This is a genomic window from Salinibacterium sp. G-O1, from assembly GCF_030063305.1.
Taxonomy (GTDB): domain Bacteria; phylum Actinomycetota; class Actinomycetes; order Actinomycetales; family Microbacteriaceae; genus Rhodoglobus.
The window spans coordinates 910,588-1,024,690 of record NZ_JASISV010000002.1; the positions used below are offsets into that span (position 1 = coordinate 910,588).

The window sequence follows — 114,103 nt, forward strand, 5'->3', positions numbered from 1 at the left end:
CCATCTCGACATCGGCGCGCAGCTCGAGGTGCTGGGGCTGCTCGGCCGGCTCGCGGCGAACGGCACCACGGTGCTGGCAGCGCTTCATGATCTCGGTCTTGCCGCCTCATACTCCGATCACGTGATCGTGCTGCGTGCCGGCACGGTAGTTGCCGCCGGGCGCACGGCCGAGACGCTCACGCCCGAGCTCATCCGGGAGGTCTACGGCGTGCACGCCACGGTGCTGCACAACCCGACCACGGGCCGCCCGGTGATCGCGCTCAGCCCGCTGTAAGCCGGTCGTGGGTCAGTCGACGACGCTCAGGCTTACCGAGGATCCGTCGTTCTGCAGTCGGAACTCGAACCGGCTGCGGTCGCCGCGGTGGTAGGCCACGAAGTGTTCCATGGGCGCCCCCTTCGCATCGCGGCTCACGCTGCGAAGCATCATCAGCGCGCTGCCGCTCGCGATCTGCAGAAGCTGCGCCTGTTCCGGCGAGGCGATGACCGCCTCTGCCGACCGGACGCCGCTTGTCGCCGCGATACCGAAATCGGCGAGCACGCCGTACAGCGAGTTTTCCGACATGTCGACGCCGAGCGTGTGGGTTCCGGCGGCGTCCGGCATCCACGTGGTCGTCAACGACCAGGGTTCGCCATCAACCCACCTGAGACGCTCGAGCACCACAACGGGACTGCCCGCCGGGATTTCCAGGACACGCGCCACCTCGTCATCAGCGGATTCGCGCTCGTGCCTCAGGATGTCGCTGTGGACGTGACCGCCGCGACTGGTGACCTCGTCGTAGAGTCCGGACAGCGTGTGAACGAGGCTCTCGGCAACCTTCGGGCGGGCCACAAACGTACCTTTGCCCTTGACCCGTTCGACGACGCCCTCAACCTGCAACTGGGCAAGGGCCTGACGCACCACGGTGCGCGAGATCCCGTACAGCTCGCAGAGGCGATGCTCCCCGGGCAGCGAGTCTCCCGGGTCCAGCGAACCGTCCTCAATGAGATTCAGGATCAGCTGGCGCAGCTGGTCGTACATGGGAACGGCAGAGTATCGATCGATTCCGGCGTCAGTCGGCAGTGCGAATTCTGTGGTCATGTCAGTACGCCACGCCCGCCTGCAGGATGATGTTCGCGAATGGCGTGTACTCCCCGGAGCGCACGAACGCTCGCGCGTCGCGCGTCATGGCCTTGAACTCGACGTGCGGAATCATGGTGATCTCGACCCCCAGGTCGTGGAATCGTCGCTGCAGCTCGGCGAGCATCTCCGGGCTCCTCTCCGCGATTTCGGCCGAGACTGTTGCGCCCTCGACGGCGAGTTCGGCCAGCACCGTGTCGAGCACATCGAGGAAGGCCGGGGCCCCTGGCCGAAACGCGAGGTCGATTCGATCGGCGCCGACCGGGATCGGGAGCCCGGCGTCAGTGACGACGATGAGGTCGGTGTGACCGGTCTGCGAGATCACCCGCGACAGCGCCGGGTTGATGGTCGTCTGTGTACTTCTCATCGGGAATCCGCCTTGCCTGCCGGTGTCGGCATTGAACCGGTCTTCAGCAGCGCATCAACGTCGGTGCGGTGCGGGAGGCTAGGAGACGCCCCGCGCTGGGTGACTGTCAGCGCTCCGGCCGCGCCGGCCCGGCGGATGGCATCGTGCAGCGGCATCCCGAGAGCGATGCTCGCTCCAAGGTATCCGGCGAAGCTGTCGCCCGCAGCGGTCGTGTCAATCGATGTGACGGGGATGGAGGGAAAGGCGGTCACCTCGTCAGCGGTCACCAGCAGTGCACCCTCGGCAGCGAGGGTAATGATCGCCGCCCTCACCCCGCGTTCGAGGAACCAGGCGCCGGCCCGCGTCGCGCTCTCGACATCAACAACGTCGATGCCGGTCAGGATGCCGGCCTCAGTCTCGTTTGGCGTCACGATGTCGACGTCTGCCCAGATCGCCTCATCGAGAGCGATTGCGGGGGCTGGGTCGAGAACGACCGTCAAGCCATCCTCTCGAGCCCTGCGAATGGCATAGCCGGACAGCGGCGCCGGAATCTCGAGCTGCGTCAACAGCACGGACGATTGTGCAGAGCACGCATCAAAGGCCTCGTCTATTTGTGCGGTGCTGAGGTGTTCGTTGGCCAGCGGAACCATCACGATGTCGTTCTCGCCGGAATCGTCCACGCGGATGTGAGCGATGCCGGTGCGTTGCCCCTCGATGGCGCGAACATGGTCGATGCTGACGCCCGAGTCGCGCAACCCATCGATGATGAGGTCATGGAAGAGGTCAGTGCCGACGCAGGCGAGGAAGTGAGCGTTCGCCCCCGCTAGCCCGACCGCAACCGCCTGATTGGCGCCCTTGCCGCCCAGGACGAGGGTGAACTCGTCGCCGTGGATGGTCTCGCCGCGCGCAGGAAGCCGGCGTGAGAAGGTGGTGAGGTCTGCTGTGACACTTCCCACAATGATGACGCCGGTGCGAGCCCGTGCATCTTCATCTGACTGATTGCCCATTCGGCGACTCCCCTTCGAGCACTTTGACATCTGCGCTTGCCTGTCATTACATTAGCGGGGAAGCACATGTAACGACAGGTCGGCTGTGATGGCGTCGACACACCCTGAACGGAGACGCCATGGACACCACCCCCCGGATCTATGTGGACAGCGCGGATGTCACGGCGGTAAGTGAGTTGCTGGCGACACGACTGGTGTTCGGCGTGACCACAAACCCGACGATCCTCGAACGCGGCGGCCAGCGGCTTGCCAATCTGCCGTCGCTCTATGCGCGGTGGGTCGACGAAGGCGCGAACGAGGTCTTCTTCCAAGCCTGGGGCACCACGGCCGAGTCGATGCTTCACAACGCGCAGACGCTTGCCGCGCTGGGTGAACGAGTCGTCGTGAAAGTACCTGCGACGCGCGATGGGTTCATCACCACGCGCGCCCTCGTCGCGCGCGACGTTCCCGTTCTCATCACCGCGGTCTACTCCGTGGCGCAGGCGCTCGCCGGCGTCGCCTATGGCGCCCGCTACCTCGCGCCCTATTTTGGTCGGCTCGGCGACAACGGGCGTGACGCTCTCGGCCTGATCACCCAGATGCAGAAGGTGTGCGAGGGTTCGGCCACCAACGTGCTCGCGGCAAGCCTTCGATCACCCGACGACATCGTCGCGCTTCGGCTCGCCGGCGTCCGGCACTTCACCGCGGCTCCCGACGTAATCTTCGCAGCCCTGCACGACGACATCAGCGAGCAATCGGCTGCCGATTTCGAGGCGGCCGTGGAGCGTATCTCACCCTGACCGGCCCTCGCCGGCTCAGGGAAGCTGGCTTGCCGTCCTAAGCCATTTCTCCACACCAGCGATGTGCACGGTGGCCAGTGCCTGCGCCAGTTCCGCGTCTCCACTCTCCAGTGCATCGACGATCGCATCGTGTTCAGCGAGGGTTCGCGCCACGGAGCCCGCCTCTGTCAGTCCGCGCCACAGGCGCGCACGAATGGTGCTGCTGGTGAGGGTGTCGATGAGGCTGGCAAGGTAGCTGTTGCCAGACAACCCAACGATGTCGCGATGAAACTGCACATCGTGTCGCACGAGGTTCTCGACATCCGTCTCGGGATCGACCGAGGCAACATCCTCGCGAAGCTTCGATACGCCGGTCGCGTCAATCGTGCGCGCGGCCATGGCGGTTGCCGCGGGCTCCAGCATCCTGCGCACCTCGAATATCTCGAGTATCGAGGCGTCGTCGTGCAGATCGATCACGAACGAGATCGCTTCCAGGAGCAACTGCGGCTCGAGGCTGGTGACATAGGTGCCGTCACCGCGGCGCACATCCAGCACGCGGATGACCTCGAGCGCTTTCACTGCTTCACGCATTGAGCTGCGTGAGAGCCCGAGCCGTTCGCTGAGCTCCTTCTCCGGTGGAAGCCGGTCCCCCGGCGCCAGCTCACCACTGACGATCATCGCCTTGATTTTCTGAATCGCCTCGTCGGTCACAGCCACGGCACACAGTGTATGCGGTTGTGGGCCAAACATCCGATGTCACGGCACAATGGGACCATGCGCCTCATCGACACCCACCTGCATCTGTGGGACCCGAATCGGTTCGACTACGCGTGGCTCGACGCCGTGCCCGGCTTGCGGCAAACGTTTGGGCTTGCCGAATTGGCGGACGCATCGATCCCCGCCGAGGGCGAACTGCGAGAGTACGTGTTCATGCAGGCCGATTGCGCGCCGGCACAGGCCGTCGCGGAGGTGGACTGGGTCGCCGAGCTGGCGGAGGATGCCCCGATCCGCGGCATCATCGCGTTCGCTCCCGTGGAAGATGAATCCGGACTGGACGCCTCGCTCGAGCATTTCGCGTCCCGCCCGCTGGTCAAAGGGGTCAGACGGCTGCTGCAGTCCGAGCCCGCGGGATTCTCGCGATCTGAGGCGTTCCTTGCGGGCGCTCGCCGGCTCACGGGAGCCGGCTTGACCTTCGACGCCTGCGTCACAGCCGACCAGCTGGAGGATGTCGCGGTGCTCGCCCGCGCGGTACCCGACCTGCGAATCGTGCTCGATCACCTCGGCAAGCCCACCATCGGTGAGGCGGGAACGGCTGACCGGGATGGCTTCGACCGCTGGCGCGCCGACCTCGGCAATGTTGCGGCTGAACCAAATGTGTGCGTGAAGCTCTCCGGGCTGCCCGCACAGGCGACGGCATCCTGGACCACGGCGCTCCTCACCCCGTACCTCGACGCCGCACTCGACGCATTCGGGGCTGAGCGAACCATGTTCGGCAGCGACTGGCCTGCATCATCAGGCCAGTCCAGCTACCAGCGTTGGATCGAGTTTGTGCAGGAGTGGCTGGAAGGTGCCGTCGACGACGAAGACGCGCAGCGCATCCGGTTCATGAATGCGCAGCGCGTCTACCGTCTGCCGAGCTGATACTCCTGCCGCCTACTGGCCGGGCGGGCGCAACCTGAGTTCCTGCATTCCGCCGTCAACGGCAATCGACGTTCCCGTCGTCGAACCAGAGAGCGGGCTGACGAGGTAGGACACGGCACCGGCGATCTCGTCCGCCGCCACCAAGCGTCCGTGGGGCTGGCGAGCCTGAAGAGCTGCGCGTTCCGCCTCGGGGTCGGCTGCGGCATCCAGCAGGCGCGCCACCCACGGAGTGTCTGCGGTGCCGGGATTCACCACATTCACCCGGATTCCTTCCCGAACATGGTCGGCGGCCATGGCACGCGTCAGCGAGAGCACGGCGCCCTTGGTTGCCGTGTACAGGGCGCGCTGCGGCAGACCCGCCGTCGCCGCGATGGATGCGATGTTGCAGACCGAGGCCGCGGGCGAGCGACGCAGCCAGGGCAGCGCGGCAGCGGTCGTGCGCGCAATGCCAGTGACGTTGACGCTCAGCACCCTGGCCCACTCGTCGTCATCGTTGGCGGCGATGTCGCCGGCCGCCCCCATCCCGGCGTTGTTGACCAGAATGTCGATGCGACCGAACTGTTCGGCAACAGCATCCACAGCGGTAGTCACCGAAACTCGATTAGAGACATCGGCAGCGAATGCCGCGTGGGCCGGGTTGGCGTCGGCGGGGTTCAGGTCGAAGACCGCCACCTGCGCGCCCTCGGCGTGAAGCCGGTCGGCGATGGCCGCCCCGATGCCCGACGCGCCGCCGGTCACGATCGCGACCAGACCGTCGAGGGGGCGAGTGGACTCAGACATTGGTTTCTCCTGAATGTGCGACGAACTCCTGACGCTGACGACCGAGGCCGTCGACCTCAATCTCGCAGACGTCTCCGGGCTTCAGGTACGGGAATCGCCCCGACAGTGCAACGCCCTCGGGCGTTCCCGTCAGCACGAGATCCCCCGGTTCCAGAACCAGGTACTGGCTGAGGTGCCACAACACGAAGTTCACGTCGAAGATCAGGTCACGGGTGGACGAATCCTGTCGCGGCTCACCGTTGACCCAGCTGCGCAGTCGAAGATCCGTGGCGTCAACCTCATCCGGTGTGACAAGCCAGGGTCCGGTGGGGTTGAATCCAGCAGCACACTTGCCCTTCGACCACTGGCCGCCAGACTCCTCGATCTGGAAGGTGCGCTCGGAAACGTCGTTGGCCGTGACGAATCCGGCGATGTAGTCACCTGCGACAGCGGGCGACTCGAGATACGACACACGCTTGCCGATCACAACGCCGAGCTCGACCTCCCAGTCGGTCTTGACGCTGTTCTTCGGGATCTCGACGGTGTCGTACGGCCCCACGACGGTGTTGGGCGTCTTCATGAACATGATCGGGATGGTCGGCGGCGCCGAGCCAGATTCGGCGGCGTGCGCCGCGTAGTTCATACCGATGCACACGACGGCGCTCGGTCGCGCAATGGGTGCTCCCACGCGCATCTCGCCAGCGCCCTCGAGGATCGGGAGACTGCCCGTCGCCAACGCTGACGCGACAACCTCCTGCGGGTCTGACGCCAGGAACGCACCGTCGATGTTGCTCGTGATGCTGCGAAGATCCCGGTATCGGTCACCATCCATGACGACGGGGATCTCGCTGCCGACGTCGCCGAGGCGTGCGAATTTCATAATTCTCCTGCTCTGCCGGCTCGCATCTGAAATCGACACTCCCGTCGGGGGCGTCGTAGCCGTCCACGTTGACAGTATAGACATCGGATGTTTACACTTCGAGGGCTGAACGCAAGGAGCCCCATGAGCCGCATCGTCGCCCTCGACACCACCGATATCCGTTTCCCCACCTCCCTGTCCCTGGATGGTTCGGACGCGATGAACCCGGATCCCGACTACTCCGCCGCGTATGTGCGCATCGTGACGGACGCCGACGACGGCATCGACGGGCACGGATTCGTCTTCACGATCGGCCGCGGGAACGACGTTCAGGTCGCCGCCATCGACTCCCTCGCCGCCCACCTGGTCGGAATGGATGTCGAGCACTTTCTCGACGACATGGGCGCCGCGGCGCGGCATCTTGTCTGGGATTCCCAACTGAGGTGGCTGGGGCCCGAGAAGGGCGTGATGCACATGGCCATCGGCGCCGTGATCAACGCCCTCTGGGACATCAAATGCAAACGAGCGGGATTGCCGCTGTGGCAGTTGCTGTCGCGAATGTCGCCCGAGGAGATCGTTGCGCTCGTCGACTTCCGTTACCTCACCAACGCGCTCACCCCCGATGAGGCCCTGCAGATCCTTCGGGCTGCGGAAGCTGGTCGCGACGAGCGCGAAGCCGCTCTTCTCGACACGGGCTACCCGGCATACACGACGACCCCCGGATGGCTGGGCTACTCCGACGAAAAGCTCGCGAGACTGTGCCGCGAGGCAATCGCCGATGGTTTCGTGCAGATCAAGCTCAAGGTGGGCGCGAACCTGGACGACGACATTCGACGCCTTGGTGTGGCTCGCGACACCGTTGGGCCAGACTTTCCGCTCGCGATCGATGCCAACCAGCGCTGGGAGGTTGCCGAGGCCATCGAGTGGGTCGGGGCGTTGGCACAGTTCGACCTGGCCTGGATCGAAGAGCCGACCAGCCCCGACGACATCCTCGGCCATGCCGAGATCGCCCGTGGCGTGCACCCGGTGCGGGTCGCCACCGGCGAGCACGCAGCCAATCGCGTCATGTTCAAACAATTTCTTCAGGCGGAAGCGATGCATGTCATGCAGATCGACGCCGCCCGCGTCGGCGGTGTCAACGAGAACGTCGCGCAGCTGCTGTTGGCAGCAAAATTTGGCGTGCCGGTCTGCCCGCACGCTGGAGGAGTCGGGCTGTGCGAGGCCGTGCAGCACCTTTCGATGTTCGACTTCGTTGCGGTCAGCGGCAGCCGCGAGGGCCGCATGATCGAGTTCGTCGATCATCTCCACGAGCACTTCGTGGTGCCCACCGATGTGCGCAAGGGTGCCTACATGCCACCGCTCGCCCCCGGCAATGGCATGGAAATGCACGAATCGAGCCGTTCCGAGTTCACCTATGCCAACTAACGCGATCACAGGGTTGCCCTTCACTCCGTACGCCTATGGCGCGGCGAACCTGGGAAACCTGTTCCGGGAGATCTCCGACGACGACGCCGAGGAGATTCTGCACACCGCCTGGGATGCCGGCGTCCGATATTTCGACACAGCGCCGCACTACGGGCTGGGACTGTCGGAGCGTCGGTTGGGTGCCTTCCTCGCAACGAAACCGCGCGACGAGTTCGTCATCTCCACGAAAGTGGGTCGGTTGCTGCGCCCCAACCCCGAGGGTGCCGGCTCGCTGGACACCGAGAACGACTTCTGTGTGCCCGCGACCCTCAAGCGCGTCTGGGACTTCTCAGCCGAGGGAATCCAGACCTCGCTCACAGAATCGCTCGAGCGTCTCGGATTAGACCGGGTCGATGTGCTCTACCTGCATGACCCCGAGAAGCACGACGTCAATGCAGCGATCGACGAGGCGCTTCCTGCCCTTGTGTCGCTGCGCGAGGCGGGAACCGTCAGCGCGGTCGGCGTGGGATCCATGTCGACCGAAGCCCTGCTCGCGTGCGCTACGCACAGCGATGTTGACCTGCTCATGATCGCCGGTCGCTACACGCTGGCCGAGCAGCCCGCGGCAGCCGACGTGCTTCCCGTGTGCCACGACAAGGGAATCGGGGTCGTTACCGCATCCATCTTCAACTCGGGCCTGCTGTCAACCGAAAACCCGTCGGCAGGCGGTCGCTACGACTACGGGTCTGTGCCGCCCGAGCTGTGGGAGCGCGTGCTCGCCATCACGGACGTGTGCCGCTCCTTCGATGTTCCCCTGCCAGCAGCCGCGCTCCAGTACACACTGCGCGACAGTGCGGTGCGCTCGGTCGTCGTGGGAGGCAGCCGCCCCACGCACCTGCGCCAGAACGCCGAGTATATGAATTCACCGATCCCCGAGGAGCTCTGGACGGCCCTGGCCGACCGCGGGCTCATCCCGGCCTGACGCAACGAGAGAGGACGCGAGAATGCTTGAAGGAATTCACCCACTGCTCAGCGGCGAACTGCTGCTGCACCTGGATGCGATGGGCCACAGTGACGCGGTAGTCATCGCCGACGCACACTTCCCGGCTGCGGCCCTCAGCAGCCGGATCGTCGTACTGCCCGGCACGACAACGCCGGAGGTCCTGGCCGCGATCCGTACCGTCATCCCGCTGGATGATGACCCCTCTGTTGACCTGATGACATCGGCGGATGGCGCGATTCTTGACGTGCAGAACGAACTCATGGTCGCGGCGGGAACCACCAGCGCGACGACGCGATTCATCGACAGGTTCGCCTACTATGAGGCCGCCCGAGATGCGTTCCTCATCGTGCGCACGGGCGAGACCCGCAAATATGGCAACGCGCTTCTTCGCAAGGGCGTCGTGGGGCACCCACAATGATCCGGGACCCAAAGGCTCGCGAATCAGTGCATGGCGATCGAGTCAACACCATGAATGCGGTCACGGATGAAGCGATTCGCGTGCGCCGCGAGGTCATCCGAGTCTTCCCAGAGGTTGCGCCAAATCGCCAGCGTGTTGCTGAGGTCGGCGTTCACGACCGCGGAGGAGAACGACTCGAAGACCACAGGGCCGTCGTAACCGATGCGAGCGAGGCCCCGGAAGAACCCGTCGAAGTCGACGGTGCCGGAGCCCAGGTACCCACGGTGGCTCTCGCCGATGTGGACGTAGCCGAGCCGATCCCCGGCGTCGAGGACGGCGCCGAACTGATCGGATTCTTCGATGTTCATGTGGTACGTATCCAGGTGAACGGAGACATTGTCGCTCCGAAGCCGATCCAGGTAGGTGACCGCACCGCGCGCGGTGTTGAAGACGTTGGACTCGTACCTGTTGACGACCTCCAGCGAGAGGCGGATGCCGCGCTCGGCGGCCTTGCGCGCCACCCTGTCGATGGCTGCCGCGCTCGCCGCCGTGCCGGCCTCCGTGGGAGGCGCTGGGTACTTGCGCATGGCCGAGTAGATCACGCCACACAGGGTGTCACCGCCCATCGTCGCGACGTGGTCGAGGCATTTCTCGAGTTCGGATTCGCCGCGCGCGACGATCGATGGGTCGGTGCTCGACAGGTCGGTGTGCTCCGTAAGACCCAGCGACGCTGTGACCGCCAGGTCGTTGTCTCGCAGGATGTGCGCGGCCATGCTCGAGTCGAAATGGTCAGGATCCATGAGCGGAATCTCGATCAGGTCGAACCCGGCCGCCTTGGTTCGTTCGATGGCGTTGCGCACCCCGCTCTCGTCGAACGTGCCGGTGAATACGAGTGCGTGAGCGCCTATGAGCATGTTTTTACCTTCGATAAGAGAGCGATTCCCTGACTTGTGATCAAGATGTTATTACACGTCTTTCACTATCCAGGATAATTAGATACATTGAGATACAAGTTACGCTGGCCCGGCCCTCAACCGCCCATCGGACCTCCCCCAGCAACAACCCCGGCACAACCTCCAACGAAGCAGGTAAACGAGTGACTGAACCCATCCTCAAAGTCGAGGGGATCAGCAAAAGCTTCCCCGGCGTGAAGGCCCTCGACAACGTTCACCTTGAGGTTCACCCCGGCGAAGTTCTCGTCCTCGTGGGCGAGAACGGTGCTGGCAAGTCTTCCCTGATGAAGATCCTTTCCGGCATCTACACCAAAGACGCCGGCCGGATCTTCTTCGAAGGCAAGGAAGTCGAGATCGCGAGTCCGCTGCACGCGCAGCACCTCGGCGTGACGATCATCCATCAGGAAATGAACCTGATGTCAGACCTGACTGTCGCCCAGAACATCTACATCGGCCGGGAGCCGATGATCGGCCCCTTCCTCTCGGAAGCGAAGCTGAATAAGACTGCAAGCGATCTGCTCGAGCGGCTGAACATCAACCTCAACGCAAAGCAGCACGTTGGCGAACTCACCGTCGCCAAACAACAGATGGTCGAGATTGCCAAGGCGCTGTCGTTCAACGCCAAGGTGCTCATCATGGATGAGCCAACCTCCGCCCTCACCGACACCGAGGTGGAGGTGCTGTTCACCCTCATCGAGCAGCTGAAAGCCTCTGGCACTGCCATCATCTACATCTCGCACCGGATGGATGAGCTCAAGCGGCTCGCCGACCGAGTGACAGTGCTTCGGGATGGTTCCTACATCGGATCACTGAACAAGGACGAGATCGACATCCCGAAGGTCATCGAGATGATGGTCGGCCGTCACATTGATGAGGGCACCAGGCCGGCAATTCGGGACAAAACGTCGAACGAGACTGTGCTGCGCGTGCGCGGACTGTCGACCAAGTCATTGCTGAGGGACGTATCGTTCGATCTTCACCGCGGTGAGATCCTCGGCTTCGCTGGCCTCATGGGTGCCGGGCGGACAGAGACGGCGCGAGCCATCATCAAGGCCGATCCGACCACGGGCGGAACCGTCGAATATGAGGGAAAGGTCGCGCGGATCAAGCAGCCAGCGGATGCCGTTCGGCTCGGCATCGGTTACCTGTCCGAAGACCGCAAACTGCTGGGGCTGATGCTCGAGCAGGATGTCACCTTCAACACGATCCTCGCGTCGCTGCCTACCTTCACCGACAGCATCGGCATCGTGCGGGATGGGAAAGCGAAAACCATCGCCCGCGACAAGGTCTCGGAACTTCGCATCAAGACCCCTTCCATCGGCCAGATGGTGAAGCTTCTCTCGGGCGGAAACCAGCAGAAGGTCGTCATTGCGAAGTGGCTCGTGCGCGACTGCGACGTGCTGATCTTCGACGAACCGACGCGAGGTATCGACGTCGGTGCCAAAGAAGAGATCTACGCGCTTCTTCAGCTGCTTGCGGCCGAAGGCAAGTCCATCATCGTCATCTCATCCGAGCTCCCAGAGATCCTGCGCGTTGCCAATCGCGTCATCGTCATGGCCGGCGGACGAATCACCGGGGAACTCCACAACGAAGAAGCCAGTCAGGAGAAAATCATGCACCTTGCAACACACGGCGGTGGCGACGAATGAGCCTTCAGACCGATTCCGGACCGTCCACGAAAGGGAAAAAAGACATGACAGTCGCCGCTGAAAAACAGGGCGGAGGAGTTCTGGCCTTCGTCAAGAAGCAGGCGCAGCAGTCGCTCGCGTTCGGCACCCTGATCATCCTGGTGGTCTTCTTCTCGATCGCGAGCCCCGCCTTCCTCACCTGGCCGAACATCTCGGGTGTTTTGCTGGCGACAGCCGTGATCGGCATCCTCGCGCTCGGCACGACCTTCGTCATCATCACGGGCGGCATCGACCTCTCGATCGGTACAGGCATGACGCTTGCGGCCGTCATGACGGGTGTCTTCATCGTGAACATCGGCCTCCCGGTGTGGCTGGGAGTGCTCGGTGGCGTGCTGACCGGCGGTCTGATGGGATTCGTCAACGGGGTCAATATCGCTTTCCTCCGCCTTCCTCCCTTCATCGCGACGCTGGCCATGATGTTGATCGCGCAGGGCCTGTCGCTCATCATCTCCGGCGTTCGCCCGATCTACTTCTCGGGCATCGCCGACGACTTCAAGCTGATCGCACTGGGCACCCTGATCCCCGGGCTCCCCAATGCCGTGCTCATCACGATCGTCGCAGCGCTCATAGCCTTCGTCGTGCTGGGAAAGACGATCCTGGGGCGCTACACGTTCTCTATCGGCTCGAACGAGGAGGCAACGCGACTGTCCGGCGTCAACACCCGCCGATGGAAGGTCATGATTTACACCTTCGCCGGGCTCTTCACGGGAGTTGCCGGAGTCGTCATCGCCTCGCGACTCGACTCAGCCCAGCCTCAGTTGGGCGTCGGCTACGAGCTGCAGGCCATTGCAGCAGTCATCATCGGTGGTACCTCGCTCCTGGGCGGGCGAGGCTCCATCCTCGGAACCGTGATTGGCGCGCTCATTATGAGCGTGGTGATCAACGGCCTGCGAATCATGTCGATCCAGACCGAATGGCAGAACGTTGTCGTCGGAATCGTCATCCTGATCGCCGTCTACTTCGACACGCTCCGCAACCGCGCGAGCGCGTGACGAAGGCCCAGCACCAACCTGTCCAACCGTCGGCGGCACCCGCCGTCACCGATAAATAAAATGGAGTACCAATGAAATACGGTAGAAAACTCGCTTTCGCCGCAATCACAGTCGCCGCTCTCTCGGTAGCCGCCTGCTCGTCAGGTGACACGTCAGGAGGAACCTCAGACGGCTCAGGATCGGGCGACCAGCCCTACATCGCGCTTGTCTCCAAGGGCTTCCAGCACCAGTTCTGGCAGGCAGTGAAGCAGGGCGCAGAGGAGAAGGCCGCAGAGCTCGGTGTGACAGTCACCTTCGACGGTCCGGCCTCCGAGACGGAGGTGGATGCTCAGCTTCAGATGCTGCAGACCGCCATCGACAAGAAGCCGATCGCGATCGGCTACGCATCGCTCGACCCCAAGGCGTGCATCCCCCTCTACGACGCCGCCAAGGCTGCTGGAATCCCCATCGTCGAATTCGACGCTCCGTGCGACAGCGACTATTCGCAGAACCTTTCCGCGACTGACAGCAAAGTAGCTGGCGCTCTCGCAGCCGAGCACATGGCTGATCTGATCGGTGGTTCCGGCGAGGTAGCCATCGTCGGCCACAGCCAGATTAACTCCACCGGTGTGGAGCGTCGGGATGGCTTCGTCGACAAGATCGAAGCTGACTACCCGGACATCAAGATCGTCGACATCCAGTACGGCGACGGTGACCACCTGAAGTCGGCCGACATCGCCAAAGCGATGATCGCCGCGCACCCGAACCTCAAGGGGCTCTACGGAACCAACGAGGGTTCGGCCATCGGTGTCGTCAACGCTGCGACCGAGCTTGGGCTGGAGCCAGGCAAGCTCACCATCATCGGCTTCGACTCCGGTGCAGCGCAGATCAATGCGATCAAGAGCGGCCTCATGGCCGGTGCGATCACCCAGGACCCGATCGGCATCGGAAAGTCCGTTGTTGAGGCTGCCTTCAAGGCATCCAAGGGCGAGAAGCTCGACAAGTTCACCGACACCGGCTCGTTCTGGTACGACTCCACCAACATCGACGACCCCAAGATCGCCGCGGTGCTCTACCAGTAGGACCCACCAGTAAAACCATGGGAGCCCCTCACCATCCGGTGAGGGGCTCCTCTGGGTTACACCGTGTCGAGAAAGTGCGCAGGGTTGGTGACGGTGAGCTGGTGGACCGTCTCGGCGCCGACTAAGTCGCGCAGGCGTGGCAGGTAGCGATCACCCAGGTAGGCCAGCCCCGGCATGCCGCCGTACGAGATGTATCTTGTCGCTCGAGCGACATCGCCCCCGAGGAGAATGCGGTGCTCTCCCCCGCCGACTATCACCCGCTCGGTGAGCTTCAGCAGTTGTTCGTCGGCGAACAGATTCATTCTGGCGGCCCCATCGTAGCCCAGCCACGCACCGCGATCGACGAGCTCGAGATGCAGACCCGCATCGAGCACGCGGTCAGCGTGGGCGAGGACTACGCGGTCTGCCGCGACCCCCTGCGCTTCGAGGATGTCGAGCATCTCGTGGGCAGCCGTGCAGAATTCCAGATGGACCATCACCGGGCGTGAGGTCTCACGATGAGCCGATGCGACGGCATCCAGCGTCTGCCGCTCGAAGCGGGAGATCGCCCAGTAGTCGATGCCGGCCTTGATCACTCCGGCACGCACCGGCTCTCCCGCAGGCGACTGCGCGATGGGCGCGTGAGGGTCGAGGGCGCGCTGACCATCGCTGACGGGCATCCCCTGCTCGATGTCGGCGATAAACAGTGCAGCGCGCGCGTCGGCGTCCAGCGCTCTGAGTGGATGATCGGAGCAGTAATGCGCATCGCGGTGCGCACCGGTAGTGGCGACGATGCGGAGCTGGGTGGCGGCGCTAATGCGTGCCAGAGCGGCAGGGTCGCGCCCCAGACCCACAGGCGTCGCGTCGATCATCGCGGCAAAGCCGCTCTGCCTGAGCAGCAGCGCCTCCGACTGCGACGCCGCCTCGTCGGTGAGCTCATCCCCGACGAGCAAGGGGCTGATCTGGAAAAGGTGCTCGTGATAGTTCGTTGCACCGAGGTCTGAGGCCGGTATGTCCCCGAGCACCGTGCGGATGGCCACTAGCGGCTGCTCCCCGTGTACCAGGGCTCCAGTGCACGATAGGCATCGGTGAATTCCGCGTGGCGCCGAACGTAGTTTCGGTGACGATCGAGGTCTGGTGTGAATTCCGCGATTACTTCGCTCAGGTCGCGAGCGGCCCCGAAGTCGGTGAGTCCGAGCCCGACTGCTCCCGTTACGGCAGCGCCGAGGCTGTTTGCCTCGCTGACCACCGTGCGGCGCCGCACTGGCACACCCCACACATCGGCGAGCAGGCGCAGCAGTGGGTCGCTGGCGGCGGCCCCTCCGACGGCATCGATGCGGTCGATGGTCGCTCCCGCTTCCGCGAACGCCTGGATGCAGCTGAAGAGGTTGAAGGCAACGCCCTCGAGAACCGCGCGGGTGAGGTGCGCGCGTCCGTGGTGACGGCTGAGGCCGACGAAGGCGGCACGGGCATCCGGATTCCACCACGGCGACCGCTCGCCGAGCAGGTAGGGCAGGAAGTACAGGCCGTCAACGTCGTCGGCGACGTCTTCGCTTTCCGCGACCAGCCCGCTCACTCCGGGATTCGCGGGATCGGCCGAGAGCACCTCGCTGATCCAGGCGATGGATGCTCCACCCGCCTGCATTGTCGCCGTGGGCACGAACATCCCGGGAACAACGTGATCGAACGTGAAGGTGCGCATCGCCGGGTCATGCACCGGGGCTTCGCTGGCGAAGGAGATCCAGGATGACGTCCCGAGGCACACGTACGCGCCGTCAGACGGCGAAACGACCCCGGATCCAACTGCGGCAATCGGGCCGTCGCCGCCGCCCATGACCACTCGCACCGAACGTGAGAGCCCCAGAGCCTCCGCCGCTGACGCGCTGAGAGCGCCAACGACGTCGGTCGATTCGCGGATCTCAGGGAAGAGCGCCCGATCCAGTCCAGCGGCGGCAAGCACATCGGCTGACCACTCCCCCGTTTTCTGGTCATAGGCGTTCGTGCCGGACGCGTCAGATCGATCGGTCGCGAGGGTTCCGGTCAGCCGGTGTACGACGTAATCCTTGGCCAGAGCGATGTGGCGCACGCGAGCGAAGGTCTGCGGCTCATTGTCGCGAACCCACATGACCTTCTCTACGGAGTACGTGGGGTCGATCCGGTGCCCGAGGAGCCCGTACGCGTATTCGGCTCCGAGCGCGGCCTTCAACTGTGCGGCCTGCTGGGAACTGCGGCTGTCTGCCCAGATGATCGCGGGACGCACCGGCTCGTAGGCTGCGTCGAGCAACACTGCACCCATCATCTGGCCGCTCACAACGAGTCCGGCCACCGATCCGGGGTCTGTTCCCGAGCTTTCAGTGAGCTGCCGCGTGGCCGACACGACGGCGTTCCACCAGTCCGCCGGGTCCTGCTCGGCGATGCCTCCCGTGGCGAAATGTGCCCCGTACGACACCGTCACCGACGCGAGGAGTCGGCCTTCATCGGTATGGAGCGAAGCCTTGTTGCCGGTGGTGCCGAGGTCGTGGGCGATGAGCATGGTGTCAGACTCCGTTCGTGAGTGGCCCGGTCACGACAACGCCACAGTGCGTACATGTTATTACACGTAGATCCTACGTGTAAGTACAGGAGCTGCGTCCCCGGCCTAGAGCGAAACGTCGCCGATCAGATGCACCTCGACTCCAAGCCGGTCGAAGGCGGCGGCTTTTGCCAGCAGCGCCCTATCGGCCGTCTCGGCATCGGGTGCGTAGACCACCTGAGCGTGGTTCGCCTTGTGGCGTGCCATGAACTGATCGCGCGAGACGCCGTGCAAAACGACGTGCGCGATCGGCCACTCCGGGTTCGTCGCGTCCTTGCGTCGCTGCGTCTCCTCGGCAGGCAAGTCCACGACGGTTCCACGGAAGATGTCGAGGTGCAATCGGCCTTCCGCGATGAACACCCGGCTGATGACGACCTCGCCCGGTTTGGAGACACCGTTGATCGTCGACCCTCCCGCGGGAAAGAACACTGCGCCCTGGCGCCATCCCTCTGCCTTATCCCAACCGCCCAGATGCGACGCCGGCACTGAACCGGAAATCTCGTACACCCACACGAACTGGCCGTCGAAATCCTCACCCCATCGCACGTCATGCAGAGTGTTGTCTGGCACCAGCCCCATGGCGGTCCAGACCCGGTCGGTAACGAGAGCGTCGACCGCGACGCCCTCGTCGGCTTCATTGAAGTGCGGGAACGCTCGCCCTTCGTGCAGGACGCGTGAACCGTCCCGGGATGTCACCGGCGGACGCTCGGTCGTGTTGAGCAGCCCCTCGGCGAGATCCGACGCAGGAACCAGATCTTTCAGACCCTGCTGGTACTGGATGCCGACGGCGTCGAGTCCGAAATCGTCGGCGATGCGCAGCGTTGCGATGTACATCTTGTACTGCCACATCAGCTGCGCCACCGTCAGCTCGGTCGCTTCGTCTGTTCCGAGCCGGAAGGTCATCCCGCGATCTGTCAGCCACGTGCCGACCGCTGCCGCTTCCTCATCAGTGACTGTCAGCATCTCGGCGTACAGCGCTGACTGCGACAGCCGCTCCTTGTACATGCCCAGCGCGTTCAGCAACTCATCGTCGATGATCGCGTTGTACATCCCCATGCAGCCCTCATCGAAAACGCCGATGATGGCCTTGTCTGCCAGAAGCTGGTCGGCCAGCGCGTAGCCAAGTTCCCGCTCGGGACTGTGCGGCAGGTCAGGAAGGTCACGAACGTGCGATGCGTCGTGCGTGATGCTGCCGGTCTGGGTCCACTGGGTGAGACCGTCGATGAACCAGTCGTCGGTAAAGTCCACGCTCCACAGCGACGAGTACTTCTTGTCCATCTTCGTCAGGCCAGCGTTCAGGCCGAGCAAGCCGACCAGCCCCGGCCAGTCCCCCGCGAAGTTGGCGACGGTGAGGATGGGACCCTGGTGAGTGCGAAGTCCAGCAAGAACGTGGTGGCTGTACTGCCACACCGCCTCCGCCACGATCAGTGGAACGTCGGTCGGGATGGTCTTGAAAACTTGGAGCCCCATGCGCTGGCTTGAGATGAACCCGTGCCCCGTGGCAGGGTCGACGCCGTTGGCGCGGATGACGTTCCATCCCAGATTCGCGAGCGCCGCGGTGACATCCGATTCCATCTGCGCCTGTGTCGGCCAGCCCGCGGCGTTGGCCGACTCGCGCAGGTCGCCGCTCGCGATGAGATACGCGGTCTTCGGCGGAGCGGTCGGGCGTGTGGAGGGTGCTGGCAGGATGTACGTGCTCATCTTGGTTCCTTTCATCCGGCGTGGGGTTCGAGGCTCAGAGCACAAAACTCGCAGAACATCCTCGGCTGCGCCGAGATCCACGGTACCCGCTATTCGACCGCCACCAGCCACCGTGCGGCGAGCGATCTCGGAGCGAAAGTTGCCAGAAGGCTGGGGCCCACGCCCGCCGCGCTCCTCAGCGACCGGATGACCGTGTGCACGTCCGCTGGATCGGGAGCGCCATCGTGCTCGGCGAACGCCTCGGCCTCGATCGCACCGCGCAGCCTGGCGAGAGCATCCACTCCCTGCAGCGTGACGTGTCGCCGGAGGTCGTCATCCAGTTGGCGCGGGGTGCGCGCTCTGTCCAGGTCGAGACCGAGATCGTCTGCGGTGTCTCGCAGCTCTTCCCACGCTGCCGCCGCCGATCCGCCAGCCACCTGCCGAAGCCGTCGTGCTCGGCGCACACCCCGCATCACGGCGGGTGAGACGAGCAGAGCGAGCACAACGGCGACCACGAGTATCCACCATTGAGTCGTGCTCGCCGGGGCGCTGGAGCCGATCGATTGCGGGTCATTTCGATCCGGACGACCGTCCGAAGGGAGGTTCGGTCCCACCGTGGCACCGGCGGTGGGGGCGGTGCCAGGAACCGACTCGTCGACGTCCGGAGTGGCGGGGTCATCCACGGAGAGCGGCGCGAATTCGGGCACGAAACCGCGACCGGGGGTCGGCTCGAAGCGCACCCAACCGACGCCGGCGAAATACAGTTCGGGCCAGGCGTGGAGGTTGAAGGTCGTCACCGTGTATTCGGTGGTGCCGTCATCCTGAAGCGAGGCCTGGCCGGGCGTGAACCCGACGGTCACCCGCGCCGGAATCCCGAGGGTGCGGGCCATGGAGGCCATGGCCGACGAGAAGTGAACGCAATACCCAGATTTGGCGGCGAGGAACGGCTCGAGCACGCTCGCGCCCGAGCCGTCGTAGTTGTTGTCGACCGGCGCCTCCTCCGAGTAGACGAAGTCGCCGCTCCGGAAGTAATCCTGAAGCGCGACCGCCTTCTCGAAGTTGCTGGCATTGCCTGCCGTGACTTCGAGCGCTGTGCTTCCCACGACGGCGGGCATGTCGTCCGGCACCACGAGATAGCGCTCGAAGCCAGGCTCGACGGTGGTACCCGCGGCAATGAGCTGTTCTATGGATGGCGCGATCCGGGTGCTCTCGACTGTGTAGTTCTGGCCGCGAGCGCTCGAACGCTGGGTGCGAACAGTCAGCGCATCGGGATCCCACGTCCACGCCCCGACCAGCCCCCTGATGCTCGCCGGAGCGTACGGTGTCGGCAACCAGCGGCTCAGGATATTCAGCACGGAGATGTCGGTGGTGACCTCAGTGACAGGCACGTCCTCGCCGAGGCCGGGAGCCGCACCGATGTCGCGGACATTGTTTTCGGGCGCGATCGTCGGATCTGAGTTTTCCCACGTGCGCCCCGTGAAGTCATCGAGCGCCGTGAGCCTGAGGTACTGCCCGTCCGAGTCGGTGGAGGTGTAGCGCAGCGCGAGCGTGGGGGTGCCGCGGCGAAGGTCATCCCCCAGGGTGAGGATGGGGTTGAGTCCCGTGGAGAACCCGACCGAGGCCCCATTTCCCCCCGCTGGCCCCACCGGCGGTAGCACTACCGGCACGATCAACCCTGCCGCGATGGCGGCCGCCCCGATGCCGATCGCCAAACGGCGACCCGAGCGCTGCGATCGCACGAGCAGGATGGCCAACCACGCCGCCGCGGTCAGCACGAAAAAAAGGCCGCCGCTGAGCGAGGGGCGCACAAAGCTGGGCACCAGCAGCAAAACCAGCAGAGGGACCCCGGTCAGGGTGGGCGCCCTGACCACGAAGGCGAGACCGTCCATCACGACCGCGATGACCGCGATACCGAGACACAGCAGGAACAGGATGCCCTCGTTGGCATTCGCTGGAATCGACTGCGCCGAGATGGATATCACCCCCGCGGTCTGGAGCTCGCCGAAACGCTCGAAGGTCTCCGGGGTGGGGATCAGCGCCAGGATCGACTCAGCCGGGGCGAACATCAGCGTCATCACGAGGAATGCCGTGGCCGCTGCCGCGACGCTCGGCCAGACACGACGAACCGCAAACGAGCGCACGGTGGCGGCCGCCGCAAAGACGATCAGCGCCACAGTCATGATGGCGAACCACCATGCGACATCGGCGATGAGTGAGGTGAGTCCGGCGGCCGCCGCACCCACCCCGAGCAGCATGAGCCCGCTCACCAGCCAGCTCGAAGCGACGCTCGGCGCCACGCGGGCGTCGGCGCGGTCCGCGACCCTAGCGGCCGACATGCGATCGGCCTGACTGGAACTCGACGGCCTCCCACGCTGCAGCGTGGTCGTCATCTGAGCGCACCGGGATGACGATCCATCCGGCATCCGTGAGTCGCTTCGTTGTGACGGGGATTGCCTTCGATAGCCGAGAACCAACAGCGGGGTCGAGGGACCCGAGCCCGGATGCGCCCTGCACCATGAACACGACGGCGACGTCTCCGGGGCGGCGCTGGCGCATCATCCATTCGACGGTCTGTGAGTCTGGATTTCCCACGATCGCGACAATCGGCCCGTTGCTGCCGCGCCCCTTGTCAACCGACCTGCTCATGTCCAGTGCGCTCGTGGACGTGATCGTGAGCCGAAGCTCGGCCAGCTCCGTGAGCAACTCCTCGTCGTGACGGGTGCGGCCGGGTGCGGGATGGCGACCCAGTTGGGGTGGTCCGGACTCCTGCACTTTCACGAGAAACCCGTAACGCCGAAGGTGCACGGCGACGGAGGCAAGCATGCTCACTGCCCACTCGAATGAGTCGCTGTCGAGGTAACCCGTGCGCTCGTCGCCCGAAAGGTCGTCGTAACCGATACCCCTCGTGTCGAGGATGACGCCGGCCTCAGGGAACGAGCGATGCTCCTCCTGCCGCACCATCAGGTCGCCGTGGCGAGCGGTGGCACGCCAGTGCACCCGGCGCATGGCATCACCGGTGCGGTACTCCCTGGTGATCGAGTCGTCAGCGTCGCCCGCCGAGCGCCTCTGCACGATCCGCGCCTCGCCGTCGCCCGCAGACACGCTAAGTGAGGTTTCGGGAAGCGCAACCACCTCAGGGGTGACGACAACCTCTTGCGCCTGACCGACGGAATACGTCGTGGAAGCAAACCCGAACGCGTCGCTGAGGTGCACGACGAACGGTCCGATGTTGAAAATCCCGCGGCGGGGAGGCCGCAGCTCGTACTCCAGCGCTGCGGTGTTTCCGCGGCTGTAGCGAGCTCCCCGCGGCTGCAGACCGAGCAGTTCGCCCACCACCGTGCCACTGCTGACCCACGGCACCTCATCCCACCAGCGCACGCGCAGGGTCGGGGCACCCGTCAGGTTGTGCACCAGCAGCGACACTGTGGCTGTGCTGCCCGCTTCGATGACATGTGGCGAAAAAGATCGTGTCACCGAGAGCTTCGGCCTGCGAACGCGAACCAGAACGAGGGCGATCAGGGGCAGAGCGGCCAGCGCAATGGCCACATAAAGCAGCTGCTGAAAGCCCAAAACGTACGCGACGACGAAGGCGATGGCGGATGCCACGACGAAGGCCACACCGCGCTGCGTCAGCCCCACGCGGCGAAAGCCTGCGGTGATGCCACCCCTCGTCTTTCGTCGCATAGGTCGGGCTCCCTGCCTCAGGCCGGACCCGCTGCACTGATGGGCACGGGAACGCTGGCAACGACAGCGGAGATGATGTCGGCGAGGCTGCCGCCCGTTAGCCCGGAAGCGCTCGAGTGTCGTTCCGCGATGAGACGGTGGCCAAAGACGGGAACGGCCAGCGCGTCGATGTCGTCGGGCAGCACGAATTCGCGGCCGTCCAGGGCGGCCCTCGCCTTGGCTGCGCGAACAAGTTGCAGGGTTGCCCGGGGGCTGGCGCCGAGCCTGAGGTCACGGTCCTCGCGGGTGGCCTGGGCGATCGCCACCGCGTACTGCTCCACGGCACGACTGGCGAACACGTTGCGCGCTGTCGCGATCATGGCGACGAGCTGAGCCGTCGTGACGACGGGCTTCACCGCGTCGAGCGGACTCGAGGTGGCACGCTGCCTCAACATGGCAAGCTCTGCCGCGGCATCCGGATACCCCATCGAGATTCGCGCCATGAACCTGTCGCGCTGGGCCTCGGGCAGCGGGTATGTGCCCTCCATCTCGATCGGATTCTGGGTGGCGATCACGATGAACGGGGTGCCGAGCCGGTAGCTGCGGCCGTCGACGGTGACTTGGCCCTCCTCCATGCTCTCCAGGAGTGCCGACTGGGTCTTGGGGCTCGCGCGGTTGATCTCGTCGCCGATGACGATGTTGGCGAAGACCGGGCCCGGTTTGAACTCGAATTCGTGATCGGCCTGGTTGTACACGGACACGCCGGTGATGTCTGCCGGCAGCAGGTCCGGGGTGAACTGGATGCGGTTGACTGAACAGTCCATGGTGCGCGCCAGGGTGCGGGCGAGCATCGTCTTGCCGACGCCGGGCACGTCCTCGATGAGCAGGTGCCCTTCGGCGAGCATGACCGTCAGTGCCATCTCGATGGCGCTGCGCTTGCCGTCGATGACGGTCTCGATGGAGCGCAGGATCTCGCGGCTCCTGGAGTAGAACTCGTCCTGAGGCATGGCGTGCACAGCGTCGTCGTTGCGTTCGGTGTCGATGTTCACCGCTGAAATGTCCACCCTTCGAGTCTGTCACCTATCGTCAATGAATAGCCCTGCCAGTTCACTGAAGGTCACTCCTCGCTGCGTTTGGCCCTGAGCTCCGCTTCGAGTCGGCGGATGCGGGCCTCACGCTCGTGGAACTCGATCTCGCGTTCGACGGCGGCCTCGTCATCCACCGGTGTCGGGGGGATGATCACCGTTTGGTGTCTCCGAGGGTCACCAAAGGTGCCGCGACCAGTCGACTCGCTCCGCTGCTTTCCCAGCGCGAACCAGAGGATCGACCCGATCAGCGGCAGCAGGATCACGATGAACGCCCACGACACCTTGTCGAGGTAGCGGAATTTCCACGAGTCAGCGGTGATCACGTCGACCAGCGCGAAGATCATCAGCGCCAGCGACCCCACCGTCAGGACAAGTTGAAACATGCTTGACATCCTACGAGCCGGGGCCGCGCAGCGGGAGGTCTCGTGGCGCCCGCGTCCATATCTCCTGCAGAACGGGTGCGGCCGACGGCAGCACCCCCGGGATTCCGGGCTGGCCGGGGACGGCGGCTCCTCAACTGCAGGAGTTATGAACGTGGGGCAGCGGGGAGGCCGTAGCGTGGGGCGGATGAAGATCACAGTTCTCTCTGGCGGCGTCGGTGGCGCCCGCTTCCTGCGCGGGCTGCGCGACGCCGTGACCGCCGACGACGAGGTGACCGCTGTCGTGAACGTCGGCGACGACATGTGGCTGACCGGGTTGCGGATCACGCCAGACCTCGACTCGATCATGTACACGCTCGCGGGCGAGAACGATGAGGAGCGGGGCTGGGGTCGCGTCGGCGAGAGCGAGCGGGTGAGCGCCGAACTGCGTGCATACGGTGTGGGATGGCCGTGGTTCACCCTCGGCGACCTCGACATCGGCACCCACCTCACGCGCACCCACCTGCTGCGCGAAGGGCTGCCGCTCAGCGAGGCCACGGCGCGCATCACGTCGCGCTGGCCGCTCGGGGTGCGCCTGATTCCCGCCACCGACGACGAGGTCGAGACTCACGTGATCACGGACGGCGGCCCGATGCACTTCCAGGAATGGTGGACCCGGCACCGGGCATCCATCCCTGCGCTCTCATTCGAATACCGCGGGGTGGCTGCATCGACCCCAGCACCGGGAGTGCTCGACGCCATCGCCGAGGCGGACGTCGTGATCGTCGCCCCGTCGAATCCCGTCGTGTCGATCGGGCCGATCCTCGCGATTCCCGGCATCCGTGAGGCGCTGGCCTCCACCCCGGCGCGCGTGGTCGGCATTTCGCCGATCATCGCGGGAGCCGTCGTGCGCGGCATGGCAGACGCGTGTCTGGCGGCCATCGGCGTCTCCACGTCGGCCGACGCGGTCGCGGTGCACTACGGAGCACGATCGCGCGGCGGGGTGCTGGACGGCTGGCTTGTCGATGAGTCGGATGCTGCGGCAGCGGCCGCGATCGAGGCTGCCGGCATCCGGGCGCAGGTCGTTCCGCTGTGGATGCGCGACGCCGAGTCGAGCGCGGCGCTCGGGCGGGACGCGCTAGCTGCGGCTCGCTAGCCACGCGGACGTGCGCGGGCCGGGATCTGCGAGGCCGGCAAGGTCGGCCGCGGTGTCGACGTCGGCGCTGAGGCCCGGCCAGTCACCGTCGAGCTCGACGTATCCTTCGGCAATGTGAGCCGCCCGCGAGCCAGGGCCGAACGCCAGCGCATGCGGCACCCCTGGCCGGGCGGCCGTGAGGGCGGAGCCGTCGCCAGCGGCATCCGCCACCAGTGACAGCGGGTGGGTGGCCGCGGCGAGCGCCGCGGCGAGTTCGGTCGGAGTCAGGGCGGGGTGATCCCCCAGCAGCACGGCCCGCGGCGTATCGACGCCGGCCTGCTCGAGCCCGGCCGCGATGGCGGCGTTCAGCCCCGCGCCGGGGTCGGGATGCACGGCTGCGCCGAGCGCGACGAATGGCTCAGCGGCATCCGTCACCACGATCACGTGCGCGACCGTCAGCGCCGCCGCGACGGTGTCGAGCGCCATGGCCATGGCCAGCTCGGCGTTGTCGCCCGGACCGAACCGGGACTTCGCGGATGCCGCCCTGAACGGCACAATGACGACCCAGTCAGCGCGCACTCGCGCGCCCGGCCTCAAAGCCTTCGGCATACCCTTCGGCGTGCGCCTCGGCCGTGCCGAGACTGAACATGTCGTCGGGGCCGGTGCGCACGATCGACCTGGCGCCTGGCGCGTCCACCTCTGCCAGGAGGTGGCCGAGACCGCGCACCACCGCGACCGGAAGACCGAGCGACTTGCCTTTAACCAGGTCACCCGCGGCGGCGATCTCGTCGGCCACGGCCGGCACCGTGACATCCAGTCGCCTGCCATTGGCGTCGGTCGAGCCACGAAGGTCATCGAGCACCGTGAGGCCGGCGGCGCCGATCGCGACATCGGTTTGCCCCTGCCGCCATGGCCGTCCAAGAGTGTCGGTGATGACGATGCCGATGCGCACGCCGAGCCGATCACGGAGCGCGCTGCAGAGGCGGCGGGCCGTCGCGTCGGGGTCGACGGGGAGCAGCAGCACGATGCCGTCCGGCACATTGCTCGAGTCGACGCCGGCCGCCGCCGACACCATTCCGAGGTGGTTCTCGACGATTCGGGTGACGCCGTGGGCGTGCTGGCGGGATGCCACGATCCGCACGGTCTCGGACGTGATCGCCTCGTCGCGATGCGAGGCCTCGACCTGCCGGCCCTCGGCCTTGCTCACGATCTTGGAGGTGATGGCGAGGATGTCGCCATCCTCCAGGATGCCGTCGACCGCATCCCCGATAATCGTCACCAGGTCGTCCCCTGCCACGAATTCGGGCAGCCCGCCGACGGCGAAAACGGTGAGCATCATCGGATCAGTTTAGGTGCGAGTCAGGGTGCCGCTCGCGCGGGTGGCGAGGCGCCTCTCGCGCGGGCGCCGCCGCGGCATCCACCCCCGGCCGCGGCCCGCTGCCGCGTGCTTCTGCGTGCCCCTCCCTGCATCCAAATGAAGGAGATTTCGGATGTCACGCCCCGCCCGCCAGCAAAAGGGCCCTCCCGAGGCGATATCTCCTTCATTTGGGAGCACGACGCGAGGGCACAACACCCGGCGCGGGTCAGGGTGCCACTCGCGCGGGCGCCGCCGCGTCATCCACCCCTCCGTACCCCTGCTGCGCCGCTCCCGCATCCGAATGAAGGAGATTTCGGATGTCACGCCCTCCCCGCTGGCCGTAGGGCCCTCCCGAGGCGATATCTCCTTCATTTGGGAGCACGAGGGAGCGCAGGCAGAGGGCAGTCCGGGGTTCGCGAGGGCACAACACGCGGCGAGTCAAGGGCCCTTATGGTTGGTGACCTTCTTCACGGAGCCGTCGGGCGCGTAGTAGGTCCAGGCTCCGGATTTGGTTCCACGGTCGAAGTGCCCTTCATCGATGGGCACGCCGTCCGCCGTCCAGCGCTGCCAGAAGCCGTGCTTCTCGTCGGCGAGGAAGCCGCCCTTCTGCAACAGTCCGCCGGTCGCGCGGAACCAGACGCACTCCCCCGTCAGCGCACCCGAGTCGTAGTGGCATTCCGAGCGCACCCGGCCGTCGGCGAAGCGGTGCCTCCACAGGCCCTCACGTTCGCCCGCCACATACTCACCCGAGATGACGCCGCCGTGGGGGTCGTCCTCCTCCCAGAATCTGGTCTTGCGGCCGTCGGCGTCCAGTTCGTTGCTCACGCCCGGGTCGCGATCTGGATGAGGTTGCCACATGTGTCGTCCAGCGTCGCGATGGTGACCGGGCCGAGGTCGGTCGGCGGCTGCACGAAGGTGACCCCCAGCGCGGTGAGGCGCGCGTGTTCGGTGGCGACGTCATCCACTCCGAAGCTGGCGGCCGGGATGCCGTCGGCCACGAGCGCCGCCTTGAACGGCTTGACCGCCGGATGCTGGTCAGGCTCGAGCAGCAACTCGACCCCGTCGGGGGCGGAGGGCGAAACTACCGTCAGCCAGCGGAACTCGCCCAGCGAGATGTCGTCTTTCTTCTCGAATCCGAGCACGTCGGTGTAGAAGGCGAGCGCCTTCGCCTGGTCGTCGACGAAAACGCTGGTGGTGGTGATGCGGATCATTGCGCTCCTCGGGCTTGTGTCGTCGCTCAGCCGTGTGGTGTCGAGGGTAGTTGCCGTCGTTGCCCAGGGCCAGCGTCGGGGATTAGCCTGCTGGTGGGCGCCGCCACAACAGCACGGGAGTTCCGATGACCACGCAAGAGACGCTCACCCGCCGCATCCGGCAGCGGATGCTGGCTACCGGCGAGCGCTACGGTGCGGCACGCCGCGCGCTGCCCGCTCCGATGCCGGCGGCCGCGGCATCCACTTGGCTAGCCCAGCCGATGCAGACGACCGAGGTCATCACCGCCAGCACCGATCGGGACTGGGATGACTGGGTCGCCCTCATCGAGGCTGGCCCAGGTCGCGAGGCCGGTCATACCGCGATCGCCGCCTGGCTGCGCGACGAGCACGCCGTCGACCCGTGGTGGGCGCAGGCGGTCACGATCGGCTTCGAGCGCATCACCGGCCTGCGCCTGCCCGGCCAGATGAAGGACGGCACCTTCACGGTCAGCCGCACGCGACTGCTGCCAGCGGACGCCACGGACCTCCGCGCCCTCCTGCTCGATGACGCGGACCGCGCGGAGCTGCTGCCCGGCTACGAGCTGACGCTGCGGTCAAAGCCGGAGTCGAAGTCACTGCGGTTCACCTTCGCTCAGGATGCCGAGCCGCTTGGCGTGGTGATGTTCGCGTTCGACCCAGCGCCGAAGCAGCGGATCCGCCTGACGGTGACGCACGAGAAGCTCGACAGCATCGACCTCGGCGAGCATTGGAAAGAGTTCTGGAGCGAATGGCTCGACGGCGTGGAGGCGGAGCTCGCGGCCTAACACGCCCGAAAGCCACTCGGAGTACGCTCAACCCAATGTCCTCCGCCCGCACCACCGACGTGCTCATCGTCGGCGCCGGGCCTACCGGCCTGATGCTCGCGGTCGTGCTCGCGAGGCTGGGGGTCGACCACATCCTGGTCGACGGCAAGTCGGGGCCGACGACGGAGTCTCGCGCGCTGGGGGTGCAGGCTCGCACCCTCGAGATCTACGAACAGCTGGGGCTGGTCGACGAGGTGCTCGCGAATGGCACCAAGGCCGACGCGATCTCCCCCGGCTTCCGCAAGCGGGTGTTCGCGACGATCCCGTTCGTCATCCTCGGCGCGACGTTCACCCGGTACCCGTTCATGCAGATGTTCGAGCAGAACAAAAACGAGGCCCTGCTGGGCGACGCACTGCGGCGGCTCGGCGGCGAGGTGCTGTGGAACCGCTCACTCGAGGGGCTTGAGGTCGCGGCATCCAGTGTCGACGGCGCAGATCGCCCGGTCACGGCGACACTGAGCGGCGGGGTCACAGTGACGGCGCGGTATGTGGTGGGGGCCGACGGGGCATCCTCGCCGGTGAGACGGATGCGCGACATCGGCTTCGAGGGAACGACCAGCGCCCACACGTTCTACGTGATCGATGCTGCCGAGGTGCACGGGTTGCCGGACACATCCATCAATGTGCGGCTCGGGGCAACCGACTTTCTGCTGGGGTTCCCGATGGGGCAGGGTCAGGATGCCCGCCTTGTCGGCGTCGTGCCGGGCGAGTTGCACAACTCGAGCGACGCTCCGCTGCGCGAACGGATTGCCGGGTTCGGGGTCGCCTGGGGCGCCACGCGCTGGCTCAGCACCTACCAGGTGCACCATCGTCTGGCCGAGCGGTTCCGCGACGGGCCCGTCTTTCTCGCCGGCGATGCCGCTCACGTGCACTCCCCCGTCGGCGCGCAGGGCATGAACACCGGCCTTCAGGATGCCCACAACCTCGCCTGCAAACTCGCGGACGTGCTGCAGGGCCGCGCCGACGACAGCTACCTCGACCGCTACGACGCCGAGCGGCGGCCGGTCGCCAAACACATTATCGACTTCACCGAGCGCGCGTTCGAGAACGCCATCACCGACAATCGCGTGCGACGGTTCGTGGTGCGCACGCTGCTGCCCGTGGTCGCGCCGATCATCGCGTTCCTGATGCCGCGGGTGCCGCTCGGTCGGCGCGTGTTCGGGTACGTTTCGCAGACGCGCATCCACTACCCGATGCCGCCTGCTTCGGATGCTCGCCGCCGGCGTGACCCGGTCATCGGCCGCCGCCTTCCACCCTTCGACAGCAATCACGAGGCACTCCGCTCGTTCACGTGGCAGGTGCACACCTACGGATCCGTCGACCGAGCAAGCGCCGCTTTAGTGGGGCTGCCGGTGCATGCGTTCCCGACCCCGGTCGGCACTCCTCTGCGCGACGGCTGGATGTATCTGGTGCGGCCTGACGGGTTCGTCGCGGCAGCGGGTGTGACCGCAGAGCCGCTGGTTGAGGCGCTGCCCTGGCACCCCTAGCGATTGTCGGAAGCCCGATCTATCGTGGGGCGCATGAACATCATCATGATCCCCGGATTCTGGCTGAATGGTGCCTCATGGGACGACGTAGCGGCCCCGCTGCGAGCCGCCGGTCACACAGTTCAGCAACTCACCCTGCCCGGACTCGAATCGATTGACGCAGACCGCTCTGCCATCACGCTCCGCGATCACGTCGACGCCGTCGTCGCGGCGATCGACGCCTCCGGAGAACCGGTCGTGCTCGTCGGGCACAGTGGCGGCGGTGCGATCGCCTGGGCCGCAGCGGACGCCCGGCCCGCATCCGTTGCGCGCGTGATCTATGTCGACAGCGGGCCCCTCGGTGACGGCGACAACATCAACGACGAACTTCCGGTCGTCGACGGCGAGGTGCCGCTTCCCGACTGGTCGGTATTCGACGATGCCGACCTCACCGACCTGACCGACGAGTTGCGCGAGCGCATGCGCCGCATCGCCATCCCCCAGCCGCTGGGGGTCGCCTCCGACGCGCAACAGCTCGGCGATCCCGCACGGTACGGCGTGGCATCCACCGTCATTTGCTGCGAATTCGACAGCGAACAGCTCAAGAAGTGGATGGAAGGCGGAGCCTTCGACGAGCTGGCCAAGGTCACCGACTACGAACTGGTCGACCTTCCGACCGGGCACTGGCCGCAGTTCACGCGACCGGCCGACCTTGCCACCACCATCCTCGCGGCCGTCGACCGATAGGAGCTAAACCCGTCGATATCGCAGGAACACGACCCCGTTGTCGAAGCGGCGCTGCTCCACGAGGTCGAGCGGCACGGTCACGCCCAGCGGGAAGTACGAGGTGCCGCCACCGACGATGATCGGGTTGACGAACATCCTGAACTCGTCGACCAAGCCCGCCTCGAGCGCCTCGGCGGCCAGCGTCGCACCGCCGATCGAGACGTCGCCCGGGAGGGCGCGCACGGCGTCCACATCGAAAATCCGCTCGAGCCGGGTGCGGGGCGCCGTCACCTCGGCCAGCGACGCCGAGAAGACGATCTTCTCTGCGGCGCGCCAGATCTCGGCGTAGTCGTTCATGATGGGGCTGTCGGGGTCCGCTGGCATCACGTCCCAGACCGACATCACCTCATACATTCGGCGACCGAGCAGGTACGTGCCGACCGGCCGCTCGAGGTCGTTGATGAACTGGTGCACCTGCGCATCGGGCATGCTCCAGTCGAAATTGCCGTGCACGTCGTTGATGTAGCCGTCGAGCGACGTGATCCCGGTGTAAATGAGGTTGCCCACGCATCCATTCTGCTCCTGGCGCATCGAGAGTGCAGTAGTTGTCGCTTCGGCTCGCTCAGAGCGACCAAACGCGCACTCTCGATGAAGATCGGAGGCTGCGGGAGATCCGAGACCGCGGGCGTTGCCAGAAAAATCGGCACTGGGTACATTCGAAAAATGAGCAACTTTCCGGGCCCCATCACCGCCATCACCCTCTTCGTTGACGACCTGCCGGCCACCCGCGAGTTCTATCGCGACTCAATCGGCCTGCCCGTGCACTGGGACGATGAGAACTCATCGGTCTTCAACTTCAGCAACACCCTCATCAATCTGCTGCAGTCTGACGAGGCGCCGGGCCTGATCGCACCCGCCATGGTCGCGCCGCAGGCAGCCGGCGCCCGCATGCAGTTCACGATCACCGTCGACGACGTGGATGCCACGGCCGCCCTCCTTGCGGAGCGAGGCGTCGCGATGCTCAACGGCCCGATGGACCGCCCGTGGGGCATCCGCACCGCATCGTTCGTGGACCCAGCCGGCCACATCTGGGAAATCGCGAGCTAGCTGCGTGCCTGCTTCGCCACTTCCTCCAGCCGCTCCACGTACTGCGTCCACCAGCCCGCGTCGCCTTCAGGCAGGTTGTCGTTGTCCTGTCGCAGCCCGGCGGCTCCGTCAATCAGTTCGCGCACGATGTCGGCGTGACCGGTGTGACGGTTCAGTTCGGCGATCAGGTGGATCACGATTCGGTGCAGCGTGACGGGGTTGCGATCATCCGACCACCACGGCACCGACCCGAGGGAGTCGAGATCGAGCACGTCGAGGGTCGCCTCCGAATGCGCTGCGACGCGTTCGAACAGGCTCAGGATGTCGGCGCGCGACTCATCCGCCGTCGCCCACATGTCGGCGTTGGGCTCGGCCTCGAACTCCATCCACGGCAACTCCTCGGGAAAAGGTCGCCCGAACACTGCGCCCAGATACCCTGCCTCGACGCCGGCACAGTGCTTGACCAGCCCGAGCAGATTGGTGCCGGTACGCACCAGCGGCCGACGGACGTCGTAGTCGCTGAGACCATCGAGTTTCCACACCAAGGCCTCGCGGGCCAACCGCAGGTAGCTCCTCAGGTCGTCTTTCGCGTCGCCCACATTTGCCTCCGTTGTCGTTACAGCGCGCGCAGCCTCGGCGCAAGGTCGCGCTCGAACAGCTCAAGGAACCGGCGCTGATCCTGACCGGGCGCATGGAACACCAGGTGGTTCATGCCGGCATCCACGTACTGCTTGATACCCGCAACAACATCATCCGGATCCGAACCGACAATCCAGCGCGACGCGATCTGCTCGATCGGCAGAGCATCAGCAGCCCGCTCCATCTCGATCGGATCAGTGATGTCGTGCTTCTGCTCCTTCGACAGCGCGAGCGGCGCCCAGAAGCGCGTGTTTTCGAGCGCGAGGTCGGCGTCGGTGTCGTACGAGAGCTTGATCTCGATCATCCGGTCGATGTCGTTGAAGCTGCGGCCGACCTTCTCGGCTCCCTCCTTCACGGCGGGAATGAGCTGCTCGGTGTAGAGCTCCATGCCCTTGCCCGAGGTGCAGATGAAGCCGTCGCCCGCGCGACCGGCATAGCGGGCCACGACCGGGCCACCCGCAGCGATGTAGACCGGAATCGGGGTGTCTGGCCGGTCATAGATGGATGCATCGACCGTCGAGTAGTACTCGCCCTCGAAGTTGACGCGATCTTCGGACCACAACTGCCGCATGAGGGTGACGGCCTCGCGCAGCCGGGCGAACCGCTCCTTGAACTCGGGCCACTCGCCGCTGAAGCCGGTGGCGACCTCGTTCAGCGCCTCACCGGTGCCGACCCCGAGCATGATGCGTCCGGGATAGAGGCACCCCATCGTCGCGAAAGCCTGCGCGATAACGGCGGGGTTGTAGCGGAAGGTCGGTGTCATCACGCTCGTGCCGATGGTGATCGTTTTGGTGCGTTCACCGACCGCCGCCATCCAGCTGAGCGAGAACGGCGCGTGACCGCCCTCGTGGCGCCAGGGCTGGAAGTGGTCGCTGACGGCGACGCTCTCCATGCCGTGCTGTTCTGCGGCCACCGCGATCTCCACCAACTCGCGCGGGTCGAACTGCTCTGCCGATGCCTTGTATCCGAGTTTGAGGGTCACGTCTCCATTGTGCGCTGGTTGTGGGTGCGGGCGGTAGTCGAGGGGATGGGCGCTGCGCGCTGCAGTCGCACCCGCACCGCGATGGCGGCGCACAGCACCACCGCACAGCCGCCGACGATCGTCGGCCACGTCAGCTGCTCCCCGAGCAGCAGCGCGGCCCACACAATGCTGAGCACCGGTTGGATGAGTTGCACCTGACTCACCCGCGCCATCGGCCCGATAGCCAGGCCCCGGTACCACGCGAAAAAGCCCAGGAACATGCTCACCGCAGCGAGGTACGCGAAGGCCGCCCACTCGATCGGAGCCGCCGTTGGTGTTTGCTGTGCCACGGCGATGATCAAGAGCAGCACCATCACCGGCGCGGCAACGATGAGGGCCCAGGAGATGGTTTGCCACGAGCCCAGCTCGCGAGCGAGCATTCCGCCCTCGGCATACCCGACCGCTGCGGCGATAACCGCGGCGAACAACAGCAGGTCTGACGGGGTGAGCTCGGCGACGCCTCCGCCCTGCAACGAGGCAAAGACCATCGCGACAACAGCACCAACGGCCGCCATGACCCAGAACGGGAGCGGAGGACGCTCACGACCGCGAATGACCGCCGCCACCGCGGTCGCGGCGGGAAGCAGGGCGATCACCACCGCCGCGTGGCTCGCCGACGCGGTCGTGAGCGCGAACGAGGTCAGCAGCGGGAACCCCGCCACAATGCCACCAGCCACGACCGCGAGTCGAAGCCACTGGGATCCCGTCGGGCGCGATTGCCGGGTGATAGCTAATGCAGCGGCCGCGAGCATCGCTGCGATCACCGCACGACCCGAACCGATGAACAGTGGCGACAGGCTGGCCACGGCGACCCGTGTGAACGGGACGGTGAACGAGAACGCGAGCACTCCCAGCAAACTCCAGAGCAAGCCGGCCCGGGAGTGGGATACCACTGGGGATATATGTGCAGTAGCGCTACTGTTGTCTCTCATGAATGACGATAGCAGTTCTCGCATTACGGCGGCACTGAGTCAGTGGATATCTGCGGCCCCCGCTGGCGCAAAGTTGCCATCCACCCGCGAACTTGTCGCCATCCACTCAGCCAGCCCGGTAACAGTGCAGAAGGCGCTGCGCACCCTCATTGCGCGGGGTCTCGTCGAGAGCAGGCCAGGGGTGGGCACGTTCGTGCGCAGCGTTCGCGTCGCCCGCCCGCTCGACTACGGCTGGCAGACCGCGGCTCTGGGGTCACCGCTGCACCGGGTACCTGCGTCCTCTACTCCCATGCGCGCCACCCCACACGGGGCGATCGCCCTGCACGCCGGATACCCGGATCGGGAGCTGTTACCGCAACGGCTCGTTCGCGCCGCCGTCGCCCGAGCCGCACGCAGCGATGCGGCCGTCTCACACTCCCCCACCTCGGGCCTGCCCGAGCTTCAGTCCTGGTTCGCCGCAGAACTCGCCACCGCTACCCCCGTCGGCGTCACCCCGCCGACGTCGAGCGACGTGATTGTGCTGCCCGGCAGCCAGACCGGGCTCAGCTCGGTCTTCAGGGCGCTCGTGGGCCCGGGTCAGCCGCTTCTGATGGAGTCGCCCAGCTATTGGGGAGCGATCGTCGCGGCGGCCCAGACGGGGGTGCGGGTCATCCCGATTCCCTCCGGACCAGACGGCCCAGATCCTGCCGCCCTGCAACGGGCCTTCGCCGAGACCGGAGCCCGTGCGTTCTACGCCCAGCCGAACTACGCCAACCCCACCGGCGCGCAGTGGTCCGCTGACGTCGCCCGGCGCGTGCTCGAGGTCGTCACGACCCACGGCGCGTTCCTGATCGAGGATGACTGGGCGCACGATTTCGGCATCACCACCGCATCCACGCCGATCGCGGCACTGGATGACGGCGGGCACGTGGTCTACATCCGTTCCCTCACCAAGAGCGTGTCGCCGGCGATCAGGATCGCCGCGATCATCGCCCGTGGTCCGGCGCGGGAGCGCATCCTGGCCGACCGCGGAGCCGAATCGCTGTATGTCAGCGGGATTCTGCAGGCGGCTGCACTGGAAGTCGTCAGCCAGCCCGCATGGCACGCGCACCTCCGCGGTCTCCGGCAGCAGCTGCGAGCGCGCCGGGACCTGCTCGTCGACAGCCTGGCCGAACACGCCCCCCTCGCCCACCTGACGTCTGTGCCCGCCGGCGGTCTCAACCTGTGGCTTCAGCTGCCGGAACCCACCGATCTCCCGGCGCTCGTGCGGCGGTGCGAGGACGACGGCGTGCTGATCTCGTCCGGAACCGAGTGGTTCCCGGCCGAACCGGCGGCGCCCTACATCCGACTCAACTACGCCGGCGCCAACCCCGGAGCGTTCCCGGAGGCGGCCCGCGTCATCGGGCGCGCATTGGAGGATGCCGCTCGACGTTGAGCATGGCGGCTCTACTCCTCGCAAAATCTGTGGATAGAGGTTATCCACATTTTCGAACATTTGTTCGAATCTCTGGGAGAATTGATCCATGCCCGACCTCGACGAACTGCTCACGGAACTTGCCTCCGTCGCGTCGCGGTGTGTGGCGTCGGCGAGGATGGATGCCACGGGTTCGGGCGACGAGGTGCTGCTCGAGTATCAGCGGCGTATCGCCGCATCCGCGCGTCTGATAGACATTGCAGCCTCGACCCTGGCCGCCGAAATTGCTCATCGATCCCGCCGCGAACTGGGGTATCTGGGGCTCGCGCAAAAGCATGGCGCGCGCACCCCTGAGGCGTTGGTGCAGTCCGTCACCGGATCGAGCGGGCAGACCGCTCGCCGTCTCATCCGGGTCGGCACAATGGTCGCAGAGCTGTCGACACACGACAGCGATCCGACATTCCTCGTTGCAGAACCGTGGCTTGAGGTTGCCGTCGCCGCCGCCGCGGCCGGCGAGATCTCCAGCGAAGCGCTCGAGGTGATCCGTTGCGGCGTGGGGGTTCCGTGCGGCGACCCGAGCACCCCGTCCGAGGGCGACGTCACCGCCGAAGCCCTCGCGGTCGCCGTGGGGATGCTGACGGCCATGGCCACCGACGTCACCCTCGATCGGCTCGCCGCGTGCGCCCGGGAACAACGCGACCAACTCGACGCGGCCGGCGTGAGCGCTCGCGAAAACGAACGACGCGACCGTCGGTACCTGCGACTGTTCCCCCAGAGCGACGGGATGACGAAAATCGTCGGGCTCCTCGATCCCGAGTCTGCCGCCGTCGTGGTCGCTGCTGTGGACGCAGCCACCTCACCCCGGCGAGGTGGCCCCCGATTCGTCGACCCGACCGACGTCGCGCGGGCGGAGAGCATCGAGAACGACCCGCGCTCCACCGAACAACTTGCCCTCGACGCGGTGGTGGAGATGATCGACGTCGCCGTTCGATCGCGCACCAGCAATCGCCTTGGCGCACGCCGCTCCGTTGTGCGGGTTCTGGTCACCCAACGCGACCTTGCCGCCAAGTCCGGCGTCGGATTCATCGAGGGGCAGACGGCCAGCATCTCCGTCGCGAGCGTTCAGCGACTTGCCTGCGATGGCGGACTGCAGCCGATCCTGTTCGATGATGACGGGCAGTCCCTCAATCTGGGCCGCACGCAGCGGCTGCATAACTCGCGCCAACGAGCGGTGATCTCAGCGCGGGATGGCGGGTGCATTGCAGAAGGATGCGACCGGCCGCCGTCCTGGACCGAGGTGCACCACATCACCGAGTTCAGTCGCGGCGGCCTGACCGACGTGACAGACGGAGTCTGCCTCTGCCGATATCACCACATGCTCGTTCACAACAATGAGTGGCGAATCACGCGCACCGCCGGCAGGTATTGGCTGGTGCCACCGCCCGACGTCGACCCGAAGCAACGCCCGCGACAGTTGGAGTCAGCGAGCCCGGCCCTACGACGCCTGCTGGTGACGGCATGACCCGCTGGAGGTTACGGAGCCTGCAGGAAGCGGGAGACCGCGGGGGGAACGTAGGGAGCTACATTTCCACCGAGCGAATCGACCTGGCGCACGAGCGAACTCGACACGTGAGCATGCGCGGGATCGGGGAGCATGAACACGGTCTCAACGCCGGCGAGGTCACGGTTCACGATCGCCATGGGCGTTTCGTACGCGACATCCACCTGCGAACGGATGCCCTTGACGATAGCTGTCGCCCCCACCTCTGTGCAGTAGTCGACGAGGAGGCCGACACTCCAGCTGGTGACCCGGATGTTGCCTTCGATACCAGCCTCGCGAATCGCCTGTTCGATGAGTGTCACACGCTGGGCGATCGGCAACAACGCCGTCTTACCGGGGTTGTGCACCACCAAAACGTGGAGTTCATCGAAGAGGCCCGCCGCACGTTCAATGACGTCGAGGTGCCCGAGAGTGACAGGGTCGAAAGACCCAGGAACAACGGCGATCCTGTGCATGCCTTCACCCTACCGGGCCAATGTTGCCGTTCCGTTTCCGACAGCAGAACGGGCGGTCCGTCCGTACCATCAACGTCAGTTCTTGGCCAAAAACGACTCAGAAGTCTCGTCGAGCCTTCGCTCCAGAGCCTCACGCAGTGCCGGATACGCCGCAAGAGTCGGGTCGGCGTCGAGCACGGCGGCTGCCCTTTCGCGTGCATCAGCGATGAGGGCGCCGTCCTTGGCCACCCTGACCAGTCGCAGGCTCGACCGGCCACCAGACTGCGAGCTTCCGAGCACGTCGCCCTCCTGCCTCAGCTCGAGGTCTTTGTTGGCCAGCTCAAAACCGTCGAGGGTGGATGCCACGGCCTCGACCCGCTCGCGGGCGAGCGACTCCTGCTCGGCATTCGTCACGAACAGCGCGAGGCCCTGCACTCCCCCGCGGCCGACCCGACCACGCAGCTGATGAAGTTGCGACACCCCGAAGCGGTCAGCATCGAGCACGACCATCGTCGAGGCGTTGGGTACATCGACCCCCACCTCAATCACGGTGGTTGCGACGATCACATCGATGCTGCCGGCCGCGAAAGCGCGCATAATCTCGTCTTTCTCGTCGCCAGACATCCGGCCGTGAAGCGCCTCAATGCGCTTGCCAGCGAGCACCGCATTCGACCGGAGGGAGGCCAGCACCTCGGTCACATTGGCGGCCGCCCGCGTTGCCGGGGCGTCGGAGGTGACCGCATCCGGCGCGGGAAGATCGCCATCATCGGTCGGCGTCGCGTCGATGGCCGGACACACCACGAACGCCTGATGTCCCTTCGCGAGTTCCTCAGCAACCCGCGCCCATACTCGCGAGACCCATCCGGGATGCTCGGCCAGCGGCACAACGAAACTCTCGATCGGCGACCGGCCGGCCGGCAACTCGGCGATCGTCGAGATGTCGAGATCACCAAATACCGTCATCGCAACGGTTCGTGGGATGGGTGTCGCGGTCAAGACGAGCGCATGGGGTGGCTGCCGCCCCTTCAGCCGCAGCGCCTCACGCTGCTCGACGCCGAACCGATGCTGCTCATCGACCACGACCAAGCCCAGGTCGAAGAACTCCACCCTGTCGGCGAGCAGCGCATGCGTGCCGATGACGATGTGCGCAGAGCCAGAGACCGCCGCGAGCATCGCCTTCCGGCGTTGGGCCACCGGAAGCTGGCCCGTCAGCACGGTCGGCCGAAGTCGGGCGGCGAGATCGGGACCGAGGGTCTTCACGATCGACCGCAGGTGCTGGTGTGCCAACACCTCGGTGGGTGCCAGCAGTGCCGACTGCCCACCGGATTCCGCCACGGTCAGCATGGCGCGCAAGGCGACAAGGGTCTTGCCAGAGCCAACCTCCCCCTGCACCAGCCGGTTCATCGGCACGGGAGCGGCCAGGTCGTCGGCGATCTGCAGACCCACGAGCGCCTGGTCCCCGGTCAGGGTGAACGGCAGCGCAGCATCGAAGCCGTCGAGAAGCGGGCCGGCCACGCGCGGGGTCGCCGCAGTCTCGCGAAGGCGCAGGCGCTGCTGCAGGAGTGCCACCTGCAGCACGAAGGCTTCCTGGAAGCGCAGGCTCTTGCGCGCTCCACCCCATTCGGCATCGATTGTCGGGCGGTGAACGAGCTGGAGCGCCCGCGAGAAGTCCATCAGCTTCAGAGACGAGCGCACAGCATCCGGAACCGGATCATCGAGCTGTGGCAGCGTGTCAAGAACGACGCCGATCGCCTTCTGGACCTGCCAACTCGCCACCGTGGCCGTCGCCGCGTAGATCGGGATGGGCAGTTCAGCCCACGCCTTCACACGCTCGGGGTCTGCACTGTCGACGTCGTCGTCAAAAAGTTCGTAGTCGGGGTGCGCGAGCTGGAGGTTTCCGCGGTAGTCGCCAACCTTGCCCGTGAAAATGCCCCTCGCTCCGGCCTTCAGCTCGGTCGCCCGCCAGGCCTGGTTGAAGAACGTGAGGGTCAGGATGCCCTTGCCGTCTCCGATCGTCACCTCGAGGATCGAGCCACGCTTGGCCCGCATCGGCCGGTTCATCACCCGCAGCACTTCGGCCACGATCGTGACGTTCTCGTCAACCGGGAGGTGGGTGAGAGCCGTCAGCTCACCGCGCCGCGCATACCGCCGGGGATAGTGGCTCAGCAGGTCACCGACCGTCTCGAGGCCGAGCCCCTTGGCGAAGGCGGCAGACGTGCGCCCGCCCAGAGCCACAGCGAGTTTCTGATCGAGAGGGGATGCCACAGTGCAACGCTACCCGTGACCGCCCTGTGACAGGATTGCGAGCGTGACGACGAGCGGAATGGGGCGCGGCGACGACCGCGCAGGGTACGGCGAGAACGTTCCACGCGACCCGAGATCGGCGCGCCGGGCAACCAGTCACCGTCCGTCCCCGATCTTCCTCGGGCTCGTCGCAGGTGCTGCCGTCTCGGGCTGGGCGTTGTGGTCCGGTATCGGCCCCGCCGCCGTCATGGCGTTCCTGTTCGTCCTGTTCTTCTGGGTGATCTCGCTGTCACTGCACGAATTCGCTCACGCCCTCGTGGCCTACCGCAACGGCGACGAATCCGTCGTATACCGCGGCTATCTCACACTCGATCCGCTGCGCTACACCCACGTGATGTTCAGCCTCGTGCTGCCCCTCGTGTTCCTGGTCGCCGGCGGCATCGGACTCCCGGGCGGCGCCGTCTTCATCAACCGTGCGGCGATCCGAACCCGTTTCGCGAACTCGGCGGTCTCCGCCGCCGGCCCCCTCACCAACCTCGCCATCGCGGTGGTTCTCGCCGCAGCCCTCACCCTCCGCGAGGGGTCGAGCCCGTTCTGGGTGACGATGGCGTTCCTGCTGTTCCTGCAGGTGACCGCAGCGGTGCTGAACCTGCTGCCCGTGCCCGGTCTCGACGGCTTCGGCATCATCCAGCCATACCTGCCCGACCGAGTGCTCACCGCCGTCGCGCCGATCGCACCCTTCGCGATGCTCGGCCTTTTCGCGCTGCTCTGGATTCCCGCCCTCAACACGGCGTTCTTCTCCATGATCCTCGGGATCATCTCGTTCCTGGGCGTCCCGCCGCTGTTCGTGTGGAGCGGCCTCGACCTCTTCCGTTTTTGGAGCTAGCAACCACCATGACCAGGATCATTGCCGGATGGGCCGGATCGCTCACGATCGCCGTTCCCGGCTCGGGAACCCGCCCCACAAGCGACCGGGTGCGCGAAGCCATCTTCTCCGCCCTTGAAGCCCGGGACGCCATCGCGGGTTTCCGCGTGCTCGACCTGTACGCCGGATCCGGCGCGCTCGGGCTCGAGGCGGCCTCACGAGGCGCCTCGCACGTCACGCTCGTCGATCGCAACATCCAGACCGGCAAGCTCAACGCTGCGCGCATCCTGAAACAGGCGCCAAAGGGCACGAAGCCGACCATCGAGACGACCTCGCAGGCCGTGCAGCCGTTCCTCACCTCGGCCCGCGTCTTCTGGGACCTGGTGTTCATGGATCCGCCCTACGAGCTCGGCCTTGCCGACATCGCGCAGAATCTCGAGGCGCTCGTGCCGCGGCTCTCGCCCGGCGCGATAGTCGTGCTCGAGCGTAGTTCCCGCACCCCGGAACCGGAGTGGCCGGCCGGTCTCACCCTGGAACGCCGCAAAGATTACGGCGACACCGCACTGTTCTGGGCCAGCACCGAGTAGCCAGGGCGGCTGCAGCTCAGCCTGTGTGGCCGTCCCAGCCCACATACGGGTCCCAGCCGCTCGTCTCATCGTACGCAACACCGTCGACGAGCACCCCGGCGCCAGCAACCACGGTACCGATGGCCCTGAAACCACCCGGCAACCCAGTCGAGGCGGGGAACGTGGCCAGCAGGCTGTGATCCTCACCACCGTCGAGCTGAAGTCTGCCGCCGACGGCCGCGCTCGAGAGGTCGATCGCTACCCCACTCGCTTTCGCCAGCCGCCGGGCGTCGATCGCGAGACCGTCGCTGAGGTCGAGCATGGCGGTCGCCCCGGCGATCGCGGCGGCGGGCCCGTCTGCGATGGGCGGCCGCGGTGTGAGTTGGGCCGCGATGGCGGCCCCGTGCTCGAGTTTGAGCCTGGCCGCGGATGCGGCATCCGGCACTGAATCGACTGTTCCGCCCTCGAACAGCAGTCGCAGGCCCTCCGCCGCGGCGCCCAGCACGCCGGACACCGCCACGATGTCGCCCGCCGATGCGCCGGAGCGCAGCACGGGGTCGCGCCCCTGAAGGTCACCGATGGCCGTCACCGCGATGGTGAACACCGAGGAGACCGAGAGGTCGCCTCCGACCACGCCGCAGCCGGGCGCGAGTGCGTCGCAACCGTCGCGGAGTCCGTCGCTGAACTGTTCGAGCACGGACACCGCGGTGTCTGCCGGAACCGCGAGCGCGACGACGAGGGCCGTCGGCACGGCGCCCATCGCGGCGATATCGGCCAGGTTGGATGCCGCGGCCTTCCACCCCAGGTCGTGCGGTGTCGACCACGCGAGCCGAAAGTCCGGGCCGTTGATCATCATGTCTGTGGTCATGACGACCCGCCCGTCCGGCGTCGCCACGACCGCGGAATCGTCTCCAGGACCGATCAGCTCGGCGGTCGCCGCTGGCAGCCTGGGGAAAATCCGGGCGAGAACCGCCTGCTCGCCCAGGCTCTTGAGGGTGTCGCCCGGCGATGGGTGCTCGGCTGTCGTCATACTTCACACGGTAACCTGATTCTCGATGAGATCGACCCGCGCAACCCTGGTGACCGCGCTGGTCGCACCCCTGCTTCTGGTGTTGACCGGCTGCACCCCCGTCGTCGTCCTCGATGCCGCGGATGATGCCGCCAATCCGGCGTGCGCGCCGATGATGGTGCGCCTGCCAGACACCGTCGGCGGGCTGCCGTCACGCAGCACCGATGCTCAGGCGACCGCGGCCTGGGGCGAACCCGCGACGGTTCTGCTTCGCTGCGGAGTTCCGTCGCCCGCACCGACGGCGACGCTGCCGTGCATCACGGTCGCCGGTATCGACTGGTTGCGTGACGACGCAGACGACCCCAACTTCGTGTTCACGACCTATGGGCGCTCCCCCGCCGTCGAGGTCATCATCGACAGCGACGGCGACCCCGACGTCGGCACGGACGGCGTCTCGGGGTTCGAAGCGCTGAGCGACCTCGCGGCAGCGGTCAGCGAGATCCCGGCAGACCGGGCCTGTGTCTCGCCCGAGGACACGACCCGGTAAACCCGCGGTCAGCGAACCGTCTGCAGGCCCAGCTCGATCAATTCATCGATGAGCTGGGGATAGGCGAGCCCACTGGCTGCCCAGCACTTGGGGAACATCGAGATGGGTGTGAATCCCGGCATCGTGTTGAGTTCGTTGACCACGAAATCGGTGCCGGTGAAGAAAAAATCGACCCGAGCGAGACCCGATCCGCCGATCGCCTCGAATGCGCGAGCTGCGACCCGCTGCATCTCGGCCAGCTGACCGTCCGACAGGTCTGCGGGGCACACGAGTTGGGCGGCCGAGTCGTCGAGGTATTTGGCGTCGAAGTCGTAGAAGCCATCCCCCGCGATGATGATCTCGCCGGCGAGGCTCACCCTCGTCGCGCCTGAATCGCGGCCGGAAAGCACGGCGCACTCGAGTTCGCGACCGACGATCGCCTGCTCGATGAGGGCCTTGCCGTCTTCCGCCCAGGCGGTGGCGAGCGCAGCATCCAGCCCTGCGGCGTCTGTCACCTTGGTGACGCCCACCGACGATCCTGCGCGCGCTGGCTTCACAAAGACCGGCAGGCCGAGGGATGTCGCCCGCCCCCGCCAGAGCGCGTTGTCTGCCGCCCACTGCGCCGCCGTGACGGTCACCCAGGGGGCCACTGTCACACCGACCGCCTCGAGAGCTGTCTTGGCGAAATGTTTGTCCATGCCGAGCGCGGAGGCTAGCACGCCGTTGCCGACGTAGGGCAGGCCGAGCAGCTCGAGCATGCCCTGCACCGTGCCGTCTTCACCAAAGGGCCCGTGCAGGATGGGGAACACCACGTCGACGGTGCCGAGCGAGCGACTCTCGCCAGCGGCATCCGTCACCGACAGCTCGCGAGAGGCCGCGGAGTCTGGCCACGAGACCCTGGTGCCGTTGTCAGTAACGACGGGCATGGCGGACGGGTTCAGCGTGAACAGCGCGGCGTCGTCCGGCTGGAGCGTGAACGCGCCCTCTTTGGTGATGCCGATGGGGATGACGTCGTACTTGTCGCGGTCGATGGCAGACAGCACGCCGCCAGCGGTTGCGCAGCTGATCGTGTGCTCGGAGGAGCGCCCGCCGAAAAGCAGTGCGACTGTGAGTTTGGGCAACTATTCCCCCTGCGGGATGTCGTCTGTCGTGAGGTGCGGAGCGATATCGCGCGGGTTCAGAGTACCGGCAAGAACCTCGGCAACCTGGCTCACGATCGGCATTTCAACGTTTTTCGCCAGCGCCAGCTCGAGGATGGGCGCCACGGATGACAGCCCTTCCGCGGTCTGGTTCATCTGCTTGATGACCTCGCTGAAGCTGTAGCCCTGGCCGAGCAGCCTGCCAGCAGTGTTGTTGCGCGACAGGGACGATTCGCAGGTGGCGATGAGGTCGCCGAGGCCGGCGAGCCCAGCGAGGGTTTCGGCCCTCGCACCGTAGGCGACGGCGAAGTCCGTCATCTCGGCGAGGCCCCTCGTGATGATCGACGCCTTCGTGTTCTCGCCGTAGCCGACACCGTCGACGATGCCGATGGCGACCGCGATCAGGTTCTTCAGCACCCCGCCGAACTCGGTGCCGATCACGTCCGTGTTCACGTACGAGCGGAAGTATCGGTTGGTGGCGGTCATCGCCACCGCTGTCGCGGTGTCGAGGCTGTCTGAGGAGACGACGGCCGCGGTCGGCCACTCTTTCGCGATCTCCAGCGCGAGGTTCGGCCCGGATACAACGGCGACCCGTTCGCCGTCGACGCCGAGTTCCTGGCGGATCACCTCGCTCATGCGCGCGCGGGTGCCTTTCTCGACGCCCTTCATGAGCGACACAATGACCGCCTCGGCGGGGATGAGCTCGCGCACGATCCGCAGGTTCTCGCGAAGCGACTGGGCCGGAACGGAAAGATAAACCTGCTCAGCACCCTCCAGCACCTCGGGAAGCCGCGCAGACGCCCAGAGGGAGCGCGGCAGGTTGATGCCGGGCAGGTAGTCGCTGTTGCGTTTGGACTGTGAGATCTCGCGTGCGAGCTCGGGCCTGCGGGCCCACATGGCCACGTCCGAACCGCCATCGGCGAGGATCTTCGCAAACGTCGTACCCCACGACCCGGCCCCGAGGACGGCGACCTTGCGCGCCGGGACGGGTGAAGCGTCAGTGCTTGTCATGGAAGCGTCCAGTCTCGGTTTGGCCGTGGTCGGCGGGGTTCCATCGTTCAGCGGGCGCGGTCTCACCGCGAAGCTCTTCGACGAGCGACGTGATCGCCGCCATCAGTTTGGCCGTCGCCTCGGCGAGCACCCGCGAGTCGCGTGGTCGATCGGCGAATTCGCTGAGGTCCACCGGTGTGCCGAACACGATGTCGACGTTCTTTCTGGGGAAGAAGCTGATGCGGTTGGTCTTCTGCGGCATGATCAGCTGAGCGCCCCAGCTTGCCGCCGGAATGAGCGGGATGCCCGCATCCAGCGCGGTGCGCACCGCCCCGAACTTGCCGCGCATCGGCCAGCTGTCCGGGTCACGCGTGAGGGAACCCTCGGGATAGATGACCACGGCGTGACCGGCGGCGGCAATCTCCTGCGCCTGCTTGAGAGGCCCCACGCCGTCGCGCGAGGCACCGGAACGCTCGACCGGAATCTGCTCGGCCTTCATCAGCAGCGCACCCACGATCGGATTACGGAAGAGCGACGCTTTCGCGAAGTAGCGTGGCATCCTGCCGGACTTCCACAGGCCGATGCCGATCACGATCGGATCGACGTTGCTGTAGTGGTTGGGCGCCACCACGAAAGAGCCGGTCTCTGGCACATTTTCGAGCCCGCGAACCCGATAGCGCGCGAGCAGGTTCATGAGGGGAATGAGCGCGGTCGCGAAAAACCTGAAGATCGCGGTCTTCTCCGACTTGCGCTTCGCGGGGCGCGTCGTCGATGACGTGCCTCGCGTCACAGTTGGTCAGCCTTCATGAACACCACTCTACGAAGAAGTGCTACCCCTCGTAGACGAAATCGGCGCCGAGTAGCTCCAGTTTGTCGATGAAGTGCTCGTAGCCCCTGCTGATGATGCCCACGTTCGAGACGGTGGACTGCCCCTCGGCTGTGAGCGCTGCGATCAGGTGACTGAAGCCACCGCGCAGGTCAGGGATCTCGATCTCGGCACCGTGCAGTTTGGTTGGACCGGTGATGACGGCGGCCTGCTCGAGCGGTCGACGCGGCACCCGGCGGCTCACCGATTCGAGTCCCTCCTTGTGCACGACAATGTCTGCCCCCATCGAGATGAGCGCGTCGGTGAAGCCGAAGCGGTTCTCGTACACGGTCTCGTGCACCACGGAACGCCCTTCGGCCTTCGTCAGCGCGACGATGAGCGGCTGCTGCCAGTCGGTCATGAACCCAGGATGCACGTCGGTCTCAACGACCACGGGCTTCAGCGGCGTTCCGGGGTGATAGAACCGAATGCCGTCTTCGTGAATGTCGAACGCTCCCCCGGCCTTGCGGAAGATGTTGAGGAACGTCATCAGCTCCTGCTGCTTCGCGCCCCCGACGAAGATGTCGCCCTCGGTTGCGAGTGCTGCCGAGGCCCAGCTCGCTGCCTCGTTGCGGTCGAAGAGTGCGCGGTGCTCGTAGCCCTGCAGCTTCTCGACACCCTCGATGAAGATGACGCGGTTCGGCTCGACCGAGATGATCGCGCCCATCTTCTGCAGGATCGCGATGAGGTCCATGATCTCGGGCTCGATCGCGGCGTTCTTGAGCTCGGTGACACCCTCCGCGAGAACGGCGGTCAGCAGCACCTGCTCGGTCGCACCGACGCTCGGGTACGGCAGATCGATCTCGGCACCCTTGAGGCCGTTGGGGGCGGTGAGTCGGATGCCTTCGTAGCTCTTGTCGACGACCGCGCCGAACGCGCGCAGTGCATCCATGTGGAAGTCGATGGGCCGGTCGCCGATGCGGCAACCGCCGAGGTCGGGGATGAGCGCCTCGCCGAGCCTGTGCAGCAGCGGGCCGCAGAACAGGATGGGGATGCGGCTGGAACCCGCGAGGGCATCGATCTGCGAGAAGTGCGCTTTGAGCACGTTGCTGGGGTCGAGTGTGAGGTTGCCGTCGCCGTCATCGCCCACCGAGACGCCGTACGCCTCAAGCATGCCCGTGACGATAATCACGTCACTGATCACTGGAACGTTTTTCAGCACGCTGGGGGTGTCAGCCAGCAGTGCAGCAACCATCGCCTTCGTGGCGAGGTTTTTCGCGCCGCGCAGCTCGATGCGTCCCACCAGCGGCTTGCCGCCGTTGATGACGATCTTGTCTGACTGGAGCCCAACCCTTTTGGCCGCCTTCTGGGCATCCTTCGTAAGAGAATTCATGCTCACCTCTGTGTTGCAATAGCAAAAGCCATCGAATGTCGGTTTACCCGTTCAGCGAACGGGTAGAGTTTTCGGCCGCCAGCTTTCGCGCGTTGCCTCAAACTCCGTGATTCGCGCTTCATCGCGCAGGGTCAGGCCAATGTCGTCCAAACCCTCAAGCAAACGCCACCTAGTGTAATCATCGATCTCGAAAGGAAAGCTGGACTTGCCTGCAGTCACAGTTTTCGCTATGAGGTCGACCGTCACTTCAATGCCAGGCTGTTCATCGATGATCAACCAGATCGTTTCGATATCTTTCTCCGAGAGCTGGGCCGCGAGCAGCCCCTGCTTGCCGGAGTTGCCACGGAAGATGTCACCGAACCGTGAACTCAGCACCACGCTGAATCCGTAGTCCCGCAACGCCCACACCGCGTGCTCGCGGCTGGAGCCCGTGCCAAAGTCCGGCCCGGCCACCAGCACGGTGCCCCTGGTGAAGGGCTCACGGTTGAGCACGAACTCAGGATCCTGGCGCCAACCGTGGAACAGGGCATCCTCGAAGCCGGTCTTGGTAACCCTCTTGAGGAAGACCGCGGGGATGATCTGGTCGGTGTCGACGTTCGAGCGCTGCAGCGGAACCGCAATTCCGGTGACGGTGGTGAACTTTTCCATCAGACGCCTGCCTTCGCGACGGTTTCGGGCAACGGGCTGTTGTCGAGGTCCCACGGGCTGGAGAGAGTTCCGCGGATGGCCGTAGCGGCCGCGACCAGCGGCGAGACGAGGTGGGTTCGGCCCCCCTTGCCCTGTCGGCCCTCGAAGTTGCGATTGGAGGTGGATGCACAGCGCTCGCCCGGCGCGAGCTGGTCCGGGTTCATCCCGAGGCACATCGAGCACCCGGCGAATCGCCACTCTGCACCGAACTCCTCCACGATCTTGTCGATGCCCTCTGCCTCAGCCTCAAGCCGGACTCGGGCGGAACCCGGCACCACCATGACGCGGACGCCGTCGGCCTTCGTGCGGCCCTGGATGATGGAGGCGAAGGCGCGAAGGTCTTCGATGCGCGAGTTGGTGCAGGAGCCCATGAACACTGCGTCGACCCTGATGTCTTTCATCGGGGTGCCGGCATCGAGGTCCATGTACTCGAGGGCGCGCTCGGCGGCGGCCCTGTCGTTAACGTCGTCGTACGCGGTCGGGTCGGGCACGGCGTCGCTCAGCGAGACGCCCTGGCCCGGGTTCGTGCCCCACGTGACGAACGGCTCGAGAGTATTCGCGTCGAGGAATACTTCGGCGTCGAAGACGGCCCCATCGTCGGTGGGCAGCGTGTTCCAGTAGGCAACCGCGTCGTCCCAGTCCTGGCCCTCCGGCGCGTGTGGCCGGCCCTTCAGGTAGGCGTAGGTCGTCTCATCCGGAGCGATCATTCCGGCTCGCGCCCCAGCCTCGATCGACATGTTGCAGATGGTCATACGACCCTCCATGGAGAGGGACCGGATGGCGCTGCCGCGGAACTCCAGGACGTAGCCCTGGCCGCCGCCGGTGCCGATCTGCGCGATGACCGCGAGGATGATGTCTTTCGACGTGACTCCGGGGCGCAAGGTGCCTTCGACCGTGACGGCCATCGTCTTGAACGCCTTCAGCGGCAGGGTCTGAGTGGCGAGCACATGTTCAACCTCCGAGGTGCCGATGCCGAACGCCATCGCGCCGAACGCGCCGTGAGTAGACGTATGGCTGTCGCCGCAGACGACAGTGATTCCCGGCATCGTCAGGCCGAGCTGCGGGCCGACGACGTGCACGATGCCCTGCTCGATGTCGCCCAGCGAATGAAGCCGTACGCCGAATTCGGCGGCGTTGTTGCGCAGGGTCTGGATCTGGGTGCGGCTGGTCAGGTCGGCAATGGGTTTGTCGATTGCCAGCGTCGGGGTGTTGTGGTCTTCCGTGGCGATCGTCAGGTCGAGGCGACGCACGCCGCGGCCGGCCTGCCGGAGGCCGTCGAAGGCCTGCGGGCTGGTGACCTCGTGCAGCAGGTGCAGGTCGATGTAGATGAGGTCAGGGGTGCCATCTTCGCCCTTGACGACGAGGTGGTCTTCCCAGACCTTCTCGGCCAGAGTTTTGGGAGTTGTTTCAGTCATGGATCATGTCCTTCTTCGTTTCGATCAACCCAGCCGTGAAATGTCTACGCAGACAAGACTCCGCGACGAGGGAGGCAGGTGGCTAAGCCTCGTCGCGGCAATGAAGAAGAAGTCGACCGAAATACATGTGTCGAGGGTATCACCGAGGTGGCTGGGGAGCCGGTCAGGAGTGTTCGACCTGAATCACGAGGTCACCCAGTTCAAGGTCGGCGCCGGGGGGCACAGCGACGCGCTCGCCTGGCAGCACCTCGATCGCATCCGTGCCCTCCTGGATGATCCATACCCCGTTTGTCGAGTCGAGGTCGTGAACCCACAGCGTGTCTGCATCGACCTCGAGCATGGCGTGCGTCTTCGAGATCGACTTCGCCGCGTCCGTAATCGCCAGCACCGGCGCGTTCTCATGCCCCGATGTTGCGACGGGATTGCGGCCGAGGAAGAGCACACGGCCCACAACGACGGGCGGTGAACCCTCGAACACGAGCCGCCACGCGCTCTGCGGGCGGCTCACATGCACTGTCGCGTCATCCAGCTGCTCCGCTTCCGGATCCTGAATCGGAACAGGAGGGGAGACACCCGGCTGTGCCGGAAAGAACACGACATCGGGTTTCGATGGTGGAGTCCGTAACCGCTCGGCGGGCAATTTGAACGTCGCGGAGTCTGCTAATCCCGGCGGAAGGACGATGACCTCGTCGCCCTCGGGCTCGACGCTGCGCGAGGGTTCGTCATTCGGGGCGGAGGGCGTGGACGCTGGGGGTGTGAGCCACGGCGGGGGTTCGATGAACCCTTCGTTGCCTGCCATCCACACTCCCCGTTGCTCGCTGCTTCTTTCGACCAAACTTTAGCGTGGTCGATAAGACACTGGCACACAACAGGGAAGGGGAGGCGCTGTGCGCCTCCCCTTCCTCTCGAAACCTTCCGGCTGTTAGCGGCCGGCGAGTGCCTCGTCGAGTTCCTTGATGGCCTGCATCATGCCCCTCAGCGCCTCGCCCATGTCGCCGATTCCGTCGGTAGCGGTCTTGAGCCCGGTGGTGAGCTCGGTGTATCCGTCTCCGAACTTGCCAGACGCGTGCTGCGTCTTGAAGTCGTTGCCGAGAAGCTCGTCGACCTGTGACTTGAGCTGGTCGAGCTGGTCCTGAATGTTGTCCCGTGCGGTGGCGAGCTTGCTCGCCATTGACTCCATCTCCGCGTAGGAGGCTCCGAAATCTGCCATTGTTCTACCTTTCCGTTTCAGGTTGGTCCGAACTCTGGACCGTTTTCTGGTGGTGTTTGCAACGGTACCCAGATACTGACTACCGCTCAATGGGTAGTGGTACCCACGTTCGCGGGTCGCCCCCGGGTGGGTACGGTTGAGTCCGTGAGCAACTCCCCCGACCCCGCGACGTGGGCGTCCACCGTGAGCCGCCGACACTACTCTGCGCGTCGTGATGAACTCGATGCACTGATCATCGCGATGGTGCCCAGCTACCAGTCGACGGTCACCGCAGAGCTCGAGCGCTTCGAGTCGGGAGCCTCATCGGCGATCTCGCAGTACGACGCCGAGCACGCCGGGCCTGCGTACGCCAGACCCCCTCACCCGCGCCTCGCTGTCGTTCTGTTCTGGGTGTACTTTTTCGCCACTGCGGTCGCCTTTGGCATCATGCTTCCCATCGGAGGACGCAGTGTGGGTGCCTCCCGCTTCCCGGACTCGTCCTGGCAATACCTGATCGTCGTCTCGTTCGCCCTGTTTGCGGTGGCGGTGCTGACCCAACTGATTCGAGCCTTTCCGCTCAGGCCGGGTGTTCCACCACGCAAGGATCTTGCATGGTTGCCCGCGGTTCTGGGAATTCCTGCTCTTGTCGTCATGTATCTGAGGGTGCGGCAGGACATCGGAGTCGATCCCCTCTGGGCGAACCTCACCGCCGCAGTGCTCAGCGTCAGTGTGCTGTACTGCATCATTCGGTGGGTGCGGCGAGCGCGCCATCCGGAACTCACTCGAGTGGTCGACAGCGCCGATGACGTGCGCGTTCGCACCCTGCGCGCCCGGGTGCTGGAATTGGGCAACCGTCACGCTGAACGCATCATCGAGCATTTCGATGCCCTTCCGCGCGACGAGCGCGACACCCTGCGCGATGCCTTCGATTCCAGCGCCGACATTCTCCGCAACCGGGGTTTAGTCGGGCGGGGCCAGCCGCGTGATCGTCGGCGGATCACCAAGGTCAGTGTGGGCCGCCTTACCCCTGTTCCCGGATTCCTGCTGTTGGCGACCGCGATCTCACGCGCGTGGAATCCGGACCCTATGATCTACACCCGCCGCCGCCGAATATCCTGGTTTGTCAGCGGATGGGAGCGGCAGCCGAGATTCGGCGGTCCAGTGTCGAAAACTACTGCTCCCGACCGGTCACCCAGGTAAACGTCGCAACTATCGAATCGCTGAGCGCGATGATCGCTTCGAGAGTCTCGTCATCGATTGTCTTTTGCGCATCCTGAATGATCGAGGCCGACAGGAGCAGCCCCAGCTTGCGCCCCGTTCCGGCCACCGGGATGGCGTAGTTCACCTGCTCGTTGATCGCGCCGGGAAGCCCGTCAAGATTGCGGATGGTTCGCCGCCATCGCACGATCTTGCGGTCGGAACCGAGAAAGTCACCACCGAAGTCGCGAAACACCTGGGTGATGCGATCGTCGAGCGGTAAGCCCAATGGATCGAGAAGCCTCGAAGCCGTGATTGACATGGGGATCACCGAATCCTCAGCGACATCCACCGGCAGATACATCGCTAGTGCGTCGATCGACCGCAGCTGGCGAAAGGCACTCTTGATTGAGGCGGTGAGGGCGAAATCGATGTCAGGTCGAGCCATGCGTTTGATCTTCGCCCGGGTGCGCACCAGCACGTCGCGCTCCGAGTCTTCGTCCACTCCGAAGCGAGTCCAACCCTGCGGGAAGAGAAGCCGATAGCCCGGCATTTCGAGGGCCGAGGTTGCAATCGGCACTGAGTCAGTCATTGATCACCATGGATTCGACGATGTTCCACAGCTCTTCGCCCATCAGCCCGATCACCGCGGGGTCGATGCTGCGGGCAGTCACCACGAGCATCGACTCGCCCGGAAGGAAGACGTACACGGCTTCGGCGTAGCCGGGAAGGTCGTCGCCTCCCGTCGCGGACGTTTCGCCGGCTCTGATCCGGCTGAAGGCAACCCCATCGCCAAGATGAGCTGTCGTCACCGGCTGCAGCTCGAAAACTATCTCACTGCTCAATTCGGAGACGAGGGATTCCGCCGTGACGTCCTCTCCGCCCGGTCGCGCGCTGAGCGCGATGTGCACGTAGGCGACCGCAGGAAGACCATATGGGCAGTACCACAATGCCGCGGTGCGCTCGGGACTGATCGAGGTGAATTGATCCTCGAGATGACGAGGAAGGAGTGCGTCGTAGGGAGGCTCGCTCCACTCGGCAGCAACCTTATATTTCCCGGCGATTCGCCTGGTCCACTCTTCCAGACTCGCGTCTGGGCCATCGGGAAACTCCAATGGCAGCATGAGCCACCGCTGCGACTCGTAGATCAGATCAAGCGTGGGCATGTCGTTACTCCTGAGCACATCGAACTAGTTGCTGGCCAACTCGCGCTGCCAGCTTCCCATCGAGTCCGAATCCGAATGAGAATCCATCAGTCCCGAGATGAGTCCCTGGACTTCGATGCCAGGCTTCACCAGCGTATCGATGACATTCGCTCCCTTGTCGAGACCGGAGAGGGCGTCCTGGAGCCCGTCGAGCGCCGAGCCGCTGAGAAGTGCATCCATCTGACGCACGATGGTCGGCTTGTGTCCACCGAAGGCGTTCGCCATTCCCTCAGCCATGTCGGCAGACCCGCCGCCGAGAAGCCGGTTGCGCAGCACAGAAGGGTTGAGAGACGGCTTGCCGAAGAAGCTGGAAAGATCGGCGATCTCGTCCCCCAGCGCACCGACATTGCGGTTGACAAAGTTTCCCGACCTCCGCCCCGCCTGGTTGACGAGAGTCGTGTTGTCGATCAGGGACGGCAGGCCCCGCGCGGCCCGGAATTGCTGAATACCGGTGAGCCCGATCGCATCGGCACCGAAGCCCTTGAGGAACACAGAGAACTTCGTGGTGCCCTTGAAAACGCCCTTGAGTTGCGCGAGTCGCCCGAAGGGGATGACTCCCACCACGGCGATGGCGATGTCCCACCCGCTGCCACGTCCCCTCGAGACTTTGACGATCGTCAGCACCAGGGTTGCGATCGCCACGATCGCTGCGAAAGCGGCGATGAGCGGGCCACCGATGATGACAGCGGCGATCGCGAGCACAATTCCGGCGACGGCGAGCACGTTGAGTGCAATCTCGATCCAGGGAAGCTGATTGTCCCAGAAGGTGTCTTTCACACCATCCTCATTCGCATCCTTCAGACCCTCGACCGCGTTCTCGTAGGCCTCATCCCAGGTCTCGTAGGGGGCGTCGTACAGAGTGGCCTCATCGTGCCAGGCCTTCCATGCCGCATTCTTCGCGCTCCCCAGCTCGCCGTTCGCGGTTTCACGCGCGATCTTCTGTTCCGGCGTTTCGTCAGCGGGCACGGTTGCGGAGGTGGCGTCGGTGAGGTTACCAAGGGCGTTCTGGTAGGCGGTCCACAGCGTTTCGCAGTTTTCGACGATGCTGTCGATCACCGTCTGGGCCGACGACAGAGCAGTGCCGTAGGTGCGGACGACACGACCGCTCGGCTCGTAGAGCTCGCCGGCGCGCCCCAGATCGGTGTGCAGGGAGTTGACGTTGTCTTTGATCTTCTCGACGGAATAGCCCTTGCCCTCCGTTCCGTTCTTGATCTTCTCGAGGATGAGCGCCGACTCGCGCATCTGCATCCCCAGATTCTCCATGTCGACGCCGCGTTGGTAGATGACGGACGCGTCGCCGGAGATCTTCTCGATGCTGTGATTGCGGGGTGAGTTGTGCATTGCTATTCCGCCTTCGGGAGGTTTTGTGACTCGTTGTCGTCGAGTTCCAGTTGTTGGCTCGCTTCCAGATCCCAGTTGACCCAGCCCTTGCCAACCCCTTCGACGTGCTCCAATATGTCGGCTACATCCTCTGCCAGCGTCTGGCGCTTGTCGTCCCACTGGTGCTCGAACGAATTCGCCTGGTTGCGGAGAGAGTTGCGGCCCAGCGGGTTGCCGATGGCCGCCTCAAGGGCATCCGACCTGTTCTTCGCGTTCTCGAACTCGACGATGATCTGCTTCAACGATCCGCTGAGCTCGTTGAGAACCTCGTACGGAATCTCGACGTCATTACCCATGGTGTGCTCCTCACTCAGTTCCGCAGCACTGCTGCGACAACCAGAACTTTCTCCAGAAGGCTATTGGTGCCCATCGCCCGGCGCGATGGGTAGCGCTGCCCACCCTCAACGGCCGTCCTCCAGCGGAATCTGCACCGTCACGATCTTTCCGTTCTGCACGAAGATTCCGCGCCCCTCGGGGAAGTCGCTGCGTTTCACCTTGGGGAACGCCGTCTTGTAGACGGAGTCACCGTCATAGGAGTCAGGTTTCAGCGCGATGCCCCTGCGACCCGCCTTGAAGTCGCCGATGAACCCGAAACCACTCGAGAGTTGCGCCACGTCGGCGTCTCCGATCAGGAAGTGGTCGCTGCGGTTGATCGTCTGGAACAACTCCTTGAGCGCACGTTCCGCATCGGTATCCGCGAATTGGGGCACGTTCTCGATGACCACCATGATTCGGTCCTGGTAGGTTTCATCAACCGCGACCTCGGTGATCTCCTTCGCGAGAGCCTTGACATCTTCCACCGTGGTGGCGCTCTTCACCCAGTTCGCGGCGTCGCCGAGCTGAGCCCGCCGCCCCGCAATGTGGAAGAGTCGCACCTCCGGATCGAACCGCAGCATGGAAGCGATCAGCGACCGCATGGCGGTGGTCTTGCCACTGGCTGGGGGTCCGGTGACACTGAACGTGCCGGTCGGTTCGAATCCGCGCGCCTGGAGCGTGTCCTCGGCGATTCCGAGCACCGGCTGATCCGCGATGGAAGCCGGCATTGTCGCGGATGAGAAGTGGGTGGGAAGCGATCCCACTTCCGGTACCGGTCGCGCGCCCAGTTTCACGAGGTCGTTCGCCAGAAGTTCGAGAAGCCTCGATTGCTCGACGACGTTAGTTGTTCCCCCCAGCACGGCCATCTGGGTCTCCACACCCTCCACGATGGCCCTGCCCGGCGCGGACTGGTCGTTGAGCACATCCTTGGCAACGCCGAGAATCTGGTACGCGGTCTCTTCGGACAGTCGAAGGATCACCCGGCGCGACACGTTCGCGCTGACTGCGGTGGGCACACTTCCGGAGCGGTCGGCGGTGGCGACGGCGTGGATGCCGAGCGGGCGACCTTCGCCAAGAATGCGCATGAACACGTTGTAGAACGGAACGCGCTGCGAGGTGGCTTCCCATTCGGTTCTGAACGGGCCGAAGCCGTCGATGAGCAGCAGGATCCGGGATTCGTTCTCGCCCGTGATCCGCCGGTATTCGCTCAGGCTCGAGGCATTCACCGCGCTGAATTTCTTGCCACGCTCGTCGAGAGCGTCGCCGATCATGCGCATCAGGCGCTGGATGCGTTCGGGATCGTCACTGGAGACGATCGACCCGACATGGGGAAGAGCCTCAAGCGACCGCAGCGACCCCGATCCGAAGTCGAGACCGTAGACTTCGGCGGCCCCGAGATCGGGACGCATCCCGGCCGAGATCGCGATCGAGCGCAGCGCCGTCGACTTGCCGGATCCGCTCGTTCCGTAGATCAGCATGGCGCCGTCGCGATCAGGATAGAAGTAGAGGGCCTCCTGCAGTTGCCGTTCGGGAACGTCGGCCTTGCCGAGCAGGATCTTCGAGTCGCTGCCGACGGGCAGGGAGACGATGTCGACGGTCGCGGGCAGGTCATCGAGCCACGGACGCCGAGGGATGGGGATGTGGGCGTCGCTGGCGGCCGAGATGAAGCTCTTGACCAGTCGCTTCTGGTCGGTGGGGCCGAGGTCTTCGTCGTGTGTATCGGATTCCCGCTCGCCGCCGCTCTCCCAAGCCATCAAGGAGCCGAACCGCAGCTCGGCGACCTTCACCTCGGCCTTGGCCGGGGTGTCGCTGGTCCACCCACCCGCGTAGGCGGACTGGAAAGACACGAGTCGTCCGGGGCCGGTTTTTGCGATACCGCGGCCGGGAATGGATGGGTCGAAGGTTCCGGCGATCGGGTCCCCGACCACATCCTTGGAGTCGGACTGGTCTGCCATTCTCAGCGCGACCCTGAGATTGGTGTTCGCTCGCAGGTTGTCCTTGATGACGCCGGCGGGCCGCTGCGTCGCCATGATCAGGTGGATGCCCAGCGAACGCCCGCGCTGGGCGATATCGACGACGCCATCGACGAATTCGGGCACCTCCCCCGCGAGCGCCGCGAACTCGTCGATCACGAGCACGAGCGCGGGTGGCGTCTCGGGATCCCGCCGCTTCTCGAGCTCGAGCAGATCCTTCGCCTTCTTGCGGTTGAACAGGTGCTCGCGGAAGTGCAGCTCGGCGCGCAAGCTGGTGAGGGCCCGACGCACCAGGTGGGGGCTCAGGTCGGTGACCAGCCCCACGGTGTGCGGAAGTTCGACACAGTCGGCGAACGCAGACCCACCCTTGTAGTCGACGAACAGGAAGGTCACTCGATCCGGACTGTACTCGGCGGCCATCCCGAGCACCCACGCCTGGAGAAACTCCGACTTTCCCGCTCCGGTCGTGCCGCCCACCAGGGCGTGTGGCCCCTGGGTTCGGAGGTCGAGGGTCATCGCATCCGGACTGGCCTGACCCACGAAGGCCTTGAGAGTTCCCGCGCGCTTCAGCTGCGGCAATGGGGTGCCGCTTCGATCGAGGATCGAATTGTTCTGCCGCCACCTCTCGACCACGCTTCCGGGAACCTCGGCGAGATCGGTGCCCACCAGCGACAGGAGGTTGACGCTGCGCGGGATGTCGCTGGAGTCCGCCGCGACGGTGCTCGAATCGATGACGGGGGCCAGACGCTTGGCGAAGACCTCGGCGTACGCGTTCGAGACTCCCTCGATCTGCACGTTCTCGATCCGCTCGCCCGAACGCACGTACCCGACGGTGGCGTTGTCGAGTCCCTGGGTCACATCCACGTAGGTGCGGCAGGCCGCCGGGAGTGATTCCACCGTCGAGCCGAAGAAGATCGTGTAGATGCCAGCGTCGCTGCCACGCTCGATCACCTGGGTCAGACGGGGACGGTCGACCGGCGCATCCGCTGACACGAAGAGCACGAGGGTGAGGTCACCCGTGATCACCGAACGCGTGGCCGTCAACTCCCCGACGCGGGCTCCGAGTTGCATGGAAGCCTCTTCGGCCTTGAGCGGTCCTCTCAGGCTCGCATGCGCGGGCCCTCCGATCATCACGGCTTCTTCCAGGCCGTTGAGTAGCGCGGTTGCCGCCGATTGGCTGTCGGCGAGCGCTCCCTCGGCGAAGGGTGATCGCGAACTCGAGGTGTGCGGCAGCCATTTCAGCCACTCCAGCTCCGGTGTCCACGACGGGTCGACGATGGACGCGACTATCACTTCGTTCGGGGCGTGCATGCCGAAAAGCTGAACGGCCAGTCCCCGCACGACATCGGCGACGGCCTCACGCGGGCCGGCAATCCCGATCGCACCGGCACTGGGCAACAGTTCGAGGATCGGCACCTGCTCGGCGTATTGGAACTTTGTGCGCAGCTTGTCGATCTGGCGCTGATACTTCGGTATGCCCTGCACGTTCTCGTTCAGCGCGATCGTGTTGCGGCTCAGCGCACGACCCACCCCGAGGCGCAGACCGAGGAAGTTCCAATGCTCGGGACGGCGGGTCCACAGCAGCGATCCGAGCCTCATCGCCTGTTCGTAGATCAGTGCCACCGGGGGTGATTCGGCGTGGCGACGCTCGCGTTCCACGGCCACCTGCATGGTGAGCTCGTCTTCCAGCGCCTCGACCTGGGTCTCGAAGGTATCGATCTCCTGGGTGAGCTTCTGGCCGGCGTTTCGGCGCTGGCCCACGACGTTTCCCAGCATCATCATCGGCGTCATGGCCACCATCACGAGCGACAGCAGTCGGCCGGTGAGGATGTACATGGTGAAGCCGAGCATGATCGGGGCGACCAGCATCGGCCAGGGGAACAGCCTGGGCTGCGCTTCGGCGGGAATCGTCGGCTGCGGGTAGGCGGTTCCGGGATACCTCACCTCGACTCGCGGCGACCGGTTGAACATGAGGCCGCCACCACGCTCGAGCACCGGGTCAACTTCGTCGTCGCTGTTTGCCATGCGGATGACCGAGATGTCGGTGTCGCCCAGCGTCACCAGTGTGCCGGGGATGAGTCGCAGTCGGGGAACAAGCCCGCCGTCGACCAGCAGCCCGTTCGCCGAGTTCAGATCGACGAGCTCGAACCGTGAGCCGATTTCGATGCGGGCGTGAAGCTTCGACACGAGCGGGTCGGTGAGCACGACATCGGCGGAGGCGTCGCGGCCGATGGTGCTGTGGCCGGAGTCGAGCCTGTATTCGCTGCCGGCGTCGGGACCGGCGTGAACCCGAAGGAGTGCGGCCGCGGCGCCGCGCTTGGGGGCATGAGCATCGATCGGCATCACCGACGCGATGAAGCCGGAGCCGATCTTCGCCTCGCCGATCAGCAGGTCGGCAGGCAGTTGCACGAGCGCCGCGTCGGTGGGAGGAGCCACCGCGAGGGTGAGGGCAGCACTTCCGGCGACCCCGCTCCACGACGACATCGGATCGGTTTCGGCGATGGTGCGCGCGACGTCGGCGACCGTTGCGGTCGAGTCTGCCGTGATGACGATGTCAACCAGCACGCCGGAACTGCGCTTGAGCGAGAGCTTGATTTTCACGGAGTTTCCCTGACTGTAAAGGTCCTGTCGCCCACCTCGACGACGGCGCCCGACGGAACCCGCGACTTTTCCATCGCCGTGAGGGCAAGCACGGCGCCGGAGTTGGTGGTGAGGAACGTGCCGTTGCTCGACCCGCAGTCCATGATCCAGAAACCTGAGTTGTCGATCCCGAACGCCAGGTGCGTCTTGGAGAGCTGGCGGTGCGGATCGTCGATGCGGAAGAGGTGATCGACAACCTCACCCACCCGGGCTTCGGGGTTTCGGCCGAGAAGCCCCGAGCCGGTCACCGTCAGGACGGTACCGTCGTCGAACACCATGCTGGCTCCGGGTGTAGTCGCGGCGCGGGCGGCAGGGCTGCTCGGCGGGGTGTATTCGGCTTGCTTCGGCAGCACGTCGCTCCCGGCATGGGAGATCACGCCCGAGCTGGAGCGGGCCGAGGGCACGAAAGTTGGTCCAGCCCACGCCGTTCCCGTTGCCAGGGAGGGCAGATCCTGACCCTCGGGTATGGTCGGCGCCGTCAGCGCCCGTCTGGCGTTACGCAGCGCCTTCGAATCGAATGGGTCCAGCCCCCGACGAGCATCGATGAGCCAGTTGCGGCCGATCCTGTCGTGCCAGCCGCGGCCGCGCTTCTCGGGATCCCACAACGGCGACAGCAGGAAGGGCACGACGCCCAGATAGGGCACCACGGTGAAGGCCGCGCTCATCACCAGCGCGCGAAGAACGATCCGCCAGAATCCGGGCTTGCCGAAGGTGAAGACGCTGACCGAGCGGATGCCCATCATGGCCTTGCCCGCAGTGACGCCCTTTACCCCGTGCAGGCTCAGTTGCACGATGGTGAAGATCGTGACGAGCCCCTGGCTGATCGCCCACAACACCACCACGGTGAGGAAGTCGGGATGCGTCGCCCATCGTGACGGGTCCGGCCGTTCTGAGACGATTCCGAGAATCAGGGGAACCGCACCGATGAGCACCGGAGCAAGCAACACACTGAAGAAAGCCGCGTCAAAGGCAAACGCTGCGGAACGTCGTCCTGCGCTTGCGCGGATGATGCCGAGCGACGCGGGGTACGCGGGATCCGGCCGCCCATCGGGCAGCAGGCCCGGGATGTCGTCATCGTCGTCTGTCGTCACGCTCATGATGTCCCGGATCCTTTGCGCGCAATCCAGTCCCGAGCCGACCGCACGCGGAATCTGCTGAGCAAGCGTCGACCGCGGCCGAGGGTCGCGTGGGCGACGGCGACGGCCGCCATCGCCTCGGTCCACACGATCTCAGACCGCGCTTCGTCGATTTCCTGACCCGAGAACACCGCTTCGTCGGTTGCAATGGCGAGACCGCGCAGTCGCAACGCCTCCGGCGCCTGCACCTGCTGCTCGAGACTGTCTGCCACCAGGATGCGGGTGAGTTTGGGTGGAACGACGTAACCCAGCTCCGAGTACCGGTCGGTCAGCTCTTCCCACGCTCCGGCGACCCGATCGTGACGTGCGCCCATCGTGCGGCGCTTGCGAGCACGACGGGTCTTGATTGCGCCGATGATCAAAATCGGTGTGAAGAAGAGGATCGCGGGGATCAGGATGCTCAATGCCACCACCCAGACCCATCCCGGCAGCAGGAAGCCCAGTTCCTTGTCGGTGTCGTCAGACTCCTCGAGCTCGACCGGCGAGAGCAGGTCTTCGTCGTCGTTGTCGGCGCGCGGGGGCTGGCGCACCTGCGGCTGCGGCTCGCTCTGCGGCTTCGGTACCTGGTCCTGCGGGATGTCGGTTTCGTCCGGCGTCGGGTTGAATGAAACCCACCCCGTGCCGGCGAAGGCGACCTCCGTCCACACCGTGACGTCGTCCCCGGTGACGGGCGTGCTCGACTGTCCCTCGACGACCTCGGGCGCGTATCCCATCACGACGCGGGCCGGATAGCCGAGGCTGCGCGCCATGAGGGCGTACGCCGACGCGTACTGTTCCTGGTCCCCCACCATCTGGGTGCGCTCGAACAGGTCGGTGATGCGGTCGGCTCCGTGCCCGGCGCGCGAGGGAACTGTGTCTGAGGCGCGGCCGTGGCTGAGGAATCCGTTATTGGTCAGGGCGAGCCTGATCGCCTCGAGTTGTGCGATGGGGGTGGTCGCGCTGCCCGCGTACTCCCCGGCTCGCACCGTCACGATGTCGGGCGAGCCGTCGATGTCGGGCAGCTCGATGTTCGCGATCTTCGCGTCGGCAAGTTGCTCGACGGGGATGACCTTCTGCACCTCGGCGTCGAGCGTGTAGGTGTCACCCTTGCGCAGTCCGCTGGTGAGCACCGCCGTTCCCGTGGATGCGTTGTATCGCAGGTTGTCTGTCTCGTTCTCCGCGTCGCCGCCGGTAAAGCTGAGGGTGGTGGGGTATCCGAGACTCGGAAGCCACACGTCGTCGTAGCCTTCGATCGTGAAGGTCACATCGTCGCGTTGCACCGGCGTGATCAGTGTGGGCGTCGGCAGTTCACGGCCCACGAGCTCGAACGAGCCAGACCCGTTGGCTGACGATTCGGGACCCGTCACGTTCCACAGTTTGCCGGTGAAGGTGTCGAGGGTCGCGAGCCTGATCGTGTCACCCACCTCCAAGCCCGACACCGTGAAGAGCACGTCGTCGGTGACCTGCTTGGTGTAGTGCCGGAAGCCGGAGAGCGGGCTCGGATAGTCCAGGGGGTCGAAGGGTGGCTGGATCTCGTCCCGCAGCACGAATCGCTGGTCGTTGGGTGGTGCGGTCCAGAACCCGGCCACTCCCCCGAGCAGGATGGAACCCGCCACGATGATGGCGGTGCCCGCGAGCTTGCGGTTGCGCAGGGTGGAGGCGCTGGACTGCGCAACGGTGGCGCCCTGTCGTCGCCAGCCAAGCCAGATGAGGGCGAGCACTCCGAAGACAATGCCCCTGAGGCCAGACTGGTATGGCTCGTCGGTGCCGATCAGGATGCCGGTGACATACAGCGCAAGCGGGGCGATCAGCGCCACACCGAAGCGCCAGGCGGTTCGGGGGCGCGCCGCCAGCCAGCGCGTGGCCAGGGTCGTCGACACGAGCGCCACGATCCAGGTCGCGACGTACGGCACCACGGCGATGTACTTCGGGGCGCCGATGGGAGTGCTGAGGGTGACGATGTCTGCCCACCCGAACACCGCACCCTGGGCGAGGCTGGCGAGGGACTGAAGACTGGGCAGCACGAACAGGGTCGCCTGGCTCGGCACCGCGAATGGCGTTCCCAGCAGGAAGTACGCGGCCACCGCGGCAAGCACCGTCATGAGTGCGGTGAGCCTGAACATCGAGGCGAGGATGCCGGTCGCTGCTCCGAGCACGATCCCACCCAGTCCGGCGAGGAGAAATCCGTAGCCGCCGAAGGAGGGCTCGAAACCGATGACGGCGAGGACGGTCAGCACGAGCAAGACCGCGATGTCGGCCCAGGCGCGCGGGGTCACCCGACGGATGTCAGCACCGATCGGTCGGCTCGTGGCGGCGTCGATCGTGGTCTCGGTCATGAGCTCAGCCCCCTGACCAGGCTGGGCAGGTCGGCAAGGTCGCCGACGGTGATGACCGTCAGGCCCGCCACTGCGCCGAGTTTGGGCTGCGCACCGAGGTCGACGTGGAACGCCACCTGGCTGGTGTCGGAACCGAACAGCGACTGCACACTGCGGAACTCGGCGGTGGTCATCTTCGATCCTCCGACGATGATGACCACGCTGGGGTTGGCGAGGCGCTTGGTTCGTTCGCGCGCGAATTCACGGATGCTCGGAAAGATCCTGCCGACCGGGTCGATGCGGCACGAGGCATCCAGCATCGAGACGACGGTCTGCGTCAGCCACACACCGCTCTCGCTGACGACGTTCATCTGGGTGCCGTCGCGGATGACCTGCGCGGCGATTGACGCTGTGACCGAGATGGCGAGCTCGAACTCCTCGTCCGAGGCGTATAGGTCGCTGCGGGTGTTGTGGATCATGGTGACCTGCGAGCGGCGGGTCTCCTCAAACTGCCGCACCATGAGCTGGCCGATGCGGGCCGACGTGCGCCAGTGCACGTAGCGGCGGTCATCCCCGGGGACGTACGGTCTGAGGGCGTGAAAGGCGATGTCGTTGTTGGTGATCTTCTTCGAGACCTGACCCTCGAGGTCGCGAACCAACCCGGCCGCCGATGGGGCGAGCCTGACGGTTTTCGGATGCACGAACAGGTCGACCGGGTCTGCCCAGCTCAGCGCGCGGCGCAGCAGCCCGAGCTGGTCACCCCGCACCGATTCCGCTGGCCCGGCGACGATGACCGCGCGCTTGTGGGTGGGGACGGCGAACAGCTCCTCCACCTCCTGCTTGGGCTCCATGCCGGGCAGCTGGAATTCGGCGATACCGGCGCCGACGGGCAGCTCCATGCGGGTGGGTTGCAGCTTTCGGGCGCTCGTGTTCGTGACGAGCATGCGGCCCATCGCCCGGTCTCCCACCACCACCCGGCGAGGATTGAGCTCGATGATTACGCCGTACGACGCACGCCCGAACAGGAAGACGCTGCTGATGGCGACGGCGGCGAGCATCACGGTGCCGAGGTAGGTGAATTCCTGCCACCCGAACACAACGCTGAGAGTCAGGGCGACGACGGCCACCACCAGCACGAGCCAGCCGACCGGGGTGACGACGCCGAGCACCGGCCGCACGACCCGCCACACCGCGCTGACGCCCGGTGAGACGACCGCCCACACCACCCGCAGGGCGCGCTCGACCCTCCGGACCGCCCTGGAGAGCGGTGCCGGAAGCGCGCTGATGCGTTCGGCGATGGTCGTCATGTGCTCGTGGTCGTCAGGCTGCGCGGTAGGCGGGCGGCTCGATGTCGACGAGGATGCGGTCGATGATGTCGCCGGCCTTCACCCCGGCGAACTCGGATTCGGCGTCGAGCACGAGACGGTGGGCGAGTACCGCGCTGGCCAGATCTCGCACGTCGTCCGGTGTTGCGTATGTGCGACCCTGGGTGATCGCCCACGTCTTGATCGCGCGCGACAGCGCCATGGCACCACGCATGCTCACGCCGAGAGTGACATCGCGGTTCTTGCGCGTCGCATCCACGATGTCGCTGAGGTATTGCATCACCGACTCGTCGACGAAGACCTCGGCCGCGAGAGCCGTCATCGCCACGATCGAGTCTGGCTTGATGATCGGCGAGACGAGGGATGCCCTGGCACGGTTTGCGGAATCCATCAGCAGCGCGACCGCGGTCTTGGTGTCTGGATAACCGAGGCTCGTCTTGATCAGGAAGCGGTCGAGCTGGGCCTCGGGAAGCTTGTAGGTTCCCGCCTGCTCGATCGGGTTCTGGGTAGCGATGACCATGAAGGGAGCGCCCACCGAGTGGCCCTCGCCGTCGATGGTAACGACCCCCTCCTCCATGACCTCGAGAAGCGCGCTCTGGGTCTTCGGGCTGGCGCGGTTGATCTCGTCGGCCAGCACGATCGAGGCGAAGATCGGGCCGGGGTGAAACTCGAATTTGCCCTTGCCCTGGTCGTAAATCTGCACGCCCGTGACGTCGGAGGGCAGCAGGTCCGGAGTGAACTGGATGCGGCTCGTGGTGCCGTCGAGCGTGTTCGCCAGCGCCTTGGCGAGCACGGTCTTGCCGGTACCGGGGAAGTCCTCGAGCAGCACGTGGCCGTCGGAGATGAGCGCGGTCAACACCAGGCGGATCACGTGGTCTTTGCCCATGATCGCCTTGTCGACGTTCGCGATGAGTTTCTGGAACGCATCCGCGAACCAGGTCGCCTGCTCCTGTGTTACTGGCACTGTTCTTCTCTCTGGGGTGTGGTTAGGGATGCTGCGATCTAGCAGCTGGGGATGTCGGCCATACGTTGGTCAGGGTACGAGACGCCATCGAAGATGGCCCAATACCTCACATTGGCGTTGGTGGTGCCACCCGAATACGCCCAGCTCTGGGTCATGAGCTGCCCGCTGCTGCCGTTGCCGGTGTGTGAGTAGATGAAGCTATTGCCGGGGCTGCCGACCCGCATGGTGTGCGATCCGCCGCTCTGGTTGCTCCACCGGATGCCGAACATGTCGGCGTTGTAGCCGTTGTTGAGCTGATCGCCTCCGCCGCCAAGGTCACGGCAGAGCGACGCCTTCGGGGGCACCGGCTCTGCTGCGAGCCGCACGGTTTCGCCCGCGCTCGGGCTGCCCGCGCCCGACTTATTGGTGGCGCGCACGCGCAGGGTGTGGTCGCCGGTTCCGCGATTGTTGAGGTCGTATCGCGTGTCGGTGCCCACGTTCTGCCAATTGCCACCGTTGTAGCTGACCTCGTAGGTGAGGTTCGCCGACCCCCCGGGGTTGGCTGACACCGTCGACCAACGCCAGGTCACCGTAGACGGTGAGTACGTTCCGTTCGCGGGCGACGACGAGGTGATCGTCGGCGCGCCCGGGGTGCCCTGCGTGGTGAGCGTGGCCGGGGCGGAGACCCCGCTCGCGCCCTGCTTGCCGCCGGTATTCACCGCATACACGGTGACCCTGTACGTGCCGCCGTTGAGCGTCTGGTTGCCCGTCGTGGTTCCCGTCGTGCTTCCGGACTGCCCACCGGCGATGGCCCAGAAGTACGTGGTCGTGCCACCGGTTCCCGCCACGGCGGGCCAGTCGGCACGGAGCACGCCGTTGGGCGCCCACTGGTCGACGACGGTGATCGTCGGGGTGGGTTGGGCTGGCGTGCCGTAAGGCGTGATCTGGTCGCTCGCCACCGAGAAGGCGCCGGCGCCGTTCTCGTTGATGGCGCGCACCTGGAAGGTGTACGGCGTGCCATTGGTGAGACCGCCGATGGTGCACGCCTGTCCAGCGGTGCATCCCTCGGTGATTCCGCCGGTCTGCACGTTCCTCACCTGGTAGCTGGTGATGTCTTTGCCATTCGTGCCGGGAGCTCCGAACCTGATCGTGGCGGAGCTGTCGCCGCCGATAGCGGATCCCCCGTCGCGGTCGGGTTTCTGCACGACATCAGGCACGTCGGTGACGGTGAAGGTGATGGTTCCGTTGACGCGGCGGTCTTTGTCTTTCGTCGCATCCTCGATCGTGTACACCACCTCGATGACCATGTACGGCGGGCTCGAGTTTGGGGTGACCCTGATCTGGGAGCCGGTGAAACTGATCGAGCCGACGTTGCTCGCGTTGGTGATTGTGGCGTCGACGATCGTGAGCGGCTCCCCCGTGGTCTGGTACGGGTTGGAGTCGTTGGTGAGCGGATCCATCACATAGCTGCCGACGGGACGCTTGGTTTCGTAGGTGTCGGAGACGGCGACCGGCAGGGGTCGCGACGAGCCGACCACTGTCACGTTGATCGAGCCGGGCACGGTGAATTTGTCCCACCGCAGGGTGACTCCGACGGTGTATGTCGTGCCCTTGGGGGTGTCGCGGGGAACGCTCAGCACCAGTTGCGACCCGCTGAGATTTGCGCTCAGTGCCGACGATGACGGAGCGATCTCCGAGTAGGTGACCTCCTGCAGAATCTGCGGGTTCTGGTGGCCGGTTGACTGGCGCAGGTCGATAGGGCTGGTCTCCCCCACCTCGACCTGCACGTTTGGTGTGGTGAACACCGGCGCGGTGTCACGGAACTCGGGGTCGCCGACGATGATCGGCAATGTCAGCGTGGCTGACACACCCTTGGGGTCATTCTTCGAGTCACCGTCGGACACGGTGAAGGTGATCGACGCCGGTCCACGGTAATCCAGGGTCGGAGTGAAGGCGAGGGTTCCCTGGTCGACGTAGCTGGGATCGCCGTTGCTCCGGATGGCGCTGACACTGGACTTGTCATAGATGTGCGCGTCGCGGCCGGACGGCACCTCGAGGATGTCAGCCAGCTTCCACTGGCGGGATTCGTTCATGCTCACGTACTGGACGGGCAGGTTCGGGTCGATGACGGGCGGATCGTCGAAGTTCTCGTCGACCGCAGCCGGGACGAGGATGAACGCCATCGCGCTCAGCTCATCGAGGTCGTTGGTCACCCGGTACGCGATCGCCTGTCGGGTGTCGCCAGGCGTGACCTCGATCTGTCCGTTGCGTTCGAGCAGTGCCGCTGCGCCCGCATTCGGGCCTTCGACCGACACCACGAGGTCTTCGGTTTTGCCGGCGGGGTTGAACGCGTAGCCGTCGAAGATGTTGATGGTGATCGACTTCTTGCCGGCGATCTCTTTGGTGAGGATGGGCACGTCGTCAGCGGTCGGGGGAAGCAGAGGCGCATCAGGGGTGACGGTCACCAGCACATAGCTCATGGTTTTGCCACCGCGGTCGTTCGTCAATTCGTAGCGCAGCGAGAAGGACTGTTCGGTGTCTGGCGCGGTCAGCACCAGGTACTGGCGCCCCACGACCTCCGCATCGATTCCGTCCGGCACATCCACGAGCGTCTTCGACACCTTGATCGGCGAGCCCTGCGGGTCTGAGTCATTGGCCAGCAGGTCGACCTGGGCGATGCGGCCCGGGCGCACCGAGACGCTGTCCGGCGCGGCGTTCGGGGGCTGGAGTTCGGTCGGTTGCGGGATGACGGCGATCTTGATGCTCGCCTCACCGGTCGCCCCGAACGCGTCGTACACCTGGTAGCTGAACTCATCGGTGCCGACGGCGGCCGACGACGACTCGTAGATGAAGTAGTCGTTGCCTACCTCCTTCAGCGAACCCAGCGTCGGATTCCGCGGGAAGTCCAGCAGCTGGGTGGAGTCGCCATCGGGGTCGATGCCGTTCAACGGAACGTCGATGCGGATGCTTCCACCGGCCAGCACCCGGCCGACGAGCGGATCGGGAACCGGGTCGCGGTTGCGGTCGTTGTTCAGAGCCGTCACTGTGATGATCGCCGTCGCCGCAGCGGTCTCACCGAACGGGTCGAGCACCCGGTAGTCGATCCTGTACTCGCCGGCGGTGGTCGGTGCCTGAAAACGAAGCTTGTTCTTGGAGACGAACGCGATGCCCTCGGTCGGCGGGGTGATCAGGTTGGTGTCGAGGAACATGCTCGTGTCATCCGGGTGGAAATCGTTGGCCAGCACGTCGAGCGTGATGATGTCGCCGACCCGCACCGTGGCCGTGTCGTTCGCGGCGACAGGTGGCTGGTGTTTCGTCAGGGCCGGCACCGGCACGACGGTCACCCCCGCAGTCGCGGTAGAGAGGCCATCCGAGATCGTGTACGTGAAGTTCACCTGCTCGGTGAGAGCTGCTGGCGATGTGATGCGGATCAACGTCGCCTCGAGCAGCTCGACGACGAGTCCCTTCGCCTGCACGTCTGACGGCACCGATATCGACTGCACGGCCAGGATTTTCCCCGTCGGGCTCACGTCGTTCGACAGCACCGACACCGTCACCGGCTCTTCGCCGCGCAGGTACGCGGTATCTTTCACCGCTACCGGCGGCAGGCTGTCATCGGCCGGCTTGTCTCTCACGTCAACGCGGATGATGCCCACGCTCGAATTCGCCGCGGCCTGCACCGTGTACTTCATGTAGAAGATGCCGGGGTTGGACGACGAGAATGTCACCTGGCCACGATCCGAGTTGAAGGATGCCACTGCGCCACCGGTCGCCTCGTCCATGCCGACCAGCGTGAGTTGAGCTCCCGACGGCGACAGGTCGTTCTTGAGCGGCTCGACCACCACAGTCTCGCCGGCGAAGGCGGTGGCGAAGTCGGGGGTGCCGACCGGGTTCAGGGTGCCCGCGGGCTCCACGGTGACCGTGAGGCTGCCCGTCACGGGAGGACCGCTGCCATCACTGACCTGAAACTGCACCTCCTTCTCGCCCAACTCTGAGGTCTGATGCGTGAAGGTGATGAACCCGTCGGGAGTGAACCTGACCAGGTCAGCCGACTTGGGGTTCGCGCCGATCAGGTAGAGGTCGTCACCGTCCGGGTCGCGCCAGTCGGAGAGCACGTTGTATGAGATCGTCTGGTTGGCCTCCACCGCGACCCCCGGGAACCTGACCGAGTACGGCGGCTCGTTGATCTCGTCGGGAACCACGCGGGCCGTGACGTTGGCCGAGGCCGTGCCGCCGCGACCATCGTCGACCGTGTAGTTGAACGAAATGCTGCCCACGAAGCCCTCGACCGGGGTGAACTGCAGGGCGCGGCCGCCATCGATCGGGTCGAGCCTGCCCGTCGTTTCGGCGATGGGATCGAACGACGAGATCACCAGCACATCGCCATCGGGGTCTGAGTCGTTGTCAAGCACCGAGAAGATTGTGGTTCGACCCGGGCGCACGCCGAACAGGTCGTCCTTGGCGGTGGGCGGCCGGTTCGTCTCCGTGCGCTCCGCGAGGGTGTCTTCGAACGACTGGATCGCGGACTTCTCCTCGCCGATTTCCTCGGACTCCTGCTCGACCGGCGGGGTCACGTCATCCCAGTTGTCCACCAGTCGCATGTTCTCGCTCGGCAACCACACGTTGCCGTTCGTGAGATCGTTCAACGCGATGATGGTGCGATTCACCCGGAACTCCAGCACCCCGCCCTGCGTTGGTTCTGCGATGTCCTGGGGGGCGGGATCCTGACCCTCGCACGACAGCAGGTACTTCTGCGTGGCGCCCCAGGCGCCGTGCGCGCAACCGTCCTGGTTTACCGGCGACGCGACACCATCGAGTTCCCTGCTCGTGCTGTCAAAACCCGCGTTCGCGATGTCGGCGACGCCCGAGCCCAGATTCATGCGCACGAGGGAGTCTGCGGTGGCGATCACGGCGAACGACGACTCGGGGCCGGTCTGCTGAAGCTTCAGCCCAGGCTCCTCGCCGATGCCGTACTTCTGCCCGCCCTCGGTGACCAGCTCGTTCGTCGACTGGTCGAATACCACAGCGGCGTCGCCCACCGCGGCGAGCTGGAATTCACCGACGGCAGCAAACGCCGTGACGGTTGGTTCATCGGCCAGCGTCGCAACGCGATACAACTTCTTCTGCTCGGCGGAGACCGCCAAAATTTCACCGTTGCGCGTGACCGTGACGTGGGCGCCCTCGCCCAGCTCGGCGATCGGGTTGTCTGAGACGTAGTTGAACTGAAGGTCGCCGACGGAGGGGATTCCCCAGAGTTTGCCGCCGGCATCCAGAATCGCGATGACCGAACCCCCATAGGCGACCTCGGCGCCGATCGGAACGTCGATGGCCGAGGTGACCTCTGTCGAGGCGGGGTTAACCGACTCGATTCGACCCGTGTCCGGGTCGTGCATAAACAGGGTGTCGCCGTCCTGCATGACCTCGAAGTTGGCGCTGGATGCCACGACCGAACCGTTCAGTTCGTCGATCTGGCGGTTGAGGCGTCCGCCCAGCAGTTGCTGGCCGTTGGTGACCCAGACGTCCCTCGAGGTGAGTTTCACGTCGGAGATAGGAAAGCCGGGATGAAGCGCCGCGATGGTCAACGGAACGCCGAGGACGAGCGCGATCACCACGACAGAAGCGGTCGACTTACGCGCCGTGACCCACCTCGTCAGCGCGTTCACACATATCCTTCGAGTCGATCATCCCCTGCCTCTGCGGCCTGGCGCCATCAGTGACTTCTTGTCAAAACTAACACGAGACACCCCGCTCCGACCGGGGCAGGCATGGGCAGCGCTACCCATCTTCGAGGGGCAGCGCCGCGGTGTGCTCGCGGTCGTTGCGCTCCAGGAGGAAGAGATCTTCCTTGCCGACGAGGTGGGTGGCAACCGCGTACTCGACCAGCCGCAGCCGTCGGTTGGTCGCCAGGTTGCCTTTGCCGCCACGAAGGCCGCGCACGCCTATCTTGTCGAGCTTGTCGCAGACGTTGTCGAGTTTTCGGTTGAAGGTGGTCATCGACCAGTGCAGGCGGGCCGCCGCCTCGGCCGATGTCGGAATCTCGCCGCGCCCCGGCGAATCCTGTCGCAGAATCTGCTCGGCAAGGGAGACGACGAGGAGTCGCTGAGTCGTCGTTAGCGCGACCGGCGCCATCGTCGTCTCGCCACCCCCACCGGCGTTGGCTGCCGAGGTGTTGAAATAGTCCTGCGGTGAATAGACCGTGAACTCGTAGGTCGTCGAACCAGCGCTGAACAGCACCTGCATCTGCGGGAACACGATCGGCAACCGGGCGCCCGGCGCGAGCCATGCCTGGACCTGACCTGTGGCATCCGTCACCGTGGCCGAGAGCAGGGTTCCCACGTTCGCCAGCCACCACATGCCGAAGTCTTCGTAGATGCGCAGGAACCGGCGATGCAGGTACGGGTTGTCGTCGATGACGAGATCCGATTCACGCCCGATGTGGAAGTCGTTCGGGTGCGCCACCTCGTACCACTCGCCACAGAACTCGATCTTGAGTGGGCCCACAGGAGCGTCAGCTTTCACGGGAGCACTCATGCCGGATAGCAGGTCTCGTAGGGGTTGGCAGACAGCTTCCCGGCGCGCGAGATGCTGACAGTGACACAGACCGTTGAGCCCGGTGCGTAGTCGGTGATGACGACGGCGTTGCCTTCGGCCTTGCGAACTGGCTCGTCGCCTGTGCGGTTGCTGATCTGCCAGAAGAAAGCGTCGCCCTCCACCGGGTCGGGGTTGGTGAACAGGAAGGTGACGGTGGAGCCATCGGCAACCGGCGGCCCCGCGATCTGCGGGGTCGGGATGCTTGCGACCACGACCGGAGGCTGGGACGCGGTCGGAGTCGGATCGGCGCTGCCGCCCGTTGCCACCCCGCCCACGATGACGGCAACAACGACCCCGACGGCAACGACGGCGGCGAGCCCACCGATGATCCATCCGGCAAGTTTTCGCCCGGCTGGCGCGCCCGGCGGCACGTCGGGAGCCTGCTGCTGAGAAGTTGCCGGCTGCGGCTGGACCGGGTCGCGGCGACGCACGATCGTCTCGCCGAGAACCTCGGCCGGGCGAGCACGATCGGTGGCGGGCTGGGCAACAACATTCCTCGCGCCGCGCGCCACTGTGGCATCCGCGGCGTCCGGCTCGTCGGTCACGATGGTGGGGGCGGAAACGGCCGGTTGAGCGTCGATGGTGGCGACAGCGCGCACTCGTGTCTCGTTTTCGTCGTCGCCGCCGTCGTTGCGATCGGGTGCGGCAACGAACAGGTTTGGCACGTCGATCGCGGTCGCCGCGTAGCCCAGCTCCAGTTCGACGCGCTGCAGCGCCCGCGCGAAGTCGACGGCCGTGGCGAAGCGATCCGCGCGATCGCTCGCCATCCCCTTGTTGAGCACCGCCAACAGGGATCGCGGAATGTCGCTGCGGCTCATCGGCGTGATCGCGCCCCGTTCGATGCGGCCGATCAGGTCGAGTGTTCCGTTAGAGCGACCTCGCACCTCGAACGGCGTCTGACCGGCGAGGATCGTGTAGACGGTGGCGGCGAGGGAGAAGACATCGCTGCGAACGTCGGGCATCGGGTCGTCCTCGAACATCTCGGGCGGAGACCACGGAACACTCATCCCCACCGACGGGCTCGTGCCGCTCGATGCGCCGGTGTCGTTCAGCGCCGCCGCGAGGGTCGTCGTGTGCAGCGGAAGCTCGTCCTCGAGCGCCGACGAGATGCCGAAGTCGGTGAGTGCTGGCCAACCGTAGTCGTTGCTGAGCACATTGGCCGGCTTGATGTCGCGATGCAGGATGCCGGCGGCATGAGCCGTGGCAACCGCGCTCGACAGGCGCACACCGGTGCGCAGAGCATCCTCGACCGCGAAGGTCTCGGTCTTGTAGCGCTCGGCGAGGCTCGGGCCCGAGCAGTACTCCATCACGAAGTAGGGGCGAGCATCCGAGGAGACATCCGCCTGATAAATCGTGACGATGTACGGATGCGCAGACAACTGCGCCATCAGGTTCGCTTCGGCGACGAGGGCATCCCGGCTCGCGTCGGTGATGTCCTCGGTGAGCAGCACCTTCACCGCAACGCGACGCCTCGGCAACTGCTGGTCGTAAAGGAAGACGTCAGAGAATCCGCCGGAACCCAGCAGCTTGACGAAGGTGTACCCGGGAAGCTCCGGAGGAGTGGAGGGCGGCCGCTTCATTCGCCGCTCTCTTCGACCGTCAGTGTGACTCCGCTGCCCAGGTCGATGACGGTGCCGAGGATGACCGAGGTCGGTTCGCCCGCGCGCAGCTTCTGGGGAGACTTGCCGGGCAGCTCCACCATGGTCCCGTTGCGGGAATGGAGGTCGGTGACCACCACCGTGTCACCTTCGAGGCTCACCTGAACATGGTTTCGCGAGATGTCCTGTTCTGGAGTGCCGACGATGAGCAGGCGGGGAACATGGCCACTCGAAATCTTGCTGACACTGGGGCTGCGACCGATCAGGAGCGGCTGCGTCAGAGCCTCCCTGGCACCCGTCGTCGAGATGGCGAGCACCAGCCGTTGAGCGGGAGCGACGTCGTTCGCAACCGTGCCAGCCGCCGGGCGACGCTTGCCCCGCATCTTCGCGATGTCCGATGTGAGCACTGTCTCGCCGTCGTGCAGGGCATCATCCACGACCGGAACTTCGTCCGTCTCGGCCGCCACCGGTTCGGGCGCGACCGCGTCGGCACCCGAGCGATACATCGTGTCGCCCGCAACCGAATCCTCAACCGGGGAGGGCGACGACTCGGCATCCGGCGCCTCGCGCACCGTCTCCTCGACATCCACCTCGACGGGCTTCGTGGCCACGGCCGCCCCGACTGATGCCTCAGCCACGAGCGCAACTCCGACGATCAGCGGCAGGGTCGCGGTGCCCACGGGCGTTGCCGCCGGCACGCTAAAACGGATGGCAGTGACGCCGGGGATGCTGCGTTCGACCCAGGTCGAGACGCCCGAGGCCGACAGCGACTCGCTTCCCGAGGCATCCGTCACCGCCAGAGGCGCGTCACCACGGAGGATGATGCGGGCATCGGCACCCTCACTCCACTCCACGAGCACGAACGGCGGTGTTGCGGCCAGCCCGTTGTTCGTGAGCAGGTCGAGGCTCAGCCGGAAACCGTCGGCCGCGCCGATCGCCGCCCACGCGGCATCCACGAAACCGTCGCTGGCCACGGGCGTAACCAAAAGCCTGGGTCCCGAGGCAAAAGCGAGCCAACCGCCATCCCCCGATGGCCGAACGGAAAAGGTCATCCTGCTAGCCCCTCGGCCTGGTGTCTTCGAGCAGCGCGGAAAGAGCGCCACGCTCGAGCGTATCGTCGTCGTCGCGTGGAGTGCCTACGCCGATCAATTCCGATTCGACGACCACGACGGTGATGTTGTCTGAACCGCCGGCAGCAATCGCTGCGTTGACGAGTCTTTCGGCAAGTGTCAGAGGCGGTTTGTCGGTGTCACGAAGCTGTTCGGCGTCGTGGAAGACGATGATGCGAGCGATCTCATCGTCGCCGAGTTCTTTGGTCAGCCCGTCAGAACACAACAAGAAGGTCTGCCGTGCCCGAACCGGCATGAGCCAGATGTCGGCATCCACGGTGTCGTCGGCGCCCAGCGCCCTCGTGACGACGTTGCGGTGTGGATGCCGCTCGGCCTCCGCCTTTGTCAGCGCGCCCGAGTCGATCAGCTCCTGCACCGCCGAATGATCCACACTCAGCTGGCTGAGCGTGCGGCCGTCCCAGCTGTAAGAACGTGAGTCGCCGACGTTGAACGCCATCCAGTGATAGTTGCCCGCCGAGTCCAGGTCGACGAAGGCGATTCCGGTCAACGTGGTGCCCGACAGAGCGCCGTCGTCGCTGTCCGCTGACAGCGACAGCACCGAGTCGTTGGCCTGCCGGATCAGCCCCAGAATGGCCGGGGCGCTGGCCGGTGCTTCACCGTTCAGGGAATCGGCGAACGTCGTGATGGCTGCCTGACTCGCCCGGTCGCCGAAAGCGTGGCCGCCCATCCCGTCGGCGACCACGAAGAGTGGAGCTGACATCAGGAAGCTGTCCTCGTTGATCCGTCGAACGGCCCCCCGGTCGGAGTGCCCCGAGTACCGGAACCGCACGGTGACGCCCGGCAGCGCGAATTCGCGCGTGACCTCGACCGACATCCGCTCTCCCTGGGTTCCCGCATCACTGTCCGGACGCAGGTAACTCACGGTACCAATCTCGCGGCCGTCTCGCGCCCGTCGGCATGGGTACCGGTGCCCATGCCGAGCGCTGCGGTTCGGCGCGAGCGCGCGAGTGCGCACACCCGCGGTCGCGCCGAACGGCAGCGGTCGCGCGCGCGGTGGGTGCGGCTACTTCTCGATCGAGGCGCCCTCGCGCCGCGTGTCGACCCGGATCTTCACGAGGCTCGCGACGACCGCGATCGTCATCGACGCCAGGATGACCGCCAGTGACGTCCACGTCGAAATCTCGGGAGCCCACTCGACGTGCTGCCCACCGTTGATGAACGGCAGCTCGTTCTCGTGGAGGGCGTGCAGGAACAGTTTCACGCCGATGAACCCGAGGATGAACGCGATGCCATAGTGCAGGTATTCGAGCTTGTCGATGAGGTCGCCGAGCAGGAAGTAGAGCTGGCGAAGACCCATGAGCGCGAAGATGTTGGCGGTGAACACGATGAACGGGTCTGTCGTGATGCCGAAGATGGCGGGAATCGAGTCGAGCGCGAACACCAGGTCGGTGATGCCGAGGGCGACAAAGACAACCAGAATCGGCGTGAACACGCGTTTGCCGTCGATGTTCGCGCGCAGCTTCCCACCGTTGTAGACATCGGAGATCGGGATGCGCCTGCGCAGGAACTTGATGATCCTGTTCTCTTCCTCCTCCATGTCATCGTGCTTCTGCCGGGCCTGCTGCACGGCCGTGTAGATGAGGAAGATGCCGAACAGGTAGAAGATGAAGCTGAAGTTCTCGATCAGTGCGGCCCCGGCCAGGATGAACAACCCTCGCAGCGCGAGAGCGATGAGGATGCCGACCATCAGCACTTCCTGCTGGTACTTCCTCGGGACCGAGAAGCGGGCCATGATGATGACGAATACGAAGAGATTGTCGATGCTGAGGCTGTATTCGGTCACCCAACCGGCGATGAATTCAGCAGCGTGATCTACCGAGCCCTGCCAGAGCATGAGCAGGGCGAAGACCAGCGCGAGCCCGACATAGAAGCTCACCCACAGAGCCGACTCTTTCGTTGAGGGTACGTGCGGCCGGCGGTACGCGATGATCAGGTCGAACGCGAGAATTGCCAGCAGAACCACGTAAGAGGTGACTTCGAACCAGACGGGGAGGGCGGCTTCCATGGAGATCCATTCGGGGAGTGTGGGTACGGCATTAGCCGAAAGTCTCTCCCGCAGCCTTCGTCACGGATTCGTGAGATGGATGCCGCTGGCCCGGGCCTGCAACGATGCAGACCGTATTGACGGGCTCAACGAGGTGGGATACTCCCCTTCGCGTTGCCAATCATAGCCGGAGAGAATGCGGATCTAGGGCGTTTTCGGCACGAGCAGCTGTGCTGATCCCATCGACTTGGTCACTGTGACCAGCATGGCCACCCGCAGCGGGTTGACGCGCGGCTGCCGATAGCGCACGGCATAGCGCTGCACAGCGTCAGCGACGGTCTCGGCATCATCGTGGATGCTCACGGTGCCGCTGAGCGTCAGCCACGTGGCGCGATCCACCTGGCTGATGGTCGCGATGCCTCCACGAACCGCGTTCAGCACCTTCTGCGAACCACCGCTCGTGATCACCCGCGCGATTCCCGCCTCATACGTGAAGCCCACCGGCACCGCATGGATGGTGCCGTCGGCGGAAAGCGTCGAGAGCGTAGCCAGGTGATACTCGGTGACGAACTGCAGCCCCGCGGCGCTGAGAAATCGGTCGGGGGCGGGCGTTGCGTCCGGCACATCGTGGCTCATCGTTCGACCATAACCCGACGACGATCGCACCGAAGACAGGCTGCGCTGCGGAGCGTACGGCGATACGCTGACCTCTGGCGCACCACCCTCGCGCCAGCACGACAAGCAACGCTGTTTCGCCCACAAGGCCAAGTCTCAGGAGAACATCATGACCCCGCACCCATCTACGATGCTGGATGCCCCATCAGCCGCGATCGCCAATGCCGAGTTCAGCCACGAAAACGTGCTCATCTCGACCGGCCGGCGTTCTGGCTTGATCATCACCGTCGCCGTCCATTCCACGGTTCTCGGCCAGGCCCTGGGTGGCGCTCGAATGTGGAACTACCCACACTGGACGGATGCTGTTGCCGACGCCCTGCGCCTGTCCGCGGCCATGACGCTCAAGAATTCCGCTGCCGGGCTCAATCGCGGCGGCGGCAAGTCGGTCATCCACCTGCCGATGGGCGTGACCCTCACCGACGCCGAAAAACGTGACGCCATGCTCGACCTGGGCGACGCCATCGAAAGCCTGGGCGGCGCCTACATGACGGCCGAAGACGTGGGAACGACCGCTGAACTGATGGCCGTCGTCGCCGAGCGCACCGCGCACGTGTGCGGCCTTCCCACCAACCAGGGTGGTGTTGGCGAGCCGGCGGATGCGACATCCGCAGGCGTGTACGCCAGCATCGTCGCCACGGTCGAGGCACTGTTCGGCTCACGGGACCTCGCCGGGCGGCGGATCGTCATCTCGGGGCTGGGCCAGGTTGGTGGTCGCCTCGCGCGTTCATTGGCCGCGGCCGGCGCGCAGCTGACGGTGAGCGACGTGAATCTCGAGCGCAAGTTGTTGGCCGCGGAATTGGGCGCCGACTGGGTCAGTGCCGACGAGGCGCACCGCGTTGTGGCCGACCTGTACGTTCCGTGCGGTCTGGGCGGCGCGCTGAGCCCGCAGGTCATCGACGAGCTCAACGTCAGGGGTGTCGTGGGCGCCGCGAACAACCAGCTCGCCCGCCACGACGGCGCTGCCGCGCTGGCCGAGCGGGGCATCCTGTGGGCGCCTGATTTCGTGGTCAACGGCGGCGGAGTGATCTACCTCGACCTGGCAACCCAGCCCGATGCCGACGCCGATGCGATCTCGCGTCGGGTCGCCGCGATCGGCGACACCGTCGCCGCGATCTTCCGCGCTGCTGCCACGCACGGCACCACCACGCTGGATGCCGCTGAGCGCCTGGCCACGTCGCGACTGACGGTCGCGCAGCCCCGCAGCTAGCCGGGCACAACTCCCCGACGCAAAAAAAATGGCCCGGACCCCAGTGTTGAACTGGAGTCCGGGCTGTTGTGACCCCAACGGGATTCGAACCCGTGTTACCGCCGTGAGAGGGCAGCGTACTAGGCCGCTATACGATGGGGCCGTCGCGACAACTACAAGAGTATGCCACACGATTGGCCCGACTCCCAAAACGAGTCACGCCGGCGCGAAAATCCTCAGCGCTCCCGGTACCACCGTCACGTCGACGGGGGCCGGACCGATGCGCTCGCCGTCCGCATATACGACCGCGACATCCGATTCGATCCTGATTTCTCTGGCCCGGTAGATCGCCACTCGCGGGTCGCTGACGTGGGTGCCCTTGAACACCCGCGGGAAGATCCGCAGGAACGCGATGCGTGACAGTGGCTGCACGACCAGTATGTCGAGTTCGCCGTCGTCGACCTTCGCGGCTGGGGTGACCTTCATGCCGCCGCCCAGCGACACATTGTTGCCGACGCTCACCAGCATGGCTTTCGTCTCCAGCACTTCGCCGTCAACAACGAGTCGATATGGGATGGGCTTGAGCCTCAGCAGCTCCAGCCCGATGGCGATCGTGTAGCGGCTGGCACCCTTGGGGTGCCGCATCCGGTTGGCTCGCTCGTTGACCACGGCGTCGAAGCCGGCCGAGACGGTGCCGGCGAACCAGCGCGTGGATGCGCGCGAAGACTTGTCGTCGATGAAGCTCACGCGTCCGGCGTCGATCGTGCGCGGTGCGCCCTGCAGCAGTTCGGCGAGCATCCCGATCGCAGCTTCGGTGTTCTCGTGCGGAATCCCGAGGCCGCGCGCCATGTCGTTGCCGGTGCCGGACGGCACGATCCCCAGCGGGATCTCCGTCGTCGCGAGCAGGTTGACGCCGAGGCTGACCATGCCGTCCCCGCCCACGACGATGAAGGCGTCGGGCCTGGCCGCCAGCGCCGTACGGCCCGCGGCGGCGAGTTGCTCGAAGTCCGGCTCCTGAAGGACGGTCAGGTCATGACCCAGTGCACGCAGGGCCTGCACGACGGCGGGCCCCACGTTTTTGCCCTTACCGAACGAGGCGGTCGGGTTGATCGCCACTACGAGGCGGAGCGGCTTCATCGTCACACGGCAAGTATGCCGCAGCCAAGGTCAACCCCCAGTCGTTGAATCCCGTGAGCAATAGTGTCGAGGTATGAAGATCACGAAGTACGAGCACGCATGCATGGTCGTTCAGAAGAGCAGTTCGTCGCTCATCATCGACCCCGGTGCGTATACGACTCCCCTGACCGATGTGACCGGGGTCGTTGCCATCGTGATCACCCACGAGCACCCCGACCACTGGACCCCGGAGCACCTGAAGCGCATCCTGGTGAAGAACCCTGACGCACGCATCCTCGGTCCGGCTGGAGTGGTCGCGGCCGCGAAAGACGACGACGTGACCATCGAGGCCGTCGCGGAGGGCGACGAGTTGGACATCGGCCAGTTCTCGCTGAAGTTTTTCGGGGACAAGCACGCGGTCATCCACGAGTCGATTCCGGTGATTGACAACGTCGCGGTGCTCGTCGACGACAACTTCTACTACGCCGGAGACTCGTTCACCCTGCCCCCAGGGCCGGTCGACACCCTCGCGGTGCCCATCAACGCGCCCTGGCTGAAGGTCAGCGAGGTCATGGACTACGTGATGCAGGTGGCGCCGAAACGCGCGTTCCCGGTGCATGAGGCTTTGCTTTCGAAGATCGGCGTTTCGACCTACGGCCCCAGGATCGAGTGGGCTACCGCGCGCGGTGGCGGCGAATACCTGCCCCTGGCTCTCGGAGAGTCGCTCGACCTCTAGCGGGGCCGCAACTACAGCGGGAGCCGCATGAACGCCAGATCGAGCCAGCGGTCGAACTTGCGGCCAACCTCCGTGACGACCATCGGCTCGCCAAAGCCGAGCGACTGGTGAAGCGCGATCGACCCGGCATTTCCCGCCTCGATGGCAGCAACCATGACGTGGATGCCACGCTCACGGGCGAGGCGGATGAGCTCGATCATCAGCGCACGCGCTACGCCCTGCCGCTGGAAGCCGTCGGCGACGTACACGGAGTTTTCGACCGTGTAGCGGTACCCGGTCTTCTCGCGCCACGAACCGTAGGACGCGTAGCCGGCGAGCTCTCCCCCGATCTCGGCCACGATGACGGGATGACCGGCAGCGTGCCGCGCAGCCAGCCACAGCTCACGGTCGCGGCGGTCGACCTCCACGTCGGTCCAGATCGCGGTCGTCTCCCGGATCGCACGGTTGTGGATCTCGAGGATGGCGTCGAGGTCGGAGTCTGTCGCTGGGCGAATCTGCATTCATCCATGATCCAGCATCGTGGGGCCTAGCCCTGACGCTGCAGCTCTTGCCGAACGGGCGCGACGAGCGCCGCTGCCGCCAGCAGCACGGTGGCTGCGGTAACGGTCACCCCCGCCACCAGGATCGGCCCGGCGGGTGCCACGATCGACTGGCCCGCCAGCGCCTGCCAGGTCACGACCGTGACGGTGGCCGCGTAGGCGACCACGGCCACGCGCACCAGCCGCAGGCGCACCTGCGGGGAGGAGAGCCGTGGCATCCTGCGCGACAGCAACTCGAGCGTGATCAGGAATATCGGCAACACCTGCAGTGCGTGCATGCCCACGAAGTGCGGGATGCGGAGGTCGCCAGCCTCCGTGCTCCAGCCGAGCAGGAACAGCCCGGCCCTGCCGTCGGCCACCCCGACCGCGTGCGCCCCGGCGACGCCCTGGAAGTCGTCGAGTTGCTGCGCTGTGGGGCTGGTCATCAGGAACGCGAGCCCCATGCCGACCAGCGCGATGATGACCCCGGCCCTGATCGCCAATGTTCGTGCGGGGTCTCCGAGCTTGTTGCGGAACAACGCAACGGCGACCACGAGGGTCATGACCCAGACCACCACGATTGAGACCGCCATCACCGACCACATCGCTGCGTGAATTGGCGTCGAGACGTTGAAGTGGCTGGTGTCGCCGGTCACGGCGGCACCGACGATGATGATCATTTCGACGACGAGACCGGCGACGCTGACAGTGCCGGCGATGTGGGCGAGCCGGCGCATCCTGTGCAGCTGTCCGATGAGCCACGACAACGTGACCGCATAGATGGCAATGGATATCGCGAACTTCAGCGGCTTGGCCCATAGCGGCGCGCCCAGCACTTCGCGGGGGTCTGCGAACACCCCGATGCCGGCAACGACCACGAGCAGCCCCATCGCCGCGGCGAGCCACAGCAGCGGGCGGTGCCCGGTCACGACTCAGCCCTCGAGAACTGGCGGTGGGCCGCGTCTTCCTGCGCCATGCGCCGCAGCCCGGCAAAGAGCGAATCGCCCAGCACCGTGCCCACGACCACCGTCTCCGACATGCGCGCGCGGTTGGGCTGGAGGGCGACCGTGCCAAGGTCCACCCGGGCCACGATCTCCGCTGCGCTGCAGTACTCCGGCAGCACGCTCAGCAGCTCCTCGTGGTCGAGCTGGAGGTACGAGTCGAGAACGCGGGCTGCCATTGCCCGTCCTGGGTTGTCCGGAGACACCATCCATCCCATGCTGGCGCTCACGCTGTCGATCTCGGTTACGCCTCGGGAGCCTTGATCGGGCAGCTCGACGGAGCCGGGGATCGCGTGCTGGGCCACCCCCATCGCCCAGTCCAGTGGGATGTCGGCCTCGGCAGCGGCGAGCACCCTGCGCACCGCGGCCACCGACAGCCCGCCAACATCGACGAGAGCCCGAATGAGTCGCAGCCGGTCGACGTGGTTCGCGGCGTACCGCGCCTGATTCGGGCTCGATCGCTCCGGCTCCGGGAGCAGTTCTTCCCGCTGATAAAACTTGATGGATGCGACGCTCACACCGCTGCGCTCGCTCAGCTCCGACATCTTCATAACGGATAGTGAAACTATCGATAGTGTTACTGTCTATATTTGGCGGGGCCAATTCTGGTCAAATAAAAAAACCCCGGATGACCGGGGTTTACTTACATTCAAAGCTGGGGTACCTGGACTCGAACCAAGAACAAAAGAATCAGAATCTTCCGTGTTGCCAATTACACCATACCCCACAGGGCTCAACCGAGGTCGAGCCGACTGTCTACTTTAGCGCACCTCGGGGCACTCCGTGTACATCACGTCAGTGCTTCGCGAAGCCTCTCGATGCGCCTGAGCGTCGACTCCCGACCGAGGAGCTCCATCGACTCGAACAGCGGCGGGCTGATGCGGCGGCCCGACAGTGCGGTGCGCAGCGGGCCGAAGGCGATTCTCGGCTTCATGCCTCGAGTCTCGATAAGTTCGGCGCGCAGGGCCGCCTCGATGTTCTCGGTGTTCCAGGGCGCTACCGCCGGCAGCACTGCTGATGCGGCATCCAGCACCTCGGCACCGTCTGCTGAGGGCATGGCGTCTGCGGCGAACTCGAGGTCGTCGTCTGCCGTGAACAGGAAGGCCATGAGCTCGCGGGACTCTCCCAAAAGTTGCATGCGCTCCTGAACGAGCGGAGCGGCGGCGAGCAGCATGGCGCGGTCCCCGTCGTCTTTCAGCATGTCCGCGACGTATGGCTCGAGACGCTTCGCGAATTCGTGCACCTCGAGAAGCCGGATCTGGTCTCCGTTGAGGGATTCGGCTTTTTTCACGTCGAACCTGGCCGGGTTGGGATTCACGTCGGTGACGTCGAATGCGGCAACCATCTCGTCGATCGAGAACACGTCGCGGTCGGCCGCAATCGACCAGCCCAGCAGCGCGAGGTAGTTGATGAGCCCCTCGGGGATGAATCCGCGATCCCGGTGGTGGAACAGGCTCGACTCGGGGTCACGCTTCGACAGCTTCTTGTTGCCCTCCCCCATGACGTACGGGAGGTGACCGAAGCGCGGGATGGCGCTAGCCACGCCGATCTCGATGAGCGCCGTGTACAGCGCGATCTGGCGTGGTGTCGACGACAGCAGGTCTTCACCGCGCAGCACGTGCGTGATACCCATGAGCGCGTCATCCACCGGGTTGACGAAGGTGTACAGCGGTGCGCCGTTGGGCCTGACGACCACGAAGTCGGTGAACGAGCCGGCGGGGAACGTGATCTCGCCCCGCACCAGGTCGTCGAAGCTGAGGTCGGTGTCTGGCACCCTGAGGCGCAGCGCCGCCTGGCGCCCCTCGGCCACATGCGCGGCCTTCTGCTCGGCGGTCAGGTCGCGCTCGAAGTTGTCGTAGCCCTGTTTCGGGTCGCGACCGGCCGCGACATTGCGCGCCTCGATTTCCTCACCCGTGGCGTAGGACTCATAAAGGTGACCGCTGGCCTTGAGCTTCTCGATGACGTCGAGATAGATGTCTGTGCGCTGCGACTGGCGGTATGGCTCGTTGGGCCCGCCGACGTCGATGCCCTCATCCCAGTCGATGTGAAGCCAGCGCAACGCGTCGAGCAGCTGCAGATAGCTCTCTTCGCTATCGCGCTCGGCGTCGGTGTCTTCAATGCGGAACACCATCTTCCCGCCGGTGTGCCGCGCGTACGCCCAGTTGAACAGCGCAGTGCGGATGAGCCCGACATGCGGGGTTCCGGTGGGTGACGGGCAGAACCTGACGCGAACGTCGGCTCCGGTGGCAGTGGAGAATGAGGCAGTCATCGCCTACAAGTCTACGAGGCGGCGAGCACAGCCGCGGATGCATCGGCGCTGGTGTTCCTGTCAACACACTGGGTATCGAGCTGCTGCCGCATCGCTGCCAGGTGCGCCGCGTCGACCACCGCGATCGTCCACGCACCTCCCGCGAGTTCCTCCAGCACGGCACACCAACCCTCGAAACTAAATTTCGCGCGGACCAGAGGCTCCAGTTCGGCGATGACGAACGGCGAGACCACGAGCTGTTCGAATTCGGCAACGAACTCGATCTCTCCCGCCACCGACCAGTGACCTTCCGCTCCCGCGTCAAAGTACTCGACCAGCGTCTTTGCGTCGAGGATCACAGGAACCCTCCACGGGGTGGCGGCCGGTGACCCCCGACGGCGGCCTCCACGGCCGATCGGATGATCGCCGCCGAGGTCGTTCCCCGCAGGCTGGCGACGGCACGCACACCCGCAACGAGCGATGCCGGGAAGAACACTGTCGTTCGCACCATCCGGTTCGCGCTGCTCGAACGGCTGAGGGGATCTGGGGTCGGAGCTTCCATTTCAGCAACGTATGGCTTCCCGCCATACGTTGCGATTTAGGATGCCCCGCCCGGACAGTTAGCCGCGGCGGCACTGCCCGTGGAGGAGTGGTGCGCGAGGCGTCAGCCGCGAACCGGATTGCTCAGGGTGCCGATGCCAGAGACCTCGATATCAATGACATCGCCGCCCGCCATCTTGGCAACTCCCGCGGGCGTGCCGGTCAGGATCACATCGCCCGGCAGCAAGGTCATCGCGGCAGACACGTACGCGATGATGAACGGCACGGAGAACACCATGTCTGTCAGGGGCGCCTCCTGGCGCACCTCTCCGTTGAGCCGCGACGTCACTGTGTTGGCGGCGATCTCGAACTCGGTTTCGATGACCGGCCCGAGCGGGCAGAAGGTGTCGAAGCCCTTGGCGCGCGCCCACTGGCCATCGGTCTTCTGCAGGTCGCGAGCCGTCACATCGTTCGCGACGGTGTAGCCGAAAATGACCGAGGCCGCGTCAGCCTCGGCGACATTGCGCGCGATGCTGCCAATCACGACCGCGAGCTCCCCCTCGAAATCGACGCGGTGGCTCTGGTGCGGAAGCACGATCGAATCCCCTGGGCCGATCACCGAGGTGTTCGGCTTCAGGAAGAGCAGGGGCTCCTTCGGAACCTCACCGCCGAACTCCGCCACATGGTCGACGTAATTCTTTCCGACGGCGACGACCTTGGATCGCGGGATGACCGGCGCAAGGAGCTTGGTCTCCGACAGGGGAACCCGCTCATCCGTGGTGTCGAAACCGGCGAACATCGGGTCGCCCTTAAGAACGACGATCGAGTCACCATCCACGATTCCGAAGCGAGGGTCTCCCCCGGTGCTGAAACGTGCGATCTTCACTACTGGTCCTTGCTGTCGAGTCGTGTGAGCCAGCCGTGGGTGTCTACCCGGCGGCCGTACTGGATGTCGGTCAATTCTTCGCGCAGAGACATGGTGAGCTCGCCCGCTGGCGCATCCGCGTCGCCGATAGTGAAGCCCTCGGCCTTGAACTGCGCGATCGGGGTGACGACTGCGGCGGTACCGCAGGCGAACATCTCCGTGATCTCGCCGGATGCCACGCCCTCACGAATCTCGTCGATGGTCACTCTGCGGCGCTCCACCGTGAGCCCGCGGTCGACACCGAGCTGAAGAATCGAGTCTAGGGTGATGCCCTCGAGGATGCTCGGGGACTCTGGAGTCACGAGTCGGCCGTCCTTGTAGACGAAAACGACGTTCATGCCGCCGAGCTCCTCGATGTAGACACCCTCCTCAGCGTCGAGGAACAGCACCTGGGCGCAGCCCTGGTCGTACGCCTCCTGCTGGGCAACGAGAGACGACGCGTAGTTGCCGCCGGTCTTGGCTGCACCCATGCCGCCCCTGCCCGCGCGGGCGAAGTTCGTAGACACCCAGATAGACAGCGGGTTCACGCCGCCAGTGAAGTAGGCGCCGGCGGGGCTGGCGATCACGTAGTAATTGACCTTGGCCGCCGGGCGCACGCCGAGGAACGCCTCCTTCGCGAACATGAACGGCCGCAGATAAAGGCTTGTCTCGGGCGCGGAGGGCACCCATCGCTCGTCGACGGCGATGAGCTGCCTGAGCGACTCGACGAAATCTTCGGTGGGGAGCTCGGGCAGGGCAAGACGACGGGCCGAGCGCTGCATGCGAGCGGCGTTCATCTCCGGGCGGAAAGACCAAACCGAGCCGTCAGCATGGCGGTAGGCCTTCAACCCCTCGAAGACCTCCTGGGCGTAGTGCAACACCGCTGCGGCCGGATCGAGCGCGATGGGTCCGTAAGGCTGCACCCGTGCGCGGTGCCAGCCACCCTTCTCGCTCCAACAAATGTCGACCATGTGATCGGTGAAATGTTTACCGAAACCCGGCTCGGCCAGAACGGCGGCATGCTCCTCCGCCGAGCGGGCATCCTGGTTTTTCTTCACCAGGAACTGGAGGGACGCGGGAGCGAGCAGGTTCTTCATGGTGGATCCCTTTGTGGCTTTAGTTGGATGTACTACTAATTCTGCGCTACTGCCGCGGCGATCGCGTCACCGACCTCGGCGGTGCTGCGGGCGGCAGCCCCACGGGAGGCCAGATCGGCCTCCACGGCCGCTGTGACCCGAGCCGCTGCATCCTGCTGCCCAACATGCGACAGAAGAAGGGCGATCGACAGGATTGCCGCCGTTGGGTCGGCAAGCTGCTGGCCGGCGATGTCTGGCGCCGAACCGTGCACGGGCTCGAACATCGACGGGAACGCGCCCTCCGGGTTGATGTTTCCCGAGGCCGCCAGCCCGATACCACCGCTGATAGCGGCAGCAAGATCGGTGAGGATATCGCCGAAGAGGTTGTCAGTGACGATGACATCGAACTTACTCGGGTTCGTGACGAGATGGATAGTCGCGGCGTCGATGTGCTGATAGCCCACCTCGACGGCGGGAAACTCGAGCGCGACCCTGTCAACGGTCCGCTGCCAAAGGCTGCCCGCGTGCGTGAGCACGTTGGTCTTATGCACCAGCGTGAGCTTGTTTCGGCGCGAGGCGGCCTGCGCGAACGCGAAGCGCACTAGGCGCTCAGCACCGAATGCGGTATTGATCGAGACCTCCGTGGCGATCTCATGCGCTGTCCCAACCCGGATGCCACCACCATTGCCCACGTACGGGCCCTCGGTGCCCTCGCGCACGACCACGAAGTCGACGGTGCCGGGGTCTGCCAGCGGCGACGTAACCCCGGGGAACAGGGTCGTCGGGCGCAGGTTGACGTAGTGGTCGAACGCGAATCTGAGCTTCAACAGCAACCCCCGTTCGATGATCCCCCCGGCAAGCCGCGGGTCACGCGGATCCCCACCGATAGCGCCGAGCAGGATCGCGTCGAACGGCCTCAGCGATTCGAGGTCGTCGTCGCCCAGGATGGTGCCTGAGGCCAGGAAATGCCCAGCACCGAACGGGAACTCGGTGGTCGTGACATCCACCCCCACAGCGGCAAGCACCTTGAGTGCTTCTGCGATGACTTCTGGGCCGATGCCATCGCCGGGAATGACTGCGAGATTCAGGGTTGGTGCCATGGATTTACAGTACCGTCGCTCGCCGGCAGCTCTGGCCGTGCCGCTGCGCCTAGCGCACCCCCGGCGGGCGCCACAACCCCCTGTTATCGCTGTTGTGCAGCCCTATGCTGTGGCCATGAGTATTGGAACAGGAATCGTCCTATTTATCATTGGCGCAATTCTCGCGTTCGCAGTGAACGTGCAGGTCGAGGCCATCAACCTCCAGCTCGTGGGCTATCTGCTGATGGGAGCCGGCGTGCTGGTCTTCATCATTGGACTCGTCCTGATGATGCGCAGACGCCAGTCCGTCACCACGGTCCGCTCTGGTGTCGACGCTGATGGAGCAGCGGTGCAGCAGCGCCGCACCACCACCTCCGCCCCCGACGAGCTTTAAACCTCGACAATATCGATCTCCTTGAGAAGCGTGGCGTCGATCGCCGTACGCACCTTCTCAAGGAGTTCGTCGGGCACCGGTGAGTCGACCGTCAGCACGCTGAGCGCCTGACCGCCAGCCTTCTGGCGGGCGATCTGCATTCCCGCGATGTTGATGTTGGCGTCGCCGAACTCGCGGCCGTACACCGCCACGATTCCCGGACGGTCGACATAGCTCATCACAATAAGGTGTTCCGCGAACGGAACCTCGACGTCGTACCCGTTGATCTCGACGATCTTCTGCACCTGCTTGGTGCCGATGAGGGTGCCCGAGACGGAGACCTGGGTGCCGTCTGCCAGCGCACCGCGCAGCGTAAGCACGTTGCGGTATTCCTCGCTGATGGCATCCGTCACAAGACGAACCGTGATGCCACGCTGCTCGGCGAGCAACGGCGCGTTGACGTAGCTGACCGACTCGCTGACGATGTTGGAGAAGATGCCCTTCAACGCGGCAAGCTTCAGAACGTTCACGTCGAATTCGACGATCTCGCCCCGAACCTCGATGTCGATGTTGGTGATGGGCTCGGAGGCCAGCGCCGAGAAGAGCTGGCCCAGCTTCTCCATGAGCGGGATGCCGGGACGCACGCTCGGGTCGATGACCCCACCGGCGACGTTGACGGCGTCGGGGACCAGCTCGCCGTCGAGCGCCAGGCGCACCGACTTCGCGACCGAGACGCCAGCCTTCTCCTGCGCCTCATCGGTGGATGCACCGAGATGCGGGGTGACGATGGCGTTCTCGAGTGCGAGCAGCGGCGAATCCGTGGGCGGCTCGTTCACGAAAACGTCGAGGCCCGCACCTGCGATGCGGCGCGACTTGAGGGCGGAGTACAGGGCATCCTCGTCGATGAGACCACCGCGAGCAACGTTGACGATGTACGCCGTCGACTTCATCAGCGCGAACTGGTCGGTCGAAATCATGCCCGTCGTCTCCGGCGTCTTCGGCATGTGGATCGTAATGAAGTCGGACTGCGCAAGCAGATCTTCGAGCGACACCAGCGTGACACCGAGCTGCTGCGCGCGAGCGGAGGTCACGTAGGGGTCATAGGCGAGAATCGTGGTGCCGAAGGCCTGCATCCTGGCCGTGATGAGCGCGCCGATGCGGCCGAGCCCGATGATGCCGATGGTCTTCTCGTACAGCTCGACGCCCGTGTACTTCGAGCGCTTCCACTGCCCCTGGGCGAGTGCGCCGTGTGCCGCGGGAATGTGGCGGGCGAGGCTCAGGATGTGACCGACGGTCAGTTCGGCCGCCGAGATGATGTTCGACGTCGGAGCGTTGACGACCATGACACCGGCCGTGGTGGCGGCCTTAATGTCGACGTTGTCGAGCCCGACTCCGGCGCGAGCGATCACCTTGAGCCTTGAGCTCGCAGCGATAGCCTCCTCATCCATCTTCGTCGCCGAGCGGATCAGCACAGCGCTCGCGTCGGCAAGAGCTGCCAACAGCGCGGGACGGTCGGTGCCGTCCACCATGCGCACATCGAAGTCGGGACCAAGGGCCTCGACTGTAGCGGGAGAAAGTTCTTCGGCGATCAGCACGATCGGCTTGGCCACGGGATCGAGTCCTTCGATTAGGCGGAAGTGGGAGGGCACGATGCTCGCTGCCCCACAAAACTTTACTGCAGCCGACGTGGAAGTCTCTGCGTGTTACGACCAGCGGTGCCCGATACCGGCCCAATCCGGAGAGAATGGGTCGTGGCCTCCACTGTTGTCGACATCATCAAGCTCGTCGTGCTCGTCGCCATCGTGGCGGTGTTTATCGGGATGGGACTGAACCATTTCAGGCCGAAGCCCGCCAGGATCATGGCGAAGATGATCCCGCCGTTCCTCAGGTTCGACGGGCCATTGCGCCCGATCGCGCTCGTCTACCTCACCGGAGTCTGCGAGGTGCTGGGCGGCATCGGGCTCGCCGTGCCACTCACGCGACCGATAGCCTCGATCGCCCTCGTGCTGTTTCTGGTCGCCGTGTTCCCCGCGAACATCTACGCGAGCCAGCATCCCGAAACATTCCGGTCGCTGTCGATACCGTTCTGGCCACGCCTCATCGCGCAGGTTGCCCTGATCGCGCTGATCGTCTGGGTCGGACTCCTCTAGCGCGGCACGAGCACGATCGTGGGCCGAAGCACATCCTCGAGCGCGATGACGCCCAGTCCGAGCGCCGACGCGACGGCGAGGCCGACGACAAACAGAATCACCTTCACCAGCAGCGGTCGGCCGCGGCCGAGCATCAGCGCGATCACGAACACGGCCACGGGGATCGCGACGCCGGTGATCAGCAGCCACCACGGCACGTTGTCGCGGCCGAATCCGGCGTAGTCGTAGAAGTCGGGCAGGGCGACCAGGTTTGAGACAGCCTCCCAGACGTCCCAGGCAAAGAGCAGCCCGAAGGCGACGGCCACGGCCATCGTCGCGATCACACTTCTCATGCCGCCCACGCTCCGAGCACGTATGGCCACGGAGCGACCACGACCAGACCGGCCAGCAGCCACAACAGCCTCACGATCGGCCGACGGCCCTTGGTCAGCATGAACGCCGCAGCAAACCAGGCCACCGGGCTGATGATCGCCAGAGCCTCCCCGAACTGAAACATGATCTCGGTCAGGGCGTCAGACGACGGCACGCTGATGTTGTTGAGTCGCTGAAGCGCGACAACCCAGCCGGCCAGGTAGATCAGATGGATGCCACCCAGAATCCCGTACGTGACAAGCAGTATGGCGGGCAACTGTGGCGAGCTCTCGACCGCCCGCCGCACGCGCGTCGGTGCCGCTTCGGCGCGCTCGTCACCGGCCCAGGCAAGTGCGTCTTCGTCGGGATCGGTGTCTCCAGCGCTAACGGGCGAGCCTCAGTTCGATGACCTCAACGACATGGGGGAACAGTGGATGCGTCGGCTCAAGCCCGGTGATCGACTCCGCCAGCTCCTCCGCCGTGGAACCACCGTTGAGCATCGCCTGAAGCTCCACGCTCTCGGCATCCTCCTTGATATCGAACCGGAGAGCCGCCCCAACCGCGTTGAGCAGGTTCCACACCTCGAGGCCGCGCTCGGCGAGCTCAGCGGCCGGACCGATGAACCGTTCCTTGCGGCTGAGCTTTCGCAGCGGACCACGGCCCACCCGCTCGCAGGTGTCGGGAAGCGCAGGGTTCGAGATTCGCTTCAGCGTCTTCTCGATGTATTCCTGCTGCTCATCCGGATCGAAGCCGTGCTTGGCGACAAGCAACTCCTTCGTCTCGCCGAGCACCGCACGAATCTCGGCCTGCAGCTCAGGGGACGCCAGTGCCTCGCGAATCGACACCCAGCCGCGGTCAATGCCGTGGTAGGCCGCTGCGGCATGAGCCGTGTTGACGGTGAACAGCTTGCGTTCGATGAACGGGGCGAGGTCGTCGACCCAGGTGATGCCGTAGATGTCCGGCGTTGAACCGTTGAACGGCGTGCGGTCAACCACCCATTCGAAGAACGATTCGATCGTGACATCCACGCTGCTGGCCTGTTCCGGAACGATGCGGTCGATGGCGCAGTTGGCGAAGATGGCGTTGGTGGCTGGATCGTGTTTGCGCACTTCGGCGGCCAACACGTCGGTGCCCCCGATTGCGTTTTCGCAGGCGATGACGATCAGTGGTTCCGGGTTCGTGCGCGCGGCGAGGCCTTTCGCGATCACGGGGGCGACGAACTGGAGAATTCGCGCGCCGACCGCGGTTGTGACGATGTCGGCCTTGGCGATTTCCGCCACCACATCTGCTTCGTGCGTCTTGGAGTTGATCGCCCGATAGTTGTCGACGACCTTGGTAACGGCACCGTCGCCGACCTCGATCACCTCGTAACTATCACGGGCCTGCAGCGCACCGATGAGCTCTTCGCTGACGTCGGCGAACACCACCTCGTAGCCGCTCTCGTGCAAAAACTGCGCGACGAATCCGCGCCCGATGTTGCCTGCCCCGAAATGTACAGCCGTCTTTGCCATGTCATCGATCCTATTCCGGCAAGCCGGACGATGGGCGTCCGGGGCGCACTTCACCCCCTCCCACCCCTTCGGAAATTCAGGAAATCGCGGCTGCGCCGCCCCGTTTTATCCACTGCGACGGCGCGTCGGACCGCGTTTCCTGAATTTCCGAAGGGCGGGCTGGGGAAACGGCGTGTTACACGCGCGTCACAACAATGCGGTTGACTCAGGAGATCATGGATCTGATCGACGTAGAACACGTGCGGGTGGCACACACCCGCGCCGAGACGGCCCTCGCCCCGGGCGAACGCGCCATGGGCGGTGGCACCTGGCTCTACTCGGAGCCGCAGCCGGGGTTGACCGGCATCGTCGATCTCGCAGGCATGGGTTGGGAACCGGTCGTTCGCACCGCGGAGACGATCACGATTGCGGCGACGTGCACCATCGAAACGCTGCGGAGGCTGCCCGAGCCGCTCTTCGAGCAGTGCGCAGACTCGCTTCTCGCATCGTGGAAGATCTTGTCGATCGCCACCGTCGGAGGCAACATTGCGCTCGCACTGCCCGCCGGACCCATGACCTCGCTTGCCGCCTCCCTCGATGGCATCGCCGTTATCTGGACGGTCGACGGCGGCGAGCGCCGCGTGCCCGTCGCCGATTTCGTGACGGGGGTCACCACCACAGCGCTCGGTGCCGGCGAGATCCTGCGCTCCATCGAGCTGCCCATCGCTTCACTGCACCGCACCGCATTCCGTCGCATCTCCCGCTCCCCGATGGGCCGCACCGGCACTCTCGTGATCGGGCGAGTGGATGCCTCGGGCGAGACGGTCTTCACCGTGACGGGTGGCACGCCCCGACCACGGCAGCTCAGGTTCGACGGTGCTCCCAGCGCCGCGGATTTGGCATCCGGTGTCGATTCGATCGCCGACTGGTACGACGACCCGCACGGCGCCCCGGACTGGCGCCGCGCGATGAGCATGCTCTTCGTCGAGCAGATCCGGCAGGAGCTGTCATGAGGTTCACCATCAATGGCGACGCCGTCAAGGTCGAGGCCAGGCCGGGTCAGGTGCTGCGCACCCTCCTGCGTGAACTCGACCACGTGGAGGTCAAGAAGGGCTGCGACGCCGGTGACTGCGGCGCCTGCACGGTGCTGCTCGATGGCGGTGCGGTGCACTCGTGCCTCGTCCCGGTCCACCGGCTCGATGGCGCGCACGTCACGACGGTGTCGGGGCTCGGAACTGTCGAGAACCCCCATCCGATGCAGCGGTCGTTTGTGGAGGCCGGTGGCTTCCAGTGCGGGTTCTGCACGGCCGGGCTGGTGGTCACGGCATCGACCTTCACCGAGGCCGATCACGACGATCTTCCGCGGCTGTTGAAGGGCAACCTCTGCCGCTGCACCGGCTATCGAGCGATCCATGACGCGATCACCGGTGTGTCGAACACGACCACCGCGGCCGCCGGTGACGCCGCCGGTATCTCGATCGCTCCCCCGGCCGCCCTGCGCGTGGTGACGGGGACCGAGCCGTACACACTTGATCTGAAGACGACCGGGCTTCTGCACCTTGCCGTGCTGGGTAGCCCCTACGCTCACGCGCGGATCGTCTCGATCGACTCGAGCGCGGCCGAGGCAATCGACGGAGTGCGCGCCGTTCTCACCCACCACGACTCCCCCGGCGTCCACTTCTCGACGGCCAGGCACGAAGATCGCAACGATGACCCGGATGATTCGCTCGTGTTCGACACGGTCGTGAGGTTCCGCGGCCAGCGGGTGGCGGCCGTGATCGCGGACACTGTGCGCATCGCGGAACGTGCGCTCAGCGCCATCCGCGTGGAGTACGAGGTGCTGCCTGCCGTCTTCGATCCGCGGGAGGCCCGCAAGCCGGGCGCGCCGCTCGTGCACGGCGACAAGGGGCCCGAGTCGCGCATCGCCGCCCCCGATCGCAACACCGTGGCCGAGTTTCACGGTGAACTCGGCGATGTGGATGCCGCTGTCGCGAGGTCCGCGGCGAGCGTCAGCGGAACCTGGACCACGCAGCGCGTCAACCATGTCGCCCTCGAGACTCACGCGTCGCGCGGCTGGATCGACGGTGACGGCCGGCTGGTGCTGCGCACCTCGAGCCAGGTTCCGTTCCTGGTGCGTGACGAGTTGTGCCATATCTTCGGGCTGGAACCCGAAAAGGTGCGGGTGTTCACCGCCAGGGTTGGCGGCGGTTTCGGCGGCAAGCAGGAGCTGCTCACCGAAGATCTCGTGACCCTCGCCGTCATGAAAACCGGCAGCGCCGTGCAATACGAGTTCACCCGCGAGGACGAGTTCACGATAGCTCCGACGCGGCATCCGATGCAGGTATCGGTCACTGTTGCCGCATCATCCGACGGCGTGCTTACGGCGCTGGCCGTCGACCAGCTGATGGATACCGGTGCGTACGGCAACCACGGGGTCGGTGTGATGTTCCACTCCATCCACGAGTCGATACAGGTCTACCGTTGCGCCAACAAGCGAGTGGATGCGCAGTCGGTGTATACCAACAACCTTCCCTCTGGCGCGTTCCGCGGGTATGGCCTCGGGCAGGTCATCTATGCGATCGAGTCCGCCCTCGATGAGCTGGCGCGCAAGCTCGGCATCGATGCCTTCGAACTGCGCCGCCGCAACGTGATCGTGCCCGGCGACAATTTCGTGGTCACTGACGCCGAAGCGCAGAGTGACCTGTCGATGGCGAGCTATGGGCTCGACCAGTGCCTCGACCTCGCCGAGGCGGCCCTCGACCACGGTCTCACCGGCCCGGAAGGCTGGCCGGTTGGCACGGGGATGGCCCTCGCGATGATCGCGACCATTGCCCCTCGCGGCCACTATGCGACGGCAACGGTCTCGGTGCTGGATGACGGCGCCGGCGTGGCCACGGATGCGGTCTTCGAGATCGCGGTCGGCACCGCCGAGTTTGGCAACGGCACCACCACGGTGCACACCCAGCTTGTCGCGACGGCACTCGGCACCACGGTCGACCGCATCCGGATTCGCCAGTCAGACACAGACGCCACCAGCTACGACACGGGAGCGTTCGGGTCGGCCGGGGTGGTCGTCGCGGGTAAGGCGCTGCTGGCAGCCGCCGAGCAGTTGCGCGACCTCATCGCCTCCCACGGACTCACCGCCGGGCTCTCCGCCACCGCCGAGCACGACGGAACGCCCCGCAGCGTGTCGTTCAACGTGCACGCCTTCAGGGTTGCCGTGAACACCGCGACCGGCGAGGTGCAGATCCTGCAGTCGATCCAGGCCGCCGATGCCGGTGTGGTGCTCAACCCCGAGCAGCTCAGGGGCCAGATCGAGGGCGGCACGGCCCAGGCCATCGGCACGGCGCTGTTCGAGGAGGTGCTGCTCGACGGCGAGGGCCGTGTCACCACGACCGCTCTGCGCAATTACCACATCCCCCGGTTTGCCGACCTCCCGGTAACCGAGGTGCTGTTCGCCAACACCCACGACCCGCTGGGGCCGCTCGGCGCCAAGTCGATGAGTGAGGCTCCGTACAACCCGGTCGCTCCCGCGCTCGCCAACGCGATCAGGGACGCGATGGGGGTACGCAGCTTCGAGCTGCCGATGTCACGCGATCGGCTGTGGCGGCTGGCATCCACGCAACCCTCCTAGCGGGCGCCGAGATTGCTCACTTTGTCGCTATCCGAAAGTTCTTAGCGGCAGTTTGCGCAAAGTCGGCGGACCGGACCGGGCCGGCGGGCCGGGTCGGGGGCGCCGGGCCGAGGGCGCCTAACGTCAGGCGGTGACCCTGCGTGACACGGTGTGGATGGCGCCGGTCGTAACTGCCAGCGGGAGCGCCGTGCTGTCGGTGCGAGCGGCGAGCACCTCGGCGAGGACAGACAGGGCTGTCTCCCCCGGCGTGCTGGCACCGAGGTCGAGACCGATCGGTGAGTGCAGGCGCAGCATCGCCGACTCCGTCACTCCCCGTTCGAGCAGCGAGGCGACCCTGCGATCGTGGGTGTTGCGCGATCCCATCGCCCCCACGTACGCGACCGGGAGTTCGAGCGCCATGGCCACAAGCTCGGCGTCGAACCTCGCGTCGTGGCTGAGGATGCAGATCACGGTCTGCTCGTCGACGTCGGTGGCCGCGAGGTAGTCGGTGGGCCACGAGACCACGACCTCGGCCGTCGGGAACCGGGCGGATGTCGCGAACAGCGGCCGCGGATCGCACACCGTGACGCGATAGCCGAGTGCCGCCGCGGCGGGGGCCAGGGCTGCTGAGAACTCCATCGCGCCGAAGATGATCATCCGCCGCTGGATCGGAGGGTGCTCTACAAAAACCTCGACGTCGTCGCCCTCGCAGATGATGCTCGTGATGGGCGAGCGGTCGCGCAGCGCAGCCACGATCGCGGGGGTGACGGCCTGGACGTGGATGCGCAGTTGGCCGCCGCACGTGAGACCGACGTTGAAGGCGGTCTCGTCACTGACCCCGAACTCGACGGTGCGTGCCACGCCATCCTGAAGCACGAGGTCGCACGTTTCGACGACGGATCCCTCAACACAGCCACCCGCGATACTTCCGATCACGGTCTCGCCGTCGAACGCCATCGATGAACCGGTGGTTCGCGGAGCGCTGCCATCGATCGAGATCGCCGTCGCTACCGCGAGCGTGCGCCCAGCATCCACCGCCTCGAGGATGCGTTCAGCGATGTCGAACATGCGTCCAGAATCGCACATTCGCGTTTCATCGGCGTTACGAAATGCCCACCATGGCGGCACTGGCGTCCCACAGCCGGCTCGACAGCCCGGCCTCGTAGGCCTGCGCGTTGGCCTTGGCCACCCGACGCTTGCTGAAGTATTCGCCCAGCGGCCAGTGAGTGTCAGGGTGCGACGACGCGAGCCACACCAGGGTGTCAGCGCCGGTCTCGGCCGTGCCGAGGAACCGGCTCAGCACTGTGCGATACACGAATCGCAGCACACTCGAACTCTCTGCGGCGAAGTTCGTGGCGATCACACCGGGGTGGAATGAGGCCGAGCGAATTCCGTGGGCGCGGAACCTGGCATCCAGTTCCTTCGCGAACAGGATGTTGGCCAGCTTCGCATCGCCGTATGCCTTGTTCGGCGAGTACTTCCTGGCGTTCTGGATGTCGTCGACATCGATCTTGCCGTAGAGAATGTTCGCGATGCTCGCGGTGCCGATGACGGTCGCGCCGCTCTCGACCAGTCGCGTCATGAGCAGGTTGGTGAGCAGGAACGGCGCCAGGTGGTTGACCTGCATGGTCTTCTCAAACCCGTCGACGGTGAGCTCGCGCGCTGCCATGATCCCGCCGGCGTTGTTCGCAAGCACATCGATCCGCGGGTAGGTGGCGAGCAGTGTTGCCGCGAGCTCGCGCACGTCATCCAGCCGTGCGAAGTCGGCGAGGTGGTACGGAGCACCCAGCTCATCAGCTATCGCCTTCGTCTTCTGCGGCGAGCGCCCGACGAGCACGATGGTGTCGCCGTTGCCAGACAGCGCTCTGGCCGCTGCGGCCCCGATGCCATCGCTTGCGCCGGTGATGATGATGGTCCTGCCGGTCATGCACGTGCTCCTGTCGTAACCAGTCTTCAGCGTAAGCGGTTGCGCCCGGCCCACCTGACAGCCGGCAGTGGAGCGTCACATGCCTGATTCGTCATATGCGCGACACATCGCGGTGCTAGAAACGACTCCATGCTCACCATCTCGAACGCAACAGCGATCGTCATCGACCAATCCACCGAGTCCGCGGGCGATCTTCACTTCGCTGATGCTCCGGATGACGCCATCGACGCCACCGACTGCGTTGTCACCCCTGGTCTCGTGAACGCCCACCATCACCTGATGCAGAGCGCGTTTCGCACGCTCCCCGAAACCCGGGGCGTGCCGATGTCACACTGGCTGCCGACGATGGCTGCGGCCTACGCCAGGGTCGGGGTGGATGCCGGGCTGGCATCCGCCGCGGCATCCGTTGGCATCGCGGAGGGTCTGCTCAACGGTGTCACGACGGTCGCCGACCATCACCTCAGCTGGCCGAGCGGAGTCGACACGGTCGCCATCGCGATGGCGGTCGCGGATTCCGCCAGCACCCTGGGCGGTCGACTTGTGTTCGTGCGCGGCGCGGCCCGCGCCGACCCGCAGGAGGCAGCGGCTTCGGCGGAGGCGATCGTCCAGGCGCTGCTTCCCGGCGCCGCCGGACGGCCCGCCGCGGGCGGAGTGAGCGACGACGGCATGCTGCAGCTCGCCGTGGGTCCGGCCGGTGCACACAGTGACCCGAGAGAAACGTTTGAGCTTCTCGGCGAGGTCGCGGCGAAACACGGGCTGCGCCGGCGCACGCAGGCCAACGAGCAGGTGGATGTCGCGATCGCGCTGGAAAAGTACGGAACGCGACCCATCGACCTGCTGGAGGAGTGGGGCTGGCTCGCCGACGATGTCACCCTCGCTCACCTCTGCGACGTGACCGCCGACGAGATCAGGCGGCTCGCTGCATCCGGGATCACGGCGACCCACGCCCCGGGGTGCGATCTGCCCATGGGGTGGGGAATCGCTCCCGTCGCAGCGCTCCAGGCCGCCGGGGTGGTTGTCGGTCTCGGCACCAGTGGTGGCGGCAGCAACGACGCGGGCCATCTGCTCGCCGATGCCAGACTCGCCATGCAGGTCGCCCCGCTGGTGGGACCAGCCGTGCCGGCGCGGACGGTTCTCGGGATGGCGACCGCCGGTTCCTCTGCTGGGTTGGGCCGCCCCGAGCTGGGACACCTGCGCCAGGGCTCGGCCACCGACCTGTGCGTGTGGGACATATCGGGGGTTGCCGACGCTGGAGTCGCCGACCCGGTGGCGGGGCTGCTGTGGGCGAATCCGGGCCGACGCCCGAAACACGTGGTGGTTGCGGGCCGGGTCGTCGTGCGCGACTACCGGCTGGTTGCCGCCGACGAACTCGACCTCGTTGCGAATCTCAACCGACGACTGGCGCACCCACGTTAGAGCTCGAGCGTGAGTTTGGGTCCGGCCGAACGTGACACGCAGACGTACATCACGTCGTTGGCGGCCTGCTCATCGGGGGTGAGTATCGAGTCGCGGTGGTCGATCTCGCCATCCATGACGCGCACCTCACAGGTGCCACAGGTGCCTTCGCGGCAGCTCGACAGCACGAGCACTCCGGCCTCCTCAACGACGTCCAGGATGCTGCGCTCGGGTGGCACCGTCAACTCGAGACCTGAGAAGGCGAGTTCGACCTCGAACGGCTCGGCGAGCATGGGCTCGCCCATGTCTTTGGGCTCGAACCGCTCGATCTTCAGCTGCCGACCGGTCGCCGCGATCTCCACCGCCTCGATGAGGCGCGACGGACCGCAACAATACGTGGTCGTAAACGGCGGGAGATCGGTGAACAGCCCGGAAAGGTCAAGACGGTCACCCTCGTCGGCGGCGTGGATCGTCACGTTGTTCGGGAATTTCTCAAGCAGCTCGTCGACCAGCGCCATCGTCGACCGCGACCGTCCCGCATATTCGAGCCTGAAGTCGACTCCCACAGCGGCCGCTGACGCAACCATTGCCGAGATCGGGGTGATTCCGATGCCGCCGGCGATGAACAGGTAGCGGGTGCCCCGCTCCGGCACGAACTCAAAGTGGTTGCGCGGTCCGGCCACCCGAACCGTTGCTCCGACCACCAGTGAATCATGCACCCAGAGCGAGCCTCCGCGTCCGTCAGGTTCGCGCAACACCCCGATACGCCAGGTGTTGCTGTCCGATATTCCGCACAGGGAATATTGGCGAGAATCTCCATCCGGAAGCAGCACATCGATGTGCGCGCCGGGCTGCCATCGTGGCAAGGACAGCCCGGAAACCGATTCCAGATCGATCAATTCGATCTCGGCCGCGCCCCGAGTGCGTGCGACTACGACCATGTCGAAAGCTGAATCATCAAGTGCGTTCATGATTGGCGCGGGTTCTCCTGGACGACGAACAGCCGGTCGCCCGGGTAATCGGGCGCACACCACCGATGTGGGGTGTCGCCACCGTAATAGAGCGAATCGCCTTGGCGCAAAACGGAGGATCGCGATGGAACGACTGCAAGCCCGTCGAGTTAACACATGGAAATGGCCACGTCACACGATTGAAATGTGGCGACCGTAGATTCGCCTCTGTTGAGCAGATCAACATTCACGTGCAGCCAACCCGACGGTGTGGAGGGTGCACATTCGCCCGCATTCCCCGGAGACGACACCCCGTGACCACACTGCCTCGCCAGCTGTCCGTGCTGAGGAATGCCACGCTCCCCGATGGTTGCCTCGTTGATGTCGAGCTCATCGAAGATGTGGTTCGCACCGTTCGGCCAGCATCGGACTCCCCGTTGGTCGACGACTACGGCACCCTCGACCTCACCGGGTTCATGCTTCTTCCCGCACCGGCGGAACCACATGCTCACCTCGACAAGGCGCTCTCGTGGGATCTCATCAATCCTCCGGCCGGCGATCTTGGTCGCGCGATCGAATCATGGCGCGCCTACTCCACCGTGATGACGGTGCAGAGCATCGCCGACCGGGCACGCGAGCAGGCGCTCACGATGTTGCGCAATGGAACCACCGCGGTGCGTTGCCACGTCGACATGCTCGTCGGGCCTGAGCCGCTGCGAGGCGTTGAGGCCCTGGTGCAGGTTCGGCGCGAACTGGCTGGCCTCATGGACATCGAGCTCGTCGCGCTTGCAGGCTCAGACGCTTCGGATGCCACGGTCGAAGCCGCCCTCGACCTCGGTGTTGACCTCGTCGGCGGTGCCCCGCATCTCGCGCCATCGCCGGGCGAAGACCTCCGGCGTCTGCTCGCGATCGCCGAGCGTCGCGGAGTCGGCGTCGACCTGCACACCGACGAGGGGCTCACCGGAGACCCGACGATCATCGAGTTCGCGAGGATCGTGCGCAACTGGACGGTTCCCGTTAGCGCAGGGCACTGTGTACGGCTCGGCACCCTTGAGGCTGCACAACTCGATGAGGTCATCACCGAGATCCTGGCCAGTGACATCGGCATCATCAGCCTTCCCATCACGAACCTCTACCTTCAGGGCTGGGACCACCCGGTCTCGACGCCCCGCGGAATCACCGCCCTGCGCAGCCTGCTCGACGCGGGTGTGCGGGTCGGGGCGGGAGCAGACAACGTACGCGACCCGTTCAACCCGGTCGGCCGAAGCGACGCGCTTGAGACTGCGTCCCTTCTGGTCACTGCGGCGCACCTGTCGCTCGATGAGGCATACGCCGCCGTCTCGACCGGTGCACGGTCTGTCATGTCTTTGCCCAGGGCCGGCGTGAGTGTCGGCTCCCGTGCAGAGCTCATCGCCGTGCGCGGATCGACGATGTCTGAGGTCATCGCGACGGCCTCCCCCGACCGGTTCGTCATTCACGCCGGTCGTCTCGTGTCGCAATCACGGGTGCATTACGACGTGGCACCGGCCAACATCCCCGCGCTCGAACTACTCACAACATCGAATTGAGGTGACAACGCACATGTCTTCAGCAACCATGATTGCCCGCGACACGAGGTCAACGTCCGAATCGACAACGCTTCTCGACTTTCGCGACGTGGCAATGACATTCCCGGATGGCACGGTGGCGCTTTCTGGCGTCGACCTCACCGTCAAGCGCGGAGAGTTCGTCACGGTCGTCGGCCCCTCAGGTTGTGGCAAGTCAACCCTGCTGCGCATCGCTTCGGGCCTGGAGAAGTCCTCTCACGGCACCGTCGACCTCGCGACAGACCGCATCGGCTACGTGTTCCAAGATGCAACGCTGCTGCCATGGCGTTCGGTGCAGGCCAACGTCGAACTGCTCGCCGAACTGCATGGCACGCCCAAGGCCGCTCGCGCAGCCAAGGCGAAAGAAGCCATCGACCTCGTCGGCCTGACCGGTTTCGAGAAACACCTACCCAAAGCGCTCTCGGGCGGGATGAAGATGCGCACCTCGCTCGCTCGCTCACTCACCCTTGACCCCGAAATCTTCCTCTTCGACGAACCGTTCGGCGCGCTCGACGAGATCACCCGCGAGCGGCTGAACGACGAGTTGCTGAGGCTGTTCGCCGAGAAGCAGTTCGCCGGGCTGTTCATCACCCACTCGGTGTCTGAGGCGGTCTACCTCTCAACCAAGGTGATCGTCATGTCGGGTCGCCCCGGAAAGATCGTCGGCAGCTTCGATGTGCCCTTCGACCTGCCGCGCGACCCCGAAATTCGTTTCACCCCCGAATTCGCCGCACTCGTCGGCGAGGTTTCACACGCACTCAGGGAGGCGCACTCGTGACCGACGACGTGACAGGCACAACGTCCATTGCTGTGCGCCGAACGCGCAGCACCAACGGAGGGGCGAAGTTCGGCGTGTGGGCTCCCCCCATCCTCGTTGCCATTGTCGTGATCGCTGTCTGGTATCTGATCAGCTCAATGCTGGGTAAGAAGAACTTCCTGCTGCCGCCGCCACACGAGGTGGTAGCCAAGGGTTTCCTCAACCCGGAGACGGCGTCCGATATCGTCACCGCCCTCGGTCGTTCCGCCCTCGTTGCGCTGGTGGGCCTGGCCATCGCCATCGTGATCGGCGTCGTGTGGGCCATCGCCATGTCGCAGGCGAAGTGGATCGAGCGCTCGCTCTTCCCCTACGCGGTCATCCTGCAGACCATCCCGATCCTCGCCCTCGTGCCGCTCATCGGCTTCTGGTTCGGTTTCGAGTTCTTCTCCCGAGTGGTCGTCTGCGTCATGATCGCGCTCTTCCCGATGGTGTCGAACACTCTCTTTGGCCTGCAGTCGGTGGCGCTGTCGCAGCGTGAACTCTTCAAACTCCAGCACGCCTCCCGCTGGACAATCCTCACCAAGCTCGACCTCCCGACCGCACTTCCCGCCATCTTCGCCGGAATGCGCATCTCGGCGGGCCTTGCCGTGGTGGGCGCCATCGTTGGTGACTTCTTCTTCCGCCGCGGCACTCCCGGTATTGGGGCGCTGCTGAACAACTACACCTCGAGGCTGCAGGGCGCCGAATTGCTCGCGGCAATCATCGCCGCATCCCTTTTCGGGGTCGCGATCTTCGCGGTCTTCGGCCTGCTCGGCAAGCTCGCCGTCGGCCGCTGGTACGACTTCGGCCAGAAGTAGCCGACTCACCCTGTCTAACCCGTTCACCCTGCACCCAACACAGCAGCAACAACTGAAGGAGACGAACATGCACATCACCCGTTCCCGCACCACATTGGCCGCGGCCATGACGGTAGCCACCGTCGTGACGCTCAGCGCCTGCAGCGCCGGCACCCAGAGCGGCGATGCCCCCGTCACCGATCTCGCCATTGGCTCGGTCAACCTCGCTGCGGCAGGATGCCCGGCCAACATCGTGATCCAGACAGACTGGAACCCCGAGGCTGAACACGCTCACCTCTATGAGTTGCTTGGCGCCGACTACACCGTTAACTCCGACCAGAAGTCGGTCTCCGGCCCCCTGATGGCCACGGGAGAGTACACCGGAGTGAACGTGGAGGTGCGGTCGGGCGGACCCGCCATCGGATACGCCACGGTCACCAGCCAGATGTACTCGGATGACGACATCACCCTGGGATACGTCAGCACCGATGAGGCAATCCAGTTGTCGGCAGACTTCCCGACCGTGGGAGTGTTCGCCCCGCTCGACAAGACCCCGCAGATGCTCATGTGGGATCCGTCCACCTACCCGGACGTGACCGACATCGCGAGCCTCGGCACCGCACTTGCGGGCGACGGCGGAGTGGTTCGCTACTTCGGCGGCGCTGCATACATGGAATACCTGATGAGCGATGGCCAGCTCGACGCGAGCGTCGTCGACGGAAGCTACGACGGCAGCCCCGCGAACTTCGTGGCAGCAGGCGGTAAGGATGCACAGCAGGGCTTCGGTTCCGCCGAGCCGTACGTCTACCTGAACGATGTCGCCGACTGGTCCAAGCCAGTCGCCTACGACTACATCTCCGCCGCTGGCTGGGACATCTACTCCTCCGCTGTCTCGGTCCGTGCCGCAGACTTCGAGGAGATGACGCCGTGCCTCACCGCACTGGTGCCAGTGCTGCAGCAGGCCGAGGTCGACTACTTCACAGACCCCACCGCGACCAACGCACTCGTTCTCGACCTCGTCGACCAGTTCGACACCGGATGGGTCTACTCGCAGGGCGTTGCTGATTACTCGGTCACCACCATGATCGACGATGGGTTGGTCGGAAACGGCCCGAACGACACGCTCGGAGACTTCGACGAGACCCGCATGTCGGACTTTCTCGAACTCGCGATCCCGGTGTTTGAGGGGATCGGCAATGTTCCGGCTGCTGGTCTGGTCGCCACAGATATCTACACCAACGAGTTCATCGACCCGGCGATCGGCCTCTAGGCCCCGAGCCTCGATCTGAGAACCGAATGATGACCCCGCCAGTGACCCCCACACAGCGCCTCAGCGGCAAACGTGTCATCGTCACTGGCGGGGCTCGCGGTATCGGTGGCGAAATCGCCAGCCGCTTCGCCGGCGAAGGCGCCACCGTCGCCATCCTCGACAGGCTGGTGGACGACGGCACCACACGTGCCGCCTCAATCGGCGGAACTTTTCACGGGATCGACCTGCTCGACCCCGTCGCCACAGCGGCCGTGACACAGTCGGCCATCACCGCGCTGGGCGGCGTCGATGTGCTCGTCAACAGCGCAGGCATCCTGCGCTTCACACCGCTGCTCGACCTGACCGTGCAGGACTGGAACGAGACCTTCTCGATCAACACCAGGGCGATGCTGACCACCATGCAGGTGTGCGTCCGCTCGATGATCGCCGCCGGTCACGGTGGCAAGATCGTCAACCTGGCGAGCATGGCCGCCAAGAAGGGTGGCGCCGGTGAGGGCGCGTATCCGGCATCGAAAGCAGCAGTCGTCGGGCTGACCCGGCAGGCTGCACTCGAATGGGGCTGCCACGGGATCACGGCAAACTCGCTGTGCCCCGGTTACATCCTGACCGACATGGGCGCGGCGACCCGCACCCAGGACGACATCGACACCTGGTCAACATATTCACCACTGGGTCGACTCGGGCAGGCACAGGATGTCGCAGCCGTCGCACTTTTTCTCGCGTCATCCGACGCCGACTATCTCACCGGCCAGGCGGTCAACGTCACCGGCGGGATGGTCATGCACTGAATCTCCCCCTCGTACCAAAAGGAACACAGGACCCACCGATGACCTCCCACGCCGAACTTCACGTCGAACTTCTCGATCTTCTGGGCGAGAAGGGTGTGAGCGTCGAACTCGCCGCCCGCGAGCGCGCCTCCATCGACGGCTCGCGCATGTCGCCGGTGATCAGCGAATTGCTGCCGCTCGGACTCGCCGACCTCGTTGCGTACCCGGCGAGCGCCGACGAGATCGCGGCAACGATCGCCGCCTCCGTGCGCCACGGTGTGCCCATCACCCCTCGCGGAAAGGGCACAGGAAACTACGGCCAGGCGATCCCAATGTCTGGCGGGCTCGTGCTCGACATGAGCCGCGCTCGCGCCATCGTCGAGGTCGGCGATGGTTTCATCACCGCGGAGGCCGGCGCAACCATGGTGTCGCTCGAGCTCGCAGCGAACAAGGCCGGCCAGCAAATTCTGATGTACCCGTCGACCGCACAATCGTCGCTCGGCGGCTTCATCTCGGGCGGTTCAGGCGGCACGGGGTCGATAAAGCACGGGATGCTGCACCACGGCTTCGTGCGTGCTCTCGACGTCGTGCACGCCATGCCGGACGCCGAGCTGCTACACGTCGACGGCCAAGCCGCCGAGCCGTACATCCACAACTACGGAACCGCCGGGATCATCGCGCGCGCCACCGTCGCACTTGAGCCGCTGCAGGAATGGCAGGGATTCTTCGCCAGCTTCGACACTTTCGAGCAGGCACTGTCGGTAATCCGTCCGTTCGCCGACCTCGAGCCGACACCGCGGCTGGTGTCTGCAGACATGGCCACTCTGGCCAACGCGCTTCCGGCCGATCCCGGGATCCCCACTGACCGGGCGTCGCTGCGGGCAATCCTGGATGTGGCATCCATCGATGCCGCCCGAAAACTCGTCGAAGATGCGGGGGGACGCGTCGACGACGTTCGCGAAGGCGCGCAGACGTCGATGAAGATCAGCATGATGAGCTACAACCACCCGATCGAATGGCTTCAGAAGTCCTACCCCAACACTTACTTCCACGTGGAGGTCGCTGGCGACGCCCTGATCGACCGCATCGACGAAGTGCACGCCGTGTACCCGGGAGGAATGCTGCACATCGAAGCGCAGAAGGGTCGCCCGATCGGCATGCTCGCCGGTGAATACCGCTCGGCCGATGAGGTCGTGGCGGGGTTCGAACGGCTCACCGCTCTCGGCGTCGGATTTCACAATCCGCACCAGTGGAACGTCGACTACGAGCCTGAGCGCACAGCGCAGACTGCGGCATTCACGGACCCGGATGGTCTGCTCAATCCCGGAAAGCTTCAGGCGAAGCCACTCGTCTCGACCGGGAGCCAGGCATGAGCGCGCGCGAACTCGCGGAGCTCTCGGGCCCGGCTGCGGCATCCATTCTCACGGCAGATTCGATCATCGTGCTGCCCACCGGCGCCATCGAGCATCATGGGCCGCACCTGCCGCTCGCCACCGACCTGATCATGGCCGACCTCCTATCGTCGAAGGTGGTGGATGCGGCAGTCGCCTCCGGCCTCGACGTCTGGAGGCTCGCGCCCCTCGCCTACACGAAGTCGAACGAACACCACTGGGCCGTCGGCACCGTGTGGATTAGCTGGGACACCATGATGCGAACCCTGCTTGACATCGGCGAGTCGATCGCGGCCACCCCGGCAAAGACCCTTGTGTTCTACAACGGGCACGGCGGAAACACGGCCCTGCTGATGGTGGCGCTGCGCGAACTGCACATCAAGTACGGGCTGCGCACCTTCCTCATGGGCGCCGCGGTGGCCGCGGGCGACGGCGTCAACGGACCAGACGAGCGCGGCTTCGGCATCCACGGCGGTCACGCGGAGACGTCTATCGTGATGGCGCTCCGGCCGGAACTGGTCGACCTTTCGCTCGCGGAACGCTGGGTTCCTGACCAACTCGCCGACTTCAAGCACATCAAATTCAATGGGGGCGCGGTCGCTTTCGGCTGGGCCTCGGACGACTTCGGGCCATCGGGAGTCATCGGAGACGCCACGGGCGCCAACGCGGCCTGGGGCGCCGAGCTGGTGGAGCGCTCCATCGACAAGGGAGTCGCCGAGCTTTCCGAGATCGCCAGGTTCAACAAGTGACATTTCCGCTACTCGACGAGTGGCTGCCGGCGAACGAAAGTCCGGAGCGCCCGCAGATGATCCTGTCTACGGTTTCTGCGGCAGGATCACCGGATGCGCGCACCGTACTGCTGAGCGAATTCGACGATCAGGGTCTCTACTTCCACACCGACTCGCGATCGCGGAAGGTTGCGGACATTTCGGCGAATCCCGCCGTGGCGCTCACCTTCCTCTGGCCCGGATTCACGCGGCAGCTTGTCGTGCAGGGCGTGGCCGAGGTTGCCCCGCCGCTTGAGCTCGCCGCGGCGTTTGCGGCCCGCTCCCCCTACCTGAAACAGCTCGCGTGGCTGAACTCGCGCGAGTTCGCCCAACTTCCCCTGGACGAGCGACGCGCGCAATGGGCATCCTTCGAGCTGCCCGACACGCCGCCGACCACCTGGATCGGGTTCGTCGTGAAGCCCTCGCGCCTCACGTTCTGGAGCAGCGATCCCGAGACCGCCTCCCGTCGCGAGGAGTTCACGCTCGTCGACGGGAGCTGGGTGTCGAGTTACCTCGCCGGCTGACAGCTAGCCACTCCCGGTTCATAACTCCTGCACATCGGCATCCCGAGCATCGCCAGTGCCCGGATTTCCGGGGTTGCGTGTCGGAGCGCACCCCAAACTGCAGGAGTCCTGAACATCGCGGGCGCGGCCCCGGGTCGACAAGCCGGGCTTGGCCACGTAAGCTAACGCAGTGAACTTGTGACTCCTGCCATTCCCGCGTCCGTGGCTAAGCCCGGCGGGATTCGTTCACACGAACAGGACTTCAAACCGTGTCATCCAAAACCGTCATCGCGCTGCGCGCCCGTGACATCTCCCATGCCTACGGCGACCATGCCGTGCTCTCCGACATCAATGTGACGGCGAGCGCCGGCCAGCGCATCGGCCTTCTGGGCGAGAACGGAGCCGGCAAGTCAACACTGCTGCGCATCCTCGCCGGCGTCGAGCGTGCCGATAAAGGCACGCTGGTGCGCCCGAGGCGCACCGGGCTGCTCGAGCAGGAAGTGCGGATCAATCCCGCCAAACCGCTCTCGGCGATCATCGAATCGGGCATCAGCTACTTCAGGGGCATCGAGTCCAGGCTGCAGGATGCCGCGGCAGCGATGACCACGGATCCCACCGCAGAGGCGCGCTACGCCGAGACACTCCAGCTCGCGGATGCGACGGAAGTCTGGGCCATCGACAGGCGCCGCGACGAGTTGCTCACCGGCCTTGGGGTTGCCGGCATCCCGCTCGACACCCCCATCGGGGATGTCTCGGGCGGTCAACGATCCAGGTTCGCCCTCGCCGCACTGCTGCTGGGCAAGCCGACGGCCGTGCTGCTGGACGAACCGACGAACCACCTCGACGACACGACCGTGACCTTCCTCGAGCAGACCCTCATCGAGTGGAAGGGTGTCGTCATTTTCGCCTGTCACGACCGGGCGTTCCTCGACGAGGTCGCGACAGACCTCATCGACATCGATTCGTCGAAGAAGGGCGCCACCCGGTTCGGCGGCACCTCGCGCGGCGGGACGTTCACCGCCTACCTCGCGCAGAAGGCCGCGGACCGCCGTCGGTGGGAAGCACAGTTCGCCAACGACGAGGCCGAGCTCACCGCGCTCGAGGAGGTCGTGGCCGTCAGCGGGATGGCCTCCACTCACACCCGCGGCGCCCGCGACAACGACAAGCTCGCCTCCAAATTCAAGGGCGGCAAGGTCGAGAAGCAGGTGGCTCAGCGGCTGCGTGACGCCCGCGGCCGCATCCACGAGCTGGAGGAGTCTCGCGTCGAGGAGCCTCCGGAGCGTCTGACCTTTGCCGGAATAGCAACCGACGGGACCTCCGAGGACGAGACCGAACCCCTGCTCGAAGTGCACGACGTGCGCGTGGGCTCCCGGTTGGCGATCGACTCGCTGTCGATCCACCCGCAGGAGCGGTTACTCGTGCTCGGCCCCAACGGCGCGGGCAAGTCGACCCTCCTGGGTTTGCTCGCCGGTCGTATTCGCCCTGACTCCGGCCAGCTCACCCGCCGCGAGGGCACCCGGTTCGCGCTGCTGGAACAGGATGTGCGCTGGAGCGACCCGCGCGTGACCCCGCGTGCCCTGTACATGCGCTACCTCGGTGACGAGCGGGCGGAATCCACCCCACTGTCGGCGCTGGGCCTGCTCAGTGAGCGCGAACTCGACCGCCCGGTTGGCGTGCTCTCCATCGGCCAGCAGCGCCGGACGGCCCTGGCCCTGATCATCGCCAGGCCGCCCCACCTGCTGCTGCTGGACGAACCCACCAACCACCTCTCGTTGACGCTGGCGACCGAGCTTGAGGATGCGCTCGGAACCTTCCCCGGCGCCGTAGTGGTCGCCAGTCACGATCGCTGGCTGCGTCGACGCTGGAAAGCCCCGGTGCTGCACCTGCGCAAGCCCGAATGACCTGACAGGATTCAGGGGTGATCCTCCACCGCCCTTTCACCGTTCTTGACGGCGGGCTGTCGACGGTGCTGGATGCCCAGGGATTCGATCTGCGGCATCCCCTGTGGACCGGCCGACTCATCACCGAGTCGCCGGAGGCGCTCATCGAGGCCCACCTCTCGTACCTAAACGCCGGTGCCGAGGTGATCATCACGGCGAGCTACCAGGCGAGCGTCGCCGGCCCCGAGGCAATGGGGCTCACCCGATCTGCGGCAGAGGACGCACTGGTCTCGACCACGATGCTGGCCCAGGAGGCCGTGCGCCGGCACGGTTCCCCCGCCCTCGTCGCGGCGTCCGTGGGTCCTTACGGCGCTACCCTCGCGGACGGCTCCGAGTACCGCGGCGACTATGACATCGACGCGGCGGAGCTGCGCGACTTCCACCTGCGCCGTCTGGAGCTTCTCGTCGAATCGACTCCGGACCTGCTGGCCGTTGAGACTATTCCGAGCATCGTCGAGGCGCGGGCCATCGCGGCCGCGATCGCCGCGGTCGCGTCGGTGCCGTCCTGGGTGGCCTTCGTCTGCCGGGATGACAAGCACACGGCCGGGGGCGACCGCATCGAGGACGCCGTGGCCGTGGCCGCCGGGATCCCGGGCATCATGGCCGTGGGGGTCAACTGCACAGACCCCCGTCTCATCGGGCCGCTGCTCGAACGCGCGGCGACAGTCACCGAGCTTCCCCTGGTCGCGTACGCGAACGGCGGACAGTCATGGAGCGCGGCCGACGCGCATTGGGAGGGTGAGTCTATTCCTGCCGATGATCCCGCGATGGTGGCGCGGTGGGTCGCTGCGGGTGCCCGGCTGATCGGTGGATGCTGCGGCTCCGGCCCCACGCAGATCGCTGGGCTGCGCGCCCAGCGTGACGCTATCGCGCCCTCGCCCTGATCGCGTGCGCGCCGAGTGTCACGCCAACTCTCGCGACGTCCGAGCCAGCGCCTCCGCGAACCACGCAGAGCGGCCAGGGGTCGCGCCACCGGACAGGTTGATGCCAGCCACCCCATCGATCTGAAGCAGCTCGCGACTGAGCTCGACGGCAGCGGCGATGCCCTCGCTGAAGGGGTCTGGCGCGCCGAGGATCCGGTCGAGGTAGCCGTCGGGCAGCACCATGGTCGTGAAGGTTTTCAGCAGCTCGGCGCTTCCCCTGTCAACGATTAAGGGCACGCACGGGATGTACGCCATCTCGACCCCCATTACCGTCGACCTGGCGATGAAGTCGGCCACGGGCGCAGCCCCGCCGCTGTGATTGACGAAGCACACCTCCGCACCTGCCCGCGTCTTCTCCAGCAGCCGCTCCGGCCGGCGCTCGGTGGGCGGGGTCGCCGGCGCTTCGGCCACCGAGACCAGATGCCCGAACGACCGGGCGAGGGATGCCGCCTGGGTCGAGTCGAGGTCGAACACCGGTGCGGCATCCGGTCGCTGCCCGGTTGCGGTGTGATCGCCCGTCACACAATGCACTCCTGCCACTCCCGCATGCTGGAGCGCGGCAAGCTCGCCTTCCATCGCGACCCGGTTGCGGTCACGGCAGTTGAATCCGGACCAGACCTGCAGCCCGGCGGCCATCACGAGGGCGGCGCGATACGCCGGCGGGAACTGCACCCTTGCGTTGCCAGCATCCCCCGCGAGCACCACATCCACCGAATCGCGCATGATCCCTGCGCACTCGGCGATGGATTCAGCATCGATCGCCTGCGCGGGAAAGTCTGCCACCACGATGGGCCTGGAGCGCATGAGTTCCCTCATCACGACCGCACCGGCCGAGGGCCGGGCCGATGATTGTTGCGCCAACCCTGGCCACCGCACAGTCGGGAGGTCGAGAAACACACAGGGGTGCGGGGATACCTCGCAACTGCCGTCGAATTCCACCCCGCCACAGGGGCCGAATTGCATGTGTTTCGGGCATTCGATCGTCGGCTCGGGCATGGCTGATTCTACCGGCGCGCGCAGAAGCGGCCGTGCCTGCCCGGGTTCGTGTGCCCGGGATAATGGACGGATGGCACCGAGGTTCGAGTTGGTTATCAGGGCAGCGTCAGCACTCATCGATGGACAATTCCGTCCGGCCGAGATCGGGGTCGACGCCGGCATCATCGCCGCAATCTCTGACGGGCAGCTCGACGGCGAGCGCTGCATCACGCTCGCCGCGGATGAGGTGCTGATCCCCGGGCTCGTCGACACCCACGTGCACGTCAACGAACCTGGCCGCACCGAATGGGAGGGCTTCACGAGCGCCACCATCGCGGCGGCAGCCGGCGGTGTCACCACCATCATCGACATGCCGCTGAACAGCATTCCCGCGACCACCACGCCTGCCGCGCTCGAGGCCAAGCGTGCTGTCGCCACAGTGAGCGTCGACACCGGATTCTGGGGCGGCGCAGTGCCCGACAACCTTGGCTCCCTGAAATCACTTCATGACGCCGGTGTCTTCGGATTCAAGGCGTTCCTGGCCCCTTCGGGAGTCGACGAGTTCGAGCATCTCGACGATGAACAGCTCTCGCGGGCTCTCGACGAGATTGCCGCCCTGAGCAGCGTGCTCATCGTGCATGCCGAAGACCCCACGGTGCTCGACGCCCACGCGAACACGGGTGGCGCCAGTTACCACGCCTTCGTCGAATCACGTCCCGACGAAGCAGAGACGACCGCCATCGAGAGGGTCATCGCCGGGGTTCGCCGTTCGGGGGCCCGAGCGCACATCCTGCACCTGTCGTCAGCGGCCGCGCTGCCAGCGCTGAGGTCAGCACGCGCCGAAGGTCTTCCGATCACCGTCGAAACATGCCCGCACTACCTCACGATCGTCGAGGAGGCCATCCCCGACGGCGCAACACAGTTCAAGTGCTGCCCACCGATCCGTGATGCAACCAATCGCGACGCCCTCTGGCAGGCGCTGACTGACGGCGACATCGACATCGTTGTCACCGACCACTCCCCCAGCACGGCTGAGCTCAAATTCGCTGGCGACGGGGACTTCGGGCAGGCCTGGGGCGGCATCGCTGGCCTTCAGCTGGGGCTCTCGGCGGTGTGGACCGAGGCGTCGCGCCGGGGCATCCCCCTCGAGAAAGTCGTGGGGTGGATGTCGCGGGGTCCGGCCGACTTCGTCGGTCTCGGCCGCAAGGGCCGACTCGAGGTCGGGGCAGACGCCGACCTCGTCGCCTTCGCACCGGATGCCACCTTTACCGTCGACGCACAGCAGCTGCTGCACAAGAACCCCGTCAGCGCGTACGACGGCCGTGCACTGCGCGGCGTGGTGCGACGCGCCTGGCTGCGCGGTGCAGCCATCGGCAGCGAACCGCACGGGCAATTGCTGTCACGCTGACGAAACACACCAGCAACACCACTCTGAGAGAATCCGGGTATGGCAATAATCCTGGGTGAACAGCAATACGGTAAGGCCGAATCCCGCGTCGTCCGTATCTACCGCGACGGCGCTCGTCACGAGATTCACGACCTCAACGTATCGACAGCAATGCGTGGCCCCTTCGATCCCGCGCACCTCCTCGGGGACCAGTCGAACGTGCTGCCCACAGACACCCAGAAGAACACGGCGTTCGCCTTTGCGAAGTCGCACGGCGTCGAGTCGATCGAGAGGTACGGTCTCGAGCTCGCCCGACACTTCGTGCGCGACGTTGAACCAGTCGACGGCGCGCGCATCGAGATCGAGGAGTACGCGTGGGAACGCGCCGTGGTCGACGGAGTTCCCCACGACCACACGTGGATGCGTGCGGGCCGCGAAACCCGCACCGCCGCCGTTACCGTCGATGCCACGGGCGAGTACGTGATCGGTGGATTCAAAGATCTGGTCATCCTGAAATCAACCGGCAGCGAGTTCGCTGGGTTCCTCAAAGACGAATACACGACCCTGCAGGAGACCAAAGACCGTGTGATGGCCACATCACTCATGGCGAAATGGCGATTCGACTCAAGCGATATCGACTGGAACGACGTTTACCCTCGCGTGAAGGCGATCATGGTGCGTGAATTCGCGACGCTGCAGTCGCTCGCGCTGCAGCAGACGCTGTGGCACATGGGAAGGGCCGTCATCGAAGAGATTCCCTCCATCGTTGAGGTTCGCCTGACCGCGCCGAACAAGCATCACTTCGTGGTCGATCTCGCGCCGTTCGGGCTCGAGAACCCCGGCGAGGTGTTCATCGCGGCAGACCGGCCTTACGGCCTGATCGAGGCGCAGGTGCTCCAGGATGACGCGGCGCCAGCGCACGATGCGTGGCGTGCATCGGCAGGGCTGGCATGACCGCGCGGCCCGCAGACGCCCACCCCACTGACGCCCAGTGGCTCGAGCGCACCATCGAACTCGCGACCAGCAATGTTCGCTCCGGCGGAGGTCCGTTCGGCGCATTAATTGTTCGCGACGGTGAACTCATCGCCGAGGGCCAGAATCGTGTGACAGCTAACCTCGATCCCACCGCGCATGCCGAAGTGGTGGCCATTCGTGCCGCCTGCCAGGCGGTCGGCGACTTTTCGCTCGCGGGAGCCACGCTGTACACATCCTGCGAGCCGTGTCCGTTGTGTTTGTCCGCCGTGTTGTGGGCGAGGGTCGATCGGGTCGTGTACGCGGCCGACCGACATGATGCGGCCGAAGGTGGGTTTGACGATCGAGAATTCTACGAACTCTTCGCCAGCGATCGCTCCACCTGGCACCTGCCAGTCGAATCGGTGCGGCCCGAGAACGCGAGCGCTCCGTTCGATGCGTGGCTCGCCCATGAGCACCGCACCGACTACTGAACTTTTCTGCCTGAAGGAGAAGCTAGGGTCGAAGGATGACCGCCGCAGTCGGGTTCCGTGACGGAATCCTCACCATCTGGAAAGACGATCGCGGCTTCGGCTTCATTGAACCCGCCGACGGCGGCGCGCGGATCTTCGTCCACATCCGGGATTTCGCTCATGGACTTCCTCGCCCGGTCGTGGGCGACCCCGTACGATTCAGAACCGAGATCGACTCCAACGGAAAGCCGAAGGCGGTAACCGTCTCACCGCCCGGAATGACCGCGTTTTCGGCGCCCATCCCGCGGGTCAGATTGCGAGCATCCGACCTCCTGGGCTGGCTCGCCGTCATCGCCTTCCCCCTGCTCCTCGTCGCGCTCACCGTCTTCGCCGGTCTGGGTATCTGGGTAGGGATCTCGTATGCCGTGCTCAGCATCGTATGTTTCACCGCATACGCGTTCGATAAGTCGGCCGCTGCCACGGGCCAGTGGCGCATCTCCGAGGCTCGGCTTCTGCTCCTCGGGTTACTCGGTGGCTGGCCAGGAGCTGTGGTCGCCCAGCGCGTGCTGCGTCACAAGAAC

At 65.5% G+C, this 114,103-nt stretch carries 108 protein-coding genes and 2 tRNA genes (2 of these 110 running past the window's edge); 41 read left to right on the top strand and 69 right to left on the bottom strand.

Annotation, left to right across the window (positions count from 1 at the left end; all coding sequences use genetic code 11):
* Positions 1-274: the final stretch of an ABC transporter ATP-binding protein gene (locus tag QMG83_RS10840; protein ID WP_283505369.1), read on the top strand. It extends 521 nt beyond the left edge of the window; 274 of the gene's 795 nt are visible here — the last part of the coding sequence; the start codon falls outside the window, past its left edge; the stop codon is at positions 272-274.
* 12 nt (positions 275-286) lie between these two features.
* On the opposite strand, the gene QMG83_RS10845 is transcribed toward QMG83_RS10840, so the two are convergent.
* Genes QMG83_RS10845 through QMG83_RS10855 form a run of 3 tightly spaced genes read right to left on the bottom strand, consistent with a single transcriptional unit; the run spans position 287 to position 2,470 of the window.
* Positions 287-1,078: a GntR family transcriptional regulator gene (locus QMG83_RS10845; protein WP_283505370.1), complete on the bottom strand. Its 792-nt coding sequence runs from the start codon at positions 1,076-1,078 to the stop codon at positions 287-289.
* A 1-nt stretch (position 1,079) separates the two neighbouring features.
* On the bottom strand, positions 1,080-1,484 hold the full coding sequence (gene rbsD, locus QMG83_RS10850; RefSeq protein WP_283505371.1) for a D-ribose pyranase: 405 nt from the start codon (positions 1,482-1,484) through the stop codon (positions 1,080-1,082).
* A complete protein-coding gene (locus QMG83_RS10855; protein ID WP_283505372.1) occupies positions 1,481-2,470 on the bottom strand; it encodes a ribokinase in 990 nt (329 codons plus the stop codon). The genes rbsD and QMG83_RS10855 overlap by 4 nt, the downstream gene beginning before the upstream one ends.
* Before the next feature lie 119 nt (positions 2,471-2,589).
* Between QMG83_RS10855 and QMG83_RS10860 the strand changes: the two genes are divergently transcribed.
* Positions 2,590-3,249 (top strand): transaldolase family protein, encoded by a 660-nt coding sequence (locus QMG83_RS10860; protein ID WP_283505373.1) that lies wholly within the window; start codon positions 2,590-2,592, stop codon positions 3,247-3,249.
* A 15-nt stretch (positions 3,250-3,264) separates the two neighbouring features.
* Here the strand turns inward: QMG83_RS10860 and QMG83_RS10865 are convergent, their stop codons facing one another.
* Positions 3,265-3,945 carry a FadR/GntR family transcriptional regulator gene (locus QMG83_RS10865; protein ID WP_283505374.1) on the bottom strand — a complete coding sequence of 227 codons (681 nt, stop codon included), beginning with the start codon at positions 3,943-3,945 and terminating at the stop codon, positions 3,265-3,267.
* Positions 3,946-4,002: 57 nt separating this feature from the next.
* On the opposite strand from QMG83_RS10865, the gene QMG83_RS10870 reads away from it, so the two are divergent.
* Entirely contained in the window at positions 4,003-4,869 is an 867-nt protein-coding gene (locus QMG83_RS10870; protein WP_283505375.1) for an amidohydrolase family protein, read from the top strand.
* Positions 4,870-4,881: 12 nt separating this feature from the next.
* On the opposite strand, the gene QMG83_RS10875 is transcribed toward QMG83_RS10870, so the two are convergent.
* Positions 4,882-5,649 carry an SDR family NAD(P)-dependent oxidoreductase gene (locus QMG83_RS10875; protein WP_283505376.1) on the bottom strand — a complete coding sequence of 256 codons (768 nt, stop codon included), beginning with the start codon at positions 5,647-5,649 and terminating at the stop codon, positions 4,882-4,884.
* Complete coding sequence (locus QMG83_RS10880; RefSeq protein WP_283505377.1) at positions 5,642-6,508, bottom strand: fumarylacetoacetate hydrolase family protein; 867 nt, start codon at positions 6,506-6,508, stop codon at positions 5,642-5,644. Before QMG83_RS10880 ends, QMG83_RS10875 begins: the two co-directional genes overlap by 8 nt.
* A 123-nt stretch (positions 6,509-6,631) precedes the next feature.
* Between QMG83_RS10880 and QMG83_RS10885 the strand changes: the two genes are divergently transcribed.
* Genes QMG83_RS10885 through QMG83_RS10895 form a run of 3 tightly spaced genes read left to right on the top strand, consistent with a single transcriptional unit; the run spans position 6,632 to position 9,312 of the window.
* Positions 6,632-7,912 carry an enolase C-terminal domain-like protein gene (locus QMG83_RS10885; protein ID WP_283505378.1) on the top strand — a complete coding sequence of 427 codons (1,281 nt, stop codon included), beginning with the start codon at positions 6,632-6,634 and terminating at the stop codon, positions 7,910-7,912.
* Complete coding sequence (locus QMG83_RS10890) at positions 7,902-8,873, top strand: aldo/keto reductase (RefSeq protein ID WP_283505379.1); 972 nt, start codon at positions 7,902-7,904, stop codon at positions 8,871-8,873. The genes QMG83_RS10885 and QMG83_RS10890 overlap by 11 nt, the downstream gene beginning before the upstream one ends.
* Positions 8,874-8,895: 22 nt before the next feature.
* Positions 8,896-9,312, top strand: coding sequence for an RbsD/FucU family protein (locus tag QMG83_RS10895; protein WP_283505380.1), 417 nt, complete (start codon positions 8,896-8,898; stop codon positions 9,310-9,312).
* 23 nt (positions 9,313-9,335) lie between these two features.
* Here the strand turns inward: QMG83_RS10895 and QMG83_RS10900 are convergent, their stop codons facing one another.
* Positions 9,336-10,205, bottom strand: coding sequence for a sugar phosphate isomerase/epimerase family protein (locus tag QMG83_RS10900; protein ID WP_283505381.1), 870 nt, complete (start codon positions 10,203-10,205; stop codon positions 9,336-9,338).
* Positions 10,206-10,387: 182 nt separating this feature from the next.
* Between QMG83_RS10900 and QMG83_RS10905 the strand changes: the two genes are divergently transcribed.
* The 3 genes from QMG83_RS10905 to QMG83_RS10915 all read left to right on the top strand — a co-directional run bounded on the left by QMG83_RS10905 (position 10,388) and on the right by QMG83_RS10915 (position 13,985).
* Positions 10,388-11,893 (top strand): sugar ABC transporter ATP-binding protein, encoded by a 1,506-nt coding sequence (locus tag QMG83_RS10905; protein ID WP_283505382.1) that lies wholly within the window; start codon positions 10,388-10,390, stop codon positions 11,891-11,893.
* Positions 11,894-11,937: 44 nt separating this feature from the next.
* Positions 11,938-12,924 carry an ABC transporter permease gene (locus QMG83_RS10910; protein WP_283505383.1) on the top strand — a complete coding sequence of 329 codons (987 nt, stop codon included), beginning with the start codon at positions 11,938-11,940 and terminating at the stop codon, positions 12,922-12,924.
* A gap of 71 nt (positions 12,925-12,995) precedes the next feature.
* A complete protein-coding gene (locus tag QMG83_RS10915) occupies positions 12,996-13,985 on the top strand; it encodes an ABC transporter substrate-binding protein (RefSeq protein WP_283505384.1) in 990 nt (329 codons plus the stop codon).
* A gap of 56 nt (positions 13,986-14,041) precedes the next feature.
* On the opposite strand, the gene QMG83_RS10920 is transcribed toward QMG83_RS10915, so the two are convergent.
* From QMG83_RS10920 to QMG83_RS10950, 7 genes are all read right to left on the bottom strand, one after another.
* Positions 14,042-15,004, bottom strand: coding sequence for a phosphotriesterase family protein (locus tag QMG83_RS10920; RefSeq protein WP_283505385.1), 963 nt, complete (start codon positions 15,002-15,004; stop codon positions 14,042-14,044).
* A complete protein-coding gene (gene xylB, locus QMG83_RS10925; RefSeq protein ID WP_283505386.1) occupies positions 15,004-16,497 on the bottom strand; it encodes a xylulokinase in 1,494 nt (497 codons plus the stop codon). The genes QMG83_RS10920 and xylB overlap by 1 nt, the downstream gene beginning before the upstream one ends.
* A gap of 105 nt (positions 16,498-16,602) precedes the next feature.
* Positions 16,603-18,237 (bottom strand): fucose isomerase, encoded by a 1,635-nt coding sequence (locus QMG83_RS10930; RefSeq protein ID WP_283505387.1) that lies wholly within the window; start codon positions 18,235-18,237, stop codon positions 16,603-16,605.
* A gap of 89 nt (positions 18,238-18,326) precedes the next feature.
* Positions 18,327-20,552: a transglutaminase TgpA family protein gene (locus QMG83_RS10935; protein WP_283505388.1), complete on the bottom strand. Its 2,226-nt coding sequence runs from the start codon at positions 20,550-20,552 to the stop codon at positions 18,327-18,329.
* Positions 20,539-21,900, bottom strand: a complete 1,362-nt coding sequence (locus QMG83_RS10940) for a DUF58 domain-containing protein (RefSeq protein ID WP_283505389.1) — start codon at positions 21,898-21,900, stop codon at positions 20,539-20,541. Before QMG83_RS10940 ends, QMG83_RS10935 begins: the two co-directional genes overlap by 14 nt.
* A gap of 17 nt (positions 21,901-21,917) precedes the next feature.
* Positions 21,918-22,886 carry an AAA family ATPase gene (locus QMG83_RS10945; protein ID WP_283505567.1) on the bottom strand — a complete coding sequence of 323 codons (969 nt, stop codon included), beginning with the start codon at positions 22,884-22,886 and terminating at the stop codon, positions 21,918-21,920.
* A 110-nt stretch (positions 22,887-22,996) separates the two neighbouring features.
* Positions 22,997-23,350, bottom strand: a complete 354-nt coding sequence (locus QMG83_RS10950) for a PLD nuclease N-terminal domain-containing protein (protein WP_283505390.1) — start codon at positions 23,348-23,350, stop codon at positions 22,997-22,999.
* A 184-nt stretch (positions 23,351-23,534) separates the two neighbouring features.
* Here QMG83_RS10950 and cofD point away from each other — a divergent pair, with 184 nt between their 5' ends.
* Positions 23,535-24,482: a 2-phospho-L-lactate transferase gene (cofD, locus tag QMG83_RS10955; RefSeq protein WP_283505391.1), complete on the top strand. Its 948-nt coding sequence runs from the start codon at positions 23,535-23,537 to the stop codon at positions 24,480-24,482.
* Here the strand turns inward: cofD and cofC are convergent.
* From cofC to QMG83_RS10975, 4 genes are all read right to left on the bottom strand, one after another.
* Entirely contained in the window at positions 24,465-25,040 is a 576-nt protein-coding gene (cofC, locus tag QMG83_RS10960) for a 2-phospho-L-lactate guanylyltransferase (protein WP_283505392.1), read from the bottom strand. The genes cofD and cofC overlap by 18 nt on opposite strands.
* Positions 25,030-25,797, bottom strand: coding sequence for a coenzyme F420-0:L-glutamate ligase (locus tag QMG83_RS10965; protein WP_283505568.1), 768 nt, complete (start codon positions 25,795-25,797; stop codon positions 25,030-25,032). Before QMG83_RS10965 ends, cofC begins: the two co-directional genes overlap by 11 nt.
* 459 nt (positions 25,798-26,256) lie before the next feature.
* A complete protein-coding gene (locus QMG83_RS10970) occupies positions 26,257-26,643 on the bottom strand; it encodes a toxin-antitoxin system YwqK family antitoxin (protein WP_283505393.1) in 387 nt (128 codons plus the stop codon).
* On the bottom strand, positions 26,640-27,026 hold the full coding sequence (locus QMG83_RS10975) for a VOC family protein (protein ID WP_502949033.1): 387 nt from the start codon (positions 27,024-27,026) through the stop codon (positions 26,640-26,642). The genes QMG83_RS10970 and QMG83_RS10975 overlap by 4 nt, the downstream gene beginning before the upstream one ends.
* 128 nt (positions 27,027-27,154) lie before the next feature.
* Between QMG83_RS10975 and QMG83_RS10980 the strand changes: the two genes are divergently transcribed.
* Genes QMG83_RS10980 through QMG83_RS10990 form a run of 3 tightly spaced genes read left to right on the top strand, consistent with a single transcriptional unit; the run spans position 27,155 to position 30,084 of the window.
* Positions 27,155-27,832: a DUF4287 domain-containing protein gene (locus tag QMG83_RS10980; RefSeq protein WP_283505395.1), complete on the top strand. Its 678-nt coding sequence runs from the start codon at positions 27,155-27,157 to the stop codon at positions 27,830-27,832.
* A gap of 35 nt (positions 27,833-27,867) precedes the next feature.
* Entirely contained in the window at positions 27,868-29,358 is a 1,491-nt protein-coding gene (locus QMG83_RS10985; RefSeq protein WP_283505396.1) for an FAD-dependent monooxygenase, read from the top strand.
* A 33-nt stretch (positions 29,359-29,391) separates the two neighbouring features.
* A complete protein-coding gene (locus tag QMG83_RS10990) occupies positions 29,392-30,084 on the top strand; it encodes an alpha/beta hydrolase (RefSeq protein ID WP_283505397.1) in 693 nt (230 codons plus the stop codon).
* Positions 30,085-30,087: 3 nt separating this feature from the next.
* Here the strand turns inward: QMG83_RS10990 and QMG83_RS10995 are convergent, their stop codons facing one another.
* Positions 30,088-30,630 carry a dihydrofolate reductase family protein gene (locus QMG83_RS10995; protein ID WP_283505398.1) on the bottom strand — a complete coding sequence of 181 codons (543 nt, stop codon included), beginning with the start codon at positions 30,628-30,630 and terminating at the stop codon, positions 30,088-30,090.
* A gap of 156 nt (positions 30,631-30,786) precedes the next feature.
* On the opposite strand from QMG83_RS10995, the gene QMG83_RS11000 reads away from it, so the two are divergent.
* Positions 30,787-31,170 carry a VOC family protein gene (locus tag QMG83_RS11000; protein WP_283505399.1) on the top strand — a complete coding sequence of 128 codons (384 nt, stop codon included), beginning with the start codon at positions 30,787-30,789 and terminating at the stop codon, positions 31,168-31,170.
* On the opposite strand, the gene QMG83_RS11005 is transcribed toward QMG83_RS11000, so the two are convergent.
* The 3 genes from QMG83_RS11005 to QMG83_RS11015 are packed head-to-tail and all read right to left on the bottom strand — an operon-like array spanning position 31,167 to position 33,741.
* The gene (locus tag QMG83_RS11005) at positions 31,167-31,748 is read right to left on the bottom strand and encodes a DinB family protein (protein ID WP_283505400.1); all 582 of its coding nucleotides are present in this window, start codon (positions 31,746-31,748) and stop codon (positions 31,167-31,169) included. The two genes, QMG83_RS11000 and QMG83_RS11005, sit on opposite strands and share 4 nt — an antisense overlap.
* A gap of 17 nt (positions 31,749-31,765) precedes the next feature.
* Positions 31,766-32,770 carry a glucose-6-phosphate dehydrogenase (coenzyme-F420) gene (gene fgd / locus QMG83_RS11010; protein WP_283505401.1) on the bottom strand — a complete coding sequence of 335 codons (1,005 nt, stop codon included), beginning with the start codon at positions 32,768-32,770 and terminating at the stop codon, positions 31,766-31,768.
* Positions 32,767-33,741: a DMT family transporter gene (locus tag QMG83_RS11015; RefSeq protein ID WP_283505402.1), complete on the bottom strand. Its 975-nt coding sequence runs from the start codon at positions 33,739-33,741 to the stop codon at positions 32,767-32,769. The genes fgd and QMG83_RS11015 overlap by 4 nt, the downstream gene beginning before the upstream one ends.
* On the opposite strand from QMG83_RS11015, the gene QMG83_RS11020 reads away from it, so the two are divergent.
* Both QMG83_RS11020 and QMG83_RS11025 read left to right on the top strand, forming a co-directional pair.
* The gene (locus tag QMG83_RS11020) at positions 33,740-35,155 is read left to right on the top strand and encodes an aminotransferase-like domain-containing protein (RefSeq protein ID WP_283505403.1); all 1,416 of its coding nucleotides are present in this window, start codon (positions 33,740-33,742) and stop codon (positions 35,153-35,155) included. The genes QMG83_RS11015 and QMG83_RS11020 overlap by 2 nt on opposite strands.
* A gap of 88 nt (positions 35,156-35,243) precedes the next feature.
* Positions 35,244-36,656: an HNH endonuclease signature motif containing protein gene (locus tag QMG83_RS11025; RefSeq protein ID WP_283505404.1), complete on the top strand. Its 1,413-nt coding sequence runs from the start codon at positions 35,244-35,246 to the stop codon at positions 36,654-36,656.
* Between the two features lie 11 nt (positions 36,657-36,667).
* On the opposite strand, the gene coaD is transcribed toward QMG83_RS11025, so the two are convergent.
* Together coaD and QMG83_RS11035 are read right to left on the bottom strand one after the other, a co-directional pair.
* Entirely contained in the window at positions 36,668-37,150 is a 483-nt protein-coding gene (gene coaD, locus QMG83_RS11030; protein WP_283505405.1) for a pantetheine-phosphate adenylyltransferase, read from the bottom strand.
* A 75-nt stretch (positions 37,151-37,225) separates the two neighbouring features.
* The gene (locus QMG83_RS11035; RefSeq protein WP_283505406.1) at positions 37,226-39,394 is read right to left on the bottom strand and encodes an ATP-dependent DNA helicase RecG; all 2,169 of its coding nucleotides are present in this window, start codon (positions 39,392-39,394) and stop codon (positions 37,226-37,228) included.
* A 43-nt stretch (positions 39,395-39,437) separates the two neighbouring features.
* Here QMG83_RS11035 and QMG83_RS11040 point away from each other — a divergent pair, with 43 nt between their 5' ends.
* A complete protein-coding gene (locus tag QMG83_RS11040) occupies positions 39,438-40,259 on the top strand; it encodes a site-2 protease family protein (RefSeq protein ID WP_283505407.1) in 822 nt (273 codons plus the stop codon).
* Positions 40,260-40,267: 8 nt separating this feature from the next.
* Positions 40,268-40,825, top strand: a complete 558-nt coding sequence (gene rsmD, locus QMG83_RS11045) for a 16S rRNA (guanine(966)-N(2))-methyltransferase RsmD (protein WP_283505408.1) — start codon at positions 40,268-40,270, stop codon at positions 40,823-40,825.
* Positions 40,826-40,841: 16 nt separating this feature from the next.
* On the opposite strand, the gene thiL is transcribed toward rsmD, so the two are convergent.
* Positions 40,842-41,834, bottom strand: a complete 993-nt coding sequence (thiL, locus tag QMG83_RS11050) for a thiamine-phosphate kinase (RefSeq protein WP_283505409.1) — start codon at positions 41,832-41,834, stop codon at positions 40,842-40,844.
* 25 nt (positions 41,835-41,859) lie between these two features.
* Here thiL and QMG83_RS11055 point away from each other — a divergent pair, with 25 nt between their 5' ends.
* Entirely contained in the window at positions 41,860-42,360 is a 501-nt protein-coding gene (locus QMG83_RS11055) for a DUF3515 family protein (protein WP_283505410.1), read from the top strand.
* A gap of 8 nt (positions 42,361-42,368) precedes the next feature.
* Here the strand turns inward: QMG83_RS11055 and QMG83_RS11060 are convergent, their stop codons facing one another.
* The 8 genes from QMG83_RS11060 to QMG83_RS11095 all read right to left on the bottom strand — a co-directional run bounded on the left by QMG83_RS11060 (position 42,369) and on the right by QMG83_RS11095 (position 49,978).
* Positions 42,369-43,460 (bottom strand): D-alanine--D-alanine ligase family protein, encoded by a 1,092-nt coding sequence (locus tag QMG83_RS11060; protein WP_283505411.1) that lies wholly within the window; start codon positions 43,458-43,460, stop codon positions 42,369-42,371.
* On the bottom strand, positions 43,461-44,489 hold the full coding sequence (locus QMG83_RS11065; RefSeq protein WP_283505412.1) for an NAD(P)H-dependent glycerol-3-phosphate dehydrogenase: 1,029 nt from the start codon (positions 44,487-44,489) through the stop codon (positions 43,461-43,463).
* Positions 44,476-45,258, bottom strand: coding sequence for a lysophospholipid acyltransferase family protein (locus QMG83_RS11070; protein WP_283505413.1), 783 nt, complete (start codon positions 45,256-45,258; stop codon positions 44,476-44,478). Before QMG83_RS11070 ends, QMG83_RS11065 begins: the two co-directional genes overlap by 14 nt.
* A gap of 40 nt (positions 45,259-45,298) precedes the next feature.
* A complete protein-coding gene (murA, locus tag QMG83_RS11075; RefSeq protein WP_283505414.1) occupies positions 45,299-46,666 on the bottom strand; it encodes a UDP-N-acetylglucosamine 1-carboxyvinyltransferase in 1,368 nt (455 codons plus the stop codon).
* Between the two features lie 51 nt (positions 46,667-46,717).
* Complete coding sequence (gene leuD / locus QMG83_RS11080; RefSeq protein ID WP_283505415.1) at positions 46,718-47,314, bottom strand: 3-isopropylmalate dehydratase small subunit; 597 nt, start codon at positions 47,312-47,314, stop codon at positions 46,718-46,720.
* Positions 47,314-48,768 carry a 3-isopropylmalate dehydratase large subunit gene (gene leuC, locus QMG83_RS11085; RefSeq protein ID WP_283505416.1) on the bottom strand — a complete coding sequence of 485 codons (1,455 nt, stop codon included), beginning with the start codon at positions 48,766-48,768 and terminating at the stop codon, positions 47,314-47,316. The genes leuD and leuC overlap by 1 nt, the downstream gene beginning before the upstream one ends.
* Before the next feature lie 163 nt (positions 48,769-48,931).
* Positions 48,932-49,567 carry an FHA domain-containing protein gene (locus tag QMG83_RS11090; RefSeq protein WP_283505417.1) on the bottom strand — a complete coding sequence of 212 codons (636 nt, stop codon included), beginning with the start codon at positions 49,565-49,567 and terminating at the stop codon, positions 48,932-48,934.
* A 123-nt stretch (positions 49,568-49,690) separates the two neighbouring features.
* On the bottom strand, positions 49,691-49,978 hold the full coding sequence (locus QMG83_RS11095) for a WXG100 family type VII secretion target (RefSeq protein WP_283505418.1): 288 nt from the start codon (positions 49,976-49,978) through the stop codon (positions 49,691-49,693).
* A 144-nt stretch (positions 49,979-50,122) separates the two neighbouring features.
* On the opposite strand from QMG83_RS11095, the gene QMG83_RS11100 reads away from it, so the two are divergent.
* Positions 50,123-51,157 (top strand): hypothetical protein, encoded by a 1,035-nt coding sequence (locus tag QMG83_RS11100; protein ID WP_283505419.1) that lies wholly within the window; start codon positions 50,123-50,125, stop codon positions 51,155-51,157.
* Here the strand turns inward: QMG83_RS11100 and QMG83_RS11105 are convergent.
* The 16 genes from QMG83_RS11105 to QMG83_RS11180 all read right to left on the bottom strand — a co-directional run bounded on the left by QMG83_RS11105 (position 51,129) and on the right by QMG83_RS11180 (position 76,304).
* Positions 51,129-51,746 carry a hypothetical protein gene (locus tag QMG83_RS11105; RefSeq protein WP_283505420.1) on the bottom strand — a complete coding sequence of 206 codons (618 nt, stop codon included), beginning with the start codon at positions 51,744-51,746 and terminating at the stop codon, positions 51,129-51,131. The genes QMG83_RS11100 and QMG83_RS11105 overlap by 29 nt on opposite strands.
* On the bottom strand, positions 51,739-52,320 hold the full coding sequence (locus QMG83_RS11110; protein WP_283505421.1) for a hypothetical protein: 582 nt from the start codon (positions 52,318-52,320) through the stop codon (positions 51,739-51,741). The genes QMG83_RS11105 and QMG83_RS11110 overlap by 8 nt, the downstream gene beginning before the upstream one ends.
* Before the next feature lie 24 nt (positions 52,321-52,344).
* Positions 52,345-53,700, bottom strand: coding sequence for a hypothetical protein (locus tag QMG83_RS11115; RefSeq protein ID WP_283505422.1), 1,356 nt, complete (start codon positions 53,698-53,700; stop codon positions 52,345-52,347).
* 2 nt (positions 53,701-53,702) lie between these two features.
* Positions 53,703-54,035: a hypothetical protein gene (locus tag QMG83_RS11120; protein WP_283505423.1), complete on the bottom strand. Its 333-nt coding sequence runs from the start codon at positions 54,033-54,035 to the stop codon at positions 53,703-53,705.
* Between the two features lie 105 nt (positions 54,036-54,140).
* Positions 54,141-58,628: a type VII secretion EssC family protein gene (locus tag QMG83_RS11125; protein ID WP_283505424.1), complete on the bottom strand. Its 4,488-nt coding sequence runs from the start codon at positions 58,626-58,628 to the stop codon at positions 54,141-54,143.
* Positions 58,625-59,764, bottom strand: a complete 1,140-nt coding sequence (locus QMG83_RS11130) for an RDD family protein (protein ID WP_283505425.1) — start codon at positions 59,762-59,764, stop codon at positions 58,625-58,627. Before QMG83_RS11130 ends, QMG83_RS11125 begins: the two co-directional genes overlap by 4 nt.
* Positions 59,761-62,118 (bottom strand): transglutaminase TgpA family protein, encoded by a 2,358-nt coding sequence (locus QMG83_RS11135; protein ID WP_283505426.1) that lies wholly within the window; start codon positions 62,116-62,118, stop codon positions 59,761-59,763. Before QMG83_RS11135 ends, QMG83_RS11130 begins: the two co-directional genes overlap by 4 nt.
* Positions 62,115-63,404 (bottom strand): DUF58 domain-containing protein, encoded by a 1,290-nt coding sequence (locus tag QMG83_RS11140; RefSeq protein WP_283505427.1) that lies wholly within the window; start codon positions 63,402-63,404, stop codon positions 62,115-62,117. The genes QMG83_RS11135 and QMG83_RS11140 overlap by 4 nt, the downstream gene beginning before the upstream one ends.
* A gap of 13 nt (positions 63,405-63,417) precedes the next feature.
* Positions 63,418-64,386 carry an AAA family ATPase gene (locus tag QMG83_RS11145; protein WP_283505428.1) on the bottom strand — a complete coding sequence of 323 codons (969 nt, stop codon included), beginning with the start codon at positions 64,384-64,386 and terminating at the stop codon, positions 63,418-63,420.
* Positions 64,387-64,424: 38 nt separating this feature from the next.
* A complete protein-coding gene (locus QMG83_RS11150; RefSeq protein WP_283505429.1) occupies positions 64,425-70,028 on the bottom strand; it encodes an Ig-like domain-containing protein in 5,604 nt (1,867 codons plus the stop codon).
* 112 nt (positions 70,029-70,140) lie between these two features.
* A complete protein-coding gene (locus tag QMG83_RS11155) occupies positions 70,141-70,866 on the bottom strand; it encodes a hypothetical protein (RefSeq protein WP_283505430.1) in 726 nt (241 codons plus the stop codon).
* A 26-nt stretch (positions 70,867-70,892) separates the two neighbouring features.
* Positions 70,893-72,536 (bottom strand): serine/threonine-protein kinase, encoded by a 1,644-nt coding sequence (locus QMG83_RS11160; RefSeq protein ID WP_283505431.1) that lies wholly within the window; start codon positions 72,534-72,536, stop codon positions 70,893-70,895.
* Complete coding sequence (locus QMG83_RS11165) at positions 72,533-73,528, bottom strand: FHA domain-containing protein (protein WP_283505432.1); 996 nt, start codon at positions 73,526-73,528, stop codon at positions 72,533-72,535. The genes QMG83_RS11160 and QMG83_RS11165 overlap by 4 nt, the downstream gene beginning before the upstream one ends.
* An 82-nt stretch (positions 73,529-73,610) precedes the next feature.
* A complete protein-coding gene (locus QMG83_RS11170; RefSeq protein ID WP_283505433.1) occupies positions 73,611-74,546 on the bottom strand; it encodes a PP2C family protein-serine/threonine phosphatase in 936 nt (311 codons plus the stop codon).
* 141 nt (positions 74,547-74,687) lie between these two features.
* Positions 74,688-75,689 (bottom strand): TerC family protein, encoded by a 1,002-nt coding sequence (locus QMG83_RS11175; protein ID WP_283505434.1) that lies wholly within the window; start codon positions 75,687-75,689, stop codon positions 74,688-74,690.
* A gap of 183 nt (positions 75,690-75,872) precedes the next feature.
* A complete protein-coding gene (locus QMG83_RS11180; protein ID WP_283505435.1) occupies positions 75,873-76,304 on the bottom strand; it encodes a pyridoxamine 5'-phosphate oxidase family protein in 432 nt (143 codons plus the stop codon).
* Between the two features lie 148 nt (positions 76,305-76,452).
* Here QMG83_RS11180 and QMG83_RS11185 point away from each other — a divergent pair, with 148 nt between their 5' ends.
* Entirely contained in the window at positions 76,453-77,550 is a 1,098-nt protein-coding gene (locus QMG83_RS11185) for a Glu/Leu/Phe/Val dehydrogenase family protein (protein WP_283505436.1), read from the top strand.
* Between the two features lie 69 nt (positions 77,551-77,619).
* On the opposite strand, the gene QMG83_RS11190 is transcribed toward QMG83_RS11185, so the two are convergent.
* Together QMG83_RS11190 and QMG83_RS11195 are read right to left on the bottom strand one after the other, a co-directional pair.
* Positions 77,620-77,692 (bottom strand) — tRNA-Glu (locus QMG83_RS11190).
* A 53-nt stretch (positions 77,693-77,745) separates the two neighbouring features.
* Complete coding sequence (locus QMG83_RS11195) at positions 77,746-78,666, bottom strand: diacylglycerol/lipid kinase family protein (protein WP_283505569.1); 921 nt, start codon at positions 78,664-78,666, stop codon at positions 77,746-77,748.
* A 73-nt stretch (positions 78,667-78,739) separates the two neighbouring features.
* On the opposite strand from QMG83_RS11195, the gene QMG83_RS11200 reads away from it, so the two are divergent.
* A complete protein-coding gene (locus QMG83_RS11200; RefSeq protein WP_283505437.1) occupies positions 78,740-79,381 on the top strand; it encodes an MBL fold metallo-hydrolase in 642 nt (213 codons plus the stop codon).
* 11 nt (positions 79,382-79,392) lie between these two features.
* On the opposite strand, the gene QMG83_RS11205 is transcribed toward QMG83_RS11200, so the two are convergent.
* The 10 genes from QMG83_RS11205 to QMG83_RS11250 all read right to left on the bottom strand — a co-directional run bounded on the left by QMG83_RS11205 (position 79,393) and on the right by QMG83_RS11250 (position 86,768).
* On the bottom strand, positions 79,393-79,881 hold the full coding sequence (locus tag QMG83_RS11205) for a GNAT family N-acetyltransferase (protein ID WP_283505438.1): 489 nt from the start codon (positions 79,879-79,881) through the stop codon (positions 79,393-79,395).
* Between the two features lie 26 nt (positions 79,882-79,907).
* Positions 79,908-80,828: a hypothetical protein gene (locus tag QMG83_RS11210; RefSeq protein WP_283505439.1), complete on the bottom strand. Its 921-nt coding sequence runs from the start codon at positions 80,826-80,828 to the stop codon at positions 79,908-79,910.
* Positions 80,825-81,451, bottom strand: coding sequence for a MerR family transcriptional regulator (locus tag QMG83_RS11215; protein ID WP_283505440.1), 627 nt, complete (start codon positions 81,449-81,451; stop codon positions 80,825-80,827). The genes QMG83_RS11210 and QMG83_RS11215 overlap by 4 nt, the downstream gene beginning before the upstream one ends.
* 104 nt (positions 81,452-81,555) lie before the next feature.
* Positions 81,556-81,627 (bottom strand) — tRNA-Gln (locus QMG83_RS11220).
* 63 nt (positions 81,628-81,690) lie between these two features.
* Positions 81,691-83,169 carry a glutamate--tRNA ligase gene (gene gltX / locus QMG83_RS11225; RefSeq protein ID WP_283505441.1) on the bottom strand — a complete coding sequence of 493 codons (1,479 nt, stop codon included), beginning with the start codon at positions 83,167-83,169 and terminating at the stop codon, positions 81,691-81,693.
* Positions 83,170-83,180: 11 nt separating this feature from the next.
* On the bottom strand, positions 83,181-83,507 hold the full coding sequence (locus QMG83_RS11230; RefSeq protein WP_283505442.1) for a PIN domain-containing protein: 327 nt from the start codon (positions 83,505-83,507) through the stop codon (positions 83,181-83,183).
* Positions 83,504-83,710 (bottom strand): hypothetical protein, encoded by a 207-nt coding sequence (locus tag QMG83_RS11235; protein ID WP_283505443.1) that lies wholly within the window; start codon positions 83,708-83,710, stop codon positions 83,504-83,506. Before QMG83_RS11235 ends, QMG83_RS11230 begins: the two co-directional genes overlap by 4 nt.
* A gap of 102 nt (positions 83,711-83,812) precedes the next feature.
* On the bottom strand, positions 83,813-84,574 hold the full coding sequence (locus tag QMG83_RS11240; protein WP_283505444.1) for a fumarylacetoacetate hydrolase family protein: 762 nt from the start codon (positions 84,572-84,574) through the stop codon (positions 83,813-83,815).
* On the bottom strand, positions 84,574-85,689 hold the full coding sequence (locus tag QMG83_RS11245) for a branched-chain amino acid aminotransferase (RefSeq protein WP_283505445.1): 1,116 nt from the start codon (positions 85,687-85,689) through the stop codon (positions 84,574-84,576). The genes QMG83_RS11240 and QMG83_RS11245 overlap by 1 nt, the downstream gene beginning before the upstream one ends.
* A gap of 35 nt (positions 85,690-85,724) precedes the next feature.
* A complete protein-coding gene (locus QMG83_RS11250) occupies positions 85,725-86,768 on the bottom strand; it encodes a 3-isopropylmalate dehydrogenase (RefSeq protein ID WP_283505446.1) in 1,044 nt (347 codons plus the stop codon).
* Positions 86,769-86,883: 115 nt separating this feature from the next.
* Between QMG83_RS11250 and QMG83_RS11255 the strand changes: the two genes are divergently transcribed.
* The gene (locus QMG83_RS11255; protein ID WP_283505447.1) at positions 86,884-87,141 is read left to right on the top strand and encodes a DUF6458 family protein; all 258 of its coding nucleotides are present in this window, start codon (positions 86,884-86,886) and stop codon (positions 87,139-87,141) included.
* Here QMG83_RS11255 and serA read toward each other — a convergent pair.
* Positions 87,138-88,730 (bottom strand): phosphoglycerate dehydrogenase, encoded by a 1,593-nt coding sequence (serA, locus tag QMG83_RS11260; protein ID WP_283505448.1) that lies wholly within the window; start codon positions 88,728-88,730, stop codon positions 87,138-87,140. The two genes, QMG83_RS11255 and serA, sit on opposite strands and share 4 nt — an antisense overlap.
* 141 nt (positions 88,731-88,871) lie before the next feature.
* On the opposite strand from serA, the gene QMG83_RS11265 reads away from it, so the two are divergent.
* Positions 88,872-89,270, top strand: coding sequence for a DoxX family protein (locus tag QMG83_RS11265; protein ID WP_283505449.1), 399 nt, complete (start codon positions 88,872-88,874; stop codon positions 89,268-89,270).
* Here the strand turns inward: QMG83_RS11265 and QMG83_RS11270 are convergent.
* The 3 genes from QMG83_RS11270 to QMG83_RS11280 all read right to left on the bottom strand — a co-directional run bounded on the left by QMG83_RS11270 (position 89,267) and on the right by QMG83_RS11280 (position 91,132).
* The gene (locus QMG83_RS11270) at positions 89,267-89,602 is read right to left on the bottom strand and encodes a hypothetical protein (protein WP_283505450.1); all 336 of its coding nucleotides are present in this window, start codon (positions 89,600-89,602) and stop codon (positions 89,267-89,269) included. The genes QMG83_RS11265 and QMG83_RS11270 overlap by 4 nt on opposite strands.
* Complete coding sequence (locus QMG83_RS11275) at positions 89,599-89,898, bottom strand: hypothetical protein (RefSeq protein WP_283505451.1); 300 nt, start codon at positions 89,896-89,898, stop codon at positions 89,599-89,601. Before QMG83_RS11275 ends, QMG83_RS11270 begins: the two co-directional genes overlap by 4 nt.
* 106 nt (positions 89,899-90,004) lie before the next feature.
* Positions 90,005-91,132 carry a mannitol-1-phosphate 5-dehydrogenase gene (locus QMG83_RS11280; protein WP_283505452.1) on the bottom strand — a complete coding sequence of 376 codons (1,128 nt, stop codon included), beginning with the start codon at positions 91,130-91,132 and terminating at the stop codon, positions 90,005-90,007.
* A 215-nt stretch (positions 91,133-91,347) separates the two neighbouring features.
* Here QMG83_RS11280 and QMG83_RS11285 point away from each other — a divergent pair, with 215 nt between their 5' ends.
* Both QMG83_RS11285 and QMG83_RS11290 read left to right on the top strand, forming a co-directional pair.
* Positions 91,348-92,124 (top strand): FAD binding domain-containing protein, encoded by a 777-nt coding sequence (locus tag QMG83_RS11285; protein WP_283505453.1) that lies wholly within the window; start codon positions 91,348-91,350, stop codon positions 92,122-92,124.
* Positions 92,121-94,745 (top strand): molybdopterin-dependent oxidoreductase, encoded by a 2,625-nt coding sequence (locus tag QMG83_RS11290; RefSeq protein WP_283505454.1) that lies wholly within the window; start codon positions 92,121-92,123, stop codon positions 94,743-94,745. Before QMG83_RS11285 ends, QMG83_RS11290 begins: the two co-directional genes overlap by 4 nt.
* A 123-nt stretch (positions 94,746-94,868) precedes the next feature.
* On the opposite strand, the gene QMG83_RS11295 is transcribed toward QMG83_RS11290, so the two are convergent.
* Together QMG83_RS11295 and QMG83_RS11300 are read right to left on the bottom strand one after the other, a co-directional pair.
* Positions 94,869-95,792, bottom strand: a complete 924-nt coding sequence (locus tag QMG83_RS11295; protein ID WP_283505455.1) for an XdhC family protein — start codon at positions 95,790-95,792, stop codon at positions 94,869-94,871.
* 34 nt (positions 95,793-95,826) lie between these two features.
* Complete coding sequence (locus tag QMG83_RS11300; RefSeq protein WP_283505456.1) at positions 95,827-96,651, bottom strand: SDR family NAD(P)-dependent oxidoreductase; 825 nt, start codon at positions 96,649-96,651, stop codon at positions 95,827-95,829.
* A 129-nt stretch (positions 96,652-96,780) separates the two neighbouring features.
* Between QMG83_RS11300 and QMG83_RS11305 the strand changes: the two genes are divergently transcribed.
* A complete protein-coding gene (locus QMG83_RS11305; protein WP_283505457.1) occupies positions 96,781-98,067 on the top strand; it encodes an amidohydrolase family protein in 1,287 nt (428 codons plus the stop codon).
* Here the strand turns inward: QMG83_RS11305 and QMG83_RS11310 are convergent.
* Positions 98,064-98,987: a PDR/VanB family oxidoreductase gene (locus QMG83_RS11310; RefSeq protein WP_283505458.1), complete on the bottom strand. Its 924-nt coding sequence runs from the start codon at positions 98,985-98,987 to the stop codon at positions 98,064-98,066. The genes QMG83_RS11305 and QMG83_RS11310 overlap by 4 nt on opposite strands.
* Before the next feature lie 323 nt (positions 98,988-99,310).
* Here QMG83_RS11310 and QMG83_RS11315 point away from each other — a divergent pair, with 323 nt between their 5' ends.
* From QMG83_RS11315 to mmuM, 10 genes are all read left to right on the top strand, one after another.
* Positions 99,311-100,564, top strand: coding sequence for an amidohydrolase family protein (locus QMG83_RS11315; protein WP_283505459.1), 1,254 nt, complete (start codon positions 99,311-99,313; stop codon positions 100,562-100,564).
* 13 nt (positions 100,565-100,577) lie between these two features.
* A complete protein-coding gene (locus tag QMG83_RS11320; RefSeq protein ID WP_283505460.1) occupies positions 100,578-101,360 on the top strand; it encodes an ABC transporter ATP-binding protein in 783 nt (260 codons plus the stop codon).
* Positions 101,357-102,196: an ABC transporter permease gene (locus QMG83_RS11325; RefSeq protein WP_283505461.1), complete on the top strand. Its 840-nt coding sequence runs from the start codon at positions 101,357-101,359 to the stop codon at positions 102,194-102,196. Before QMG83_RS11320 ends, QMG83_RS11325 begins: the two co-directional genes overlap by 4 nt.
* 67 nt (positions 102,197-102,263) lie before the next feature.
* Positions 102,264-103,445 carry an ABC transporter substrate-binding protein gene (locus tag QMG83_RS11330; RefSeq protein ID WP_283505462.1) on the top strand — a complete coding sequence of 394 codons (1,182 nt, stop codon included), beginning with the start codon at positions 102,264-102,266 and terminating at the stop codon, positions 103,443-103,445.
* Between the two features lie 41 nt (positions 103,446-103,486).
* On the top strand, positions 103,487-104,233 hold the full coding sequence (locus QMG83_RS11335) for an SDR family NAD(P)-dependent oxidoreductase (protein WP_283505463.1): 747 nt from the start codon (positions 103,487-103,489) through the stop codon (positions 104,231-104,233).
* Between the two features lie 38 nt (positions 104,234-104,271).
* Positions 104,272-105,585: an FAD-binding oxidoreductase gene (locus QMG83_RS11340; RefSeq protein WP_283505464.1), complete on the top strand. Its 1,314-nt coding sequence runs from the start codon at positions 104,272-104,274 to the stop codon at positions 105,583-105,585.
* Positions 105,582-106,352, top strand: a complete 771-nt coding sequence (locus QMG83_RS11345) for a creatininase family protein (RefSeq protein WP_283505465.1) — start codon at positions 105,582-105,584, stop codon at positions 106,350-106,352. The genes QMG83_RS11340 and QMG83_RS11345 overlap by 4 nt, the downstream gene beginning before the upstream one ends.
* Positions 106,349-106,894, top strand: a complete 546-nt coding sequence (locus tag QMG83_RS11350; RefSeq protein ID WP_283505466.1) for a pyridoxine/pyridoxamine 5'-phosphate oxidase — start codon at positions 106,349-106,351, stop codon at positions 106,892-106,894. The genes QMG83_RS11345 and QMG83_RS11350 overlap by 4 nt, the downstream gene beginning before the upstream one ends.
* A 248-nt stretch (positions 106,895-107,142) precedes the next feature.
* A complete protein-coding gene (locus QMG83_RS11355) occupies positions 107,143-108,774 on the top strand; it encodes an ABC-F family ATP-binding cassette domain-containing protein (RefSeq protein WP_283505467.1) in 1,632 nt (543 codons plus the stop codon).
* Between the two features lie 17 nt (positions 108,775-108,791).
* Positions 108,792-109,697, top strand: a complete 906-nt coding sequence (mmuM, locus tag QMG83_RS11360; protein WP_283505468.1) for a homocysteine S-methyltransferase — start codon at positions 108,792-108,794, stop codon at positions 109,695-109,697.
* 18 nt (positions 109,698-109,715) lie between these two features.
* On the opposite strand, the gene QMG83_RS11365 is transcribed toward mmuM, so the two are convergent.
* Positions 109,716-110,732 (bottom strand): methylenetetrahydrofolate reductase C-terminal domain-containing protein, encoded by a 1,017-nt coding sequence (locus tag QMG83_RS11365; RefSeq protein ID WP_283505469.1) that lies wholly within the window; start codon positions 110,730-110,732, stop codon positions 109,716-109,718.
* A 70-nt stretch (positions 110,733-110,802) separates the two neighbouring features.
* Here QMG83_RS11365 and allB point away from each other — a divergent pair, with 70 nt between their 5' ends.
* The 4 genes in view from allB to QMG83_RS11385 are tightly spaced (at most 39 nt apart) and all read left to right on the top strand, a layout consistent with a single transcriptional unit that may run on beyond the window.
* Positions 110,803-112,119 (top strand): allantoinase AllB, encoded by a 1,317-nt coding sequence (allB, locus tag QMG83_RS11370; RefSeq protein ID WP_283505470.1) that lies wholly within the window; start codon positions 110,803-110,805, stop codon positions 112,117-112,119.
* A 39-nt stretch (positions 112,120-112,158) separates the two neighbouring features.
* Positions 112,159-113,052 carry a factor-independent urate hydroxylase gene (gene pucL, locus QMG83_RS11375; protein WP_283505471.1) on the top strand — a complete coding sequence of 298 codons (894 nt, stop codon included), beginning with the start codon at positions 112,159-112,161 and terminating at the stop codon, positions 113,050-113,052.
* The gene (locus tag QMG83_RS11380; protein ID WP_283505472.1) at positions 113,049-113,543 is read left to right on the top strand and encodes a nucleoside deaminase; all 495 of its coding nucleotides are present in this window, start codon (positions 113,049-113,051) and stop codon (positions 113,541-113,543) included. The genes pucL and QMG83_RS11380 overlap by 4 nt, the downstream gene beginning before the upstream one ends.
* Positions 113,544-113,578: 35 nt before the next feature.
* On the top strand, positions 113,579-114,103 hold the 5' portion of the coding sequence (locus QMG83_RS11385; RefSeq protein WP_283505473.1) for a DUF1294 domain-containing protein. The gene runs 114 nt beyond the window's last position; 525 of the gene's 639 nt are visible here — the first part of the coding sequence; it begins with the start codon at positions 113,579-113,581; its stop codon lies beyond the right edge, outside the window.

Excerpts from the sequence above, each read along its gene's own strand:
- QMG83_RS10845 (WP_283505370.1), bottom strand. The coding sequence starts at position 1,078 with ATGACCACAGAATTCGCACTGCCGACTGACGCCGGAATCGATCGATAC.
- rbsD (WP_283505371.1), bottom strand. The coding sequence starts at position 1,484 with ATGAGAAGTACACAGACGACCATCAACCCGGCGCTGTCGCGGGTGATC.
- QMG83_RS10855 (WP_283505372.1), bottom strand. The coding sequence starts at position 2,470 with ATGGGCAATCAGTCAGATGAAGATGCACGGGCTCGCACCGGCGTCATC.
- QMG83_RS10860 (WP_283505373.1), top strand. The coding sequence starts at position 2,590 with ATGGACACCACCCCCCGGATCTATGTGGACAGCGCGGATGTCACGGCG.
- QMG83_RS10870 (WP_283505375.1), top strand. The coding sequence starts at position 4,003 with ATGCGCCTCATCGACACCCACCTGCATCTGTGGGACCCGAATCGGTTC.
- QMG83_RS10875 (WP_283505376.1), bottom strand. The coding sequence starts at position 5,649 with ATGTCTGAGTCCACTCGCCCCCTCGACGGTCTGGTCGCGATCGTGACC.
- QMG83_RS10880 (WP_283505377.1), bottom strand. The coding sequence starts at position 6,508 with ATGAAATTCGCACGCCTCGGCGACGTCGGCAGCGAGATCCCCGTCGTC.
- QMG83_RS10885 (WP_283505378.1), top strand. The coding sequence starts at position 6,632 with ATGAGCCGCATCGTCGCCCTCGACACCACCGATATCCGTTTCCCCACC.
- QMG83_RS10890 (WP_283505379.1), top strand. The coding sequence starts at position 7,902 with ATGCCAACTAACGCGATCACAGGGTTGCCCTTCACTCCGTACGCCTAT.
- QMG83_RS10895 (WP_283505380.1), top strand. The coding sequence starts at position 8,896 with ATGCTTGAAGGAATTCACCCACTGCTCAGCGGCGAACTGCTGCTGCAC.
- QMG83_RS10900 (WP_283505381.1), bottom strand. The coding sequence starts at position 10,205 with ATGCTCATAGGCGCTCACGCACTCGTATTCACCGGCACGTTCGACGAG.
- QMG83_RS10910 (WP_283505383.1), top strand. The coding sequence starts at position 11,938 with ATGACAGTCGCCGCTGAAAAACAGGGCGGAGGAGTTCTGGCCTTCGTC.
- QMG83_RS10915 (WP_283505384.1), top strand. The coding sequence starts at position 12,996 with ATGAAATACGGTAGAAAACTCGCTTTCGCCGCAATCACAGTCGCCGCT.
- xylB (WP_283505386.1), bottom strand. The coding sequence starts at position 16,497 with ATGCTCATCGCCCACGACCTCGGCACCACCGGCAACAAGGCTTCGCTC.
- QMG83_RS10930 (WP_283505387.1), bottom strand. The coding sequence starts at position 18,237 with ATGAGCACGTACATCCTGCCAGCACCCTCCACACGCCCGACCGCTCCG.
- QMG83_RS10935 (WP_283505388.1), bottom strand. The coding sequence starts at position 20,552 with ATGTCGGCCGCTAGGGTCGCGGACCGCGCCGACGCCCGCGTGGCGCCG.
- QMG83_RS10940 (WP_283505389.1), bottom strand. The coding sequence starts at position 21,900 with ATGCGACGAAAGACGAGGGGTGGCATCACCGCAGGCTTTCGCCGCGTG.
- QMG83_RS10945 (WP_283505567.1), bottom strand. The coding sequence starts at position 22,886 with ATGCCTCAGGACGAGTTCTACTCCAGGAGCCGCGAGATCCTGCGCTCC.
- QMG83_RS10950 (WP_283505390.1), bottom strand. The coding sequence starts at position 23,350 with ATGTTTCAACTTGTCCTGACGGTGGGGTCGCTGGCGCTGATGATCTTC.
- cofD (WP_283505391.1), top strand. The coding sequence starts at position 23,535 with ATGAAGATCACAGTTCTCTCTGGCGGCGTCGGTGGCGCCCGCTTCCTG.
- QMG83_RS10965 (WP_283505568.1), bottom strand. The coding sequence starts at position 25,797 with ATGCTCACCGTTTTCGCCGTCGGCGGGCTGCCCGAATTCGTGGCAGGG.
- QMG83_RS10980 (WP_283505395.1), top strand. The coding sequence starts at position 27,155 with ATGACCACGCAAGAGACGCTCACCCGCCGCATCCGGCAGCGGATGCTG.
- QMG83_RS10985 (WP_283505396.1), top strand. The coding sequence starts at position 27,868 with ATGTCCTCCGCCCGCACCACCGACGTGCTCATCGTCGGCGCCGGGCCT.
- QMG83_RS10990 (WP_283505397.1), top strand. The coding sequence starts at position 29,392 with ATGAACATCATCATGATCCCCGGATTCTGGCTGAATGGTGCCTCATGG.
- QMG83_RS11000 (WP_283505399.1), top strand. The coding sequence starts at position 30,787 with ATGAGCAACTTTCCGGGCCCCATCACCGCCATCACCCTCTTCGTTGAC.
- QMG83_RS11020 (WP_283505403.1), top strand. The coding sequence starts at position 33,740 with ATGAATGACGATAGCAGTTCTCGCATTACGGCGGCACTGAGTCAGTGG.
- QMG83_RS11015 (WP_283505402.1), bottom strand. The coding sequence starts at position 33,741 with ATGAGAGACAACAGTAGCGCTACTGCACATATATCCCCAGTGGTATCC.
- QMG83_RS11025 (WP_283505404.1), top strand. The coding sequence starts at position 35,244 with ATGCCCGACCTCGACGAACTGCTCACGGAACTTGCCTCCGTCGCGTCG.
- coaD (WP_283505405.1), bottom strand. The coding sequence starts at position 37,150 with ATGCACAGGATCGCCGTTGTTCCTGGGTCTTTCGACCCTGTCACTCTC.
- rsmD (WP_283505408.1), top strand. The coding sequence starts at position 40,268 with ATGACCAGGATCATTGCCGGATGGGCCGGATCGCTCACGATCGCCGTT.
- thiL (WP_283505409.1), bottom strand. The coding sequence starts at position 41,834 with ATGACGACAGCCGAGCACCCATCGCCGGGCGACACCCTCAAGAGCCTG.
- QMG83_RS11055 (WP_283505410.1), top strand. The coding sequence starts at position 41,860 with ATGAGATCGACCCGCGCAACCCTGGTGACCGCGCTGGTCGCACCCCTG.
- QMG83_RS11065 (WP_283505412.1), bottom strand. The coding sequence starts at position 44,489 with ATGACAAGCACTGACGCTTCACCCGTCCCGGCGCGCAAGGTCGCCGTC.
- murA (WP_283505414.1), bottom strand. The coding sequence starts at position 46,666 with ATGAATTCTCTTACGAAGGATGCCCAGAAGGCGGCCAAAAGGGTTGGG.
- leuD (WP_283505415.1), bottom strand. The coding sequence starts at position 47,314 with ATGGAAAAGTTCACCACCGTCACCGGAATTGCGGTTCCGCTGCAGCGC.
- leuC (WP_283505416.1), bottom strand. The coding sequence starts at position 48,768 with ATGACTGAAACAACTCCCAAAACTCTGGCCGAGAAGGTCTGGGAAGAC.
- QMG83_RS11090 (WP_283505417.1), bottom strand. The coding sequence starts at position 49,567 with ATGGCAGGCAACGAAGGGTTCATCGAACCCCCGCCGTGGCTCACACCC.
- QMG83_RS11095 (WP_283505418.1), bottom strand. The coding sequence starts at position 49,978 with ATGGCAGATTTCGGAGCCTCCTACGCGGAGATGGAGTCAATGGCGAGC.
- QMG83_RS11105 (WP_283505420.1), bottom strand. The coding sequence starts at position 51,746 with ATGACTGACTCAGTGCCGATTGCAACCTCGGCCCTCGAAATGCCGGGC.
- QMG83_RS11110 (WP_283505421.1), bottom strand. The coding sequence starts at position 52,320 with ATGCCCACGCTTGATCTGATCTACGAGTCGCAGCGGTGGCTCATGCTG.
- QMG83_RS11115 (WP_283505422.1), bottom strand. The coding sequence starts at position 53,700 with ATGCACAACTCACCCCGCAATCACAGCATCGAGAAGATCTCCGGCGAC.
- QMG83_RS11120 (WP_283505423.1), bottom strand. The coding sequence starts at position 54,035 with ATGGGTAATGACGTCGAGATTCCGTACGAGGTTCTCAACGAGCTCAGC.
- QMG83_RS11130 (WP_283505425.1), bottom strand. The coding sequence starts at position 59,764 with ATGAGCGTGACGACAGACGACGATGACGACATCCCGGGCCTGCTGCCC.
- QMG83_RS11135 (WP_283505426.1), bottom strand. The coding sequence starts at position 62,118 with ATGACCGAGACCACGATCGACGCCGCCACGAGCCGACCGATCGGTGCT.
- QMG83_RS11140 (WP_283505427.1), bottom strand. The coding sequence starts at position 63,404 with ATGACGACCATCGCCGAACGCATCAGCGCGCTTCCGGCACCGCTCTCC.
- QMG83_RS11160 (WP_283505431.1), bottom strand. The coding sequence starts at position 72,536 with ATGAAGCGGCCGCCCTCCACTCCTCCGGAGCTTCCCGGGTACACCTTC.
- QMG83_RS11175 (WP_283505434.1), bottom strand. The coding sequence starts at position 75,689 with ATGGAAGCCGCCCTCCCCGTCTGGTTCGAAGTCACCTCTTACGTGGTT.
- QMG83_RS11180 (WP_283505435.1), bottom strand. The coding sequence starts at position 76,304 with ATGAGCCACGATGTGCCGGACGCAACGCCCGCCCCCGACCGATTTCTC.
- QMG83_RS11185 (WP_283505436.1), top strand. The coding sequence starts at position 76,453 with ATGACCCCGCACCCATCTACGATGCTGGATGCCCCATCAGCCGCGATC.
- QMG83_RS11195 (WP_283505569.1), bottom strand. The coding sequence starts at position 78,666 with ATGAAGCCGCTCCGCCTCGTAGTGGCGATCAACCCGACCGCCTCGTTC.
- QMG83_RS11200 (WP_283505437.1), top strand. The coding sequence starts at position 78,740 with ATGAAGATCACGAAGTACGAGCACGCATGCATGGTCGTTCAGAAGAGC.
- QMG83_RS11205 (WP_283505438.1), bottom strand. The coding sequence starts at position 79,881 with ATGCAGATTCGCCCAGCGACAGACTCCGACCTCGACGCCATCCTCGAG.
- QMG83_RS11215 (WP_283505440.1), bottom strand. The coding sequence starts at position 81,451 with ATGAAGATGTCGGAGCTGAGCGAGCGCAGCGGTGTGAGCGTCGCATCC.
- gltX (WP_283505441.1), bottom strand. The coding sequence starts at position 83,169 with ATGACTGCCTCATTCTCCACTGCCACCGGAGCCGACGTTCGCGTCAGG.
- QMG83_RS11235 (WP_283505443.1), bottom strand. The coding sequence starts at position 83,710 with ATGGAAGCTCCGACCCCAGATCCCCTCAGCCGTTCGAGCAGCGCGAAC.
- QMG83_RS11245 (WP_283505445.1), bottom strand. The coding sequence starts at position 85,689 with ATGAAGAACCTGCTCGCTCCCGCGTCCCTCCAGTTCCTGGTGAAGAAA.
- QMG83_RS11250 (WP_283505446.1), bottom strand. The coding sequence starts at position 86,768 with ATGGCACCAACCCTGAATCTCGCAGTCATTCCCGGCGATGGCATCGGC.
- QMG83_RS11255 (WP_283505447.1), top strand. The coding sequence starts at position 86,884 with ATGAGTATTGGAACAGGAATCGTCCTATTTATCATTGGCGCAATTCTC.
- QMG83_RS11270 (WP_283505450.1), bottom strand. The coding sequence starts at position 89,602 with ATGAGAAGTGTGATCGCGACGATGGCCGTGGCCGTCGCCTTCGGGCTG.
- QMG83_RS11280 (WP_283505452.1), bottom strand. The coding sequence starts at position 91,132 with ATGGCAAAGACGGCTGTACATTTCGGGGCAGGCAACATCGGGCGCGGA.
- QMG83_RS11285 (WP_283505453.1), top strand. The coding sequence starts at position 91,348 with ATGGATCTGATCGACGTAGAACACGTGCGGGTGGCACACACCCGCGCC.
- QMG83_RS11290 (WP_283505454.1), top strand. The coding sequence starts at position 92,121 with ATGAGGTTCACCATCAATGGCGACGCCGTCAAGGTCGAGGCCAGGCCG.
- QMG83_RS11295 (WP_283505455.1), bottom strand. The coding sequence starts at position 95,792 with ATGTTCGACATCGCTGAACGCATCCTCGAGGCGGTGGATGCTGGGCGC.
- QMG83_RS11300 (WP_283505456.1), bottom strand. The coding sequence starts at position 96,651 with ATGACCGGCAGGACCATCATCATCACCGGCGCAAGCGATGGCATCGGG.
- QMG83_RS11305 (WP_283505457.1), top strand. The coding sequence starts at position 96,781 with ATGCTCACCATCTCGAACGCAACAGCGATCGTCATCGACCAATCCACC.
- QMG83_RS11310 (WP_283505458.1), bottom strand. The coding sequence starts at position 98,987 with ATGGTCGTAGTCGCACGCACTCGGGGCGCGGCCGAGATCGAATTGATC.
- QMG83_RS11320 (WP_283505460.1), top strand. The coding sequence starts at position 100,578 with ATGTCTTCAGCAACCATGATTGCCCGCGACACGAGGTCAACGTCCGAA.
- QMG83_RS11330 (WP_283505462.1), top strand. The coding sequence starts at position 102,264 with ATGCACATCACCCGTTCCCGCACCACATTGGCCGCGGCCATGACGGTA.
- QMG83_RS11340 (WP_283505464.1), top strand. The coding sequence starts at position 104,272 with ATGACCTCCCACGCCGAACTTCACGTCGAACTTCTCGATCTTCTGGGC.
- QMG83_RS11345 (WP_283505465.1), top strand. The coding sequence starts at position 105,582 with ATGAGCGCGCGCGAACTCGCGGAGCTCTCGGGCCCGGCTGCGGCATCC.
- QMG83_RS11365 (WP_283505469.1), bottom strand. The coding sequence starts at position 110,732 with ATGCCCGAGCCGACGATCGAATGCCCGAAACACATGCAATTCGGCCCC.
- allB (WP_283505470.1), top strand. The coding sequence starts at position 110,803 with ATGGCACCGAGGTTCGAGTTGGTTATCAGGGCAGCGTCAGCACTCATC.
- pucL (WP_283505471.1), top strand. The coding sequence starts at position 112,159 with ATGGCAATAATCCTGGGTGAACAGCAATACGGTAAGGCCGAATCCCGC.
- QMG83_RS11380 (WP_283505472.1), top strand. The coding sequence starts at position 113,049 with ATGACCGCGCGGCCCGCAGACGCCCACCCCACTGACGCCCAGTGGCTC.